This window comes from Algibacter sp. TI.3.09 (assembly GCF_038154905.1).
GTDB lineage: Bacteria > Bacteroidota > Bacteroidia > Flavobacteriales > Flavobacteriaceae > Algibacter.
The window spans coordinates 57,672-141,297 of record NZ_JBAKAN010000007.1; the positions used below are offsets into that span (position 1 = coordinate 57,672).

Annotated in this window: 70 protein-coding genes (1 of these 70 running past the window's edge); 47 read left to right on the forward strand and 23 right to left on the reverse strand. The window is 33.1% G+C overall.

Annotation, left to right across the window (positions count from 1 at the left end; all coding sequences use genetic code 11):
• From V6246_RS16850 to V6246_RS16870, 5 genes are all read left to right on the forward strand, one after another.
• A protein-coding gene (locus tag V6246_RS16850) for a 3-oxoacyl-ACP synthase III family protein (RefSeq protein ID WP_042506324.1) crosses the window boundary here: on the forward strand, positions 1 to 803 show its 3' portion. 202 nt of this gene lie to the left of the window's left edge; 803 of the gene's 1,005 nt are visible here — the last part of the coding sequence; its start codon lies off the left edge, out of view; it ends in the stop codon at positions 801 to 803.
• Positions 804 to 1,116: 313 nt separating this feature from the next.
• Positions 1,117 to 1,656 (forward strand): DUF3575 domain-containing protein, encoded by a 540-nt coding sequence (locus V6246_RS16855; protein WP_341561647.1) that lies wholly within the window; start codon positions 1,117 to 1,119, stop codon positions 1,654 to 1,656.
• A gap of 170 nt (positions 1,657 to 1,826) precedes the next feature.
• Positions 1,827 to 2,390 carry a Crp/Fnr family transcriptional regulator gene (locus V6246_RS16860; protein WP_341561648.1) on the forward strand — a complete coding sequence of 188 codons (564 nt, stop codon included), beginning with the start codon at positions 1,827 to 1,829 and terminating at the stop codon, positions 2,388 to 2,390.
• A gap of 65 nt (positions 2,391 to 2,455) precedes the next feature.
• Complete coding sequence (locus V6246_RS16865) at positions 2,456 to 2,821, forward strand: hypothetical protein (protein WP_074940146.1); 366 nt, start codon at positions 2,456 to 2,458, stop codon at positions 2,819 to 2,821.
• 532 nt (positions 2,822 to 3,353) lie between these two features.
• Positions 3,354 to 3,716, forward strand: coding sequence for a CoA-binding protein (locus tag V6246_RS16870; protein ID WP_341561649.1), 363 nt, complete (start codon positions 3,354 to 3,356; stop codon positions 3,714 to 3,716).
• Here V6246_RS16870 and V6246_RS16875 read toward each other — a convergent pair.
• Entirely contained in the window at positions 3,713 to 5,179 is a 1,467-nt protein-coding gene (locus V6246_RS16875) for a sodium:solute symporter (RefSeq protein WP_341561650.1), read from the reverse strand. The two genes, V6246_RS16870 and V6246_RS16875, sit on opposite strands and share 4 nt — an antisense overlap.
• Before the next feature lie 124 nt (positions 5,180 to 5,303).
• Between V6246_RS16875 and recR the strand changes: the two genes are divergently transcribed.
• From recR to V6246_RS16890, 3 genes are all read left to right on the forward strand, one after another.
• Complete coding sequence (gene recR, locus V6246_RS16880) at positions 5,304 to 5,921, forward strand: recombination mediator RecR (protein WP_042500083.1); 618 nt, start codon at positions 5,304 to 5,306, stop codon at positions 5,919 to 5,921.
• Positions 5,922 to 5,931: 10 nt separating this feature from the next.
• Positions 5,932 to 7,023, forward strand: coding sequence for a glycosyltransferase family 2 protein (locus V6246_RS16885; protein ID WP_341561651.1), 1,092 nt, complete (start codon positions 5,932 to 5,934; stop codon positions 7,021 to 7,023).
• Between the two features lie 87 nt (positions 7,024 to 7,110).
• The gene (locus V6246_RS16890; protein ID WP_341561652.1) at positions 7,111 to 8,436 is read left to right on the forward strand and encodes a dihydrolipoamide acetyltransferase family protein; all 1,326 of its coding nucleotides are present in this window, start codon (positions 7,111 to 7,113) and stop codon (positions 8,434 to 8,436) included.
• 4 nt (positions 8,437 to 8,440) lie between these two features.
• Here the strand turns inward: V6246_RS16890 and V6246_RS16895 are convergent, their stop codons facing one another.
• Positions 8,441 to 9,091, reverse strand: coding sequence for a glutaredoxin domain-containing protein (locus V6246_RS16895; protein ID WP_341561653.1), 651 nt, complete (start codon positions 9,089 to 9,091; stop codon positions 8,441 to 8,443).
• A 58-nt stretch (positions 9,092 to 9,149) separates the two neighbouring features.
• On the opposite strand from V6246_RS16895, the gene V6246_RS16900 reads away from it, so the two are divergent.
• The 8 genes from V6246_RS16900 (at position 9,150) to ftsY (ending at position 14,368) form a co-directional block, all read left to right on the forward strand.
• Entirely contained in the window at positions 9,150 to 9,923 is a 774-nt protein-coding gene (locus V6246_RS16900) for a 3'-5' exonuclease (protein WP_341561654.1), read from the forward strand.
• Positions 9,924 to 10,197: 274 nt separating this feature from the next.
• Entirely contained in the window at positions 10,198 to 10,809 is a 612-nt protein-coding gene (locus V6246_RS16905) for a fumarylacetoacetate hydrolase family protein (RefSeq protein WP_042500013.1), read from the forward strand.
• Positions 10,810 to 11,151 carry an Hpt domain-containing protein gene (locus V6246_RS16910; protein WP_042506336.1) on the forward strand — a complete coding sequence of 114 codons (342 nt, stop codon included), beginning with the start codon at positions 10,810 to 10,812 and terminating at the stop codon, positions 11,149 to 11,151.
• 3 nt (positions 11,152 to 11,154) lie between these two features.
• Positions 11,155 to 12,405 (forward strand): CinA family nicotinamide mononucleotide deamidase-related protein, encoded by a 1,251-nt coding sequence (locus V6246_RS16915; RefSeq protein WP_042506337.1) that lies wholly within the window; start codon positions 11,155 to 11,157, stop codon positions 12,403 to 12,405.
• Between the two features lie 79 nt (positions 12,406 to 12,484).
• On the forward strand, positions 12,485 to 12,724 hold the full coding sequence (gene rpmB / locus V6246_RS16920) for a 50S ribosomal protein L28 (RefSeq protein WP_042500017.1): 240 nt from the start codon (positions 12,485 to 12,487) through the stop codon (positions 12,722 to 12,724).
• A 25-nt stretch (positions 12,725 to 12,749) separates the two neighbouring features.
• Positions 12,750 to 12,932, forward strand: coding sequence for a 50S ribosomal protein L33 (rpmG, locus tag V6246_RS16925; protein ID WP_042500020.1), 183 nt, complete (start codon positions 12,750 to 12,752; stop codon positions 12,930 to 12,932).
• Positions 12,933 to 12,981: 49 nt separating this feature from the next.
• On the forward strand, positions 12,982 to 13,134 hold the full coding sequence (locus V6246_RS16930) for a DUF4295 domain-containing protein (RefSeq protein ID WP_074940165.1): 153 nt from the start codon (positions 12,982 to 12,984) through the stop codon (positions 13,132 to 13,134).
• Positions 13,135 to 13,393: 259 nt separating this feature from the next.
• Complete coding sequence (ftsY, locus tag V6246_RS16935; protein WP_341561655.1) at positions 13,394 to 14,368, forward strand: signal recognition particle-docking protein FtsY; 975 nt, start codon at positions 13,394 to 13,396, stop codon at positions 14,366 to 14,368.
• Positions 14,369 to 14,371: 3 nt separating this feature from the next.
• Here the strand turns inward: ftsY and V6246_RS16940 are convergent, their stop codons facing one another.
• Both V6246_RS16940 and V6246_RS16945 read right to left on the reverse strand, forming a co-directional pair.
• Complete coding sequence (locus V6246_RS16940) at positions 14,372 to 16,558, reverse strand: T9SS type B sorting domain-containing protein (RefSeq protein ID WP_341561656.1); 2,187 nt, start codon at positions 16,556 to 16,558, stop codon at positions 14,372 to 14,374.
• Positions 16,559 to 16,803: 245 nt separating this feature from the next.
• Positions 16,804 to 17,880 (reverse strand): serine hydrolase domain-containing protein, encoded by a 1,077-nt coding sequence (locus tag V6246_RS16945; protein ID WP_341561657.1) that lies wholly within the window; start codon positions 17,878 to 17,880, stop codon positions 16,804 to 16,806.
• A 130-nt stretch (positions 17,881 to 18,010) separates the two neighbouring features.
• On the opposite strand from V6246_RS16945, the gene rimO reads away from it, so the two are divergent.
• Positions 18,011 to 19,315: a 30S ribosomal protein S12 methylthiotransferase RimO gene (gene rimO / locus V6246_RS16950; protein WP_341561658.1), complete on the forward strand. Its 1,305-nt coding sequence runs from the start codon at positions 18,011 to 18,013 to the stop codon at positions 19,313 to 19,315.
• A 57-nt stretch (positions 19,316 to 19,372) separates the two neighbouring features.
• Here rimO and V6246_RS16955 read toward each other — a convergent pair whose 3' ends face one another.
• Positions 19,373 to 21,682: a chondroitinase-B domain-containing protein gene (locus tag V6246_RS16955; protein WP_341561659.1), complete on the reverse strand. Its 2,310-nt coding sequence runs from the start codon at positions 21,680 to 21,682 to the stop codon at positions 19,373 to 19,375.
• A gap of 95 nt (positions 21,683 to 21,777) precedes the next feature.
• Here V6246_RS16955 and V6246_RS16960 point away from each other — a divergent pair, with 95 nt between their 5' ends.
• Complete coding sequence (locus V6246_RS16960) at positions 21,778 to 22,464, forward strand: peptidoglycan DD-metalloendopeptidase family protein (RefSeq protein ID WP_341561660.1); 687 nt, start codon at positions 21,778 to 21,780, stop codon at positions 22,462 to 22,464.
• A gap of 16 nt (positions 22,465 to 22,480) precedes the next feature.
• Here V6246_RS16960 and V6246_RS16965 read toward each other — a convergent pair whose 3' ends face one another.
• From V6246_RS16965 to V6246_RS16980, 4 genes are all read right to left on the reverse strand, one after another.
• The gene (locus tag V6246_RS16965) at positions 22,481 to 22,903 is read right to left on the reverse strand and encodes a BLUF domain-containing protein (RefSeq protein WP_341561661.1); all 423 of its coding nucleotides are present in this window, start codon (positions 22,901 to 22,903) and stop codon (positions 22,481 to 22,483) included.
• A gap of 261 nt (positions 22,904 to 23,164) precedes the next feature.
• A complete protein-coding gene (gene secA / locus V6246_RS16970; protein WP_341561662.1) occupies positions 23,165 to 26,521 on the reverse strand; it encodes a preprotein translocase subunit SecA in 3,357 nt (1,118 codons plus the stop codon).
• A gap of 198 nt (positions 26,522 to 26,719) precedes the next feature.
• Positions 26,720 to 26,941: a DUF2795 domain-containing protein gene (locus tag V6246_RS16975; protein ID WP_019387375.1), complete on the reverse strand. Its 222-nt coding sequence runs from the start codon at positions 26,939 to 26,941 to the stop codon at positions 26,720 to 26,722.
• 362 nt (positions 26,942 to 27,303) lie between these two features.
• Entirely contained in the window at positions 27,304 to 27,876 is a 573-nt protein-coding gene (locus V6246_RS16980; RefSeq protein ID WP_341561663.1) for a cob(I)yrinic acid a,c-diamide adenosyltransferase, read from the reverse strand.
• Positions 27,877 to 28,165: 289 nt separating this feature from the next.
• On the opposite strand from V6246_RS16980, the gene V6246_RS16985 reads away from it, so the two are divergent.
• Complete coding sequence (locus tag V6246_RS16985) at positions 28,166 to 30,250, forward strand: DUF5723 family protein (RefSeq protein WP_341561664.1); 2,085 nt, start codon at positions 28,166 to 28,168, stop codon at positions 30,248 to 30,250.
• A 122-nt stretch (positions 30,251 to 30,372) separates the two neighbouring features.
• Here V6246_RS16985 and V6246_RS16990 read toward each other — a convergent pair whose 3' ends face one another.
• The 3 genes from V6246_RS16990 to V6246_RS17000 are packed head-to-tail and all read right to left on the reverse strand — an operon-like array spanning position 30,373 to position 32,571.
• Positions 30,373 to 31,143: an O-methyltransferase gene (locus tag V6246_RS16990; RefSeq protein ID WP_341561665.1), complete on the reverse strand. Its 771-nt coding sequence runs from the start codon at positions 31,141 to 31,143 to the stop codon at positions 30,373 to 30,375.
• Positions 31,144 to 31,163: 20 nt separating this feature from the next.
• Entirely contained in the window at positions 31,164 to 31,529 is a 366-nt protein-coding gene (crcB, locus tag V6246_RS16995; protein WP_341561666.1) for a fluoride efflux transporter CrcB, read from the reverse strand.
• A gap of 7 nt (positions 31,530 to 31,536) precedes the next feature.
• On the reverse strand, positions 31,537 to 32,571 hold the full coding sequence (locus V6246_RS17000; protein ID WP_341561667.1) for an SRPBCC family protein: 1,035 nt from the start codon (positions 32,569 to 32,571) through the stop codon (positions 31,537 to 31,539).
• A 191-nt stretch (positions 32,572 to 32,762) separates the two neighbouring features.
• On the opposite strand from V6246_RS17000, the gene V6246_RS17005 reads away from it, so the two are divergent.
• Positions 32,763 to 34,799, forward strand: a complete 2,037-nt coding sequence (locus V6246_RS17005) for a dipeptidyl-peptidase 3 family protein (protein WP_341561668.1) — start codon at positions 32,763 to 32,765, stop codon at positions 34,797 to 34,799.
• Positions 34,800 to 35,210: 411 nt separating this feature from the next.
• Here the strand turns inward: V6246_RS17005 and V6246_RS17010 are convergent, their stop codons facing one another.
• Positions 35,211 to 35,396, reverse strand: coding sequence for a hypothetical protein (locus tag V6246_RS17010; protein WP_159019477.1), 186 nt, complete (start codon positions 35,394 to 35,396; stop codon positions 35,211 to 35,213).
• 73 nt (positions 35,397 to 35,469) lie between these two features.
• Between V6246_RS17010 and V6246_RS17015 the strand changes: the two genes are divergently transcribed.
• From V6246_RS17015 to V6246_RS17025, 3 genes are all read left to right on the forward strand, one after another.
• Positions 35,470 to 35,856 carry a nucleoside triphosphate pyrophosphohydrolase family protein gene (locus V6246_RS17015; protein ID WP_159019478.1) on the forward strand — a complete coding sequence of 129 codons (387 nt, stop codon included), beginning with the start codon at positions 35,470 to 35,472 and terminating at the stop codon, positions 35,854 to 35,856.
• A gap of 76 nt (positions 35,857 to 35,932) precedes the next feature.
• A complete protein-coding gene (locus V6246_RS17020; protein ID WP_341561669.1) occupies positions 35,933 to 36,466 on the forward strand; it encodes a TlpA family protein disulfide reductase in 534 nt (177 codons plus the stop codon).
• Positions 36,467 to 36,478: 12 nt separating this feature from the next.
• Positions 36,479 to 37,270 (forward strand): redoxin domain-containing protein, encoded by a 792-nt coding sequence (locus V6246_RS17025; RefSeq protein WP_341561670.1) that lies wholly within the window; start codon positions 36,479 to 36,481, stop codon positions 37,268 to 37,270.
• A 93-nt stretch (positions 37,271 to 37,363) separates the two neighbouring features.
• Here V6246_RS17025 and V6246_RS17030 read toward each other — a convergent pair whose 3' ends face one another.
• On the reverse strand, positions 37,364 to 38,431 hold the full coding sequence (locus V6246_RS17030; RefSeq protein WP_133965410.1) for a branched-chain amino acid aminotransferase: 1,068 nt from the start codon (positions 38,429 to 38,431) through the stop codon (positions 37,364 to 37,366).
• A 92-nt stretch (positions 38,432 to 38,523) separates the two neighbouring features.
• Here V6246_RS17030 and V6246_RS17035 point away from each other — a divergent pair, with 92 nt between their 5' ends.
• The 3 genes from V6246_RS17035 to V6246_RS17045 all read left to right on the forward strand — a co-directional run bounded on the left by V6246_RS17035 (position 38,524) and on the right by V6246_RS17045 (position 40,788).
• Complete coding sequence (locus V6246_RS17035) at positions 38,524 to 39,027, forward strand: DUF4920 domain-containing protein (RefSeq protein ID WP_341561671.1); 504 nt, start codon at positions 38,524 to 38,526, stop codon at positions 39,025 to 39,027.
• Positions 39,028 to 39,029: 2 nt separating this feature from the next.
• Positions 39,030 to 39,710 carry a tRNA (5-methylaminomethyl-2-thiouridine)(34)-methyltransferase MnmD gene (mnmD, locus tag V6246_RS17040; RefSeq protein WP_341561672.1) on the forward strand — a complete coding sequence of 227 codons (681 nt, stop codon included), beginning with the start codon at positions 39,030 to 39,032 and terminating at the stop codon, positions 39,708 to 39,710.
• 169 nt (positions 39,711 to 39,879) lie between these two features.
• Positions 39,880 to 40,788 (forward strand): TIGR01777 family oxidoreductase, encoded by a 909-nt coding sequence (locus V6246_RS17045; RefSeq protein WP_341561673.1) that lies wholly within the window; start codon positions 39,880 to 39,882, stop codon positions 40,786 to 40,788.
• 55 nt (positions 40,789 to 40,843) lie between these two features.
• On the opposite strand, the gene V6246_RS17050 is transcribed toward V6246_RS17045, so the two are convergent.
• Entirely contained in the window at positions 40,844 to 41,677 is an 834-nt protein-coding gene (locus V6246_RS17050; protein ID WP_341561674.1) for a hypothetical protein, read from the reverse strand.
• Positions 41,678 to 41,807: 130 nt separating this feature from the next.
• Complete coding sequence (locus V6246_RS17055) at positions 41,808 to 42,467, reverse strand: YceI family protein (protein WP_341561675.1); 660 nt, start codon at positions 42,465 to 42,467, stop codon at positions 41,808 to 41,810.
• Positions 42,468 to 42,626: 159 nt separating this feature from the next.
• Between V6246_RS17055 and V6246_RS17060 the strand changes: the two genes are divergently transcribed.
• From V6246_RS17060 to V6246_RS17090, 7 genes are all read left to right on the forward strand, one after another.
• Positions 42,627 to 43,175 (forward strand): nucleotide exchange factor GrpE, encoded by a 549-nt coding sequence (locus tag V6246_RS17060; RefSeq protein ID WP_159019486.1) that lies wholly within the window; start codon positions 42,627 to 42,629, stop codon positions 43,173 to 43,175.
• Positions 43,176 to 43,229: 54 nt separating this feature from the next.
• Positions 43,230 to 44,366, forward strand: a complete 1,137-nt coding sequence (dnaJ, locus tag V6246_RS17065; protein ID WP_159019487.1) for a molecular chaperone DnaJ — start codon at positions 43,230 to 43,232, stop codon at positions 44,364 to 44,366.
• Between the two features lie 410 nt (positions 44,367 to 44,776).
• The gene (locus V6246_RS17070) at positions 44,777 to 45,703 is read left to right on the forward strand and encodes an ABC transporter ATP-binding protein (RefSeq protein WP_341561676.1); all 927 of its coding nucleotides are present in this window, start codon (positions 44,777 to 44,779) and stop codon (positions 45,701 to 45,703) included.
• Positions 45,704 to 45,708: 5 nt separating this feature from the next.
• Positions 45,709 to 47,022 (forward strand): ABC transporter permease, encoded by a 1,314-nt coding sequence (locus V6246_RS17075; protein ID WP_341561677.1) that lies wholly within the window; start codon positions 45,709 to 45,711, stop codon positions 47,020 to 47,022.
• Between the two features lies 1 nt (position 47,023).
• The gene (locus V6246_RS17080) at positions 47,024 to 47,926 is read left to right on the forward strand and encodes a mechanosensitive ion channel family protein (protein WP_341561678.1); all 903 of its coding nucleotides are present in this window, start codon (positions 47,024 to 47,026) and stop codon (positions 47,924 to 47,926) included.
• A gap of 59 nt (positions 47,927 to 47,985) precedes the next feature.
• The gene (locus V6246_RS17085) at positions 47,986 to 48,828 is read left to right on the forward strand and encodes a DUF6268 family outer membrane beta-barrel protein (RefSeq protein WP_341561679.1); all 843 of its coding nucleotides are present in this window, start codon (positions 47,986 to 47,988) and stop codon (positions 48,826 to 48,828) included.
• 2 nt (positions 48,829 to 48,830) lie between these two features.
• Positions 48,831 to 49,994, forward strand: coding sequence for a sigma-54-dependent transcriptional regulator (locus V6246_RS17090; protein ID WP_159019492.1), 1,164 nt, complete (start codon positions 48,831 to 48,833; stop codon positions 49,992 to 49,994).
• A gap of 97 nt (positions 49,995 to 50,091) precedes the next feature.
• On the opposite strand, the gene V6246_RS17095 is transcribed toward V6246_RS17090, so the two are convergent.
• The 3 genes from V6246_RS17095 to V6246_RS17105 all read right to left on the reverse strand — a co-directional run bounded on the left by V6246_RS17095 (position 50,092) and on the right by V6246_RS17105 (position 54,199).
• On the reverse strand, positions 50,092 to 52,119 hold the full coding sequence (locus V6246_RS17095) for a hypothetical protein (protein ID WP_341561680.1): 2,028 nt from the start codon (positions 52,117 to 52,119) through the stop codon (positions 50,092 to 50,094).
• A 157-nt stretch (positions 52,120 to 52,276) separates the two neighbouring features.
• Positions 52,277 to 53,521 (reverse strand): DEAD/DEAH box helicase, encoded by a 1,245-nt coding sequence (locus V6246_RS17100; protein WP_042501562.1) that lies wholly within the window; start codon positions 53,519 to 53,521, stop codon positions 52,277 to 52,279.
• A 42-nt stretch (positions 53,522 to 53,563) separates the two neighbouring features.
• Positions 53,564 to 54,199 carry an MOSC domain-containing protein gene (locus V6246_RS17105; protein ID WP_341561681.1) on the reverse strand — a complete coding sequence of 212 codons (636 nt, stop codon included), beginning with the start codon at positions 54,197 to 54,199 and terminating at the stop codon, positions 53,564 to 53,566.
• 174 nt (positions 54,200 to 54,373) lie between these two features.
• Here V6246_RS17105 and V6246_RS17110 point away from each other — a divergent pair, with 174 nt between their 5' ends.
• From V6246_RS17110 to V6246_RS17130, 5 genes are all read left to right on the forward strand, one after another.
• The gene (locus V6246_RS17110; RefSeq protein WP_042501566.1) at positions 54,374 to 55,381 is read left to right on the forward strand and encodes a sugar kinase; all 1,008 of its coding nucleotides are present in this window, start codon (positions 54,374 to 54,376) and stop codon (positions 55,379 to 55,381) included.
• 213 nt (positions 55,382 to 55,594) lie between these two features.
• A complete protein-coding gene (locus V6246_RS17115) occupies positions 55,595 to 56,326 on the forward strand; it encodes an energy transducer TonB (RefSeq protein ID WP_159019497.1) in 732 nt (243 codons plus the stop codon).
• Positions 56,327 to 56,581: 255 nt separating this feature from the next.
• Entirely contained in the window at positions 56,582 to 57,916 is a 1,335-nt protein-coding gene (locus tag V6246_RS17120; protein WP_341561682.1) for a histidine kinase, read from the forward strand.
• A 35-nt stretch (positions 57,917 to 57,951) separates the two neighbouring features.
• Positions 57,952 to 58,278, forward strand: a complete 327-nt coding sequence (locus V6246_RS17125; protein WP_341561683.1) for a 2TM domain-containing protein — start codon at positions 57,952 to 57,954, stop codon at positions 58,276 to 58,278.
• 301 nt (positions 58,279 to 58,579) lie between these two features.
• The gene (locus V6246_RS17130; RefSeq protein WP_341561684.1) at positions 58,580 to 59,335 is read left to right on the forward strand and encodes a LytR/AlgR family response regulator transcription factor; all 756 of its coding nucleotides are present in this window, start codon (positions 58,580 to 58,582) and stop codon (positions 59,333 to 59,335) included.
• Positions 59,336 to 59,365: 30 nt separating this feature from the next.
• Here V6246_RS17130 and V6246_RS17135 read toward each other — a convergent pair whose 3' ends face one another.
• Together V6246_RS17135 and V6246_RS17140 are read right to left on the reverse strand one after the other, a co-directional pair.
• Positions 59,366 to 60,688, reverse strand: coding sequence for a Kelch repeat-containing protein (locus V6246_RS17135; protein WP_341561685.1), 1,323 nt, complete (start codon positions 60,686 to 60,688; stop codon positions 59,366 to 59,368).
• Positions 60,689 to 60,954: 266 nt separating this feature from the next.
• A complete protein-coding gene (locus V6246_RS17140; RefSeq protein WP_159019502.1) occupies positions 60,955 to 61,176 on the reverse strand; it encodes a YgaP-like transmembrane domain in 222 nt (73 codons plus the stop codon).
• 319 nt (positions 61,177 to 61,495) lie between these two features.
• On the opposite strand from V6246_RS17140, the gene V6246_RS17145 reads away from it, so the two are divergent.
• From V6246_RS17145 to V6246_RS17185, 9 genes are all read left to right on the forward strand, one after another.
• Complete coding sequence (locus V6246_RS17145) at positions 61,496 to 62,785, forward strand: hypothetical protein (RefSeq protein WP_341561686.1); 1,290 nt, start codon at positions 61,496 to 61,498, stop codon at positions 62,783 to 62,785.
• A 176-nt stretch (positions 62,786 to 62,961) separates the two neighbouring features.
• Positions 62,962 to 63,486: a DUF421 domain-containing protein gene (locus tag V6246_RS17150; RefSeq protein WP_341561687.1), complete on the forward strand. Its 525-nt coding sequence runs from the start codon at positions 62,962 to 62,964 to the stop codon at positions 63,484 to 63,486.
• Between the two features lie 94 nt (positions 63,487 to 63,580).
• The gene (locus tag V6246_RS17155) at positions 63,581 to 65,824 is read left to right on the forward strand and encodes an FUSC family protein (RefSeq protein WP_341561688.1); all 2,244 of its coding nucleotides are present in this window, start codon (positions 63,581 to 63,583) and stop codon (positions 65,822 to 65,824) included.
• 387 nt (positions 65,825 to 66,211) lie between these two features.
• Positions 66,212 to 66,808 (forward strand): RNA polymerase sigma factor, encoded by a 597-nt coding sequence (locus tag V6246_RS17160; RefSeq protein WP_341561689.1) that lies wholly within the window; start codon positions 66,212 to 66,214, stop codon positions 66,806 to 66,808.
• 280 nt (positions 66,809 to 67,088) lie between these two features.
• Positions 67,089 to 68,267, forward strand: coding sequence for a FecR family protein (locus tag V6246_RS17165; RefSeq protein ID WP_341561690.1), 1,179 nt, complete (start codon positions 67,089 to 67,091; stop codon positions 68,265 to 68,267).
• Between the two features lie 257 nt (positions 68,268 to 68,524).
• Positions 68,525 to 71,776: a SusC/RagA family TonB-linked outer membrane protein gene (locus tag V6246_RS17170; protein ID WP_341561691.1), complete on the forward strand. Its 3,252-nt coding sequence runs from the start codon at positions 68,525 to 68,527 to the stop codon at positions 71,774 to 71,776.
• Positions 71,777 to 71,812: 36 nt separating this feature from the next.
• Positions 71,813 to 73,756, forward strand: a complete 1,944-nt coding sequence (locus tag V6246_RS17175) for a RagB/SusD family nutrient uptake outer membrane protein (protein ID WP_341561692.1) — start codon at positions 71,813 to 71,815, stop codon at positions 73,754 to 73,756.
• A 25-nt stretch (positions 73,757 to 73,781) separates the two neighbouring features.
• On the forward strand, positions 73,782 to 75,134 hold the full coding sequence (locus tag V6246_RS17180; protein WP_341561693.1) for a DUF4959 domain-containing protein: 1,353 nt from the start codon (positions 73,782 to 73,784) through the stop codon (positions 75,132 to 75,134).
• 56 nt (positions 75,135 to 75,190) lie between these two features.
• Positions 75,191 to 76,687, forward strand: coding sequence for a DUF4998 domain-containing protein (locus V6246_RS17185; protein ID WP_341561694.1), 1,497 nt, complete (start codon positions 75,191 to 75,193; stop codon positions 76,685 to 76,687).
• A gap of 253 nt (positions 76,688 to 76,940) precedes the next feature.
• Here the strand turns inward: V6246_RS17185 and V6246_RS17190 are convergent, their stop codons facing one another.
• Both V6246_RS17190 and V6246_RS17195 read right to left on the reverse strand, forming a co-directional pair.
• A complete protein-coding gene (locus V6246_RS17190) occupies positions 76,941 to 81,134 on the reverse strand; it encodes a phosphodiester glycosidase family protein (RefSeq protein ID WP_341561695.1) in 4,194 nt (1,397 codons plus the stop codon).
• Between the two features lie 9 nt (positions 81,135 to 81,143).
• Entirely contained in the window at positions 81,144 to 82,388 is a 1,245-nt protein-coding gene (locus V6246_RS17195) for a glycosyltransferase (RefSeq protein WP_341561696.1), read from the reverse strand.
• Positions 82,389 to 83,626 lie beyond the last annotated feature (1,238 nt).

The window sequence follows — 83,626 nt, forward strand, 5'->3', positions numbered from 1 at the left end:
GTTCTGGTCTTACCAAAGACGATATCGATTTTATAGTGTTTGCAACCCTAAGTCCAGATTATTACTTTCCTGGTTGTGGCGTACAAATACAAGATATGCTAGATATGCCAACCATTGGCGCGCTAGATGTGCGTAACCAATGTTCTGGTTTTGTTTATGCTATTTCTGTAGCCGATCAATTTATAAAAACCGGTATGTACAAAAACATACTAGTTATAGGAGCCGAATATCACAGTAACGGACTCGATAAAACAACACGAGGCCGGAGCGTAAGTGTTATTTTTGGAGACGGAGCAGGAGCCTGCGTATTATCTCGCGAAGAAGATAACAACAAAGGAATTCTATCTACACACCTGCATAGCCAAGGTAAATATGCTGATAAGCTTATTGTAGAATCACCAAGTATTGGGCATTGGGTTCCGGAGTTAAAAGAAGCCGGAGACGATGATACCTCGTATTTCCCATACATGGATGGTCAATTTGTTTTTAAAAATGCCGTAGTGCGTTTCAGTGAGGTAATCATGGAAGGTTTGGCGAAAAACAATATGCAAAAAGAAGATATCGATATGTTAATTCCGCATCAAGCCAATTTGCGTATCGCGCAGTTTATTCAGAAAAAATTTGGATTAAACGACGATCAGGTCTTTAATAATATTGAAAAATACGGAAACACAACAGCCGCATCTGTAATTATTGCCCTAACCGAAGCATGGGAAGAAGGTAAAATAAAAGAAGGCGATAATGTTGTTTTAGCTGCTTTCGGTAGTGGATTTACATGGGCAAGTGCCATCATAAAATGGTAAAAGCCAGTAGAATTTAAATATTTGGGCGTTTCCCTTCGGGTCAGGCTTTACATTACAAGTCCTCGCATCCCGATTTCATCAGGGATGCTGTGGGCTTTTCATTGCAATCCTTAACGCATTATCCGCTAGGATGGGGGTTTATGTTAAGTTGATATGATCTTATATCTTAGTTGTAAAACATTTGACAAAACCGACAAACTCACGAAATTTAGATTGAATTATTTTGCGCTTAATTTAACTTGATTTATAGATTATATTAACATTTTTAAAAGCTAATTATTATATGTTTGACCTGAACAATTAATCTTATTTTATGAAAAAAAATTATTTAATAATTGCAATGCTTTTTTCTGTTTTTGTTGTTAATGCACAAGATGACAACTCTAAAATTGAAAAAAGAAATGAATTAAAAACAAACGTATTATTACCTCTGACTGGAGCTTTTGAAGTTACTTATGAAAGAATTTTAAATGAAAAATCATCATTAGGTATTTCTGCTTTTACAGTATTCAATAACGAAAAATCACACGATGATTTAAATTACTCTATTTCACCATATTATAGAAGATATTTTGGAAAGAAGTTTGCCTCTGGATTCTTTGCAGAAGGATTTGGAATGTTAAGTTCAATCGACGGAAAAAAAATATATGACATAAATGATAATTCAATATTTACTGAAGGTTCTGATGTTATTGATTTTTCTATTGGTTTAGGTTTAGGTGGAAAATGGGTTACAAAAAGCGGATTTATCTTTGAAGTCAATGCAGGTTATGGAAAACTCTTGTTTAATGCAGGTAAGACTGACCATACAATTGTTGCTAAATTTGGATTTCATTTAGGCTATAGGTTTTAAAGTAACAACGGAATAAAAACGTTTTACAACACCGTATATAATTTATTGCTGGCTTCTTGTTTACTTGCGAAAGTCCTCGCGGACTTTTTGGGTCGGTAATTATTTACTAAATTAGTTGCTTGAAACACGCAACAAACCATATACAACAACGTTGGCAGTAATTAAACAAAATGGAAAAATTAAAGAACTGTATTTTAAGTCAAGTGGTCGTTGAGAAAAACTCAATGGATAATATTCTTGCAGTTTTTGAACCATTACAAATAACTAAAGGAGAGTTCTTTCTCAAATCAGGAAAAATCTGTCGACAAATGGCATTTATTGAATCTGGATATATGAGAATGTATGACATTGTAGATGGTAAAGAAATAACCTTATGGATTGGTAGTGAAGGTAAATTTATAACTTCACTTTCAAGCTTTGTTTTTGAGACTAGTAATAATTGGAATATTCAAGCAATTACAGACTGTAAAGTTTATATCATCAATCGAGAAAATCATTTTAGACTTAATAAAACAGAACCTAAATGGTTGGAATTTGACAACATATTATTAGCAAACTCTTTTGCTTTATTAGAAAAAAGTATGTTCTCTCAATTGCATACAACAGCAAAACAACGTTATGATAAATTAATTATTGAAGAGCCCGAGCTTTTTAAAAATATTCCTCTACAATATATAGCTTCCATGTTAGGAATTACACCAGAGTCATTAAGTAGATTAAGAAAAATGAATTAACTATCATTTGTCAAGAGGAATTAAAGCTTGTTTACAGAAATTTGCTTAAATAAAACTTTAGACAAATGAACAAGTTACAAAAAGCTTTAAAAATCAATGCTTTATTCTCAAGCATATCAGGTATAATAATGATTTTATTAAATCAACCAATTGCAAAATTATTTGGAACTAGTAATAGTACTGTTTTTTGGATAGTTGGATTGATACTGGTTTACTTTGCAATTACTATCTGGTATGAAATAAATAAACAAAGAAAACTAGCTGTAATTTGGATTATTATTCAAGACTATACTTGGGTTGTAGGAAGTTTAATTTTGGTGATATTTAATCCTTTTAAAATTACATTAACAGGAAATTTAATAATTGGAATAATAGCTTTAATTGTTTTGTATATGGGAATAAATCAAACGATTGGATTGAAAAAACGATAGCCGAAAAGTTGCAGAGTTAGTAGTTCTAGATCTCCTGCTCATAATCGCTATAAAAACGAAAAACCCAAAGCATTAAAGTTTTGGGTTTTTCTAGCTATTAATCAACTTCCACTAACACATAAGTGAAGAATCTTAATAACTAAGACGTAGAAAAGTCATTTATATTTCATGAGCGTCTAAAATTTAACAAATTTTAACGTATTGACTATAAGTAACTAAAGCTCGAGCGTAAACTCGAGCTTTTTATTAAATAACAACCAAATTGTTACGGTTTTTGTAATGTGAAGACGACTAACTCTAAATAATTATATTCGTATTTGGTTGTATATCTGTAATATAACGAATTCTATTTAGTTTTATTTTACAAAATTGTATTTTTTTTCGAATAAAATAATGAGGCTTTAAGTTAGTTAAGTATATTTTTATCTTTTCATATTAGTAAACTTAATGAGACTGTAAGAATAGCACTTGTTTTATTGAACGAAAGGAAGTTTTGATAACAACGTCTAAATACATATAAAAACAAACAGAAATGAGTAAAAAAACATTAGTAATAGGTGCATCATTAAAATCATCTAGATATTCCAATATGGCTATCAATAAATTGGTAAGACATAAACACGAAGTAGTAGCTATTGGTTTAAGGGAAGGAACAGTGGCAGGTGTTAATATTGATACGGAATTAGTACCATATGCATTTATAGATACCGTAACGCTATATTTAAACCCTAGCCGACAAGAGTCATATTTTAATTATATACTTAGCTTAAACCCGAAGCGTGTTATTTTTAATCCAGGTACAGAGAATCCTGAATTTTATAAACTTTTAGAGCAAAATAACATTGATGTTGAGGTTGCTTGTACCTTGGTGCTCTTGTCTATTAAGCAATACTAAGCTTCGCTTTTTTTAGAGATAAGGAATAGTCCAATAAAAGTTAATAAGCCATTTATTATTAAAAGCTCGTAGCCAATAATATAACCGCCAATATTTTCGGCAGGAATGTTTCCTATAATAAAAGATAGTGCTAGGGCTGCTAGTGCAACAACCCAAACCAGTTTATCTTTAATAATTCGTTTGGTGAAAATTCCAAAAGCGAATAAACCTAAAAGTGGCCCATAAGTATAGCCAGCAACTTTTAGCAAGTTGTCTATAACGTTGCTGTCTAGTACGTATTTAAAAATCACAATAACTATTACAAGCAAAACGCTCATTAATATATGTATGCGTTTTCTTAAGCTTTTTTGCGTGTTTACTTCTCGTTTTTCAATACCTAAAAAATCTACACAAAACGATGTGGTTAGTGAGGTTAATGCCGAATCGGCACTACTATAAGCAGCAGCAATTAAACCTAGTAAAAAGAAAATAGCTAAGCTTATACTCAATCCGCCATTAAGTGCTATTTCAGGAAAAAGTAAATCTGTTTTTACTTTACCATCTAGCATAGGTGTGGCAATGTTGTGTTTTTCGGCATAAATAAATAATAGTGCGCCAAGTAAAAGGAAAACAAAATTTACTACAATTAATACTGAAGCAAAAGACAGCATGTTCTTTTGGGCGTCTTTAAGGGTTTTGCAACTCAGGTTTTTTTGCATCATATCTTGGTCTAAACCAGTCATGCAAATAGCGATAAACATACCTCCTAAAAACGATTTTATAAAGTGGTTTTTAGCCAAAATAGAATCGGTAAACATAATTTTGTTGTACTTCGTTAATTCTTCCGAAGCTAAAAAATCTGCAAAACTCCAATTCAACTCATCTGTAATGAGGTATACAGCTACTACTAGCGCAGTAAGCATAAAAAGCGTTTGTAAGGTATCTGTCCATATAATGGTTTTTATACCGCCTTTAAAGGTGTACAGCCAAATAAGTAATATGGAAATACTTACTGTTACAACAAACGGAATTCCGTAAGCATCAAAAACAAATTTCTGTAGTACAATAGCAATTAGATATAATCGGAAAGCAGCTCCTAAAACACGAGAAATAAAGAAGAAAAAGGCGCCTGTTTTATAACTCACGGTTCCAAATCTACTTTCTAAATATTGATAAATGGAAATAACATTGAGTCTATAGTAAATGGGCATTAGTACAAATGCGATTACCAAGTAACCAACGAGATAACCAAAAACGACTTGCATATAACTAAATTGCGAACCCGCAACCCAACCAGGAACCGAAATAAAAGTAACTCCAGAGAGCGATGCGCCAATCATTCCAAAGGCTACTAAGTACCAAGGAGCCGATTTGTTAGCTTTAAAAAAGGCATCGTTGCTGTCTTCTTTTCCTGTAAAATAAGAGATTAAAATTAATACGCCAAAGTAAGCAGCGATTAGTAAAAGTATTTGTGTAGCCGTCATTTAAAATTAAATTTCAAGTTTCAAAATACGAATATTAAACATCAAAAAACAAGTGCAAAAGATGTTATTTAAAAGTGTGCGTGAAAATTAGCGAAATTCCGTGCTAAATAGTAAATTCGCAGCCATGGAATTTTCTTCGAAATTATTAGAACGTGCTGTAAATGAGATGTCTCAATTGCCAGGTATTGGTAAGCGTACTGCATTGCGTTTAGTTTTGCATATGTTGAGGCAACCTAAGGAACAAACTATTGGTTTGGCCGAAGCATTAAAGACGATGCGTAATGATATAAAATTTTGTAAGTCTTGCAATAATATTAGCGACGTAGCGTTGTGTGAAATATGTTCTAATCCTGGGCGTAACGAGGCTATGATTTGTGTGGTGGAAGATGTGAGAGATGTAATGGCTATTGAAAATACAAGTTCGTATAAAGGTTTGTATCATGTATTAGGCGGGAAAATTTCTCCAATGGATGGTATTGGACCTCACGATTTAAATATAGAGTCTTTGGTTAATAAGGTGAAAGAAGGTAAAGCTAAAGAACTTATTTTTGCATTAAGCTCTACCATGGAAGGTGATACTACAAACTTTTATATTTATAAGCAAATCCAGGATTACGATGTGTTTACATCTACTATTGCAAGAGGTATTTCGGTTGGCGACGAATTAGAGTATGCCGATGAAATTACACTTGGCCGTAGTATTGTAAATAGAATACCATTTGAATCATCCTTAAAACTATAAACCTTAGTACTTGAAGCTCTCAATAGTTATTTTAAATTATAATGTGCGTTACTTTTTAGAGCTAGCTTTAAAAAGTGTAGAAGCAGCAATTTCTGGTATTGATGCCGAAATAATTGTGGTTGACAATGACTCTAGTGATACAAGTTGTCAAATGGTGAAAACCATATTCCCTAAGGTTAAACTTATAGAGAATAAAGAGAATTTTGGTTTTTCAAAAGGAAATAATATTGGTGTCGCCACCGCTCAAGGCGAATATATTTGCATTTTAAATCCAGATACTGTTGTTGCAGAAGATACTTTTGTGAAGCTTCTAAAGTTTGCAGAAACTAAATCTAAGCTAGGTATTGTTGGTTGTAGATTAATGAATGGGAGTGGTACATTTTTACCAGAAAGCAAACGAAATATTCCAACGGTAAAAGTTTCATTAAAAAAGATATTAGGTAACTCTCAAGATTATTATGCTAATCATTTATCTCAAGAAGATCAAGGAGAGGTTAATATATTGGTAGGTGCTTTTATGCTGATCAAAAAAAGTGTTTATAAGGCTGTTGGTGGTTTTGATGAAGATTACTTTATGTACGGTGAAGATATAGATTTGTCATACAAAGTACTAACGGCTGGGTATAAGAATTACTATTATGGCGAAACTACAGTGGTTCATTTTAAAGGTGAAAGCACTTTAAAAGATCGCAACTATGCGCGCCGATTCTTTGGTGCTATGCAAATTTTTTACGAAAAGCATTTTAAGCAAAACCTTGTATTCGACATGGTTGTTTGGTTGGGTATTAAATTGGCTTTTATTTTTAGAAAAAGAAATAAAAAAACATATAAAGCTATTTCAGAATATGTGTTTGTTTCAAATGTCATGAATAAAGCCTTGGAAGCTAAATTACCTATAAAGTTAAGTTTGGAAGATCAATTATCTTCAATTGAACATAATGCTGAGGTGATTTTCGATGCGAACACAATGACATATAAAGATATTATTGAATTTATTAAAACCTCTGATAAAGAGTTAACTTATAAAATATTACCAAACCAATCTAATTTTATTTTGGGTAGTAATGACGGATTTAGTCAGGGAGAAGTTATAATTTTATAATAGTATTATGAGATTTATTTAAGGAATTTGCTGATTTTTCATTAATTTTGCAGTCTAAATTTAAAAAACAAGTATTTTATTATTAATATGGCAAAGTTTGAACTAAAGTTACCTAAAATGGGAGAAAGCGTTGCTGAGGCAACAATTACCTCTTGGTTAAAAGAAGTTGGAGATACTATCGAATTAGACGAGGCAGTTCTTGAAATTGCTACCGATAAGGTGGATAGCGAAGTCCCGAGTGAATTTGAAGGTGTTTTAGTAGAAAAGTTTTTCAATGTTGATGATGTTGTTCAGGTAGGTGAGGTTTTAGCAATAATTGAAACTGATGGTGATGTTGAAGGTGCTAGTGATACTGCAACCGCTTCTACGAAAGTAGAAGATACAGAGCAACAAGCTGCCGAACAAATAGAGCAAACTATAAGTATAGCTAAAGAAACTGTAGCTCCAATCGTTTCTAACGAAACGCGTTTTTATTCGCCACTAGTTAAAAATATAGCAAAAGCAGAAGGAATCTCTCAAGAAGATTTGGACGCTATTGTTGGTACGGGTAAAGATAACCGAGTTACAAAAACAGATATATTAAATTATATTGATAATAGAGGTGCAACTCCGGTTGTTAATAATATTAAAACAGAAACTCCTGTTGCTGCAAAGTCGGAAACTGTAAAACCAAAAGAAGCTGCTAAACCAGTTATCTCTAGTGGTGAAGATGAAATTATTGAAATGACCAGAATGGGCAAATTAGTTGCGCACCATATGCAAGCGTCAATTCAAACTTCTGCACATGTACAAAGTTTTATAGAAGCCGATGTTACTAATGTTTGGAATTGGAGAAAGAAAGTTAAAGATGGCTTTATGAAACGTGAGGGTGAAAACTTAACGTTTACACCTATTTTTATGGAAGCTATTGCAAAAGCACTTCGTGATTACCCAATGATGAATATTTCATTACAAGGTGATACTATAATAAAGAAGAAAAATATAAATCTTGGTATGGCAGCTGCTTTACCAGATGGAAACCTAATTGTACCAGTTATTAAAAATGCCGATCAGCTTAATTTAGTTGGCATGACAAAACAGGTAAACGACTTAGCTAATAGAGCACGATTAAACCAACTTAAACCTGACGATGTGCAGGGCGGAACTTATACCGTTACTAATGTTGGAACCTTTGGTAGTATTATGGGAACACCTATAATTAACCAGCCACAAGTTGGTATATTAGCCTTAGGAGCTATTAGAAAAGTACCTGCAGTTATCGAAACTCCTGAAGGTGATTTTATTGGTATTCGTTATAAAATGTTTTTATCTCACTCTTACGATCATCGTGTTGTTAATGGCGCTTTGGGAGGTATGTTTGTAAAAGCTGTTAGCGATTACTTAGAAGCTTGGGATATAAATAGAGAAATATAAGTGTCTACTTGTTGTAGTTGTTTATAGTATCTATAAGCGCGGTTTTTGTAGTAATATTGGTGTAGATAGACTCCTTTATTTTAAGTAGAAAAACCGCGTTTTTAATATTGTAATCTGCTTGGCCAGCTTTCTTTAAGAGTTTTTCTAATTTTTGCTGATCTTCTTTAATGTTTTTGGTTTTAAACGCTATTTGGTAAGCATTAAATAAACTTTTGGCTTCGTTACATAACTCGCAATTTTCAGATTCAAAAATGGTGATGTCTTCGGTTTTTAAAGCCTCGTCTATATTTATTTGGATATCATCAAAATCTTTACGGAAATTTAAGCTTTGGCTAATTTTATTTACAATAAACTGCTCTTTATAGTCACCAGGCTTATCACTAAGTTTTATAAGTGTAATTAAGTGAGTTTCGCTGTTGGCAGAAATAACTTGTAGTACGGGCCTATTGCTGCTTCTTCTGTAATCTTCGGTTTCTATGCGTAAAAAAACGGAATAGCTTACAGAGTCGTTGTTTTTAGCAAAAAACTCTAAACGCTTACCGTTTTGTTTTTTAACAAGTTCTACGTTTTCATTCTTTGTTTGCTGAGCAAAACTGAGGCAAGAAATAAAAAGTAATACAATAAAAGAATATGCTGTTTTGTGATTTCTATTCATAGTATGAACAAATTTAAACAAATTTTAAAAGTATATTTGTAAAAATATTTAATTAAAAATGAAGTTAAACCTTACAAAACCCATTTGTTTTTTCGATTTAGAAACTACAGGGATTAATATATCTAAAGACCGCGTAGTCGAAATTTCTATTCTAAAAGTTTACCCTAATGGGAATAAGGAAAGTAGAACTTGGTTAGTGAATCCGGAAATGACCATACCACAAGAGGTTATTGAAATTCATGGTATTAGTAATGAAAAGGTTGCTAATGAGCCAACCTTTAAAGAGTTGGCCAAGGATATTTATGGTATGATTAAAGATTCGGATTTAGGAGGATTTAATTCTAATAGATTTGATATCCCTTTATTAGCTGAAGAACTGTTGCGTGCCGATATCGATTTCGATATGAAAAGTAGCCTGGCTGTAGATGTGCAAACTATTTTTCATAAAATGGAACAACGTACTTTAAGCGCTGCTTACAAGTTTTATTGTAATGAAGATTTGGAAGGTGCACATAGTGCCGAAGCAGATACTAATGCGACTTACGAAATTTTAAAAGCACAATTAGATCGATATGACGAGTTAGAAAACAGTACTAAGTTTTTAGCTGAATTTAGCTCTAGAAATAAATTTGCCGATTTTGCAGGTTTTATAAACTATAATAAAGATGGTGTAGAGTGTTTTTCTTTCGGAAAGCATAAAGGAAAATTAGTAACCGATGTTTTAGAGCAGGAGCCAGGTTATTTTGGTTGGTTGTTAAATGCCGATTTTCCGTTGTACACTAAAAAAGTGCTTACCGGAATTAAGTTACGTAGTTTAAATACGAAGCTTTAAAAAAGGAAGGTACTAGAAGTTGGAGTTTAGAAGAGAGACTGAAGTTTATATTGTGAAAAGGTAGAATTGGAAATAATATTTAGGTAATCGAGGGGGTACTTTTGAATACTTTATTAAGAATCTTGCTCACGGAAAACTGTGACTTAAAATTGAATTACTGAATACCGCGTTAGGGATTGCAGAGAAAAGCCCACAGCCCGACAAAGGAGGTGTGAGGACTTGTAACGTAAAGCCCGACCCGCTAGGGTAACGCCCAAATTAAAATTTATTAAGCATGAAACTTATTTGCATAGGCCGTAATTACACTGAACATATTGAGGAGTTGAATAATGAAAAGCCAACAGATCCGGTGGTGTTTTTAAAACCAGACACGGCAATTTTATTAAAAAAACAGCCATTTTTTATTCCTGATTTTTCTGATGATGTACATTATGAGGTTGAGGTTTTGGTTAAAATAAACCGTGTAGGGAAGCATATTGATAGAAAATTTGCACACAAGTATTACCAAGAAATTGGATTGGGTATAGATTTTACAGCACGCGATTTACAAGCAAAATTAAAAGCGAAAGGCTTGCCTTGGGAGAAAGCAAAAAGTTTTGATGGTGCGGCTGTTATTGGTGATTGGATTCCGGTTGAAGAGGTTGAAAACGTAGATGACATAAATTTTTCTTTAAAAAAGAACGATTTTATTGTACAAAATGGAAATACGAGCCTTATGTTGTGGAAAATTGATGAATTAATAGAATATGTGTCTAAATATTTTACTTTAAAGATAGGAGATATTATATTTACGGGAACGCCTGCTGGTGTAGGAAAAGTGAATGCAAACGACAAACTAAAAGGATTTATAGAAAATAAAGAATTATTTTCAATAACAGTTAAATAAATGGAACAACACTACAAGTTATTTAGAGTAAGAGAGCTGGCAGACAACGACGAAAGTTTTATTGCGGCGCTTGCCGAAGCATTTTTGGAAGAAGTACCAGAAGATGCAGAACGCTTAAAAAAAGCGGTTGCCGATAAAAATTATCAAGAAGCTTATCAGGCAGCACATAAAATGAAACCAACAATTGATTTATTTGAATTAGGTGTACTAGATACCTTAATTGAAGTGCAAGATTGGGGGAAATTCACTAAAAAAGAACTGGATGTTACCGGGCAGCTTAATACCGTGATTACTGCTGTAGATAGTGCCGTAGCTGAAATTAAGGCAGATTTTAATTTATAGCTTATGTTAGCAGAAATTATTACCATTGGAGATGAGCTACTTATTGGGCAAGTAATAGATACTAATTCTGCTTATATTGGCAAGCAACTTAATAAAATTGGAGTTTCGGTGTACCAAATTACATCTATTCAAGATGATAAGACCCATATTCTTCAGGCCTTTAAAGATGCTGAAAGCCGCGTAGATGTTATAATAATTACCGGTGGTTTAGGGCCAACAAAAGACGATATTACCAAAAAAACAATTGCCGAGTATTTTAATGATACTTTAATTAGAGATGATTCGGTAGAGAAAAACATACAAGACCTTTGGCATAAATACGTGCGCCAAACATTATTACAAGTTAATTTAGATCAGGCGTTAGTGCCATCTAAAGCTACAGTTTTAATGAATACTTTGGGTACAGCGCCCGGTATGTGGATGGAGAGAAATAACAAAGTTTTTGTTTCGTTACCTGGTGTACCTTTTGAAATGGAAGGCTTAATAGACCGCGAAGTGGTACCACGCGTTAGAGATAAATTTGATTGTCCTTATATTTTACATCGTACCCTTTTAATTTTTGGTTTAGGTGAAAGCACTTTAGCTGCCAGAATTGAAGATTGGGAAGATGCACTGCCTCCTGAAATTAAATTAGCATACTTACCAAGTTTAGGGAATATGCGCTTACGATTATCATCTAAAGGTTTTGATAAGAGTAAAGTAATAAGTGAGGTGCAGAAACAAATTGATACCCTTATTCCTTTAATTAAAGAGGAATTTGTAGGTTTTGAGGAGGATGATGCTTCGATTGAAGCTATAATTGGAAAACAACTTACCAAAATAGGTAAAACTGTAGCTACAGCAGAAAGTTGTACAGGAGGTAAGATTGCCGAACGTTTTACGGCAAATTCTGGTGCTTCGGCATATTTTAAAGGAAGTGTAGTGAGCTATGCAACCGAATCTAAAATTAATATTTTAGGTGTTTCAAAAGAGGCTATAGACACCGATTCTGTGGTGAGTGCAAAAGTAGCAGAATCTATGGCGAAACAAGTTTTAGAATTGTTTGACACGGATTTTGCAATTGCTACAACGGGTAATGCAGGACCAACAAAAGGAGATTCTGATGTTGAGGTTGGAACAGTTTTTATTGCAATCGCGACAAAAACCGGAGTTTATTCAGAAAAATTTATGTTAGGTGATTTGAGATTAAAAGTAATAAATAAAGGGGCTAACAAGGCTTTTGAAATGTTATTGAAAGAAATTTTTAAAAATTGATAAAAAATTGATTGTCATACCGTAAAGATTTTATATATTTGCACCTCGATTTTAAGCAACAAAATTAAAGTTATATAGAATGTCAAGAGTTTGTGAACTTACAGGAAAGAAGGCGATGGTTGGAAACAACGTGTCTCATGCATTAAACAGAACTAAACGCAAATTCAATGCGAATTTAGTAAAGAAACGTTTTTACCTTCCAGAAGAAGACAGCTGGATAACTTTAAAGGTTTCAACATCTGCTTTAAAAACAATTAATAAAATAGGTATTTCTGCAGCAATTAAAGATGCAAAATCTAAAGGATTTTTAACGAAGTAATTCGCTGTATTAAAAATATAAAGAAATGGCAAAAAGAGGCAATAGAATACAGGTAATTTTAGAATGTACAGAGCATAAAGAATCTGGTCAAGCGGGAACTTCTCGTTACATTACTACTAAGAATAAAAAGAACACGCCAGATAGAATGGAGATTAAGAAATTTAATCCAATTCTTAAGCGTATGACAGTTCATAAAGAAATTAAATAATTAGGAATTTTATTTATAAAATTTCAAATACCTTAAAAATATATAGGTCATGGCAAAGAAATCCGTAGCATCATTACAAACAGGATCTAAAAGATTAACAAAAGCAATAAAAATGGTAAAGTCTCCTAAAACTGGAGCTTACATGTTTGTTGAATCTATTATGAATCCAGAACAAGTAAGTGACTTTTTAGCTAAAAAGTAATTTACAGTGTTATACAATATTAAAAGCTGCTTTCGTTTTCGAAAGCAGCTTTTTTATTTTTATATTTGAATATGTTAATTTAACTGACACATTAGCAGTAAAAAAATGTGGTAAGGATTTTGACAAGAGTAATTAGGAACGTTCTACAAAAAAGACATTTATGTAAAAGTAACTTTGTTTAATTTATGATAACGAACCTAACAATTAAAGTAGAAATATAAAGAGCATAACCACTCTATAACTAACAACTAACAAGAAAATGAGCTTTTTTAAAAAAATATTTTCGTCGGATAAAAAGGAAACCCTTGATAAAGGATTAGAAAAAACTAAATCTAGTTTTTTTGGAAAACTAAGTAAAGCGGTAGCCGGAAAATCTAAAGTAGACGACGAGGTTTTAGATAACCTTGAAGAAGTTCTTGTGTCTAGTGATGTTGGTGTAAATACCACGCTTAAAGTTATAGAGCGTATTGAAGAACGCGTTGCAAAGGACAAATACCTTGGTACTGATGAGCTTAATAAAATACTTCGAGAAGAAATTGCTGCCTTATTAAGCGAAACAAATTCTGGAGAAGATACAGATTATACCATACCTACTTTACCAAAACAAGAGAATGGTAAAAAAACACCTTATGTGCTAATGGTCGTTGGTGTTAATGGTGTTGGTAAAACAACCACTATTGGTAAGTTGGCTTATCAATTTAAAAAACAAGGTCTAAATGTGGTTTTAGGTGCAGCAGATACTTTCCGTGCGGCAGCTATAGATCAATTACAAGTTTGGGCAGATCGTGTAGATGTACCAATGATTCGTCAGGAAATGGGTAGTGATCCTGCTTCTGTAGCGTTCGACGCATTAAAGTCTGGTGTTAATCAAGATGCCGATGTTATTATTATTGATACAGCGGGACGTTTACACAACAAAATAAACTTAATGAATGAGCTTACCAAGGTAAAGCGTGTGATGCAAAAAGTTGTTGTAGATGCTCCTCACGATGTTCTTTTGGTTTTAGATGGCTCTACAGGGCAAAATGCTTTTGAGCAAGCTAAGCAGTTTACTGCGGCTACAGAGGTTACGTCTTTAGCAGTTACCAAACTAGATGGTACAGCAAAAGGTGGTGTTGTTATTGGTATTTCCGATCAATTTAAAATTCCTGTAAAATATATCGGTGTTGGTGAAGGTATCGAAGATTTACAAGTGTTTAATAAATTTGAATTTGTAGATTCATTTTTTAAATAGAAATTATCTTTTTAATGTAAAGTGTCCGGTGTAACTTTTGCTATTGGAACGTGTCACTACAAACCAATAATCTGAAGTTGGCATGTTTTTTCCGTTATAACTGCCATCCCATGATGTGTTTTTATCTAAGGTTTTAAGTAGTTTTCCATATCTATCGTATATTTTGATATCTAAGGTCTCTTCTGTTTCAGAGTACTTAATAGACCACGTGTCATGAAATCCATCTCCATTTGGTGTAAAATATTTCGGAGCGTTTAATATGTAAACGTTTTCTGTAATAGTACCACAACCATTTTTATCTTTTACATAAACAGTGTATTTCCCAATTGTTAGTCTTGTAAATACATTTTCATCTTGGTAGGTTGTGTCGTTTAGAGAGAACTCATAATCTCCAATACTTTGGTTAGATAGATTAACGGTTATTGAATTATTAGTATCGGTCCAATCTTCAATTTTAATATTCTGAATAACCGCTTCGTTAGATAGCACAACTTCGAAATTTTTAGTGGTAGAGCAGGTGTAGGTAGCATAATCTTTAGTTACTGTTATGGAGTAACTGCCAATATTTGAAGTTAGAATATTTATGGTTTGTGTTGTTTCTCCGGTAGACCATAGGTAACTATTAAAACCATTTCCTGCATCTACCGTTATTTCATTATCACCTTCACACATACCTATAAAGTCCGGAATATCAATTATTGGTGTCGCTTGTAATGAGACGGATATTTCCGCTATTTGATAACAATGATCAGTGGAATCAATTCGAGCGTAAATTATAGGGTTATCTATAGACCAATTATAACTAGTTGGTTCTGTAATATGTTCATCTTCATAATAGTTTTCTGCTCCCGATTGAGATGTGAAGAAATTGAAATTACAATCACTACAGTTGGTTAATAGAGATTCGTAAATTGTAAAATCAATAACTTCTTCATCATCATTTAAATTATCACAGATCACAATTGAGATGTTATTTATGGTGAGTGTGGGCGATACTATGGTTGCTAATACCGCAAATCTATCATCACTTTCACAACCATTAATAGTTTCTTTTGCGGCGTAGTAAGTAACTCCGTTATTTAAACTTGTTTCATCTGGTAAAATATTTCCTCCTATTTGGGCATCATACCAAATGGCAGTTGCGCTAACTTCAATATTCGCTATAGTTGGGTTTTGTGTAGTGCAAAATAACTGTTCCGCTTCACCGGTTAGGGCCTCTGGAGTTGTAATAATTTCCACTTCAAAATTATCTGAAGCAATTCTACAAAAAGCAGAATTGATATTACTACCGTTGGCAACAGTTAATCTATATAGAAATGTTCCGGGGGTGTTCGTGTCGGAAAACAGATAGTTTGGAGTGGTTTCGCTTGTAATATCTAGCCAAGTATCACCATTATCATCAGAAAGTTGCCATTGATATCGTGGATTGGTATATCCGGAAGAAACATCTGCTTGAAAAGTATAGTTTACATTTTCGTTTTGGCAAATAGATAAAGCGGTTGCAGCGTTATTATCAATAGAATTAATTATAGTCGGGCCGCAAGGTCTAAAACTTATGTCATCTAATGCGATATCGTTACCAGGATGTGCGCTAGGGGCAGAATTTAAAATACTAATAACAACTTCCGCATCAGCTCCCGATGTAAAAAAGAAGCCATATTGTAACCACGTTGGTGAAGACGCTTGGTTAATATCTCCTGTGCTATAAAACCCTAAAACATTACCGGAAGTGTCACTAATTCTAAAGGTTACATTCGGGCTATATTGATCGGTAAGTCCTGCGTTGGGGTTCAATAAATTTATTAACCATGCTGAAAATTCATAAGTAGTATTCGGGCAAAGTCCTGAAACTGTTTTAGTGTAAAACACACCTTCATTTGCTATTACGGCACTGTTAATTACCATCATATATCCATTTGAGTTCCCAGTGTGGTCGTTAGTTACATGCCAGGCATTGGCTTTTAATCCGCTGGAAGAATTTACGATGGTGTATTCGCCTTCATCTAGCTCACCACTTGCTCTATAAGTAAAGGCTGTAATGGCCGAACCTAATGCGCTTCCTCTATTTGAGCCCGATCCGAAGTCGATTTCTACAATAGGGTCGCCTAAGCTACCTTCACATAATTGCGCGTGGGATTGGATGTAAATACAGAATATTGTAAGTAGAGAGAATAAATGTTTCTTTTGCAAAGTCTTTTCTTTAAACGAGTTTTTCAGCAGGAAGTATTAATAACAAAGTTTTACTAATACTTTACTTTTTAATACGTTGATTTAGTAATAACGTTTAGATGTGTTTTAGAAGAAAAACTTGCGTTTAAAGTTTTAATAGAGGCTCATTGATGTTGCTAGTAAGTATTTGTCAATTGTATTAATTAGACTGTTTAGATAAATGACAGTGTTCGTTTTATTTTTAATATGAAGAAGATAGGTAAAGCTTACTCAATTAAAGCATTGATTTTAGACCATAACTCGTTATCAAAACTAGATAAGGCGAAATTTTCGCTATCGGCTGCGTTGCCCATTCGTATAATTACTAGTTTTTTACTTGGTACAACATAAATTTTCTGATCGTTTTTACCTAAAGCGGCATACATATCATCAGGGGCATTCGGTATTAGTTTTCCATTAAACTCTAATTGACTTTGGGGTAAATGGTAGCTCGATTTTCCGTTAAGCCACCATAAATAGCCATAAGCCTCATTAATGTTTTGCGAGGTATTAGTCGCTTCATTTAAAAAAGCTTCAGATATAATTTGTGTTTCATCCCATGTTCCTTTGGCATACATTAAAAGTCCAAAGCGTGCCATACTTCGTGTGTTGCTCCAATAAACACTTAAATTGTTGAGAGAAATCCATTGACCACTCATACCTATTTTATCCTTAAGGTTTTCACTGAAATAAGTGTCCCAGTTTTGGCTGGTTGCTGCGGCGACTACATCTTGTGTTTTTATATAAACATTGTGGTATGCCCAGCGGGAGTTTGGATCGGCTATATATTGTAGGTTTTCAGGAGTTACATCGTCTCCTAAACTATCGTCCAAACCAGAATTCATGGATAGTAAGTTTTTACTTGTTATCAGGTTTTCTTTTTCTATTGTAGCACTAGTCCATCCGGTTCCTAAATAGTCAGATACTTTAATGTTTATATTTAAAAAGCCTTGGTCTTGCGCTATTCCTGCGGTTGCTGCGGTCAACGTTTTTCCTGCACTTGCCCAGTACCAAGATTTTGTGCTGCTATGGTCGTTCATGTAATGCTCAACTACAAGCTTACCATCATGTAAAATGATAAAGCTTTTACTATTTTTTTCTTCTAAGTAATCGAGTAGTGGTTGTAGTTCGTTAGCGTTCCAGTTTAAATCGTTTATAGATTTTGTTTCCCAAACATCAGAGTTTATAGAGGGGAAGTAAGTCGATTCGGTAGTGTGTTCTTCTTCTGTAATGGATTTGTTTTCAGAAGAACAACTTAAAAGAAATAGCGTAAAAAACAGATGTATATAGTAGAAAGACTTCATTTAAGTAAATTTAATAATTTAGACTGTAAAACGGACTATTGGTTTAATCTAAATTTCTAATGGTGTTATTCTTCAATCATTCCTAGTAAATCAATCCGCTTTGCGTATCTTTGCACACTTAAATTTTAGTATGAGAACGAAGACACTTAAAAAGAACAAAATCAACGTAGTAACACTGGGCTGTAGTAAAAATGTTTACGATAGCGAAGTGCTTATGGGGCAACTTAAAGCCAGCGGAAAAGATGTTGTACATGAGGAAGAAGGTAATATTGTAGTGATAAACACATGTGGTTTTATCAATAACGCCAAAGAAGAAAGTGTGAATACTATTCTTGAATACGTACAGAAGAAAAACGATGGCGAAGTTGATAAAGTCTTTGTTACCGGTTGTTTAAGTGAACGTTATAAGCCAGATTTAATAAAAGAAATTCCTAATGTAGATGAGTATTTTGGAACTACAGAGTTGCCAGGATTACTAAAAGCTTTGGGTGCGGATTACCGACACGAATTAATTGGTGAGCGTTTAACAACAACGCCTAAAAACTACGCTTATTTAAAAATTGCTGAAGGTTGTGATAGACCGTGTAGTTTTTGTGCCATTCCTTTAATGCGTGGAAAACATAAAAGTACACCTATTGAAAACTTGGTTATAGAAGCTGAAAAACTAGCAGCTAAAGGTGTTAAAGAATTGATTTTAATTGCTCAAGATTTAACGTATTACGGACTTGATATTTATAAAAAACGAAACTTAGCAGAGCTTTTAGAAGCTTTGGTAAAAGTAGAAGGTATAGAGTGGATCCGTTTACATTACGCATTTCCAACAGGTTTCCCGTTAGATGTGCTTGATGTAATGAACCGTGAACCTAAAGTTTGTAATTACTTAGATATTCCGTTGCAGCATATTTCAGACTCTGTTTTAAAAAGTATGCGCCGTGGTACTAATAAAGCAAAAACGACTAAGTTAATTGGTCAGTTTAGAGAAGCTGTGCCAGAAATGACTATTAGAACAACGTTAATTGTTGGATATCCTGGTGAAACAGAAGAGAATTTCCAAGAGTTAAAACAATGGGTTAGCGATATGCGTTTTGAGCGTTTAGGTTGTTTTACTTATTCTCACGAGGAAAACACTCATGCTTATACCTTAGAGGACGATGTGCCAGAAGAGGTTAAAGTTGATAGAGCAAACCAAATTATGGAAATTCAATCTCAAATTTCTTGGGAACTGAATCAACATAAAATAGGAGAGACTTTTAAAGTAGTTATCGATAGAAAAGAAGGTAATTATTTTGTTGGTCGTACCGAGTTTGATTCTCCAGATGTAGATAACGAAGTATTAATCGATGCATCTAAATGTTATTTAAAAACAGGTGAATTTGCAACTGTAAAAGTAACAGAAGCAGAAGATTTTGATTTATATGCTGAAGTAGTCGTTTAAGAACCGACTACTTTATATAGGGTTAATAGAATTAGAAGCACAACAGAAGCCCAGGAATTAGTATAAAATTTCTAGCTTCTGTTGTGCTTCTTCTTTTATTTTACCAGAATTAGTTATTATGTTTTCTTTGTGCTTATTGTTTTTCTCCCCCCATAATATGGCAACATATTCAACGGGATTGTTTTTAAAACGATTGTAGCTTAAATCGACATTGATAATACCTTTCGTTTTAAGGAGAACGTTTGTTTTTTCATTTTTCGCACAATCGGTAAATGAAGAATTATTAACGGTTAAAACACCTCCAATGGTAGATTCGTCGTATCCGCCTCTAAAAAAGTTGATAACGTTGTTCTCTACATTATTAAAGTTACAATTAGTGATAGTAAGCATTTCGGCATTGTAATCTCCTTTTTCTTCAGCAGCCAAAATAATGCCGTTATCACAATTTTGTATCGTACTGTTTTTAAATGTAATGTAGTCGGCAAATGATCCTTTTGTTGCTTTTAAAATATAGCCAAAACCTTCAATTGTTGAATTATTTATATTCAAATTATAAGAGGCAGACATGTTTTCGTCTAATGGTTTAAATGCAGATTGATTGTTTTTTCCTTCTAAAACAATATTATCTAAATATAGAAAACCATAAGGATGCATTTCAAAAGCAGGTTGGTTTTTAGTACTGTTGAAAATAAGTTTTGTTTTGTTCTTAGAACGGATAATTATCTTTTTATTAATTACTATTGGATCATTAAAAGTATATGCTTCATCAGCTAATTCTATAATATCGCCACTCTTAGCCTGTTCAATTTTTTCAAGAAGATTAGCTTGGGAAGCTTCAATAATACTCGGTTCTACTTTTTTGCTTTCTAATGAAAACCATTGAGGACCATATTTGCTCGTATCGATACTAAATTTTTCCGCGTTACTTATGTCGCAAATTGCACCAATACTATTTTGATTTGTTCTAGAACTTCCGAATAAATCCGTTTTTATTTTATCAAAATTATAGCCATAATAAACGCTATCGGTTAAAGTACCTTGAGCATTTTCTGGAGCAAACAACCACGTATTAATTTGCTTCATTTTAATCGTTTTATTTTCTAATATATTTTTGTCTGAAAAGGAGCTCTCATTATTATCTAAAATATTATTGGTAAACTGTATACCATCAATATTATCGTGATTAAAAACGGGTGTTTTATCTGGGGTATTATTAAATATTATATTGTTTGCTATTATCGATCGAATTGGTGGTGCCGAGCGTATTTCACTAGCAGGAAGTACATCGATACTGTTTAAATTTTGACCAACACCTAATTGCCAAGGTGATTTACAATCGATCCAAGTATTAAATGCAATAACAACATCGGTAACTTGTTTATAGCGGTTTAATGAAGACATAGGGATACCATTCATTACAGCAAGTGGACTTCTGAATTGTTCGCCTTTTATTTTATAAAAATAATTATTTGTAATCCAATGGCCTGTACTTACAAGACGTATACCTCCATAAAAATCAGAATCGTCTCCACCTATAAAAATGTTGCTATCAACTGTAGAAAAACTACCATGGCGCAATACAAGGGAACCTTCAGATTTATAAAAAATATTGTTTCTAAAACTATTGAAATTGGTTTTGTCTGATATAATTTCAACTTCGCCATTACAAGCTTCGAAGTAATTATTTGACACATTTACAAAACCAGACGACATAGATGTTTTGCTATCACCAATACGTATAGTTTCTCCTCGCGGTCCACCTTTTCGAGGGCGAGGCCCAAAATAATTATTTACTATTTGGTGGTAATTACTGGTATGTTCATTCCCGTCATGAAAGACTCTTAATGTTTCTCCATCGTTAGATTTTCCTGTAATATAGCAGTTTTCTAAGGTGTTATGCTTTCCGTAGAACTCAATCCATTTGTCATTGGTTAAGCGACTTGGTTTTGTAAAGTTTTCTATAACGCAATTAGTAACTCTTGTGTTAAAAGCAGTTGTGTCTTTTCCTATTTTATAACGAATAATACTAGAAGACGGTGAGTATCCATTTTTAAAATATAAATCTTTTATAATAAGATACTCGCCTCCTAAATGTAAGTAAGATTGACCCTCAATAAAAACTTCTCCAGGTGTTTCGGCCCGTAAAACTATTGGGTTGTCTTTATTTCCTTCGCCGTAGAAATCAATTTTTATATCGGTCCAAGTGCCATTTGCTAAAACAATTTCGTCTCCAGGTTTTACTTGTTCAATAGCTTTTTTTAGCGCAGTTTCGTTTTTTACGTAAAGCATGTTGTCTTCTGATTTAGTGCTTTTATTACAAGAAAAAAGAAGAAATATTGTGGTGAATGCTATAACTATTTGTTTCATCTAGTTGAAAATTTTAATTGCAGAAGTTCAAGGTACAATATTTTTAAATTAGGAATTAGTTTAATATTTTTAGATACTCTATTTTTTCAGCAATTATGAATTCAAATAAATTTTCAACATTAATTAAAAACCTTACGGATGTTGCGTTTCCAGTATTAGGAAAAGGTATTCCTAAAAGTAAATACGTCCATATCAGTTTATCTGAATTTAATGAGGCACTTAACTCTATAGATGTATCATCTTCTAATATATTAGCTGATTTTGTAAACACTCATCTTAAAAACCATAATGCTGAAGTAGCTTATGGAGGTTATTTAGAGGTGAGAAACATTTATAAGCGTAGTACGCATTTTAGCAATCAAGCTGAAGAAGAACGTAATATCCACTTAGGCGTCGATTTGTGGTGTTCTGCTGGAACGCCTATTTTTGCACCTTTTAATTCCGTAGTGCATAGCTTTAATAATAATGAGAATTTTGGCGATTATGGACCAACTATTATTTTAAAGCATAGTATTTCGGGTGTAGATTTCTATACGCTCTATGGTCATTTAAGTTTAGCTTCCATAGACAATCTTGAAGTTGGACAGCGTTTCAAGCAAGCTGATAAAATAGCCGAATTGGGTGATGCTTCTATAAATGGTGATTATCCACCGCACTTACATTTTCAGATTATAAAAGATATTCAAGATTTTAAAGGTGATTACCCGGGAGTTTGTTCTAAAACGGATTTGACGTTTTATGAGAGTAATTGTCCGGACCCAAAATTGATACTTAATTTATAACCTTCCAAAACATAACTTATTCATCCACAAAATTCTCGCGTAAAAGTGTTGCAACTTCAGGTAGATGTTTAATTAATTCTTCAATTACTTCAGGGTCGGTTAAGTCGGTTCTAAAACCTGGTAACATACTCAATTCGGCATCATCAAAGTCAACGCAACCCATAGCCCAATTAGTAAAAAGACGATCTTCCGTTGTGCTATCGTGAATAATTTTTAAATCTTTATGACGGGTATCTCTGCGTAAACGAACCAAAAGATCATCTATTACTCCATGTTCGCCTTCTATTATTTGAAGAAAATAACCATGTTTATGCATTAAAACGCCGCTAATATTATCAATTGAATTAAAGCCCCGAGAGTCATGCAGTAGATCTAGTAACTGGCGCTTTGTGAATTGCTCTACAGCTTGACTAGAGTAGATAAGGCGGCGTAGTGTCATATTAAATATATATGAAGTTATTAATTCTAAAGTGCATATGGAATTTCGTTTAGGGCACGTAATCCACACGTATACAAACGTATGCTTTTTTTCTTACAATGTCAATATTCAATTTCATTTTTATATGATAGGTTCTAAACGGTTAATTTTTTAGTTTTCTTTTAGTTGTATGATCAAATTATATGTTTAAAACAAAAAAAATCCCAACAGTTTTCTGTTGGGATTTTTAATATTATAGGATTCTTTTTTTAGGAATTGAGATTATTCTTCAACAATAACCCATTCACCTTTGGCTAATAAAGGTTCAGCTTGTTTAAACTTCACCGTTTTATTTTCACCGTTCATTACGTTTTTAATAGTAACACGATCGTTTCTACCAATTTTTGGTTGATCACGCACTATCGTTTCCGTAACCTGCTGTTGTTGCGATTGTGTGTTTCCGGCAGCTCTGCTTTGTGCAGAACGTTCATCTAAATTAGGAATTTCCTCTTTTTGAGTATTTAAGTTTTCCTGTTTTCTATCGCGAGCTTCTTGAATGGTGTTTTGTGTTTCCTGAGGCAATTCACCTTTAAATAAGAATGAAATTACATCTTTATTCACTTCATCAATCATTGCTTTAAACAATTCGAAAGCTTCAAATTTGTATATAAGTAACGGGTCTTTTTGCTCGTGTACCGCTAATTGTACTGATTGCTTAAGCTCATCCATTTTGCGTAAATGCGTTTTCCAAGCATCGTCAATAATGGCTAAAGTAATGTTCTTTTCAAAATCGGTAATTAATTGTTTACCTTGAGTTTCGTATGCTTTTTCTAGATCGGTAACAACGTTTAATGTTTTAATACCATCTGTAAAAGGCACTACAATACGTTTAAATTTATCGCCTTGTGTTTCGAATACATTCTTAATAACAGGGAATGCACTTTCAGCATTACGTGTCATTTTTTGTTTGTAATTCTCGAAAGCAGCTTTGTAAATTTTAGCAGTAATATCTTGAGCAGCAAGTTTTCCAAATTCAGCTTCGGTTACTGGAGAGCTCATTGAGAAATAACGAATTAATTCGAATTCGAAATTTTTAAAATCGCTAGCAGCTTTGTTCGTTTCAACAATACCTTCCGATGTATCGAAAATCATATTTGCCAAATCTACACGTAGACGTTCTCCAAATAATGCATGGTGACGGCGTTTGTAAACCACCTCACGTTGCGCGTTCATAACATCATCATATTCTAATAAACGCTTACGAACTCCAAATTGATTTTCTTCAACTTTTTTCTGTGCACGCTCAATAGACTTAGAAATCATAGAATGCTGAATGACTTCACCTTCCTGTAATCCCATTTTATCCATCATTTTGGCAATACGCTCACTACCAAATAATCTCATTAAATTATCTTCTAGAGATACGTAAAATTGAGAACTTCCTGGATCTCCTTGACGACCAGCACGACCACGTAACTGTCTATCTACACGACGCGAATCGTGACGTTCTGTACCAACAATTGCTAAACCTCCAGCAGCTTTAACCTCGGCAGATAATTTAATATCGGTACCACGACCAGCCATATTGGTTGCAATAGTTACTTGTCCAGATTTACCAGCCTGATCTACAATATCAGCCTCTTTTTTATGTTGTTTCGCGTTTAATACATTGTGTGGTATTTTACGAATGCTAAGCATTTTACCAAGCAATTCACTAATTTCTACCGATGTTGTACCAATTAAAACTGGGCGTCCAGCTTCTGCTAATTTGGTAACATCATCAATAACCGCATTATATTTTTCACGCTTAGTTTTATAAACTAAATCTTCTTTATCATCACGAGCAATAGGGCGGTTGGTTGGTATTTCTACAACATCCAATTCGTAAATTTCCCAGAACTCACCAGCTTCTGTAACTGCTGTACCCGTCATACCACTTAGTTTGCGGTACATTCTAAAGTAATTTTGTAGTGTTACCGTTGCAAAAGTTTGGGTAGCATCTTCAATTTTTACATTTTCTTTAGCTTCAATCGCTTGGTGTAACCCATCAGAGTAACGACGGCCATCCATAATACGCCCCGTTTGCTCATCTACAATCATTACTTTATTTTCCATCACCACATATTGGGTGTCTTTTTCAAATAAAGCATAAGCTTTTAAAAGCTGATTTAAGGTATGAATACGTTCGGATTTTACACCAAAATCTTTATATAAATCCTCTTTTTGTTCAGCCTCGTCTTCTTTAGAAAGACCTTGACTTTCAATTTTAGCAATTTCAAGTCCAATTTCTGGTAAGATGAAGAAATCTGGGTTATCCTTTCCAGAAATATACTCAACACCTTTATCTGTTAATTCAACCTGATTGTTTTTCTCTTCAATTACATAGTACAATTCCTCATCAACCTTTGGCATTTCACGGTTGTTATCTGCCATGAAATAGTTTTCGGTTTTTTGTAATAATTGCTTAACACCTTCTTCAGATAAAAACTTAATAAGGGCTTTGTTTTTTGGAATACCACGATAAACACGTAGTAATTTTAAACCACCTTCTTTAGTATCTCCATCTTTAATAAGTTTTTTAGCTTCTGCTAAAACACCTGTTAAATACTTACGTTGTACCGTTACAATATCGTCAACCTTTGGCTTAAGCTCTGTAAATTCGTGACGCTCACCTTGTGGTATTGGACCAGAAATAATTAACGGCGTACGCGCATCATCAACTAAAACCGAATCCACCTCATCTACAATAGCGTAGTGATGTGGGCGTTGTACTAAATCGTCTGGCGAATGTGCCATGTTATCACGTAAGTAATCGAAACCAAATTCGTTATTAGTACCATAAGTAATATCGGCATTGTAAGCCGCTTTACGTTCTGGCGAGTTTGGTTTAAAATAATCTATACAAGCAACGCTTAAACCATGGAACTCAAAAATTGGAGCCATCCATGCGCTATCACGTTTTGCTAAGTAATCGTTCACCGTTACTAAATGCACACCTTTACCAGCAAGTGCATTTAAGTAAACAGGTAAGGTTGCAACTAATGTTTTACCTTCACCCGTTTGCATTTCTGCAATTTTACCTTGGTGCATAGCAATACCACCAATAAGTTGCACATCATAATGCACCATATCCCAAGTAATAGCTTTTCCTGCAGCATCCCAAGAGTTTGCCCAAGTAGCTTGGTCGCCTTCTAGACTAACATAAGCTTTATCAGTAGAAATAGATCTATCGAACTCACTAGCGGTAACAGAAATTTGTGTGTTTTTTGTAAAACGTTTTGCTGTTTCTTTAACCACAGCAAAAGCTTCTGGTAAAATAGTATTTAAAACATCTTCGGTAATTTTATAAGCCTCGTCTTTCAATTTATCAATTTCTTGATAAATATCTTCACGACGGTCAATATCTTCTGTAGATTCTGCTTCGTTAACTAAGCTCGAAATAGTGTCATTGGTAGCTTGAGTGGCTTCGGCAATTTTAGCTTTAAATTCGGCTGTTTTTGCTCTTAATTGATCGTGCGATAATGCTTCTAAAGCCGCCTCGTATGTAGTAATTTGTTTAACTATAGGCGTAATGGCTTTTACATCTTGTTTCGATTTATCGCCAACAAATACCTTTAGTATAGAATCTAAAAATGTCATGTTATTAATTTTATATAAATATGTTTTCTAGGACAATCCTAGGTGTTTTTCAGTTAAAATATAATACTAAAATAAGCCGTTCTATAAGCTATTAAACGCATAGGGTAAGCCATGCTTATATTAATACCAAAGATACCTTTTAGAACAAAAAAAAAGTCTCAATTCGAGACTTTTTAACTATTCTTTATGCTTATATTTTTAATATTCATCTTCATTCCACAGATAATCTTCATCTGTAGGGTAATCCGACCATATTTCCTCAATCGAATCGTACGAATCACCTTCGTCCTCAATCGACTGTAAATTTTCTACAACCTCTAAAGGTGCACCAGTTCTAATGGCGTAATCTATCAATTCGTCTTTGGTTGCAGGCCAAGGCGCATCACTTAAATAAGATGCTAATTCTAAAGTCCAATACATGTGTTAATGCGTTTAATTTTTTGCAAAAATAAATTTTTAGTTTAAACACACAAGTAAAAAATGAATTATTTAATCATTAATTTTAAGAACGTATCCTTTTGTACTCTAAACAGTTGAAATTTATTATTGCATAGTTAATAATTGTAGCAATACTTTTGCTTTATTTTTGTTTTGGCGTTACTACAAGGGGCGGGCTTTATTCGTTGATTTCTATTTTATATTAAAGAACTCATTAATATAAAAATTTCTCTACTCGTTCCCTTCCGTTGGTCGGGGAGCTTAAACATGCCGTTCGATCCCTAACGCGGTTTCGCTTTCTAATTCAAAATATAGCTTTTTAATTTAAACTTCCAATAAATAATTTAATATTTTTCAGGAATCCATTTAATTTCATTTGCTTGCAAGTCTAAAGACAACTTTCGTGCCAATACAAAAAGATAGTCCGAAAGTCTATTTAAATACTTTAAAGCATTCGCTTCAAAAGGTTCTAAGTCGTTAAGTGCTGTTGCTAAACGCTCGGCTCTACGGCATACACAGCGCGCTATGTGACAAAATGACACGGTTTGATGGCCGCCCGGAAGCACAAAATGCGTCATTTCTGGTAAAGCCTCGTTCATGCTGTCCATAGCAAGCTCTAAACGCTCAATATCCTTAATCGATATCTTTTCGATATTAAGCCGGTCTTTGCCGTTTTTTAAAACAGCTTTTTCTGGATCGGTAGCCAAAATAGCGCCAACCGTAAATAATTTATGCTGAATTTCGGTTAGTAATTCCTTGTAACCCTCGTTAATATCCTGATCGCGAATTAAACCCAAATGAGAGTTTAACTCATCTACAGTGCCGTAACTTTCTATACGGATATGGTGCTTTGGTACACGAGTACCTCCAAATAATGCCGTGGTACCGTTGTCGCCTGTTTTAGTGTAAATTTTCATAGGTTAAAGGTAATTGTTAAAAAAGGAAATTTCAAAAAAGATTACTGTAAAAATAGAAGTGCTTGTTAGAAGTATTTCATTTATAGTTTTTTAAACCGACAATTTTATTCTGTGAATAATTATTTAACAATTCTTTAAGGAATTATGAGTATTGCTAATAATACTGTTTTAAAAAGGGGGTAATTAAAAGAAACTTTGTAATAATTGCTTGTAAGTTAATTATCACTTATAGATTAAAAGTAAAACTATTATTTTTGCACAAAACAACATAAAAAAATAAAACTTAATTATGAAAAAAATCTCATTAGTAGTATTATTACTTGTAGGTTCCTTCGGTGCTAAGGCACAGTCTTACGTAGGGTTTCTTACAGATAATTACAGCGGTGTAAATAGCGTTATTGCTAACCCTGCTAATATTACAGATTCTCGTTTTAAAACAGATATTAACATTGTAGGTGTTAGTGCTTTTGCAGGTAACGACTATTATGGCGTTAACCTTTTGGATGCACTTAAAGATGATTACGATTTTGATTTAGATGCCAAAAAATCGCCATCTACAGATAATAATGCAGCTATTAATTTAGATGTTATGGGGCCAGCATTTATGTTTAATTTAACCGAAACTAGCTCTTTAGCTATTTTTACTAGAGCACGCTCTATGGTTAATGTAACCGAAATTAATGGAGAAACTATTGATAATGTTGATGATGACACTACCGATGATTTTATTGTAAACGAAGGTGATTTTACAACCTTTGCTCAAGCTTGGGCAGAAGTAGGTGTAACTTATGCTAGAGTTTTAATGAACAAAGAAGAACACTTTTTAAAAGGTGGTCTTACCGTAAAGTATTTACAAGGTGGTGGTACTGCTTATGCTTATGGTAAAAATGTAACTGTAGATTATGATGCCGATGGTACAAATCCAACTACAGGAAGTTTAGATACTACAGGTGAGTTAACTTACGGTTATTATGATAATTTCGATAATGATGATTATGATTACGAACTTCCAGATGCTTCCGGTTTTGGTGCAGATTTAGGTTTTGTTTACGAATGGAGACCAGATTATAGAGACTACCAAACAACTAATGCAGATGGTGATACATATGGTCATAAATACGAAAACAAATACAAATTAAAATTAGGTCTTTCTATTACAGATATCGGTCAAATTAACTACAAAGAGGGAACTCAAGAAGTTTTTGATATTAACGGTGCAAACATTAATGAAGACGATTTTGATAATGGTGACGATTTTGCAGATGCTTTAGAAAATATTTACGGTATTGGTACAGTAACTAATGGTTACAAAGTAAAGTTGCCAACGGCTGTTCATTTAAATGCAGATTATAGCTTTACTAAGCGTTTCTTTTTAAACTTAAATACTGATTTTTCTCTTATTGCTAAAGGAAAAGAAAAAGCGAGTCGTATTGCAAACATGGTATCATTAACTCCTCGTTTTGAGAGTAAATGGTTTAGTTTTTATGTTCCAGTAAGTTTAGTACAATATAATGGGTTTCAAGCAGGAGCAGGATTTAGAGCTGGACCTTTATACATTGGTTCTGGATCTGTAATTACTGCTTTAGCGGGTGATAATACAAAAGGTGCCGATGTTTATGCAGGTTTAAAAGTGCCAGTATATCAAGGTAAGCCAAAAGATAGAGATAATGATGGTATTATCGATAAGTTAGATGGTTGTCCTAAAGAAGCAGGACCAGCTGAAAACAACGGTTGTCCATGGTTAGATAGTGATGTAGATGGTGTTATGGATAATGAAGATAATTGTCCAGAAGTTGCCGGTCCTAAAGAAAATAAAGGTTGTCCTTGGGGAGATACAGATAACGATGGTGTTTTAGACAATGTTGATATTTGTCCTAAAGTTGTAGGTCCTGTAGAAAACAGTGGTTGCCCATGGAAAGATACAGATAACGATGGTGTAGCAGATAAATTTGACGAATGTGTAGACGTTGCTGGTACAGTAGCAAACAAAGGTTGTCCTGAAGTAATTGTACCTACAGTAGAGGTGCAAGCGACTTTAAATGCTTACGCTAAAACTATTTTGTTTAACTCTGGAAAATCTTCTATTAAAACAGAATCTAATAAAGTGTTAGCTGAAATTGTAAACATTTTAGGTGAATATCCTGATGCTAAATTTTCTATTGAAGGTCATACAGATAGTTCTGGAGGAGATACTTTAAACCAAAGACTATCAGATGCTAGAGCAAATGCTGTAAAAACTTATTTAGTTAAAAATGGTGTAGATGAGTTTAGATTATCTGCTATTGGTTTTGGTGAAACTAGACCAATTGCTACTAATGCAACATCTGCTGGTAGAGCTGATAACAGAAGAGTAGAAATTAACTTAGTTAAGTAATTTCAACTTAATAATATTTAGATAGTTTTTATCTAAACAAAAGCCTCAGAGTTTAATAACTCTGAGGCTTTTTTGTTTTTTATGATTTTTTACAATGAAGGAAAAGTGACGTGAGATTTTAGTTAAACACGAATCACAAAATCTTCACGAACTTGCTCTTTCCTAAAGAATACAAATCCCCAGAAAAAAGTATCTATAGTAACTTTTACTTTCGGATGTTTTTTTATTATTTCCCATGCTTCCGTCATGCCTTTAGACCAGTAAATATCATCAAATATAAAAACAGAATCGTTGTGAGCCGTTTCTAAAAGCGCTTCAAAATAATCTAAAGTGGCTTGCTTTTTATGGTTACCATCAAAGAAAATTAAATCGTAACTATTGGTTTTAAGTTGTTCAATTTCATCATTAAAATTACCCGTTATCACTTCAATGTTTTTTAGCTTAAAAGCTTCAAAATTAGATTTAGATAAGGTGGAAATATTAGGGCAGCCTTCAATAGTTGTAATGTTAGCTTCGGGATTTCCCAAATGTAAAGCTGTTGTAGCTATGCCTAAAGAGGTTCCTAATTCTAAGCTGTTTTCGGGTTTAATGTATTTTGATAATCTATATAGTAGTTTTGCGCGCTTATTGGTAGACCCCGCGTTTTTAGCCATTTTAGAAATGCTGCGTTTTTCTTGTTTCATAACCTGAGAACCTGCGCCTAAATCGGTTACTTGTATAAGGTTATTATTCTTTAGAAGCGCTGCTTTATAATCAATTATTGTTTTATAATCTGGGTAGTTTGTTTTATCGTAAAAGCATTTGGTAATTAAATCGTACACAAAAGGGGAGTGCACACCGTGCTCATTGGTCGATTTTAAAAGAAATTTAAAATATTGAATAATTTGATACACGCTTTTATTGACCGTTTTAGTTATTTGGCTAAATACATGCCAAAGAATACTGCTAAAAATCCAACCACAAAACTAGCAATAGTATAAATTGCAAAACTGGTGAAATCTCCAGATTTTAAAAACATGTGGTTTTCGTAAGCAAAGGTAGAAAAAGTTGTAAAACCACCGCAGAAACCAGTAGCTAAAAGTAATGTTTGATTTTGTGAAAGCGAATCGTGTTTAGCAGCTAGACCTAAAACAATGCCAATAAGCAGACTGCCCAAAATATTGGCTACAAAGGTGCCGTAAGGTATTCCGTTTTCTGTGTTGTTTAAAAGTTTACCAATTAGATAGCGCAGTACGCTACCAAAACCACCACCCAGAAAAACGAATACAAGTTGTTTCATTTAAAAATTAATCGTCTAGTGGTTTTATGGCAATGTATATTTCGGTTAGCCATTCTGCAGGGTTTGGGTTGTTTTCGGCTAGATTGCTATACACTTCTATAGTCGGTCCGTTTTCTAAAGCTTCTAATTCATTTTCAGGAATATAATTCATGCCTTTTTCCCATGCTTCTTTTAAGTTGGTGTAATTTCCTTTTAAAACCGTTTTTACAGCTTTAAATGGTAGTAATTGTCCCGTTAATATATCGCTATCATTAGATATTACTTTTTCGGTTGTTGGTACACAACATGAAAACATAACGGCGTTATTCTCTTCATCCCATTGATGGTAATTTACAAAAGGTTTACCTGCGGTTTGTATGTTATTATTATCAGCGTAAGCTATAACTTTAGGTAGCATATTCTGCATTTTTGTAGAAAGTTCATTTATTTTACAAGAAGCGGTGTTGTATAAATAGTAGCCACCACCGTGTTGAGTAACTCCAACAACATTGATGCTGTATTTTTTCATGCTAGCAACGGCAACGCTATCTAGTTTAAATAAGCCACGATCAAAATCGGGACCAACAGATTCTTCAATAGGTCCGGAAAAAGCGGTATACATTTTAGTCATAAAATCTTGCTTCCCACTCATGGTCCAAGTTACTTTTGTACCATTGTTTTCAGGCTCAAAAGACCAACTAATATCCGATTGGCTTTCAAAAGGTGTTACAAAATTAATTTGTTGTGTTATAGATTTGTTTTCTTCAACAGCTAAAGTCTTCATGCTGCCTTCTCCTAAAATGTCTCCGTTCCAGGCGTAACCTGCATCAATACCAATGGTTTTATCTAAATAAGTAAGTGTTGCTTGTGGTTCTTGTTCAAGCCATGGAGAGAAGTTTGGCCAGTTTTTATAATTATTCACTTCATTAAAAACCACAGTACTTGGAGCCTCAATTATTCTACTTCTAGAAAACGTATACGTGTTGGGCTGCACCGCAATATATATAGATGAGCCTATAATTGTAATAAGTAAAAGAAATAAAATATACTTAAAAGCTTTCATTGTATATGGTTTAGAGAGAGAATATTTAACTCAAAGATAATCAATTTTAAAATTCGTTTAATAAATTATTACATTTGTTGAATTAATAATAACGTTTTAATAGCGAAATGTTCTAATTTTATGAAAATAAGAATAGTAAGTCGTTTTAAAGCGTTGTTTTTGTAAGTTAAAAAATAATAATAATTTAAATTATGAAACTAAAATCAATTGTAGGTGTTGCAATAATAAACCTAATGCTGTTTTCATGTGGTAATGAAAAAAGTGATAGTCAGGTTATTGAAGAGGTAAAAGAGGTTGTTGCATTTAATTATAATGTAGATCAATTTGCTGATATTAAAATATTAAAGTATCAAATTCCGGGTTGGGATAAATTAACTTTAAAAGAGCAAAAGTTAGTTTACTATTTAACTCAAGCGGGTTTGTCTGGTCGCGATATTATGTGGGATCAAAATTACCGTTATAATTTAAAAATTAGAAAGGCTTTAGAGCAAGTTTACACAAGCTATTCTGGTGATAAAAAGGCTAAAGATTGGGCAAGTTTTGAGAGTTATTTAAAACGTGTTTGGTTTAGTAATGGTATACACCATCACTATTCTACAGATAAATTAACTCCTGAGTTTTCTGCAGATTATCTAAAAGAATTACTGGCTGCAACTAATACAACTTTAGACGCTGATGCTTTTGATGCTATATTTAATGATGCGGATGCTAAAAAAGTGAACCAAGGAAAAGGTGTTGATAATGTGGCGCTTTCGGCTGTTAATTTTTACGGACCAAATGTTACAAATGCCGATGTTGAAAGTTTCTATAAAGCTAAGCAATCTCCAAATGCAGATAAACCTTTGTCTTTTGGGTTAAACTCGCAATTAGTAAAAGAGGATGGTGTTTTAAAAGAACGTGTTTATAAATCAGGCGGACTTTACGGTGAAGCTATAGACGAAATTGTTAAATGGTTAGAGTTGGCTAAAGGTGTTGCAGAAAATGAAGCCCAAGGTCATGCTTTAGGTCTTTTAATTGAATATTACAAAACGGGAGATTTACAAACTTGGGATGATTATAATGTAGCTTGGACTGGTGCTACTGCAGGAAATATAGATTACATAAATAGTTTTATTGAGGTGTATAACGATCCATTAGGATACCGTGGATCTTACGAGAGTATCATTCAAATTAATGATTTTGATATGTCTCAAAAAATGAAAGTATTATCAGATAATGCACAATGGTTCGAAGATAATTCTCCATTAATGGCAGAACATAAAAAAGAGAATGTTGTTGGTGTAACTTACAAAGTTGTTAATGTCGCAGGTGAGGCTGGTGATGCATCTCCAAGCACTCCAATTGGTGTTAATTTACCAAATGCAAACTGGATTCGTGCAGCTGTTGGTAGTAAATCTGTATCCTTAGGGAATATTGTAAATGCATCAAACAATGCAGGAACTACTGGGCGTTTAAAAGAATTTGTTCATGATGAAGAAGAATTACTTTTAGAAGAAGAGTATGGGCAATTAGCCGATAAATTACATACTGCTTTGCATGAAGTTATTGGTCACGCTTCTGGAAAGTTAAATCCTGGTGTTGGTGAAACTAAAGAAACGCTTAAAAACTACGCATCTACTTTAGAAGAAGGTCGTGCGGATTTAGTTGGTTTGTATTATTTATACAACCCTAAATTACAAGAACTAGGTTTAGTAACCGATTGGGAAAAGATTGGTAAAACAGCTTACGACGGTTACATTAGAAATGGTTTAATGACGCAATTAATTCGTTTGAATTTAGGTGATAACGTTGAAGAAGCGCACATGAGAAACAGACAATGGGTATCGGCTTGGGCTTTTGAAAAAGGAAAAGCAGATAACGTTATTGAAAAAGTAACTCGTGATGGTAAAACATATTTTAATATCAATGATTATGCGAAATTACACGATCTTTTTGGTGAATTATTAAAAGAAACGCAACGTATAAAATCTGAAGGTGATTATAAAGCTGTAGAAGCTTTAGTTGAAGGTTATGGTGTAAAAGTAGACCAAGATATTCATGCAAATGTTTTAGAGCGTAATAAGCAATTTAATTCAGCGCCTTATACAGGTTATATTAACCCCGTTTTAGTTCCAGAAACTAATGATGCAGGCGAAATAACTAAAGTAAATGTAGAGTATCCTGAGTCTTTTGTAGATCAAATGTTAACGTATAGTAAGCATTTTAGTTTTCTTCCTGAAGTTAACTAATTACTCAGTTAATTGTAAATAAAAAAAACAGAACCTTTATTCAGGGTTCTGTTTTTTTGTTTACACTAAACGTTAATAGAATTAAATTTAATAAGATGAGTACACCGATAATAATTAGTAGTTTCATTTTCAATTTAGTTTAATAGCTGTTAGGTAGATGCACGGTTTTAAAAAAGGTTGCGTGGTAAAGTTGGAAATTTTTATAAATACCCCAAATATGCTTGCTAAATACTTAAAAGAGAATTAAAAAATATCTAATTTATAAGTAAGCGGTGCTTGTTTTTAATATTATAATTTCCAAAGGAGCATTCCTGATAAGACAGAAAATGTATTCTTTATTGAAGATTGTTATAAAAATGACGGATTAATCCCGTTTGTAAATTACAGGAAGAGGTAGTTTGAAAAAACGAATTATTTAAAAAAGAATTTAATAGCAACAATAGAGAGTATAAAGCCAATAAAGCCAACTAAAACCCAAATACTTCCACTGTAAAAACGCTTGTGTAGTTTAAGGTCTTTTCGGTAGGTGAAACCAATAATAATGGCAAAAACAATAAAAAATATTACTCCGAAAATCATTTGACCATTACTAAACATATCCCTATTTTTATGCAAATTTAATTAATACTTACGAGATTTCTACGGTTGTAGAAGTTTAAAAATATAATTTATGAAGAATAAGATAGAAGCAGTAAAAGCCTTTCATACGGCATATAAAATTGGATATAGAGAAACTCCAAAGGCAGATTTAGGTGATGCGAAAAATACATTGCGTTTCAATCTAATGAAAGAGGAGAATGAAGAGTATCTAGAAGCTGCTAATAATAACGATCTTGTAGAGGTTGCTGATGCTTTAGGCGATATGCTATATATTTTATGCGGTACTATTATAGAGCATGGTATGCAGCACAAAATTGAAGAAGTATTTGAAGAAATTCAACGTAGTAATATGAGTAAGTTAGGTGAAGATGGAGAGCCTATTTATAGAGAAGATGGTAAGGTATTAAAAGGCCCAAATTATTTTCAACCTAATATTGCAGATATTTTAAAGAAATAACTTTTCTGAATATTTATTATTAAGATTAAACCTTTTGTAAATAAAGATGTCTAATTAAGATTAAGTTATTTTTTGAATGAAGAAGAAAGGTGTATTTGTTAGTTTTACTTTGGCTCTATGTTTTTTAGTAAGCTGTATAGACAATAAAAACGAAGCTATTAAGGTAGATAAAAGTGAAGCTATAATATCTCAAGATATTCCGATTTACGACTTTGAAGGCTTAGAGCCTTTGCTTTATACTCAGAACAATAAAACATATTTAATAAATTTTTGGGCCATGTGGTGTTTACCATGTGTAGAGGAGTTGCCGTATATTCAAGAATATGCTCAAAAAAATCCCGATGTAGAAGTTGTTTTGGTTAGTATGGACTTTCCAAAGGACATCGAAACAAAGCTGAAACCCTTCTTAAAGAAAAATAATATAACGACTAAAGTGGTTCTGTTAGACGATCCGGATGCTAATTCATGGATAAACAAAATAAATCCTGAATGGTCTGGCGCTATACCGTTTACTATTATGTTTAATAGCGAAAAACGTTTTTATTACGAGCGTTCTTTTGATGATTTACAAGATATCGAAATTGAAATTAGTAAAAATTTTAATAAATAAATAGAATTCAAAATGAAAAGAATAAGTGTATTAATAGCTACATTAACATTGTCTCTTGCGGTTTTAGTATCGTGTAAAGATGGTTCTCAGAAAAACAGTGAAGTATCTGCGGAAAATCACCAAAGCGATCATAAAGATCATCCGCACGATGGAGACCGAAAAGGACCTCCTCATGATGGAGATAGGCCAGGGCCTCCACCACATGGAGGTGATAGAAAAGGGCCGCCTAAAGGAGGTTCTCCAGAACAAACTAAAAGCTTAGAAGAAATTGGCGGTTATAAAATAGGAGAACAAGCTACCGACTTCAATCTTAAAAATGTTGATGGTTCTATGGTGTCCCTCGCAAGTTATGATAATGCTAAAGGTTACATTGTAACGTTTACTTGTAACGAGTGTCCGTTTGCAAAAATGTACGAAGATCGTTTAATAGCATTGCATAATGAGTATGCGCCTAAAGGTTACCCTGTAATAGCTATTAACCCAAATAGTCCTGAGAATGAAAAAGAAGGTTATGCTGCTATGCAAGCTCGTGCTAAGGAAAAAGGGTTTCCTTTTGCTTACCTCGTAGATGAAGGACAAAAAATATATCCACAATACGGAGCTGTTAGAACACCTCATGTGTTTTTATTAGATGCAGATCGTAAAGTACAATATATAGGTACTATTGATGATAATGCAAAATCTGCGGAAGATGTTAAAGTGAAATTTCTTGAAAATGCTATCAGGGCTTTAGAGAACGGAACAAAACCAAGCCCAGAAATTACAAAAGCTATTGGATGCCCAATAAAAGCAAGTAGAAGCTAAAACATTAAATTTGTTTCATAAAAAAAGAGAGAAATCTAATTTAGATTTCTCTCTTTTTTTTATTTATCATTTTTGATAGGGAGGTAGGTAAAATTATTTTACTTCGTATCTCCAAGCAAAAGGGTCTTCTGTTTTGTTCGTTTGAATATCAGTAATACGCTTTTTTAAATAGCTAGCGTATGTGTCTTCCAATTCTGGTAAATCAAAATCTTCATCTTTAAATCCAAATCCAGAAATAGGAGAAATTACAGCAGCAGTTCCAGCACCAAACATTTCTTTTAACGATCCGTTCTTAGCAGCTTCCACAACTTCTTTTACTGTTATTTTTCTAACTTCAACAGGTATGTTTTCAGCTTCAGCTAATTGAATAATACTTTTACGAGTAATACCATCTAAAATTCTATCACTAGTTGGGCCTGTAATTAATGTATCGTTTATACGTACAAAAATATTCATAGCGCCAGCTTCTTCAATATATTCGTGGGTATTATCGTCAGTCCAAATTACTTGTTGGTAACCTTTTTCTATCGCTAATTGTGTTGGGTAAAATTGCCCAGCATAATTACCTCCAGCTTTTGCGAAACCTACACCACCATTGGCAGAACGAGAGTATTTTTCTTCAATTAAAACCTTTACTTTTCCTGAGAAATAAGCTCCCGATGGTGCTGTACAAATTATAAATTTATAAGCATCGGCAGGTGAGGCGTGAAAACCATTTCCTGAAGCAAAAATAAAAGGACGTATATATAAAGAGCTTCCTTCATTTTTAGGAATCCAATCGCTATCAACTTCTAAAAGCGCTTTTAAACCTTCCATGAAATAATTTTCAGGTAATTCAGGAATTGCTAAACGTTTTGCAGAAATATTTAATCGATTAAAATTATCTAAAGGACGGAATAACCAGACTTTCTCATCGGCATCTTTATATGCTTTCATTCCCTCGAAAATCGATTGACCGTAATGGAAAATCTTAGCCGATGGGTCTAAAGTAATCGGTTCGTAAGGCGTAACCTTAGGGGCTTGCCACTTACCGTTTTCATAGTTGCACACTAACATGTGGTCTGAAAAAACACTTCCAAACTTTAAATTGTCAAAATCTACATCATTAATTTTTGTCGATTTTGCTTTTATAATCTCGATGTTGTTGATTATAGCACTCATATTGTTCTTATTTAGATTGTAAATTTAAGTAAATTCGTTTTTAAAATTTGGGTATATTTACAGAAATTGTATAAAATCTAAACATTCATCAAATGAAATCTCTTTTTCTCACTTTTATTTGCGTTTTTTTTATGATATCATGTAAAAAGAAAGCAGATGTGCAACAGGCAGAACCTACTAAAACAGAAACGGTTAGTTATGCTTCCTTCGGAAATAAAATTATAGCCGATGATGCTATTCCGGCAACGTCTATGGCTTCGCATTATAAATCTATGAATGTGGGCGACAGTATTCCTTCAAAAATAAAAGCAAAAGTTAATAGTGTTTGTCAGGCAAAAGGCTGTTGGATGCGTTTAGATTTGGAAGATGGTAACGAGGTTATGGTGAAATTTAAAGATTATGGTTTTTTTATGCCAAAAGATATCACCGGTCAAGAAGTTATTATTAATGGTAATGCTTTTGTTTCTGAAGTTTCAGTTGATGAGCAACGTCATTATGCCGCAGATGCAGGAAAAACTAAAGAAGAAATAGAGCAAATTATTGCACCTAAAAGAACATTTTCTTTTGAGGCTGATGGTGTACTCTTAAAACAATAAATTTGAAAAGAGAAGTTGTAATTACAGCCGATGGTTCTTCAACCATACATTTACCAGATTGGGACGAGCAATATCATTCTAAACATGGTGCCATACAAGAAGCTTACCATGTATTTATAAAACATGGTCTGCAATATTTTTATTCTGAAAACATAAAAGCGGAAGGTGAAGAAGTAGCCATTCTTGAAATTGGTTTTGGTACAGGCTTAAATGCTTTTATCACTTTTCTAGAAGCTGATAAACTAAAATTAAAAATAGATTATGTTGGAGTAGAAGCGTATCCCGTTTCCACGGAAGAAATACGTTTGTTAAACTACGCTAAGGAGCTTAAAGCTGAAAATAACGAATCTGTTTTTAAAGCGCTCCATGACGTTGATTGGAACGAAAAACATGCTTTAACCTCTAGCTTTTCAATTGAAAAGCAAAAGAAGTTTTTTGCCGAAATTAAAGACGAGCAAGCTTTTAATATCATCTACTTTGATGCTTTTGGTGCGCGCGTTCAGCCGGAATTATGGACAGAGCCTGTTTTTAAAACCATGTATAAAGCGTTAAAACCTGGTGGTGTTTTGGTAACCTATGCAGCAAAAGGTAGTGTGCGTCGTGCTATGCAAGCCGTTGGATTTACTGTGGAGCGTTTAGAAGGTCCTCCTGGAAAACGCGAAATGTTGCGTGGTACTAAATAGTAAAGATTCTTACTAGTTCATTCATTATAATATATCAATAATTTTAGAGCGTTATTCTTTATTTTATTAAAAATGAAGAAAGATTAAGCGCATCATTAATATTGTGTTAAACCTTCCCTAAAAGAGTAGTAAATAAAGTGGCTATTTTGTAACTTTAAATAAAAAGTAGATGCGAGTTTTAATAACAGGAGCTACGGGATTAATTGGACAAGAAATTGTTAGTCGCTGTCATGCTCAAAATATTCAGGTTAACTATTTAACTACAAGTAAATCTAAACTTGAAAACACCGAAAACTATCAAGGTTTTTACTGGCAACCTAAAACTAAAGAGATAGATTTAGATTGTTTTAAAAATGTAGATGCTATTATTAACTTGGCAGGTGCTACTATTTCAAAACGTTGGACGGCTTCATATAAAAAAATAATATTATCGAGTCGAGAAGATACGGCTCATTTACTTTTTGAGAGTCTTAAAAAAATAGAGCATCAGGTAACGCAAATGGTATCGGCTAGCGCTATTGGTTTATATCCCGATTCTTTAACCAATTATTACACCGAAGATTTTAAAATTAGTAGTTGCGATTCTTTTTTAAGTGAAGTTGTAAATGTTTGGGAAGCTGCTGTAGATCGTTTTTCAGAATTAAATATAGAAGTCGCTAAAATTAGAATTGGTTTAGTTTTAGCTGAAGATGGCGGTGCATTAACCGAAATGGTAAAGCCTGTAAAATTAGGTTTAGGATCTGCTTTTGGTAGTGGTAAACAATGGCAATCTTGGATTCATATAGAAGATTTGTCTCAGATTTTTATGCTCGCATTACAAGAAAAACTAAGTGGTGTTTATAACGCCGTTGCTCCAAACCCAACAACTAATTACGAGTTAACTAAAACGATAGCCACAACTTTAGATCGTCCCTTTTTTATGCCTAATGTGCCAAAGTTTGTCATGAAATTAGTGCTTGGCGAAATGCATCTTTTGTTGTTTGAAAGTCAGCGTGTAAGTTCTAAAAAAATAGAAGATGCTGGCTACGATTTTAAATTTCATCATTTACAACCGGCTTTAGATAATTTACTAGGTTAAGCGGTTCTGCAAAAAAAAAGTGACTCTTAAATTAAGAGCCACTTTTCAGAATGTTTTATTTTTTAAAATCGGCTTTCGTTAAACCGTTATTAAATTTTATATCGGTCCAGTTTACAAGTATCCAAGGTTCTTCGGTTACTTCTGCGTCCCAATTAGATTTTTTGTATTTACGTTTTGTTGGTATTAGTAAGTCCTCAACTTGTTTATATTCCATTATCATTAACATAGGTTCGGTTCTACCAAAATCCATAACGGTAAATAAAAACTGATCGACCAATTTAGTTTCTTTATTAATATACAATTGATAAATATCTGATGGTTTACTGGTGTTAAAAGAAACCTTAATAACATCATAGGCGGTATCGTTAATAGTTTGTTCCTTTAAGTATTCATATTGTAAACCTGGATCTAGCAATTTCTGCATCATGGCAAACCAATAAAAATTTGTAGGTCTGTTAAAAGCAACCTTCTTTAAAGCAGCGGCATCGTTTAATGGCGCTCCGTTATGTTTTATCCAAAATTCATTACCATCGTAACCTTGTTCTATTAAACCATCCAAATCGGCAAGTGTGCGCTCGTGTTTTTGATATGCTCCGTAAGATAGTTCTCCATTAAAAATATACTTTTCTGTAATAATATCGGTTTTACCATCTGGTATACGGTAGGTGTAAGTATAGACTACATCTTTTTTGCTGGCAAGTTTACTGTAGTTCCCAACTTTTTGTGTCATTTGGTACACTAATTCGTGAGCCTGATTTTGAAATTCTTGTTTTTGTTCTACAACCTTATCAATAGGTGTTTCTGCTTTGTTTTCTTTTGCTTCATTTTTGCAAGATGCTAAAGCGAAGACAGTAAAAGCGCTAAGGATTAAATTAATTTTTATTTTCATAGTTTTTTTACAAAGTTAAGTTTTAAGTCGTGTTTTACAATGGAGAACGCCTAGTGTTTACGTTCTTTTATAAAATAAAAAAGCCACCAAGTTTTCACAAGGTGGCTTTTCAATAAAATGTATATTATAATTAAGACTTCGCAGCTTTAACTGTAATTTTTAATTCAATATCATCATTGATAAATTTATCACCTAAATTATCAAACACAGATTTAGATCCGTATTGTACGTTCCATTTTGTTCTATCGATAGAAAATGCTTCACTAGTAATAGTAACAGCACCACCTTCGTTAGCTATAGTAACAGGGAAAGTTACATTGTTTTTAGCCTCTTTAAGTGTTAAGTTACCAGAAAGCATTGTTTTCCCTTCAGCATCAGTAACCTCAGTAATTGTAAAAACAGCACTTGGGTATTTCTCTACATCAAAAAAGTCAGCATTTGTTAAGTGACCTACTAATTTAGCATTTCCTTTATCATCAGCAGGAATATCTAAAACAGTTATCGATGCCATATCAATAATAAAAGATCCACCAACAACTTTTCCATTAGCAACATTAATTGCACCGCTTTCTAAAGCAATGGTTCCGTTATGCGAACCTGTTGGTTTAAAACCTGTCCATGCAATAGTAGATGCAGTTTTATCTACAGTGTAAATTTCAGCATTAACAGCTTCGGTTACAGCAGGAGTTTCAGCTTCTGTAGTTGTTGCTTCTTTTGCTTTGTCTTTACAGCTAAATACAGAAAGGCTTAAAGCTGTAATAAATAAAATATTTACAAATTTTGTTTTCATCGTTATAGTTTTTTTAAAAGTTTATGGTGTAAAATTACACAAAAGGGAATTCAATATAAAGGAATTTAGTACAAAATAAATTAATGACATTATGGCATTTTAATAATATTGGCAGTACTTTTGCCAACTAATTTTAAGAATTGCAAAATTGAAATTACAATGAGTGATAAAGATAACAAAGATATAGAGAACGAGCAAGTTGAAGCAAACCAAGCAGAAAACGTTGCAGTAGAAGAGCAAGAGGTTGAAGAACTGACGGTTGAAGAAAAATTACAAGCTGAAGTAAAGCAAGAAAAAGATAAGTTTTTAAGACTTTTCGCAGAGTTTGAAAACTACAAAAAACGTACCTCTAGAGAGCGTATTGAGTTGTTTTCTACAGCTAGTGAAGATGTAATGAAAACATTACTGCCAATTTTGGACGATTTTGAGCGTGCTTTAAGTCATATTGAAGACGATAAAGAAGCTGAAGAATTGCGTAAAGGTGTACTTTTAATTTACCAAAAACTGGTAAACACACTAGAGCAAAAAGGGTTAAAAGCAGTTGTGGTAGAGCAAGGTGAAGTTTTTAACGCCGATAATCACGAAGCAATTACTCAAATTCCTGCGCCAACAGATGATATGAAAGGTAAAATTATTGATGTAGTTGAAAAAGGCTATAAACTTGGCGAAAAAGTAATTCGTTTCCCGAAAGTAGTTATCGGACAATAAGAAGGTATTATTAATTAAAACAAATGCTTCCTTTCCGGAAGGGTTTACACAGCAATGGCAAAGAGAGATTATTACGAAATATTAGGCATTAGCAAAGGAGCAACGGCAGCCGAAATTAAAAAAGCTTACCGAAAAAAGGCAATTGAGTTTCATCCAGATAAAAATCCAGATGATAAAAGTGCTGAAGGTAAATTTAAAGAAGCAGCCGAAGCATATGAAATTTTAAGCGACGAGAATAAAAAAGCACGTTATGATCAGTTTGGTCATCAAGCTTTTGAAAACGGCGGCGGTGGCGGCGGTTTTGGCGGCGGCGGCATGAATATGGACGACATATTCAGTCAGTTCGGAGATATCTTCGGAGGCGGCGGTGGCGGCTTCGGAGGTGGCGGATTTTCTGGTTTTGGTGGTGGCGGAGGCCAACGCCGTGTTAAAGGAAGTAACCTACGTATTCGTGTAAAATTAACCTTAGAAGAAATTGCTAACGGTGTAGAAAAGAAAATAAAAGTAAAACGTAAAGTACAGGCCGATGGTACTACTTACAAAACTTGTTCTACTTGTAATGGTAGCGGGCAAGTAACACGTATCGCTAACACTATTTTAGGTCGTATGCAAACCTCTGCACCATGTAATGTTTGTGGTGGAGCGGGACAAACTATTGATAAAAAACCAGCTGATGCTGATGCACAAGGTTTAAAAGTGTCTGAAGAAACAGTTACTATTAAAATCCCTGCAGGAGTAGTAGATGGTATGCAACTTAAAGTATCTGGAAAAGGTAACGAAGCACCAGGTAATGGCGTTTCGGGAGATTTACTAGTTGCTATAGAAGAAGCAGAACATGAGACTTTACAACGTGAAGGCGATAATTTACATTACGATATGTATATTAGCTTGCCAGATGCTGTATTGGGTACATCTAAAGAAATAGATACCGTAACAGGTAAAGTGCGTATTAAAGTAGAAGCAGGAGTTCAATCTGGTAAAATTTTACGCTTACGCGGAAAGGGAATCCCGAGTATCAATGGATACGGAACCGGAGATTTGTTAGTACACGTAAATGTTTGGACACCAAAAACGCTAAACAAGCAACAAAAAGAATTTTTTGAAGCTATGAGAGACGATGATCATTTTTCTCCAAAACCGGAAAAATCTGATAAATCTTTTTTTGAAAAAGTAAAGGATATGTTCTCATAACCAAAAATATAAGTCAAAATCAAAAATCCGCTTTTTTAGCGGATTTTTTTTGTTTGCACTGAAAATTAACTCAAGCGAAATGTTAATAATTGTTAAAAAAAAGTTATATTTGATGTATCACTAATTTATTTTAGTGATAATTTTTCTTTTTCATAGCAATTTTTTTCCCATCCTTAATTTTTTAAGGGTGGGTTTTGTTTTTAAAGCATTATAGAGCACGTAAAAACGCTATCAGTTTGTGTAAAACAATAGAATCGGGCTCTAAATAATTTAAAGAGTTTACTGCTTTTAGAATGTCTTAATTTTGAGCGTAAATATTAAAACTAATTTTTTAAGAAAGCATCCGTTCAACTTAAGCTAACAACGAAACATTTAATATATTTACGGCAAACAAGTCAACTAAAAAATTAATGAGTAATTTATTAGAAGTTAACGAAGTTTCTAAAAATTTCGGAGACTTTACCGCACTAAATAAAGTGTCTCTATCAGTACCTAAAGGGAGTATTTTTGGACTTTTAGGACCTAATGGAGCAGGGAAAACAACCTTAATTCGCGTTATCAATCAAATAACAATGCCCGATTCAGGATCTGTTATTTTAGATGGCGAAGCCTTACGCGAAAATCATATTAGAGATATTGGTTATTTACCAGAAGAGCGTGGGTTGTACAAAACCATGAAAGTAGGCGAGCAGGCTCTTTATTTAGCACAACTTAAAGGCTTAAGTAAAACTGAAGCTAAAGCACGTTTGAAATATTGGTTCGATCGGTTGGATATTGGCGATTGGTGGAATAAAAAAATCCAGGAGCTTTCAAAAGGGATGGCACAAAAAATTCAATTTGTGGTAACGGTTTTGCACGAACCTAAATTGTTGATTTTTGATGAGCCATTTTCAGGGTTCGATCCTATAAATGCCGATATTATTAAAGATGAAATTTTACATTTAAGAGATCAAGGCGCGACCATTATTTTTTCTACGCATAGAATGGAATCTGTAGAAGAATTATGTGATGATATTGCACTAATTCATAAATCGAATAAAATATTAGAAGGGAAATTGGTTGATGTAAAACGTCAATTTAAATCAAATACTTTTGAAGTTGGAATTCGATCAAATAATCAACCGGGATTAAAACAAGAATTAGCTCAAAAATTCGATGTTTCCGACGCTTATTTTAAAACTTTAGAAAACGAGTTAAAACTAAATATTAAACTTCAAGATGCCCAAAAATCTAATGATTTATTAGGCTTCTTGGCAAGTAAAGGCGAAGTCTCTCATTTTGTAGAGTTAATACCAAGCGTTAACGATATTTTTATTCAAACAGTAAAGAATAATTAATTTTTATGAATCATTTACCACTTATTATAAAACGAGAGTATCTAAATAAAGTTAGAAATAAATCGTTTATAATTATGACGTTTTTAAGTCCCATTATTTTTATGGCACTTATTGGTGTTGTTGCATACTTAACACAATTAAACAATGATAAAATTCGTTTAATATCTGTGTTGGACGAATCTGGATTAGTAAAAGATACTTTTAAAGATTCAGAGCATACTACTTATCATGTTTTGGGAGAGATGTCTTTAAACGATGCTAAAGATTTATCTAAAGAAACAGAGGCTTATGGGTTATTGCATGTAGATAAAATGCAAGATTTAAAAAACTTATCTAAGCATATCACGTTTTATTCTGAAGAATCCCCATCGATAAACACTATTTCAGATTTAGAAAATCAGATAGAAGCTAAATTAACCAACATGAAACTTCTACAAAATGGTGTAGATGTAGATATGATTAATGCTTCTAAAATTAGCGTAGAGATTGCACAAGAAAGTTTTGACGGACAGAAAACATCAAAAATAGATAGTGTTATCAAAATTGCTTTTGGTGGCGCTTTAGGGTATTTGCTTTTTATGTTTATCATTATTTATGGAAATATGATTATGCGAAGTGTAATAGAAGAAAAAACGAGCCGAATTATAGAGGTTATTATTTCTTCCGTAAAGCCCGTACAACTTATGTTGGGTAAAATTTTTGGAACCTCTTTAGCAGGAATAACACAGTTTTTAATTTGGACTATTTTAGGTTTCATTTTAATGTTTGTGCTTTCCGCTGTGTTCGGGATCGATTTGGCACAAGTACAAACGCCGCAGCAACAAATGATGCAACAGGCTATGGAAAACCCAGAGCTTAATATGCGAATTCAAGATGTATTAACGGCATTTTATAATTTGCCATTGTTCAATTTAGTGTTGGCATTTATACTGTTTTTTATTGGAGGCTATTTGCTTTATAGTTCTTTTTACGCTGCTATTGGTGCGGCTGTGGATAATGAAACAGATACGCAGCAATTTATGATGCCTATAATAATGCCTCTAGTTTTAGCAGTTTATATTGGTATATTTACAGTGGTAGAAGATCCACACGGAACCGTATCGACAGTTTTTTCGTTTATACCTTTAACGTCGCCAGTGGTTATGTTAATGCGTATTCCGTTTGGAGTTCCAATTTGGCAACAAGTATTATCGTTTTCAATTTTGGTGGGCACATTTATGCTTACCGTTTGGTTTGCTGCAAAAATATACCGTGTTGGTATTTTAATGTATGGTAAAAAACCGACATACAAAGAGTTAATTAAATGGATGAAATATTAAAATGCAAGACAAGGTTATAGATCAAATAGAAGACACCATCGGTAATAGTTCCATTTGGGAACAGTTCATGGAGTTTTTAAATTATAATATTTATACCTACACCATAAAAGATGGTAGTGGCATAGAAACAGGCGTGCTAAAAGTAAAGTCCGTTTTGCTGGTGCTTATCATTTTAATATTAACCACTTATTTTTTACGTTTTGCGCGAAATTTAATGACGCGTAAAATGTCGGAAGATGATAAAACCAAATTCTTTACGGTTTTTTCATTTGCACGTTGGCTCATATATTTAGTTGTATTGCTTATTGCCATGGATTCTATTGGTATTAATGTTACGGCAATATTTGCGGCTTCGGCAGCTTTATTGATAGGTGTTGGTTTGGCGCTTCAAACATTGTTTCAAGATATTATTTCAGGAATTTTTATATTAATAGATCAATCGGTACATGTTGGTGATATTATAGAAATAGAAGGTAAGGTTGGGCGCGTAGAAGAAATAAAACTCCGCACAACACGAGCTGTAACTATAGATAATAGAGTGTTAATAATACCTAACCATTTATATTTAGCGAATAGCTTGTATAACTGGACCCAAAACGGATCGTCTACTAGAGAAGCTGTTGAGGTTGGTGTGGCATACGGTAGTGATGTACAACTTGTAAAAAAGTTACTTTTAGAAGCAGCAACCAATCATGAGTCGGTAATGCAACATCCAGCACCTTATGTGTTTTTTACAAACTTTGGGGATAGTGCTTTAGAATTTAAATTGGTATTCACTATAAACGATAGTTTTCAAGGGGCTATTCCTAAAAGTGAAATTCGCTTTGAAATAGATCGTTTATTTAGAGAAAATAAGGTTTCAATCCCTTTTCCTCAAAGAGATATTCATATTATTAAACAATAGATACTTGCTAAATTGTGATAAAAAAACAGGAATTTAAAAAGGTGTTAATTTTATTGTTCATGGTCGGTTTTTATATGGCACATGCACAATTGACAGATTTGGCGCGCTTAGAATATTCATTTATTCCTAAGAGTAATTCCGAAGATCAATACACACGATTAAGAGCGCTTTTAAATTACCCTATAGAACTTAAAAACGATTCTTATTTTATTGTGGGAGGAGAGTATAATCGAATTTTATTAAACTTAGAAGATGAGTACGATTTTGAAACTTCTGGTTTAAGTAAAATCCATATTATAGATTTAAACTTAGCTTATACGTTTAAGTGGAATGAAAAATGGCGTTTTGGAGTTAAATTCAATCCAAGAATAGCATCCACACTTACACATAAATTAAATTCTGATGATTTCTTTATGAATGGTGGCGTGTTTTTTATTAATAAAAGAACAGCTAGTGACGAGGTAAAAAAAGACAGTCGATTAATTTTAGGATTAACTTATAATGCTACAACCGGTTTACCTTTTCCGTTGCCATTTGTGAGTTATTATAGGAAAATTGATGAGAATTGGAGCTATACGGCCGGAATTCCAAAATCGAATTTAAAGTATCATTTCAACCCTAAAAATAATTTACAAGTATTTACAGGTCTCGATGGTTACTTGGCGCATTTACAAAAACCTTTAGTGATTAACGAAAAAGTGGCTGAGCATATATCATTATCTGTTGCCGTAAGCGGATTAGGGTACGAATATTGCTTTACTAAACATCTAGCGGCATATTTGTACACCGGATATACCGTGAGATTAAATAATGTAATTAGAAGTAATAATAGAGATGAAATTTTTAAATTAGACGATATTAACGCGTTCTATTTAAGAAGCGGACTAAAATTTAAAATATAAAGATGCCAAAAATACTAGTAATAGAAGATGAAGCAGCAATTAGACGTGTGCTTATAAAAATCCTTTCGGAAGAAAATGATACCTATCAAGTTGAAGAAGCAGAAGATGGATTAATTGGTATTGAAAAGATAAAAAACGAAGATTACGATTTAGTGCTTTGTGATATTAAAATGCCAAAAATGGATGGTGTTGAAGTATTAGAAGCTACTAAAAAAATAAAGCCAGAAATACCAATGGTTATGATTTCCGGGCACGGAGATCTTGATACGGCTGTAAATACAATGCGTTTAGGTGCTTTTGATTATATTTCTAAACCGCCAGATTTAAATCGTTTATTAAACACGGTTCGTAATGCTTTAGACAGAAAAGAGTTGTTTGTAGAAAACAAAATTCTGAAGAAAAAAGTAAGTAAGAAATACGAAATGATAGGTGAGAGTGATGAAATCTCTCAAATAAAAGATATTATAGATAAGGTAGCACCAACCGATGCACGTGTGCTGATTACAGGACCAAACGGAACAGGAAAAGAGCTTGTTGCTCATTGGTTACACGAAAAGAGTGATCGAGCAAAAGGAAATTTAATTGAAGTGAATTGTGCTGCCATACCTAGCGAATTAATCGAAAGTGAATTATTCGGACATGTAAAAGGTGCTTTTACAAGTGCAAATAAAGATCGTGCAGGTAAATTTGAAGCGGCTAATGGTGGAACCATTTTCTTAGATGAAATTGGAGATATGAGTCTTTCGGCGCAAGCCAAAGTATTACGTGCTTTACAAGAAAGCAGAATTCAACGTGTAGGAAGTGATAAGGATATTAAAGTTAATGTACGTGTAGTTGCAGCAACCAATAAAAACCTTAAGAAAGAGATTGAAGACGGTAATTTTAGAGAAGATTTATACCATAGGTTAGCGGTAATTTTAATTAAAGTACCGGCTTTAAATGAAAGACGTGGTGATATTCCGTTATTGATAAAACATTTTTCATCTAAAATATCTGGTGAGCAAGGTACAAACGAAAAGAAGTTTACCGAAAAAGCGGTTAAATTATTACAAGAATACGACTGGACGGGTAATATTCGTGAACTGCGTAATGTAGTAGAACGCCTTATTATTCTTGGTGGTGCTGAGGTTAGCGAGCAGGATGTTAAGTTATTCGCGAGTAAGTAGATTTTAGTTTATTCATATAAAAAAGGCAGTGTTTTATTGACCTCAATCAAGGGGTTTTAAAACACTGCTTTTTTATTTTATTAGAGAGGTTGAAGCTCTATTTGTGTAATAGGTTTTCAATACGTTTTAATCGTTCTTCTAAAGATTTTATTTTGTCGTCTTGGGATTTAATAATTTCATTTTGAGACTTTATTTTTTTGTTTAATTGTGTAATGAAGAGAAATTGTTCTTCTAATTTTTCAAGAGAAGACAATGATAATTCACTTAAATCAATTTGAAATCCATTGTTTTTAATCTCTTCATAAGATTTTACGCCCGGAAGATGATTGTGTTTTTTTGCAAAAGCTTCGGTTTCTTCAATCGACTTAAATTTATATTCCGAATTAATTTTAGATTCACCGTTAAAAAACTTTTCAAAAACATAATCGGCATAGCCTGAAGTAAAACCACCATTTGTAGCTATGTAGCTTTTTGCTGTTACTATACCAGAGGTAACAACCGATGTAATGGCTGTGTTTCCTAATCTTATTTCATTAGAAACTGTTGGGGAAGCTTGGTTTCCAATACCGATTGAGTTGGTTAACCCACTAATAGTAATGTTGTTTCCTAGTGCTATGCTGTTTTCTGAACTTCCATTAATTGTCGAGGTATTCCCTATAATTAAGGAATTTAAAGAAGCTCCAGACACTTGGGAATCGTGCCCGATGGCTAAAGAAGCAGTTGAATTCCCTAGAACTTGAGTATCAACTCCAATTGCTGTTCCGTCTTCAGATTCACTCTTTGCGTTGTTTCCTATGGCTAATGATGAAGTTTCAGTAGCTATAGCATCAGAACCTATCGCCATACTTTCTACACCTCTAGAAATAGCATTTTCTCCAATAGCTGTTGCATCTGTTCCACTGGCTTCTGCAATTCTTCCTAATGATAAACTTCTTATACCTGTTGCTGTGGTGCCACTTCCAAAAGCTAAAGCTTCTTGAGCGCTTGCTACAGCTTGCTCTCCAAGACTTGTTGATCGGTCTCCAGATGCTACTGTAGAACTCCCTATTGCTACAGAGTTCCCAGCTGTTGCAGTGGCTGAGTTTCCTATGGCAACAGAATCTGTTTGAGGTGTTTCAGAACCAGAACCAATAGCAACAGAGTTAGTTCCTGATGCAGTACTATTACTCCCTATTGCCACAGTATCATTATTAGTAGCGCTGGTATTATAGCCTAATGCTGTAGACCTAATAGCCGTTGCTTGAGAGACTGAGCCTACGGCGGTAGCATGAGATAAGCTTGCGTCACTCTCTTGACCAATAGCAGTGGAAAAAGAGTCATTACTTGAAGCGTTTCTTCCTATAGAAATAGATCTTGTTCCGGAGGCGTTTGAAAATCTCCCTATAGCAATGGCGTCTTGTTCTGTTGTAGTAGCACTATTCCCAATTGAAATAGTGGCTGTTTCACCTACTTTTGCCGCATTACCTATTGCTATTGCCGATTGGAGATCGTTATTTGTTGCATCTGCGTTTATACCTATAAATATGTTATAGTCACCATTAGTATTAAAGTCACCAGCGCGATAGCCTATGGCTGTGTTTCTACCTCCTAAGTTGTTTTTTAAGGCATCGACACCTATTGCTGTATTTTCTATACCCGTACTATTGGCTTCTAGACTACTAGTTCCAAAAGAAGTGTTTGTAGCATCTAATATTCCGGAAAGGACGTTATTTCTTTTGAAAACAGCATCTTGATCGTTTGTAGTTCCTAAAAAGTTTACGCTATCATCAATGTTGTTATTACCGCTAATATCCCATCTATTATATTGTAAAAATCTAATCCAGTCGGTTTGGGCATTATCCCAATAATAAAAGCCAGAATCGTAATTCTTGGCAGTACCAGTAATATTGACTGAAGTTAAGTCATTATTTAAATATACCATCATTGAGTTTTGGTTTCCATCTGGATTTGTAGATGGAAATACGTCAATTCTTGGAATTAATAATCCATCATTCGCATTTGGAACAGATACTGACGTTGCAGTTATATCTAAGGAAGCCTTGGGATCTGTGTTATTTATACCAACTTGGGCATAATTGTTTAGAGAAAACAAAAATGCGATGCATAATATTGCTAAGTTTTTCATAATTAAGGGAGTATATAACAAATCTATAAAAAAGTTTCTTTTTAAGACCCTGATTTTAATTTATTAATTGTCAACTCTTTTAAAAGAATAGTACTTTTTTTAGAAATATTAATATGTACATATATAATTATATGTAGCTTATTTATTTTACACTTTGTTAGTACCAGCGTTTTTTCTTCTTTTTAGAAGCTTCACTTTTTCTACCTTTTTTATGCTTGCTGCCTCCTGTTTTTTGAGACTTATGCACTATTGGCTTTGCTTTTGGATCTAAAGGGTAAGGATGATCGTCTATAACATCAAGTTGCATTTGTATAAGTTGTTGTATAGCGAGTACATAGCTTTTTTCATCGGCAGAACATAAAGAATATGCCATACCTGCTTTTCCTGCTCTAGCCGTTCTGCCAATGCGGTGTACATAAGTTTCTGGTATATTGGGTAAGTCGAAATTTACAACAGCATCTAAATCGCTAATATCAATACCACGGGCAGCAACATCTGTAGCAATTAAAATATTTACTTCGCCTTTCTTAAAACGTAATAAGGCATCTTGTCGAGCAGTTTGGCTTTTATCGCCATGAAGACTTTCTACTTTATAACCATTTTTAGATAAGGTTTGTTCAAGTTTTTCTACACCAAATTTAGTACGTCTAAAAATGATGATGTTTCCTTTAATAGTATTGCGTAGTAGGTGTAAACCTAATTCTATTTTATTTTGTTTTGGTACAAAGTAGAGTAGTTGGTTTACGTTTTTTGAAGTAGAAGAGTTTTGTGCAACTTCTACACGTTCTGGCTCGTTTAATATCGTGTTTGCCAATTGCTCTACCTTATAAGGGATAGTTGCAGAAAACAATAAAATTTGTTTTTCGCTGGTGCAAAGGCGCGCTACTTTTTTAACATCGTCAATAAAGCCCATGTCTAGCATTAAATCGGCTTCATCTAAAACAAGTGTTTCTACATAATCTAAATTTAAAGCATCTTGTTTATGTAAATCGAGTAAACGTCCAGGTGTAGCAATTAGAATGTCTATACCTTTTTTTAACACGTCCTTTTGAGGTTCGATAGGTGCACCGCCAAAAATAACAGAGGTTGTTAAGTTTGTATATGTGCTATAGGTTTTAAAGTTATTCTCTATTTGAATAGCCAACTCGCGAGTAGGACTAATAATTAAAGCCTTAATTTTTTTACCTTTTTTAGGAGCTTCTTGGTTATTAAATAAGCGCTGTAAAATAGGGAGCGCAAACGCAGCCGTTTTTCCTGTTCCTGTTTGTGCAGAAACAATGACGTCTTTTCCTTCTAAAACCAAAGGAATGGTTTTTTCTTGTACCAAGGTTGGATTATCGTAACCTGCTTCGGCAACGGCTCTTAAAATTGGGCGATTTAATTGTAAGTCTTTAAATGACATGTATTAATAATTTGCTACAAAGATACTATAAACCGCTTCAGCTTATTTTAAATATGCAGCTAATTTGTTTCTTTTTTTCTCCGGAAGGGCATCATTTTCTATAGCGCGTTTCAGTAAATCTTGGTCTTTTTCTTTAGCGTATAGCAATTGATACATTTGGGCTATGGTTAAGGAGTTTTTAGCTTCTTCTTGTAAAACCATGCGGTCTCCTGTTTTTACAAAACCTTCTTTTAGTATTCTAATATAAGAGCCTGGAAATCCATGGTCTATAAATGCTTTAAGTATGTTTTGGTCATTAAATTTTACACCCAATTTAAAACAAGGTTCACGAGGTTGCGTTATTTGTACTAAAGCGTCTCCTATTTTATATATATTGCCTACATAAATTTCCGATTCATCGAAATTAGAAACGGTTAAGTTTTCTCCAAACATACCCCAATTCCATTCTAAATCGGGATAGTGTTTTTTCCAATAATCATAATGTTTTTCAGAAAAAAGGTAACAAGCTTTAAATAAACCACCATGATATTTTCTATCGGTTACTTCATCGTTATCCACATCGGTTTTTCCAAGAAAAATAGGAGAGACCGTTGGTGTTTTATAAATACCAGTAACGACTTCCTTTTTGTTCCAAATTATTGTTGTTGGTTTGGCAAGGTTGGTGGCAATAATTTTCATAATTAATAAAACGAATTTATGTTTTGTTAGTAGATGCGTTACGAATTTACTCTAATTTTAATAAGCTTACAAATTAGGTGCGATTTATGTAATTAAGTCAAAATAATCATGGGTTTACTGAGTATTACCAAAATCAAATGTTAAATTTGTTCGAATAACTTTACATGTATATTTATGAGTCAAGTAATCACCTTTGGAGAAGTTTTAATGCGTATTTCACCTCGTGGACACAAAAAATTTATTCAATCTAACATGGTTGAATTTTATTTTGGAGGTACCGAGTTAAACGTGGGGATTTCCATTGCTAATTTTGGAGGTAATGTGAGACATATTAGTGCGGTATCTGACGATTTTATTGGAGAAACGGCATTATCTTATATTAATAAGTTTGGTGTAGATACCTCGTCTATAAGTTTATCTAAACGTCCGTTAGGTGTTTATTTCTTTGAAGTAGGGGCGGTAATGCGCCCAAGTAATATTTCGTATAATCGTTCACATTCTTCGTTCTCAGAGATTTTACCATCTATGGTGAATTGGGAACGCGCCTTAGACGATGGAAAATGGTTTCATTGGACGGGAATTACACCTGCATTAACACAAGGAAGTTTTGATACCTTAAAACAAGGTTTAATTTTAGCGAAAGAAAAAGGACTTACTATTTCTGCCGACCCTACATATAGAAGCGGTTTATGGAAATATGATAAAGATCCAAAAGAAGCTTTAACAGAATTACTTCATTATTCTACTATTTTTATAGGCGGTATAAATGAAATAAATGAAGTTTTAGGTACTGAATATAATTACTCTAACGAAGCTTTTATTGAAGCGAGTAAACAATTAATAAAAGAATTTCCTTCCATAGAAAAAGTTTTTGATAAAATTAGGACTTCCGTAAACGCATCTTGGCATAAAATACGTGCTAGAATGTGGAATGGTGTTGAATTTAGAGAAACCGAAGATTTAGATATTACACACGTTGTAGATAGAATAGGTACAGGAGATGCTTTTGCAGCCGGACTTATTTATGGTTTACAAAAACTGGACGATGATTATAAAGCCATTGAGTTTGCAAGTGCTGCCTGTGCTTTAAAACATACATATGAAGGTGATGTAAATTTAGCAACAGTAAAAGAAGTGATGGGGATTTTAGGAGGAAACACATCGGGACGTTTAACTAGATAATGTTGGTTTTTATTCTGAATGAAATAAAATAAGAATACTTATTTATAATATAAAATGCTAATTGGCTGCTCTTTGGAGTGGCCTTTTTTTGTTTCTAAGGCGAATTAATTTATTGGATTTCTTAATTATTTGAAGGGTATTGAGAGAATATGATAATTATCATAGTTGATTTTTGCTAATTACAATAATTTTATAGTATCAAAATAAGTAGTCATGGAAGTTAAAAAGAACCCACAATTAGAAATTGGTCGTAATAGCAGTTTATATTTTGCTATCGGACTTAATTTGATGTTATTCTTGTCTTGGCAAGCCTTAGAATTTAAGACTTACGATGCGCAAGATGAAATTGCAATGGATGTTTTAGACATGGAAGTAATCTATGAGGACGATATTCCTATTGTAAAAGCAGCTACACCTCCTCCTCCAGCAGCAGCTCCGGTTGTAATTACGCAAACGATTGAGGTAGTAGAAGACTTAGTAGATATTGAAGAAACTGTTTTCGAAAGTACAGAAACAGGACAAGATGATGCCATCTCAGAACACATTGTTGCAGTAGGCGATGTTATTGTAGAGAAAATAGAAGAAGAAGTAGAGGTTGCCTTTGCTGTAATTGAAGATGTACCTATTTTTCCTGGGTGCGAAGGTTTAGACAAACAAAAAACTAAAGATTGTTTTCAGAAAAAAATGCAAGAGCACGTGGTTAAAAACTTTACTTATCCACAAGCAGCATTAGATATGGGAATTCAAGGTCGTGTATCAGTCATCTTTATTATAGATTCTAAAGGTGTTACTACTAATATTCGTTCTAGAGGTCCGGATAGAATTTTAGAAACTGAGGCGGAGCGTATTATTGGTAAGTTACCAAAAATGCAACCAGGTAAACAACGTGGCAAACCAGTAAAAGTAGCTTATGCCGTGCCAATATTCTTTAAATACGAGGGCTAATAATAAAAGTCATCAAGTTATAGTCAAGCAGTCTAAAATATTTTTTAGGCTGCTTTTTTTTTGTAAATTACAATTCAGCATAAAAAAAATACAGTTGGGTAATTCAATTTTAAAAAACTCATAGTTCTGTTCGATATTTGTAGTATCAATAATTAAAACACGAACAATTATGGAACAAAGTATTATTAAAATTAGAGGCAGCGATTTAAAACTGATTAATAAAATTTAAGCAAACCAATCTATTAAAAACAAAGCATGACAAAATCAATAAAATATATTTTAATCACTTTTATCTTAGGGTGTTTGGTGTTTTTAATAGGAAGTTATTTATACAATGGGTTCGAGTATAAAACTTTTAGCGATTTACTAACCAGTTTTGTTTTTTATCAGCTATATGCTTTTGTTTTAGGTTATTCAAATATGTTCTTTTTCGATTACCTCGAACAGAAAAACTGGAAACGAGCGGATTATCTAAAACGTATAGGTATTGGTATTGCCGGATCTACAGTAATAACACTAGTTGGTCTCTTTATTATGCGTGCGGTAACAAACGTTTTTTATTTCGGAAACACCTTTAGTGTTTTTTTAGCCAATCAAAAATGGCAAAATTATCAGTTTGGTTTATGGATCACATTAACCATTGTTATTGGGTTTCACGTGGTGTTTTTTTACAACCGCTATCAGCAAAACCGAATAAAAGAGCAAAAGGTAATCGCAGGTACAGCAAGCGCAAAGTTCGATGCTTTAAAAAATCAATTAGATCCACATTTTCTGTTTAATAGTTTAAATGTATTAAGCAGTTTAATAGAAGAAAACCCGGTAAATGCTCAAAAGTTTACAACTTCATTATCTAAAGTATACCGTTATGTTTTAGAGCAAAAAAGTAAAGAATTAGTAACTGTTAATGAAGAACTTAAATTTGCGAAAACCTATATGTTGCTGCTTAAAATGCGTTTTGAAGACAGTATCGTTTTCACAATGCCCGAAACAGCTCAAAACCCAGAAAGTAAAGTGGTACCACTATCTCTGCAACTATTATTAGAAAACGCGGTAAAGCATAACATGGTAACAAGTAGTAAACCATTGCATATTAAAATTTACGAAAGCAACGGTAACCTGGTAGTAGAAAATAATCTACAACCCAAACAAATAGTAAAAAAGAGTACAGGCGTAGGTTTAAATAATATTAAACAGCGCTACAAACTCTTAACTAGTAAAACAATACACATTAACCAACAAGCGAGCACCTTTGCGGTAAGCATCCCGATGCTCACAAAAAAAACAACAATCATGCACACACATAAAACACAAATAAACGATCAATATTTACGCGCACGCAACCATGTAGACGAGTTAAAAAGTTTTTATTACAGCCTTTTATCCTACTGTTTGGTAATTCCTTTTTTAGTATTTGTAAATTATAAAACCTTCTGGAACGTACAGTGGTTCTGGTTTCCTATGTTTGGTTGGGGTATAGGTTTATGTATTCATGCCTACAGAGTATTCGTGAAGAATGGCCTTTTTGGTAGAAACTGGGAAAAGCGCAAAATGGACGAGTTTATGCGCAACGAGCAAAATAAATGGAACTAGAATTTAGTTTTTTACAAACCTTTAAACAAAACATCATGGAAAGAATAGACAATAATAACAATACCGATTTTGAAAAAGAAGACGCTTACCTGCGTGCCGAAAAACGAATAAAAGAACTTAAAGGCTTTTACTCGCATGCCTTTTTCTACGTTGTAATTAACTTGTTTTTAATAGGCATGGTAGCCTTTAATTCAGGGAGCGATTTATGGAGTTTTGGAACCTTTAGCACTGCTTTTTTCTGGGGTATTGGCTTATCTTTTCATGCTTTAGGTGTGTTTGGTAAAAATGCCTTATTCAGTAAAAGTTGGGAAGAACGTAAAGTTCGAGAATACATGCAAAAGGATGAAACCAAATGGGAATAGTATTTAAAAAGCTCAGATGGTTTAATTAATTTGAGCGTTACCCAAGGGTCGGGCTTTCTGCTATATCTTTTTTGGGTTAGGGTTTTAATAAAGAGTTGGTGACTCAAAACAGAAGTCTTGTTTTTAAAGTAAGTATCGTTTTAAAACACCAAAAAAGGATGCCGCATCAATCCCTAACGCGGGCCAATTAACAAAGTAAAGTATCAATTGAAATTATTGAATGTTTGTAAAGATGTGTTCCGCCGTCATTTCGAGGTAAGAAGAAATTACATAACATTATTTAGAAAATAAAAATCAACCTATGACAGTTATCATTATAGAAGACGAAAAACCATCGGCACGCCGACTTCAGCGTCAACTAAAAGTATTAAACATCGAAGCCGAAACTATGCTTCATTCCGTAGAAGAATCGATTGAATGGTTTCAAAATAATCCACATCCCGATTTAATATTTTTAGATATTCAATTAAGCGACGGACTTTCATTCGAAATCTTTGAAACTGTAGAAATTAAAAGCGCTGTAATTTTCACTACAGCTTATGATGAGTATGCTCTGCAAGCCTTTAAATTAAACAGTATTGATTACTTATTAAAACCTATTGACGACGACGATTTGGAGGTTGCCGTAAAAAAATATCAAGAACGTACACCGCAAAAACAAGGCGTTACCTTAGATTTCGATGATATTAAAAAATTGCTTGTTAACCCAATAGATCGCGTTTATAAAAAGCGCTTCTCTATAAAAGTAGGGCAGCACTTAAAACTTATTAATATAGACGATATCGAGTGTTTTTATAGCGAAAACAAAGGCACGTATGCATATACTACAGAAGGCAGAAACTACTTGTTGGATAGTACGCTAGATCAATTAGAAGACGAGCTAGAGCCACAAACCTTCTTCCGAATAAATCGAAAATTCTTTGTAAACATTAATGCCATAAAAGATATGGTGAGTTACACCAATTCGAGGTTACAAATTAAGTTACAGTCTTATAACGAGCAAGATGTTATTGTGGCACGCGAACGTGTAAAAGATTTTAAAAACTGGTTGGAGTAGAGGTTATCTCGAAAATAAGATAAGCTCAAGTTATTTCGTTATTAAAGCAATCGTTTTAATTAAATCACCATTATAAATAATTTCTATCAATGCTTTTTCATTAGATGGTTTTCCAAGGTGTTTAACTTCAATGTTAAATGTGGAGTTAGCATCTACTAAAAATTGCTCAGTTTTAGATTCTATTTTATAATTATCTTTTCCTGTACCTATTATTTTAATAGCACTAATAAAACTACCTGTATTACCCTTTTTATTTTTAACGGAAATAGATGTATTGCCGTTTGTTTGAATTTTTACTTGTTTAGGAGTAACGAGTTCCGAAGCAATTAGGGTTTTTCCTTTAGGTTTGTCTTTATTATAAACCTCCATATTAAGTTGTCTGCCACCAGCTCGCTTTGGAGATCCGGCTGCAATATAAATACCTTCACCAGATAAAATGGCTTGAGATCCATGTCTTGGGTAAAGCATTGGTGATTTATTTGTCCAAATTCCGGTTTCGGGATTATAGGCTTCCACAATTTTAAAAGCAGGACCTTTCTTTTCGCCTTCGCCACCCATAACATACAACTCGTTGTTAAAAGCCATGATGCCTGGCGCAGCTCTAGGCGTTGGTAAATTATTTTTTAAAGTAGACCATGTTTTGGTGTCAAAATTATAAGTATCCACAACATCAATTAATGGAGAAAAGACGCCGCCTTCTCCACCAGACTTTCTACCTCCAGCAGCATAGAGTGTATTACCGATAACTGCGGCATGAAAGTGATCTCTTTGTTGAGATGCATTTTGTAAAACCGTCCAGGTGTTTGTTTTGGGATTATAGGTGTCAAACCAATTTACGTAACCACCATCATGGCCTATGGTATTCCCTCCAATTAAATAAAATGCATTGTTGTAAACAACTAAACCTGCACCTCCACGTCTTCGGTTTTCTGGAATTTCAGGACCTTTTATCCATTTATCGGTTGGTGGATGGTATAGCCAAATAGCCTCTTCAGGTGTTTCTTTAGGAAAAGCGTTGGTTTTAAATGCACCAATAACCCAAACAAAACCTTGATATAAGGTCGCTTGAAAGTGGTTAAACTCTTTTGGCGCTTTAGTGGTTGCCTTTTTCCAGGTGTTATTTTTAAAATTGTATAATTCTAAAGTTTGGGCAGATTCTCTTCCTCCAAAAAGTATAAAGTTATCACCGGCTTGCACAAAAGAGCATTCGTGTCGTGCAGTATAGTTTTCATCTTCATCTTTATCAATCCATTGATCTGTAATTTTTTTTGAAGTTTGTCCGTTCATTAAAATGGGAGCCAAACAAAACACAAAATAGGCTAGAAGGTTTCTAGAGGAATCAATTTTCTTCATAATTTAAAAATAAAACACATTGCTGATTTTCAAATTTAAGAATAACTAATACCGCTAGGAAATATTATCCTGAGTTTTAGCGAAAAATTATAGCTTGTTAGTAAGAGTATTATGTACGTGTTTTTTGTTTTCTGAAAAGAGCACGCTATGCTCTAAGTTAGTTCGGTTAAAATTACCGAAAAACTTAAAAGATGTATTTAAACAGGGAATGTAAGTTGAAAAAAGATAAAATGAGAGCGAGTAAATTTAAAAAGGTCTCGTAATACTTAAATATAATCGTCTTTGTTATTTGTATTAAAATTGACGCTTTTGTAAAAAGGGCAAAAAGCAGTTATACTAGCAAAGGCAAACATAAATGAAATCGCAATAAGGATAATGCCAATAATACCTCTAATTTCACCTAAAAAAAATAAAGATAACAAGAGTATGGCCACAATAAACCTTACGAGTCTATCGAAATTACTCATGTTTTTTTTGAGTTTAATCATAATTATAAAAGTTAGTTCGGTATTTAGGGGAAACAAATTTAACTATTTATTAAGGATAATGAAGCTTTAACTTACGGTTTTATGATGTTTTTTCTCGTTTTTGTTTGTTTAACGGTTTTATTTATAGGTAAGTACGTTGTTTAATCAAGAATGGCTTTAGAAAACAATTACCGCAATAGATTCAATCTGCAAGAAATATTTATATTTTTACTTCAAAACATAATAATGTTGAAGTAATTTTTGCGTGGGTTTTCTATTGAAATTTATTTTTTGAAAACCTTAGTAAAAATAGAATCAATAATTTATCACAATTCAAATAATGGATCTTTTCAATAAACTTTTTAAAAATCAATTAGGGAATGATAATGTTTTTCCAAAAGAAGGTGATGATGGTATTGTAACTATTGAAAATGATAAAATTATTAGCGATGGGAACCATGGTATATATAGCTGTGAGGTGAATTTAAATGATCTGCAATACGCTTACATTGTTATAGGGCAGAACAATTTGGTGAGCCTTTTCCTTTTTGATTATCATCAAAATTATATTCCGGTAAATTATAAAGGATTTAAAAAAGTTTATGAAACATTATCGAGTAGGTTTAAGTTTGATGATGCTGCGTTTTTTGAAAATATCAACAAAAAGGAGAAATTTAAAAAAGTAATATGGAGGAAGCAACAGAGTCCTACATATCAAATTCTAGCAACAGGCTATAATGATTATGCAGTTGGGTTTGAGATTCAATCTCCCAGGAAGCAATTTATAAACTGGAACACCACGTATAGTGAACTCGAGAAAAGTGAACATGTCTTTTTTCAAAAATCACCTTATAACCAGAACATACTGAAATTTAAATATCCAATTCGTATCGGTAATATTCTACTTAACGATTTTGGCTCTTATTTTGATAATAAGCGAAAAGACGTTGCTGTTTTAAACTTCTACACTCACTGTTTTGATAACCTAGGAACGGATAGAAGTTATAATGATTTGAAAGAAACTTTAAAAAGAGATCTAAACTTTGATGATAAAAATTATGGTTATGAAAGAGACGATCAAAAAAACATCCACTTCGACTTAAAAGGAATTAATTTGTCTATTTGCTATACTTACGATAGCGATTGGCTATTTAATGGTGGTTATACCTCTTTATCTATTGAAAATAGAAGGGAATATCCCGAATTATTATTAGATATCGATTATGAAAAACGTTTAACAATTTCTGAAGCGTTAGTGTTTGATAAAAAAGTAGGAATACCTATAGATTATAAACGCCATGTAAGGATAAAGCGTAGACCAAAGAAAATTAGTGAAGTGTTTAATGAAAGTGCTGTAATTTGGGTAGATAGAGAAAATGAAAAGATAGGTTTTTCTTCTAATGAATTTGCTCAAGTATTTAGCACAAACGAAATAGAATCGTTTTGTGTGCAGAACGTGCTACCTGCAAAAGGTAGTGGAGGTGCGTATCTTGAAATTGTACTTAATAACGGAAAGCATAATTATGCAATTTTTAATCAAGCATGTTCATTTTTTGATGCTTATGCCGAACAAATTGAAAAGCTAACAGGTAAGAAGTTGGTCTTTGCTGAAGCGTATCACGATTGCTAGTTTTATTTTTATTGAAAGTTTTGTTCTGAATTTCTTCAAAATAAAAACATTGAAAAATTATTAAGAATCTAAAGTTTTTATCGTTAAAATGATATCGGTTACAAATTAAATCAATAGCATTAATCGATTATGGAGTTCTGAAATATATTTGAGGCACAAACCATTAAATAAATTTTATGACTTTACAAGACTATATTAATTTAGTACTTTCCGTATTAGGTGTTTTTTCAATAATAATTATTATAACTAGAATTTTCGGTTTAAGAACTTTTGCTAAAATGTCTAGTTTCGACTTTGCATCAACCATTGCAGTTGGATCTATTTTAGCCTCCATTATAATGAATAGTAATTATTCTTTAGGTAAAGGAGCTGTTGCATTAATCGCTATTATTGGTTTTCAAACCTTGTTCTCTTATCTGGTTAGAAAAATAGATTTCTTTAAAAATCTATTTACAAATAAGCCTCAAATTATTATGTGGAATGGTAAAATTCTTCATAAAAAACTGAAAGCGTGTAATGTTGGTGAAGACGATTTAATAGCGAAACTGAGAGAGGCAAATGTGCACAACTTTAATGAGGTGAAAGCTGTTATTTTTGAAAGTACAGGTGATATTTCTGTAATTCATAATGATGAACAAAAACCTGTTGGCGCTGAGGTATTGGTTGATGTGAGTAAGGAAGGGTTGAATTGGAATAATTAAAGACGTATAATTAATGAAAGTAACTGTTTGAGTTTTATTTATAGCAAAGACTATTGCTTGAATTAAAGTATCTTTGTTAGTAAGAACACGTATCTTGAATAGACACTTAAATACCATAGAGTTATTTTTAAAAGGCTCCAATTTATACCGTGGCATTAGGCTAACTACTGCTGTGGTTACACCTTTGTTGATTTTATACTTTTTAGGGTATGGCGAGTTGGCTCCTTCTATTGTTGTTGGTGTATTTTTAAATGCGCCTGGAGATATTCCTGGGAGTTTAAAAAGGAAAATTAATGCCATTTTAATTAGTATTGGTTTAACCATGTTGGTTACTTGCACAATACTGTTTTTTAAGCCTTACTTAGTGGCTTTACTCATTGCTATCACTATTATATCTTTTGTGGTTTCTCTTATATCGGTGTATGGTTTTAGGGCTTCGTTAGTTTCTTTTTCCGGGTTATTATCCATGGTGCTAGCGCTTGCTGTTCAAAAGGAAAGTCCTCAAGAGATTTTTAATCATATCGGGCTTATGGGCATTGGTGGGCTTTGGTACTTATTGGTATCGTTCACCTTTCAGAAATTAGCACCTAAAAAAGATAACAATCAATTACTATCGGATACGCTAGCGCTTATTGGAGAATATTTAAAATTAAGAGCGCGATTATTAACCAAGAAAAACAAACGTGAAACGCTTATAAAAGAAGCCTTAGTACTGCAAACACAGATTAACGAAAAACATGAAACTTTAAGAGAGGTTCTCTACGTTGAAAGAAAGAAATCTGGTCGTTCTCACTATGATGAAAAGCAACTATTAATATTTATATCGACCATAAATATATTCGAGCTCATTGAAGCAAAGCATTTAGATTATAATGAAATTGATAGGTTATTTATTGATAAGAAAGACTTTCTGAAAGCATCTAAGAATTTGAATAAAGTGTTGGGCAATCATTTAATAAAATTATCAGATTTGCTTATTCAAAAACGAAAAATTCCTAATAAGAATGTTTTGTTAGAGGCACTAGCTAAAGCTAATGATGCAATTTCCGATTATGTAGACGATGTTACACTTCCAAAAGCAAGGGAAGGTGCATTAGTTTTAAAAAATCTATATGATTATCAAGAATTATTACTAGAAGAAGTAAGAGCTATTCGTCGTGTTATGGCCAATGTAAGGGAGGCTTCTAAGGTATCTTTAAAAAGACAAGATGCTAGTCAGTTTTTAACGCTGCAAGAATATAGATTAAATGTTATTATTCAAAACCTTAGTTTTAGTTCTAATTTATTTCGGCATGCCCTGCGTTTTACCGTAGCAGTGTTGTTTGCTTTTATACTAGGTACTGTTTTAGAAATCCATAATACGTATTGGATAGTTTTGACCATTTTGGTAATTATGCGCCCGAATTATGGTTTAACCAAAGAGCGCTCTAAAGATCGGATTATTGGAACACTTATAGGAGCCACTGTTGCAATTAGTATTGTGCTATTAACACAAAATGTTATTGTTTACGCCACATTAGCTATTGTATCACTCATTTTTGCATTTGCATTAATTCAGGAGAATTATAAATTTGCGGCGGCGTTAATTACAATCAATGTTATTTTTGTTTATTCGCTTATAAACCCTAATGCTTTCGAGGTTATACAATATCGTGTTATAGATACTATTATAGGAGCAATTATTGCTATAGTAGCGAACTATTTATTATGGCCAAGTTGGGAGGTTAACAATTTAAAAGATGTACTTCATGATGCAGTAAAGAAAAACACAAGTTATTTACTTGCTACAAAAGATTTATACCACGCTAAAAAACAGAATCAATTGGCTTATAAAGTCGCCAGAAAAGATGCTTTTTTAGCAATAAGTAATTTAAATGCAGCTTTTCAAAGGTTAACACAAGATCCTAAATCTAAACAAAGGGAATTTCAACTTATATATAGTTTAGTCACTCTAAATCAAACTATGGTTTCGGCTACAGCCTCTATAGGTAGTTTTATTGTTAATCATAAAACGACTTCAGCCTCTAAAGAATTTGATGTTATGGTTCTTAAAATAGCAGATACATTACAAATGTCTTGTGCTTTATTAGAGGGTAAGCCTATTATCAAACAAATTGATGCGGAGGCGATTAAAGAAGCAGAAGATGTACTATTGAAAACGTTTCAGCATCTTTCTCATAAAAGAGATAAAAATATTAAAAAAGGAAATACTGAAATTAGTACCAGAGATATGCACCACTTACAGGAAGCTTATTTAATACCAAATCAACTTATTTGGTTAAAATCATTATCTGAAAACTTAAAAAGAGCCACCCGTAAATATATTGAAGCGGTTTAGGTTGTTGAGAATTGGTAATCACTTCTTATGTTTAAGCTTTTACATAAATGAAAAGAGTAATATTCTTAGTTTAGAATAGCGGATTATCAAAATAAACTTCGAAAACACCTGTTTTATTGCTCTTTATGGAAGAAAATAAATCATTTTTAGATTAAAGAATTTCTTAAATCGATTTTTGATTATATTTGGTTTTGTAATTTGCTATTGGTAACTTTCTTTTTGTAATTTTAAAAAAAGATCTCTTAATCAGTTTGGTTTGCGTTGTGAAAAAAACGAGAACTCTTCAAAATGAGTTTAGTATAAATGTTTCCCTTTCCGTTAGGTTTTATTATCAACCAGTTTTATAATTATATGATTAATCGAAACTAATATTTTTTACAAAATAACTTGATTACGTTGGGAGATAGCATGTTGAATGATAAGTTTTGGGATGAGTTTGTATCAGGCAAAGTAGGAGCTTTTCAACAGTTCTATACGTCTTACTTTGATGAATTATATACTTATAGTTTTAAAATCTATCCCGATGAAGATTTTGCGAAAGACTGTGTGCAAGATGTATTTGTTAATTTGTACGAACGAAGATTGTCACTATCAAAACCTAATAATCTAAGAAACTATTTATACCAATCTGTTCGAAACTGTGCATACCGAAAGTTAGAACGCGAAAAGAAATATAGAGATTTAAAACTTGATAAGTCTAAATATATAATTGAGAGCGAAACTTACAACAACGAAGAGGAAGACCGTAACAAAGAAGTTCTTTCGGTTTTAATTCGAAATCTCTCTAAAAAGCAACAAGAAATTTTGTTCTTAAGATTTTCTCGTGGTTTTGATTATCAAGAAATAGGAGATTTATTGGGTATTGATAAAAGCTCTGTAAGAAAGCAAGTTTATAGAGCAATAAAAAAAATACGCAGTAGTGATGATTTTTCTAAATCTATCGATATTATTTTAATGATGATTCCTTCTTTCTTGAAAAAATAAAATAACTATCCTAAAATAAAATAACTCGATTTTAAATAGTTGTTATTTCTTTCCTAAACATAAAAATTTTATAGCGAAACCTGCTGAAATTTAAAGTATTTAACACAAAATTATTCTGTTTTACATATAAATTGAAATTATCAAATTAGCATTTAAAGTGTTTTAAATTAGTTTATAGCTTGTTTTTTGTTGTTTATTTTAAAATTATCTTAAAATAAGTCATAAAAAGCGTCCACATAAATACTTCTCATGTATCTATAGGTTAGTTAGATCTATAAAAATGAAAAAATATTTAAATAATTCAGACTTTATTAACTGGGTATATCATCCAAACGAAGAAAATTCCAAATGGATGGAAGATTTTTTGTTGACGCATCCAGAAGATGAAAACTTAATACATGACCTTAAAAAAATACTATTAGCAATAGATGCTGAGAACAAAATAAATATACCAGATTATAAAGAAGAAGTTTTTGCAGCTATAAAAGCAAAAGTTAGAGAGAATTCGAGGAAAAGGGATAGGCAATTATTGTTTACCACAATTTATAAATATGCAGCTATTTTTATTATTCTATTAGGTATAGCAAGTTTTTGGTTCTTTAGTAATAGCGAGCTGTACTCGGGGTATGACGATACTAAAGTAGTTAGACTAGATACTATTTCCAATACTCAATTAATTTTAGGTAATAAAGATGCCGTAGTTATAGACTCTAAAGACTCTAAAGTACAATATAAAAATGATGGTAATATTGTAGTAGATAATAAAGAGACAGCAAAAACATCGAATCAAAAGGATGAATTTAATCAGTTGTTGGTGCCTTATGGTAAAAGGAGTAAAATTGTTTTGGAAGACAATACCATTGTTTACTTAAATGCTGGTAGTAAGTTTATTTTTCCCTCTAATTTTTCTGATAAAAAGAATAGAACAGTTTTCTTAGAAGGTGAAGCTTATTTTGAGGTAACTACAAATAAATTAAAGCCATTTGTGGTTAAAACTATAAATGACGATTATGAGATTAATGTTTTAGGTACAAAATTTAATATTACTGCCTATGCCTCAGAAAATATTATTCAAACAGTTTTAAAAGAAGGTTCTGTAAAAATTTTAAAGAAGGAGAATATTTTTACTACATCGGAAACTTTCTTGAAACCTGGACAATTAGCACATTGGAATAAAAAACATGATGATATTCAATTATATGATGTTGATCCCGATTTCTACTCAGCATGGACACATGGATACCTTTCGTTCAATAGAGATCCTTTAAATAAAATTTTAAAAGTGTTAAATCGATATTATAATGTATCGATAAATATTCAAGACCAAACAAATAGACAAAAAAAGGTAACAGGAAAATTAGATCTTAACGATAGTTTAGACACCACTCTAAAAAACCTGGCGCTCACTTCTATGCTTAAAATAAAAAAACTAAATAAAAATGAATATATAATGGAGTAAAAAAAAGTATGAAGATTTAACAACGCCTTCATACTGTATTTGTTAATAGTTAACAAATACAAAACCTTAACTAAACTAAACCAATAAGATTTATGAAAAAAAAATTATTCAGTTTTAATTTTGAATACAAAATTAGGGATAATATTAAAAAAACAGTGAGATGTTTCTCGTTGTTTCTCTTAATTAACGTCTGTTATGCATTTACAGATACACACTCACAGAATAAAACATTTAATATTCAATTTGAAAATGTTTCCTTGAAAAAGGTTATTTCAGAAATTGAAAACCAAAGTGACTTTGTTATTATCTATGATGATGAAGTTTGGGGCTTATTAAATAAAAGAGTAAGAAATTTTAATGCGAAAAATGAAAATATCGTAGAGGTACTTGATAAAATTTTAAGTGTAGATAAATTTACATACACCATCAACGACAGGCAAGTTGTAATTCATAAAAAAGATAATAAAACCCCTCAGTTATCTAATACAGTCGTAGTACAAACGAAAACAATTAAAGGAAAAATTATTGATGAAGGAGGAGTTCCTGTTCCTGGGGTTAATATTTTGGTTGCCGGAACAAAACGTGGAACTCAAACCGATTTTGATGGGGAATATTCTATAAATGCGAATGAAGGCGAAGTTATAGAGTTTAGCTTCGTTGGCATGCAGTCGCAGAGTGTTACTGTTGGAGAAAATGATACTATTAATTTAACATTAAAAGAAGATGCAGCCGCTTTAGATGAGGTAGTTGTAGTTGCTTTTGGTGAACAGAAGAAGGAAAGTGTTGTAGCATCCATAACAACCATTAAACCTAGTGAGCTTAAAATACCTTCTAGTAATTTAACAACAGCCTTAGCGGGGCGTGTTTCAGGATTAATATCTTACCAACGTAGTGGAGAGCCTGGTGCAGATAATGCTCAGTTTTTTGTTCGTGGTATTTCTACTTTTGGATACGCGAGTAGTCCATTAATTCTTTTAGATGGATTTGAAATTTCTGCTAATGAGCTTTCAAGAGTTCAACCCGATGATATTGCTAGTTTTTCGGTAATGAAAGATGCTACAGCAACATCGCTTTATGGAGCAAGAGGAGCAAATGGTGTTATATTAATTACCACAAAAGAAGGTAAAGAAGGTAAAGCTGTAATTTCTTTAAGATATGAGTCTTCTTTTTCTCAACCAACTCAAATACCTCAAGTTATTGGAGGGGTCGAGTATATGCAATTATATAATCAAGCACAGTTTAATGATGATCCTTTATTGCCTAAGTTTTATAATGTGCAACGTATTGAAAACACAATAAATGAACTTAATCCATATGCATATCCTAATGTAGATTGGTATGATGAGTTATTTAAAACTCAAGCAGTAAATACAAGGTATAATATTAATGTAACCGGAGGAGGTAAGGTTGCAACCTATTATTTAGCAGGTTCTTTTACTAGGGATAACGGACTGTTGAAAGTTGATAAAAAGAATAATTTTAATTCTAACATTCAAATAAACAATTATAATCTCCGTTCAAATTTAAATATTAAGTTAAGTCCTAAAACGTCGGTAGGATTAAAAATTAGTTCAGATTTTAATAGATCTAATACGCCTACTTCTAGTGGAACAGCTATTTTTAATAGTGTCATGGATATAAATCCAGTAGAATTCCCGAAGTATTACGCTCCAGATGATGCGAACGCTTTTACAACACATATTTTATTTGGTAATTCAGGAAATCAAGACGATCTTTTTGTGAATCCGTATGCAGAAAGTGTAAAAGGATTTAAAGATTATTTTTCGGCAACGGTACTGTCGCAAATAACATTAAAGTCTGAAATAAATAAAAATTTAACATTTTCTGCTAATGCTACAATACAATCGTTTGGTGAGTTCTCGTCTCAAAGAACGTATAGCCCTTTTTACTATAACTGGAAAGACTATGATCAAGTATCAGGTACCTATACTTTAGAACAAATTAATGATAATGGGTCAGATGCTTTGGGTGATCCGGTTGTGTCTCGTAATTCAAATTCTCGTAATTATTTTGAGGCACGTATATTATATAATAAAACCTTTGATGATAAACACGCTGTTAGTGGTTTGCTTGTTGGGCGTGCTGAAGAGAAAATGAATCAAGGCACAGGGTCTGGTATCTATGCTACGTTGCCATCTCGTAACAATGGTGTCTCAGGAAGGCTTACTTACGGTTACGATTCTAGATATTTGTTCGAAGCCAATTTTGGATATAATGGGTCCGAGAAATTTTCAGAAAAAGAACGTTACGGGTTTTTTCCAGCAATTGGATTTGGTTATGTAATGTCTAATGAAAAATATTGGAAAGGTCTAGAAGATGTTATTAATACTATGAAGGTGAAGTTTACTTATGGGTTAGTTGGAAATGATGCTATTGCATCAGAATCAGACCGTTTTTTCTTTCTATCTCAAGTTAATAACAATGGAAACGGATATATATGGGGAGGTAATTATCAAACAGGTTATAGTGGATATAATGTAGAGCGATATGCTAATAATTTAATAACTTGGGAAGTTGCAGAAAAAATTAATTTAGGATTTGAAATGAAAATAGCTAAGTCTATCAATTTTCAAGTAGACTTCTTTAAAGAAAATAGATCTGATATTTATTTACCTCGTGATTTTATACCTAATTCTGTTGGATTAAGTGCTGATATTTTTGGAAATATTGGCAAGGCAACATCAAAAGGTATCGATGGTTCATTGGATTTTAATCATTCTTTTTCTCCAGACTTTTGGGTAAGCGGACGCTCTACTTTTACATATGCAACTAGCGAAGTAGTTGAAGATGAAAAACAATTTATTTATGATTATCAAGATCGTAAAGGACAATCTTTATCCCAAAGTTGGGGCTTAGTTGCGGAACGTTTATTTGTAGATCAAGCAGAAATTGATAATTCTCCAAAACAAGAATTTGGTGTTTACCAACCAGGGGATATTAAATATAAAGATATTAATGGAGATGGTCTGGTAAATGATAATGATCAAGTTGCTATTGGAGACCCAACGAGCCCAGAGCTAATTTATGGTTTTGGTATATCTACTGGGTATAAACAAGTTGATTTTTCTTTCTTTTTTCAAGGCTCTGCTATGTCTTCTTTTTTCATTGATTCAGAAGCTGTGGCCCCATTTGTTGGTAGACGTAATGCATTAGACATTGTGGCAAATGATTATTGGAATTTAAATAATCCAAACCCAGAAGCTTTTTGGCCAAGACTATCTACAACTGTAGTCGATAATAATGCACAACAATCAACTTGGTGGCTAAGAGATGGTGATTTTTTAAGGCTTAAAAGTGTAGAGTTAGGGTACTCTTTACCTGATGATGTATTAACTAAACTGAATCTAGAAAAGTTTAGATTTTATGTAAATGCCTCTAATTTATTTACTATCACTGATTTTGATTTATGGGATATAGAAATGGGAGGTAATGGATTAGGTTACCCGGTTCAACGTGTAATTAATTTGGGACTACAAGTTTCATTGTAATTCAGCATTATATTAAATTAAGTAAAAAATAAGAATATGATAAAATTTATAAAATACATAAAGGTTTTAACAGTCCTTTTGTTATGTAGCTCTTGTTCGGATTATTTGGATGTTGTGCCTGATAATACAGTAGAAGTAGAGCATTTGTTTGAAACTGAAATAAAAGCTTATAATGCTTTAGCGGCTTGTTATTCGTTTCTTCCATATAATGACGACGTAAATAGCAATATGCTTTTGGCTGGAGATGAATATCTTGGTAGGCTAGATGCGGATTACGGCGGTAATGCAGGTCGACTAAGAGGGTCGAAAATAATGAGAGGCGGTTGGCAAACCGCTAATGATCCTCTAATGAATTTTTGGAGTGGTAGAAATGGTGGAAGTGGGCTTTATGATGGTATAAGGGTGTGTAATACCTTTTTAGAAAATATTGACAATGTACCAGACATGACGGAAGCAGATAAGTCTGATTGGACTGCCCAAGTAAAATTCCTTAAAGCATATTATCATTTTTATTTATTAAATAAATATGGACCAATTATACTTGCAGATGAAAATGTAGAAGCATCGGACGGTATAGATGAGGTAAGACAACTTAGGCAACCTGTAGATGTTTGTTTCGATTATATTGTTAACCTTTTGGACGAATCTATTGCGGGTATTTCAGAAGGTAGGTCTATTTCATTTCTTGGACAAATAGATAAAACCATTGCTATGAGTGTTAAAGCAAAGGTTCTTATGTATGCGGCTAGTCCATTATATAATGGAAATACAGAATTTTATGGTTCTTTTCTAGATGAAAATGGCCAACCATACTTTAATTTGCAAGCGGATCCTGAAAAATGGAAACTCGCATTAGACGCTACAGAAGAGGCTATTGCGCAAGCATTATCTCAAGGGAAAAAGTTGTATACGTACACCCATCCAATTAGTGATTTTGATGCAGCTGATTTAGAGGTTTCTGGAGTTATGAAACATGTGTATGATAATAAATATTCTATTGTAGAAGAATGGAATAGTGAACTTGTTTGGGGGTATTCTAACATAAACGATAGATCGGGTAGTGGTTTTCAAGTTGCTACTAATATGCGTAGTGTAACCGATCCAGGAAATACTAGAAATGCATGGCAATGGTTAGGCGCTAGTTACCGCATGACAGAAACATTTTATACTAAAAACGGTGTGCCTTTAGAAGAAGATATAACTTTTGATTATCAAAATAGATTAGCTATTACGGTTATACCAGAAGAAGAGGATTATTATAGAGGGTTTTTACAACCTTTAGAGCGAACTGTTAATTTGCATTTAGATAGGGAACCTCGCTTTTACGCCTGGTTAGCTACAGATAGAGGGGTATGGAGAGCACAGGATACGCGTAATAATTTAAAAATGAGAAACGCAGAATCCCCAGGGGGAAAAGCGCATGCAACAGATTTTTATTGGACTGGTATTGGTATAAAAAAGTTTGTTCATCCAGAAACAACATCAAATAGTTGGACAACAGTAATACACTATGCTAAACCAATTATGAGGTTAGCAGAACTTTATCTAATGCGAGCAGAAGCACGTAATGAATATAACGGGCCTTCTCAACAGGTATACAGTGATTTAAATGTTATTAGAAGACGTGCAGGACTTCCTGATGTTGAAATCGTTTATAGTAATGCAGGAATTGTAAATACCGTAGGTAAGCATCTAGATAAATCTGGATTGAGATCTATTATTCAACAAGAAAGACTTATTGAGTTAAGTTTTGAAGGGCATCGTTATGATGATATTAGACGTTGGAAACGAGCTTCTGAGTTTTTTACACTTCCAATTCTTGGTTGGGATGTCTTTAAAAGTTTAACTACAGAATTTTATTCGTTACAAACTAAGCAAACACGTCAATGGATAACACCTCGGGATTATTTATTTCCTTTAGAATTAAACGAATTGAGATTAAACCCTAAGTTAATCCAAAATCCAGGTTGGGATAGATAATTTAGTTAACTAATAAAATATAAAGATGAAAATAAATATATTAAATTATAAAATAAATACTCTTCATTTTTTCACGCTTGTTTGTGTAAGCTTAGTATTTATGTTCAGCTCATGTAATAGTGATAATGATGGAAATGGAGATGTAACACCTCCTGTGCAAGTAGATAATGTAACGTTTAAGCCAGAAAATGGTGGTGGTACATTTTTTTATAAAGTTCCAGAAGACGAGGACATATTGTTTGTAAAAGCTGTTTATACGCTAGATAGTGAAAAAACAATTTATAAAGCATCTAGTTTTTATGCAGATTCGTTGAGCATAGAAGGTTTAGGATCCGTAAAACCATATAAAGTAGAATTGGTTTCTGTAGATAGAACGGGCAATGAGTCTAAGCCGGTAATTCAAGAAATAACACCTTTGGAGCCAACTACAGATATTGTTTTATCTAGTTTAATAGTAATACCGTCCTTTTCAAGTGTTTTTATATCGTGGGAAAATCCTCAAAGAAAGAATATAGTTATTGGGATTACTTATGAAGTAGATGGCCATTCTATAGTTACTAAGTATGCTAGTAATGATTTGAAGGATAACTTTTTAATTGATGATTTAGATATTAAATCGTATAATTTCACTGTTGATATTGCAGACGATTTTGAAAATGTAACAGATCCAAAAGAGTATAACGATGTTACACCTTTTAGTGACGAGTTATTAGATAAGTCAAAATTTACTTTTTTAAGAGATGAATTCTTACCTGACTCAATGACGGAAACTTGGCTTGAATTAGATGAAACAGGTCAAGAAGTAACTATGACAAGAACACTTTCTCGTGCAGAAAAAGAAGGCGGATATAAAGGTATAGATGGAACCGAAGATAATTGGAATGCAGAAGAGCGTAGTTTAGATGGTTTTATTCAACTTTTTTGGGACGGTATAGTAGATGATGGCGTTTTAAGAAATAAAAACTTTTTTAGTACAGGAGCAAATGGATCTATACCGTTTTCATACTATATTGATTTAGGTCAAGAAGTGCAAATGAGTCGATTTAGAGTTTGGCAACGTGATTGGGATTCTAGGGCAACTGGAAATGATCAATCCGGGAATGCCTATAAGTCTGAAAATGTTGAAATCTTTGAATTATGGATTAGTAACGATAAAGAAAATTGGGAACGTGTACGAAGAGCAAACATTGTTAAGCCATTTGATGAAGTTGAAGCTAAACAAGAAGCTATTGACGGGCATCATTTTATTGCGTATCCTGAAGCCCCTAAGTTTACAAAACCGTTTAGATACATAGAGTATAGAGGACTTAAGCGTTTTGACGGGGGGACTACTGTTTGTAATGCCTCAGAGATTTCTATTTATGGGAATCCTAACTAAAAGATTTAAAATAAAATACTATGTTATATATAATAATATAAAAAAAATATAAGATTATGAAAATTAATAACTTAATAGTAGTAGCACTATTGTTGGTGCTCTGCTTTTCTTGCGAAGAGCAAGATGAGAACTATAGACAGTACCTGACTGAAACTGTATACCCGGGAAAGGCAGATAGTTTAAGAACTTATATAGGTGTCGAAAAAGTATATTTAGCTTGGGACGCACCAACCGATGCAAAAGCCGAAAGAATGGTTATAAAATATAGTGCAACAGATAGCATTATTTCAGAAACTGTAATTGATACTATAGTAGTATCTGGACTAAATTCTGGAGATACTTATAATTTTCAGGTTTTTAGTGTGGATAAAGATGATAACCAGTCTATAAAACTATATGCAGATTTGTACCCCGTTTCAGAAGATTGGATAAGCAAAAATATGTTTATTTCTAATCCACAGATATTACCGTCAGACGGTGTTAATGTAAATAGTTTAACGTTTAGTTGGACAGCTTTGGATAATGATGTTATGAAATACAAGGATGGACTTGAATTTACGCTTATCGATGATGCTGGTAACTCGATTTCCATTGACCCCGCCAATATTAGTAATGAGGTTGCAGAAGGTAGGGTGATTATTGATGTTCCTAACTTAGATGTCGATAAAACGTATACCGTTAAATATAAAATGGTTTTTAGCCCAAAAGTGGATAATAAAATTATTTTAGATACAACACCTCTGTCTGGAGAAATAACATTTGTACCAACTGATTATTCGTTAGACCCTATTTTTTTATTAGTGGAATCTATTGGGTGGGATAACTCTTCTTTTATAACGCTTTCTGCTTTAGAACCAGGTCGTTATCTAGGAGAGGGTGTCACATTAAAAGCTAATGATGTTATGAGAGCATTTAAAGATGCCGATTTAGATTCAGAAGTGCAATATGGTTTTTCTTACTTCGCTACAGTTCCTGACTATATGAGTGCAAGTGATGATGGAAATGATAATATAAAATTGAGTTTAAATGATGGACTTTATGATATTATTGTAGAAAGCACAAGTAAAATAGTAAATATTACAGGGACCTATGATGGGGTATTAGAGATTCCAGGAACTATTGAAGCTGAGCATTATAATGTAGGAGGAGAAGGTTTTGGATATCATGATAGCGAACCTGCAAATAGAGGGAATTCATTTAGAACGGAAGGTGTGGATATAAGCGCTGGTCCAACAGGTAATTTTAATATTGGATGGTCCGGCGATGGAGAATGGTTGCTTTATACAGTAGATGTACAAGAATCTGGCACGTATAGTGTTGTTGGTTCAGTATCATCAAGCCAAAGTTCCGGAACGCCTGTTGGTCAATTAGCTATTTTTGTAGATGATATTGAATTAACAGCTATTGATGTTGTTGGGACAGGAAATTGGGGTAGTTATACAGAACAGTCATCTGCGAATGATGTGCAACTAGAAGTAGGTATTCACAAAATAAAAGTATTGTATAGAAGTCCTTCTTTTAATTTTAATAGTTTAATTATTAATAAAATCTAAAAAAAACAGCTGTTTATTATAAGCTAAAAATATTTTTATTTCAAAAGCCAGACAAGTTTACTTGTCTGGCTTTTGTGTTTTAGAAACTTAAAATTAGGAGAAAAAACAGAAATTTTTAATTTATATACATAGCTTAAAATTAGAAATACTATTATGTCGTTAAACGTTTAAGCAGAAATAATTAATCTATTATGATTATTTAGTAATTATACATGCAGTTTTTTCTAAATAGTGATCAATATTTTTCAAAAAACTATTCATCAATCCAACCCATAATAGCATTAGCTACAAATCTAGGTTCTGGCGGTAACGAGTAAATATCTTTCTCGTAGTTTTTATTGTAAGGAGAGATATTCATAATATTTCCATCCACTACTAAGGTGCTACTTCCTCCTGGATCAAAGCCCATAGCTTTATCCATACCATATTTTAAAAGAATATCAACCATATCAAAATGAGTAGCTCCAACCGATTCTCTAATTCTTCCATTAACCATAAGCACCATAAGTTTACCTTCTTTAGTAATCCCTACGGCAATTTTTGGTCCGCGCATATCTGTGAAATCTAACCTAGCGGCTTGTGTTTTAATAGAGTTAGAGGTTTTCCAACCTTCATCTTCCATATTTAAAATTTGCTTTCCGCCATCAATTAGCATAGGGCCAGCTTCAATAGCATATGAAATCTCATCCCATTTAAAAGGATTGTTTTCTGGTTCTAATAATTGAATATCTAAAGGCATGCCTTCTTTGAACATCGCGTCAGAGAAAATTTCAGAAGGAACAGATAACGTGATACCTACGGAAATAGCAGGAACAGATTCACCCGCTTTCGTTTTAATAATTTGTTTTACAGTATTTCCTGCAATTCTGATAATAAAATTTCCATTTCCTTTAAAGGTTTCTTCGGAATAAGATAAATCGTAAAAGCAAGCTTCGGAATCGCTATGCTTGTTATAGTTATTCGAACTGAAAATAATGTTTTTTTGCTTGCCTTTTACAATTAAACCAGCTTCACAGTTTACTTTCCTGATATCAACATCGCCATTTTTATAAATAATAAATGCAGGTTTATTAAATAGTGGCGGACAAAACACCTTATTGTTCATAATCAATAAACCTAAAGGAGAACCAATATAGGTTTCTGGTAGGCCAAGTTTGCCTACTAACTCAGGATTTAAAATATAACCACCATTCCAAGCGAGTTCTATTTTATTATTATTTTTGCTTTTTTGTTTATATTCCTTGATTAGAGCAGGTACATTCTTAGGTTCTTTATTTGCAATGTGTGCCGCAAATTTCCATTTATATTTTTTGGTGTCAATTTCTGCTAATACACCACTCCATGGTAAACCATCGCTATAAACCCCTCCAGCGAAAGAAGATTTTACTTTTTCAACGGTTTTCGTTTCTTTAAGACCTTCTTTTATCTGTTCAAGAAGTTTAACAATTGGCGTTCCGTTTTCTATGGCATCAGCAGAAATTATTTTGAGTAGCTCTTTTTCTCCAATAGTATTTTTCAGTGCGTTAAAATCATCACTCTTTAGAGCTAGATCGAAATCTTTTGCTGTTTGAATTGGAGTAGGGTATGCTAAAGTGGTTCGAACAGCTGCTGGTACAAATTGAATAAAACCACTATCTTTTGGTATACCCATAATTTTGGCAGTCATTTCATATAAAACCTTACCAATGTGGAAGTGATCAATTTCTATAATATCAGTCATCATAGCAGAATATTCACCATTGGTTATTAAAAAACCATTTGCTTCTTTGATATCTCTTAAAATTTTGATGGCTTTTGGTCCCATTTGCGGAAAATGTACACCTTCCGACCATTGTTTTGTTTCAACTATTTGAACAACGCCTGCTTTATATAGTAAACCCAACTCTGGTTCTTTACCACTTTCTAAATATTCTTTAATGTTGGCACTAGAGAACCACTTGGTTATTCTCGGCTCATGAATAAATATGTATATCTTTTCTAGAGAATCTACGCTACTTTGTAGCACTTCTTCTGTAAGTTCTTCTTCTATAGTTAATTTTAATTGAGCACGAATGGGCTGCAAAACAAAATACTCTAACTCATGTTTAATGTATCGTCCCGGGAAGTATCCTTTTGGAACATTCTTCTTTAAATTGGTGGTTAATATTTTTCGATCATCAATACCTAAGTATTTACTGTTGGTTAATTGAAAAAGAGCCAATTCCCAATCTGCAAAAAACTGTGGAGCCAAAGTTAAATCGGCTAAATGCTGAGGTTTAAAAATATCATTATAAATCATATTCACTAAACCTGTTACTTCTTGATAGGTAAAAGCCTGATATGCGAAAGATTTTTTATTTCTATGTCTATACGTTAATGCATGATCATGTCTCGTTGAAATTTCACCATCTACATATTTAAAAATATCATCAATAGCATTGTAGTATTTATGGATCTGTTGCAAATTTGTGTTTACTAAATCAGGAATATCGTTTTCCATCATTCTGGCATAACGCATTACTTTTCCTTTTACAAGCTGCTCTTCAACTCTAAAAAAGCTAGGGTCTATTAAAGATTTCAAATACAGCATAAAAGATAAACGGCCATATCCTGGTAAATAATGTCTTGTTTTTTTATTCAGGATAGCATTTAAATCTTCATTTTCAAAATCAACCGATTTTTTATACTCCTTTAATAAGGTAACAACTTGCGTATTATCTTCACTACCTAAGGCATCAAGTTGTAAACACATGCGCTCAATAATATATCGCATGTTTTTTTCTAAAGATTCTATGCTGTAGCGTTTGTTAATCACGCTTCGGTTATGTGTAACATCTACCATTCGGTTTTGAGGATAAAACACATGATCACATATTTTTTCGGCTAGTAATTTAGGGACTTTAGAACCTTTAAACTCTAAAACGTTTAAACGTAGAGATTCATCTAAGTGTCTGCCAATAACCTGGTCGTAAACTTCTCTTGGTTCATACTGTCTACAAAATATAGGTGTGCCGCAGGCTGCGGCTTCTATAATAGGTAAGCCACGTCCTTCGGTTTGGCTTGGTAATAAAATTAGAGAAGCAACATCGTATAGTTGTTCAATATTTAAAGGTTTCTTATATTTTTTCTTAAACTCGTTTTTATCAAATTCACTAAATAGAAAGCCGAGTAATACACGAGATTTATATTCCTTTGGAAGTTCCTTAAGGAAATTTGTAAAATCTCCTTTTAAATCGCGATAGTAATTTTGCTGGCCATGAGGAATAGGACCAGAAACTATGAGTGATAATTTTAACTGCGGATTAGTAGAAAATTTCTCAGCAAATGAGTCGTAAGAAAACAAACGTTTAATAAGCTTAAAGTTAAGCTCAATAGATTTTCTGCTAATTACTCGTGTAGGTTGTAGAAATACGATGTTGTTGTTTACAAAATCGAAATTTTTAATAGTTTTATGTCCTAAAAGTATTGGTTTTAGCGAGCGTTCACTGTCTTTATGGTGCGCAGCAGTATGTACGGTAATGGTGTCTTTTTCATTAGCAAAAATGGTAGATACTTGCATAAACGCTTTTATAATATCACGTTTACTCATTTGGTGCATTTTGGTATCTACAGCAGTCCCGAGTAAGGCTACATTTGCTGGGTTATGACCATTAATATTAATAAGATGCTCTTGCTGCATTTTATTAATATTCACATTCATCCAAGAACGACTTTCCCATGGGTAAACCATTTCTATAACAGAGAAAAATTCGCCAATATGTGCATTATGAAAAAAGAAATCTCTCGGGCCTTTTTTTAAGCCTTTCTTTGCAATGTCTTCCTTTCTATTACCGCCTTCCCAATAAAAGTCATGATTGTTGTTTATTACAGGAATACCTAAATATTCCGAAATTAAAACTGTGGCAAGTGCCAGTGAAACATTTCCTGGGTTGGAGCAAACATTAATGAGATACAACAGCGAAATATCGTTTTCCTCAATGTAGCTACCCAGTTTTTCGACTAAAACTAAAACCTCTTTCCAAAATTTCCCAATAAGTGCATTGTAAGCTTCACTGCCACGTTCCATTTTTATATTAAAGAAGTCTTCGTATAGCGGCCAAGCATCAAAGGCTTCCATTTCTGGAATTACTTTTTTAAAAGCACTACTTGGGATTAGCTCATCTGCTTCATCCTTTATATCTCCAGCAATAAAGTGGATGGGTATATCGGGATAAATATTTTTAAAGATTTTGGCATATTTTTCCGTTTCTACCGTAATACCATCTATGGTAAAGTAAAAGGTAAGAAACGCAACACCACCTTTTTCAATTTCAGCATCGAAAGTAGAAGCCTTTCCTTTAAAGGCCGATGCTAAATTTTGTTCTTTAAATTTATCAATAAATAAACCGAGGTCAAACCAAGTATTTATTTTTTCATTTCTTAATGTATTTAATATGTTAGGTATTTTCGCTGTTTTATTATTAATCATTATTTGTTTTTAAAATTTAAATAGACTGCTTAATTTCTCTTCTAGTACATCATAAGAAAAATACTTTTTTCCTATCTCAAAGTTATATTCACCAATTTCTAGACAACGTTGTGGGTTGTATATAATGTTAGACATCTGTTGCACGCTTTCTGCAGTTAGGTTGCCATCTTCAATCATTACGGTTTCAAAACCTTTATTACCAATATCTTGCATGTAAACCGGTTTGTAGTTATTGACAAAAATTGGTTTTTTGGCAAGTACAGTTTCTACAAAAGCATTCCCAAAACCTTCGTAGGTACTAAAATAAGTTGCAGCTCTACCGTGGGCATAAACGTCCGATAGGTCTTTATGATCTAAAACCTTATCTGCAGCAAATATTATTTGACTCGATAAATTAAGTTGATGTATCTGGTCTATTAATTCATTATAATATTCCTTATTTTCATCATCATTATTATTACCAGTAATAACAAGTTTTAGCTTTTTATCATCTAGTTTATCAATTAAAGAAATGGCAGTCTCAATACCCTTACGTCTCACAATACGGGTAACTTGCAAAAGGGCAATTTCATCTTCGGTAATACCTAAGTCTTTAAGGAAAAACTGATTTTCTGGAGTTGGCACACCGTAAATGCGATTAAAATCCATAACATTCGGTACCAAAGTAGCGTCTATGTCAAATCTGTTTTTAAACGTTTCTACACCAAACGTATTAATAACGGCATGTTTTACGTCAGGTAATAACAACGGAAAATTATCATCTACATATTGGTTAATTTCCGGATGAGCCGATACATAGCGCTCACCACGTTCCCAGTGAAAATCATGATCATGAGTTACAATAGGCAGGCCTGTAGTTTTAATCAGTTTTTTAATGGCAACACCCATAGAGAGGTGGCAGGGTAGTGCCGATGCGTTTTCAGAAAGTAAAACCTCAATCTTTTTGTCACCCACCCATTTAACCATGGCATCATGAATCATGTTCGAAGCACTCTCAACATGTTCCAACAATGGTCCAGGATCTTTATCCGGTTCATAAAAAGCTTTGCGTTGTCCCCATTCAGCCTCTACCGAAAAAAAAGATAAAGCAGGAAACAAGTAATCATGGTCGTAATCCATAGTCCACGACTCAAATTCTCCAGACATAATAAACACCTCATGTCCCAATTTTTTTAATACATCAATCCATTTCTCAGTTTCTAGCGCAACACCGTCCACGCCGCCAATTCTACCAATAATAATACCTATTCGCATGTTCTATAAATAAAGGTTCGTATCCTTTAAATATAGACTATAGCTCAAAAAATTAAAAGGTTTTCAGGCAGAGCCTTGTTTAAATTATCACTTCAAAAATTTAAGCTACCATAAATTATGTGTTTTTAAATTTAAACCTCTAATCTGGGTAAATTGATAATTGAATATTTTGAGTTTGTCATAAAATGTTGTGTTTTAATCATCTTTTTGTGCGTTTTCGTAATTAAAATTTAAGTTTTAAAGAAAAACTGTAAAAAAAGAATAAATTGGTTGAGTTAGGTTGTTGTTTGGGCGTTACTCTAGCTATACCTTCTAGTGGTATAGCTAGAGTCGGGCTTTCACTACTCGCTTTTTTGTGTTGCATAGACGTAACCACACAAAAAGAGCTCAAACATGCCGTTCAATCCCTAACGCAGTGCTAGTTTGCAGAATCACTTTTTAAACCAAAATATAGTTTTAGTTTACAAAGCGTATAATGTTATGTATATAGGTGTAAACTAAAATTAGGGGAGAAGTACTATCGAATCATTAGATACCTATTATATATAGGTAGACATAAAAAGAGAAACAATAAAATAGTTATACCTATATATAAGGTAGTAAATAATATCAAAACTAAAATAAACACATGTCTCTATATATAAGGATGAATTAAGTCATCATTATTGTTTACCTGAAATTTAAAAAAATGAGAACCCTTTTAGTTTTAACTAACCTTAAAAAACAAACAAAAAATACAGTAACACATCAAAAACCATAATTATAAAACTAAATAAATGGTTGAAATGAGTGTATCACCATATAAAGCGATGTTATATCACTGTCAATTGTATTAAAAAAAGAGACAGTTAAATTAAATTTACCCTAAAATATGATATAAACAGAGTAGCGTAAACGCGTTAATTAACAATAACGATAAATACAAGCGTAATATCAAAAGAAAGTTGTTATGTAAATCGCTGGTAAACATTTGGTTAAAATAAACTTCAAAAATACTTCATAAAAAAGGTTGTCAGAACCAAAAAGGGATCTATATTTGCACCCCGCTAAAAAAGGTAAAACTTTAAAGGCGTAACGTTCATAAACAAGTTGATTGATTAAGATTTTAAAAGCGGTAAAAAACTTTTAAAAAAAGAGTCAAAAAAACATTGTGAGTTTCAGAAAAGGTTGTAAGTTTGCAGCCGCTAAAAACGGCAACGTAGTTAGCTAGAAAGTTCATAAGTATATTGTTTGGTAAT

Excerpts from the sequence above, each read along its gene's own strand:
- V6246_RS16910 (WP_042506336.1), top strand. The coding sequence starts at position 10,810 with ATGGAACAACACTACAAGTTATTTAGAGTAAGAGAGCTGGCAGACAAC.
- V6246_RS16855 (WP_341561647.1), top strand. The coding sequence starts at position 1,117 with ATGAAAAAAAATTATTTAATAATTGCAATGCTTTTTTCTGTTTTTGTT.
- V6246_RS16930 (WP_074940165.1), top strand. The coding sequence starts at position 12,982 with ATGGCAAAGAAATCCGTAGCATCATTACAAACAGGATCTAAAAGATTA.
- V6246_RS17020 (WP_341561669.1), top strand. The coding sequence starts at position 35,933 with ATGAAGAAGAAAGGTGTATTTGTTAGTTTTACTTTGGCTCTATGTTTT.
- V6246_RS16895 (WP_341561653.1), bottom strand. The coding sequence starts at position 9,091 with ATGAATAGAAATCACAAAACAGCATATTCTTTTATTGTATTACTTTTT.
- V6246_RS17050 (WP_341561674.1), bottom strand. The coding sequence starts at position 41,677 with ATGAAAATAAAAATTAATTTAATCCTTAGCGCTTTTACTGTCTTCGCT.
- V6246_RS17185 (WP_341561694.1), top strand. The coding sequence starts at position 75,191 with ATGAAAATTAATAACTTAATAGTAGTAGCACTATTGTTGGTGCTCTGC.
- V6246_RS17140 (WP_159019502.1), bottom strand. The coding sequence starts at position 61,176 with ATGATTAAACTCAAAAAAAACATGAGTAATTTCGATAGACTCGTAAGG.
- rpmB (WP_042500017.1), top strand. The coding sequence starts at position 12,485 with ATGTCAAGAGTTTGTGAACTTACAGGAAAGAAGGCGATGGTTGGAAAC.
- V6246_RS17090 (WP_159019492.1), top strand. The coding sequence starts at position 48,831 with ATGCCAAAAATACTAGTAATAGAAGATGAAGCAGCAATTAGACGTGTG.
- V6246_RS16975 (WP_019387375.1), bottom strand. The coding sequence starts at position 26,941 with ATGTATTGGACTTTAGAATTAGCATCTTATTTAAGTGATGCGCCTTGG.
- V6246_RS17110 (WP_042501566.1), top strand. The coding sequence starts at position 54,374 with ATGAGTCAAGTAATCACCTTTGGAGAAGTTTTAATGCGTATTTCACCT.
- V6246_RS16890 (WP_341561652.1), top strand. The coding sequence starts at position 7,111 with ATGGCAAAGTTTGAACTAAAGTTACCTAAAATGGGAGAAAGCGTTGCT.
- secA (WP_341561662.1), bottom strand. The coding sequence starts at position 26,521 with ATGACATTTTTAGATTCTATACTAAAGGTATTTGTTGGCGATAAATCG.
- V6246_RS17045 (WP_341561673.1), top strand. The coding sequence starts at position 39,880 with ATGCGAGTTTTAATAACAGGAGCTACGGGATTAATTGGACAAGAAATT.
- rpmG (WP_042500020.1), top strand. The coding sequence starts at position 12,750 with ATGGCAAAAAGAGGCAATAGAATACAGGTAATTTTAGAATGTACAGAG.
- V6246_RS17000 (WP_341561667.1), bottom strand. The coding sequence starts at position 32,571 with ATGAAAGCTTTTAAGTATATTTTATTTCTTTTACTTATTACAATTATA.
- V6246_RS17060 (WP_159019486.1), top strand. The coding sequence starts at position 42,627 with ATGAGTGATAAAGATAACAAAGATATAGAGAACGAGCAAGTTGAAGCA.
- V6246_RS17010 (WP_159019477.1), bottom strand. The coding sequence starts at position 35,396 with ATGTTTAGTAATGGTCAAATGATTTTCGGAGTAATATTTTTTATTGTT.
- V6246_RS17070 (WP_341561676.1), top strand. The coding sequence starts at position 44,777 with ATGAGTAATTTATTAGAAGTTAACGAAGTTTCTAAAAATTTCGGAGAC.
- V6246_RS17175 (WP_341561692.1), top strand. The coding sequence starts at position 71,813 with ATGATAAAATTTATAAAATACATAAAGGTTTTAACAGTCCTTTTGTTA.
- V6246_RS17055 (WP_341561675.1), bottom strand. The coding sequence starts at position 42,467 with ATGAAAACAAAATTTGTAAATATTTTATTTATTACAGCTTTAAGCCTT.
- V6246_RS16875 (WP_341561650.1), bottom strand. The coding sequence starts at position 5,179 with ATGACGGCTACACAAATACTTTTACTAATCGCTGCTTACTTTGGCGTA.
- V6246_RS16865 (WP_074940146.1), top strand. The coding sequence starts at position 2,456 with ATGAACAAGTTACAAAAAGCTTTAAAAATCAATGCTTTATTCTCAAGC.
- V6246_RS17190 (WP_341561695.1), bottom strand. The coding sequence starts at position 81,134 with ATGATTAATAATAAAACAGCGAAAATACCTAACATATTAAATACATTA.
- V6246_RS16955 (WP_341561659.1), bottom strand. The coding sequence starts at position 21,682 with ATGAAACAAATAGTTATAGCATTCACCACAATATTTCTTCTTTTTTCT.
- V6246_RS17095 (WP_341561680.1), bottom strand. The coding sequence starts at position 52,119 with ATGAAAAACTTAGCAATATTATGCATCGCATTTTTGTTTTCTCTAAAC.
- V6246_RS17125 (WP_341561683.1), top strand. The coding sequence starts at position 57,952 with ATGGAAAGAATAGACAATAATAACAATACCGATTTTGAAAAAGAAGAC.
- crcB (WP_341561666.1), bottom strand. The coding sequence starts at position 31,529 with ATGAAACAACTTGTATTCGTTTTTCTGGGTGGTGGTTTTGGTAGCGTA.
- V6246_RS17030 (WP_133965410.1), bottom strand. The coding sequence starts at position 38,431 with ATGAGTGCTATAATCAACAACATCGAGATTATAAAAGCAAAATCGACA.
- V6246_RS16870 (WP_341561649.1), top strand. The coding sequence starts at position 3,354 with ATGAGTAAAAAAACATTAGTAATAGGTGCATCATTAAAATCATCTAGA.
- rimO (WP_341561658.1), top strand. The coding sequence starts at position 18,011 with ATGAGAACGAAGACACTTAAAAAGAACAAAATCAACGTAGTAACACTG.
- dnaJ (WP_159019487.1), top strand. The coding sequence starts at position 43,230 with ATGGCAAAGAGAGATTATTACGAAATATTAGGCATTAGCAAAGGAGCA.
- V6246_RS17145 (WP_341561686.1), top strand. The coding sequence starts at position 61,496 with ATGGATCTTTTCAATAAACTTTTTAAAAATCAATTAGGGAATGATAAT.
- V6246_RS17085 (WP_341561679.1), top strand. The coding sequence starts at position 47,986 with ATGGTCGGTTTTTATATGGCACATGCACAATTGACAGATTTGGCGCGC.
- V6246_RS17035 (WP_341561671.1), top strand. The coding sequence starts at position 38,524 with ATGAAATCTCTTTTTCTCACTTTTATTTGCGTTTTTTTTATGATATCA.
- V6246_RS17015 (WP_159019478.1), top strand. The coding sequence starts at position 35,470 with ATGAAGAATAAGATAGAAGCAGTAAAAGCCTTTCATACGGCATATAAA.
- V6246_RS17180 (WP_341561693.1), top strand. The coding sequence starts at position 73,782 with ATGAAAATAAATATATTAAATTATAAAATAAATACTCTTCATTTTTTC.
- V6246_RS17115 (WP_159019497.1), top strand. The coding sequence starts at position 55,595 with ATGGAAGTTAAAAAGAACCCACAATTAGAAATTGGTCGTAATAGCAGT.
- V6246_RS16915 (WP_042506337.1), top strand. The coding sequence starts at position 11,155 with ATGTTAGCAGAAATTATTACCATTGGAGATGAGCTACTTATTGGGCAA.
- V6246_RS17075 (WP_341561677.1), top strand. The coding sequence starts at position 45,709 with ATGAATCATTTACCACTTATTATAAAACGAGAGTATCTAAATAAAGTT.
- V6246_RS17135 (WP_341561685.1), bottom strand. The coding sequence starts at position 60,688 with ATGAAGAAAATTGATTCCTCTAGAAACCTTCTAGCCTATTTTGTGTTT.
- V6246_RS16900 (WP_341561654.1), top strand. The coding sequence starts at position 9,150 with ATGAAGTTAAACCTTACAAAACCCATTTGTTTTTTCGATTTAGAAACT.
- V6246_RS17120 (WP_341561682.1), top strand. The coding sequence starts at position 56,582 with ATGACAAAATCAATAAAATATATTTTAATCACTTTTATCTTAGGGTGT.
- V6246_RS17195 (WP_341561696.1), bottom strand. The coding sequence starts at position 82,388 with ATGCGAATAGGTATTATTATTGGTAGAATTGGCGGCGTGGACGGTGTT.
- V6246_RS17150 (WP_341561687.1), top strand. The coding sequence starts at position 62,962 with ATGACTTTACAAGACTATATTAATTTAGTACTTTCCGTATTAGGTGTT.
- V6246_RS16980 (WP_341561663.1), bottom strand. The coding sequence starts at position 27,876 with ATGAAAATTTACACTAAAACAGGCGACAACGGTACCACGGCATTATTT.
- V6246_RS17080 (WP_341561678.1), top strand. The coding sequence starts at position 47,024 with ATGCAAGACAAGGTTATAGATCAAATAGAAGACACCATCGGTAATAGT.
- V6246_RS17100 (WP_042501562.1), bottom strand. The coding sequence starts at position 53,521 with ATGTCATTTAAAGACTTACAATTAAATCGCCCAATTTTAAGAGCCGTT.
- V6246_RS16860 (WP_341561648.1), top strand. The coding sequence starts at position 1,827 with ATGGAAAAATTAAAGAACTGTATTTTAAGTCAAGTGGTCGTTGAGAAA.
- V6246_RS16960 (WP_341561660.1), top strand. The coding sequence starts at position 21,778 with ATGAATTCAAATAAATTTTCAACATTAATTAAAAACCTTACGGATGTT.
- V6246_RS16985 (WP_341561664.1), top strand. The coding sequence starts at position 28,166 with ATGAAAAAAATCTCATTAGTAGTATTATTACTTGTAGGTTCCTTCGGT.
- V6246_RS16945 (WP_341561657.1), bottom strand. The coding sequence starts at position 17,880 with ATGAAGTCTTTCTACTATATACATCTGTTTTTTACGCTATTTCTTTTA.
- V6246_RS16965 (WP_341561661.1), bottom strand. The coding sequence starts at position 22,903 with ATGACACTACGCCGCCTTATCTACTCTAGTCAAGCTGTAGAGCAATTC.
- V6246_RS17105 (WP_341561681.1), bottom strand. The coding sequence starts at position 54,199 with ATGAAAATTATTGCCACCAACCTTGCCAAACCAACAACAATAATTTGG.
- ftsY (WP_341561655.1), top strand. The coding sequence starts at position 13,394 with ATGAGCTTTTTTAAAAAAATATTTTCGTCGGATAAAAAGGAAACCCTT.
- V6246_RS17005 (WP_341561668.1), top strand. The coding sequence starts at position 32,763 with ATGAAACTAAAATCAATTGTAGGTGTTGCAATAATAAACCTAATGCTG.
- recR (WP_042500083.1), top strand. The coding sequence starts at position 5,304 with ATGGAATTTTCTTCGAAATTATTAGAACGTGCTGTAAATGAGATGTCT.
- V6246_RS17165 (WP_341561690.1), top strand. The coding sequence starts at position 67,089 with ATGAAAAAATATTTAAATAATTCAGACTTTATTAACTGGGTATATCAT.
- V6246_RS16905 (WP_042500013.1), top strand. The coding sequence starts at position 10,198 with ATGAAACTTATTTGCATAGGCCGTAATTACACTGAACATATTGAGGAG.
- V6246_RS17025 (WP_341561670.1), top strand. The coding sequence starts at position 36,479 with ATGAAAAGAATAAGTGTATTAATAGCTACATTAACATTGTCTCTTGCG.
- V6246_RS17130 (WP_341561684.1), top strand. The coding sequence starts at position 58,580 with ATGACAGTTATCATTATAGAAGACGAAAAACCATCGGCACGCCGACTT.